Annotated in this window: 101 protein-coding genes, 2 tRNA genes, 2 pseudogenes and 2 riboswitches (1 of these 107 running past the window's edge); of the genes and pseudogenes, 59 read left to right on the top strand and 46 right to left on the bottom strand. The window is 73.6% G+C overall.

Going from position 1 to position 115,343, the window contains the following annotated elements; genetic code table 11:
• The 5 genes from cobA to JL106_RS12830 form a co-directional block, all read left to right on the top strand.
• Window positions 1-954 carry the 3' portion of a uroporphyrinogen-III C-methyltransferase gene (gene cobA, locus JL106_RS12850; protein WP_205261115.1) on the top strand. 171 nt of this gene lie to the left of the window's left edge, so only the last 954 of its 1,125 coding nucleotides appear in the window; the start codon falls outside the window, past its left edge; its stop codon occupies window positions 952-954.
• Window positions 947-1,573, top strand: a complete 627-nt coding sequence (locus JL106_RS12845; protein WP_205261114.1) for a histidine phosphatase family protein — start codon at window positions 947-949, stop codon at window positions 1,571-1,573. Before cobA ends, JL106_RS12845 begins: the two co-directional genes overlap by 8 nt.
• 28 nt (window positions 1,574-1,601) lie before the next feature.
• Window positions 1,602-2,732: a nicotinate-nucleotide--dimethylbenzimidazole phosphoribosyltransferase gene (gene cobT / locus JL106_RS12840; RefSeq protein WP_328842273.1), complete on the top strand. Its 1,131-nt coding sequence runs from the start codon at window positions 1,602-1,604 to the stop codon at window positions 2,730-2,732.
• The gene (locus tag JL106_RS12835; protein WP_328842271.1) at window positions 2,729-3,511 is read left to right on the top strand and encodes an adenosylcobinamide-GDP ribazoletransferase; all 783 of its coding nucleotides are present in this window, start codon (window positions 2,729-2,731) and stop codon (window positions 3,509-3,511) included. Before cobT ends, JL106_RS12835 begins: the two co-directional genes overlap by 4 nt.
• A gap of 87 nt (window positions 3,512-3,598) precedes the next feature.
• On the top strand, window positions 3,599-4,702 hold the full coding sequence (locus JL106_RS12830) for an NAD(P)-dependent alcohol dehydrogenase (protein ID WP_205261112.1): 1,104 nt from the start codon (window positions 3,599-3,601) through the stop codon (window positions 4,700-4,702).
• Between the two features lie 36 nt (window positions 4,703-4,738).
• Here JL106_RS12830 and JL106_RS12825 read toward each other — a convergent pair whose 3' ends face one another.
• The 6 genes from JL106_RS12825 to JL106_RS12800 are packed head-to-tail and all read right to left on the bottom strand — an operon-like array spanning window position 4,739 to window position 8,962.
• Window positions 4,739-5,251, bottom strand: coding sequence for a hypothetical protein (locus JL106_RS12825; RefSeq protein ID WP_205261111.1), 513 nt, complete (start codon window positions 5,249-5,251; stop codon window positions 4,739-4,741).
• Between the two features lie 37 nt (window positions 5,252-5,288).
• Window positions 5,289-6,146 (bottom strand): 5-oxoprolinase subunit C family protein, encoded by an 858-nt coding sequence (locus JL106_RS12820; protein ID WP_328842269.1) that lies wholly within the window; start codon window positions 6,144-6,146, stop codon window positions 5,289-5,291.
• Window positions 6,143-6,808, bottom strand: coding sequence for a 5-oxoprolinase subunit B family protein (locus JL106_RS12815; protein WP_205261110.1), 666 nt, complete (start codon window positions 6,806-6,808; stop codon window positions 6,143-6,145). The genes JL106_RS12820 and JL106_RS12815 overlap by 4 nt, the downstream gene beginning before the upstream one ends.
• A complete protein-coding gene (locus JL106_RS12810) occupies window positions 6,805-7,641 on the bottom strand; it encodes a LamB/YcsF family protein (RefSeq protein ID WP_236007565.1) in 837 nt (278 codons plus the stop codon). The genes JL106_RS12815 and JL106_RS12810 overlap by 4 nt, the downstream gene beginning before the upstream one ends.
• 26 nt (window positions 7,642-7,667) lie before the next feature.
• Window positions 7,668-8,225: a bifunctional adenosylcobinamide kinase/adenosylcobinamide-phosphate guanylyltransferase gene (locus tag JL106_RS12805; RefSeq protein WP_407940159.1), complete on the bottom strand. Its 558-nt coding sequence runs from the start codon at window positions 8,223-8,225 to the stop codon at window positions 7,668-7,670.
• Between the two features lie 47 nt (window positions 8,226-8,272).
• Entirely contained in the window at window positions 8,273-8,962 is a 690-nt protein-coding gene (locus JL106_RS12800) for an ACT domain-containing protein (RefSeq protein WP_205261109.1), read from the bottom strand.
• A 321-nt stretch (window positions 8,963-9,283) separates the two neighbouring features.
• Between JL106_RS12800 and gatC the strand changes: the two genes are divergently transcribed.
• Genes gatC through gatB form a run of 3 tightly spaced genes read left to right on the top strand, consistent with a single transcriptional unit; the run spans window position 9,284 to window position 12,707 of the window.
• On the top strand, window positions 9,284-9,625 hold the full coding sequence (gatC, locus tag JL106_RS21045) for an Asp-tRNA(Asn)/Glu-tRNA(Gln) amidotransferase subunit GatC (protein WP_328842264.1): 342 nt from the start codon (window positions 9,284-9,286) through the stop codon (window positions 9,623-9,625).
• Window positions 9,622-11,187 carry an Asp-tRNA(Asn)/Glu-tRNA(Gln) amidotransferase subunit GatA gene (gene gatA / locus JL106_RS12790; protein WP_328842263.1) on the top strand — a complete coding sequence of 522 codons (1,566 nt, stop codon included), beginning with the start codon at window positions 9,622-9,624 and terminating at the stop codon, window positions 11,185-11,187. Before gatC ends, gatA begins: the two co-directional genes overlap by 4 nt.
• Complete coding sequence (gene gatB, locus JL106_RS12785) at window positions 11,184-12,707, top strand: Asp-tRNA(Asn)/Glu-tRNA(Gln) amidotransferase subunit GatB (RefSeq protein ID WP_236007564.1); 1,524 nt, start codon at window positions 11,184-11,186, stop codon at window positions 12,705-12,707. Before gatA ends, gatB begins: the two co-directional genes overlap by 4 nt.
• A gap of 58 nt (window positions 12,708-12,765) precedes the next feature.
• Here the strand turns inward: gatB and JL106_RS12780 are convergent, their stop codons facing one another.
• Entirely contained in the window at window positions 12,766-12,996 is a 231-nt protein-coding gene (locus JL106_RS12780; protein WP_205261107.1) for a hypothetical protein, read from the bottom strand.
• A 57-nt stretch (window positions 12,997-13,053) separates the two neighbouring features.
• Between JL106_RS12780 and JL106_RS12775 the strand changes: the two genes are divergently transcribed.
• Window positions 13,054-13,911, top strand: coding sequence for a carbon-nitrogen hydrolase family protein (locus JL106_RS12775; RefSeq protein ID WP_205261106.1), 858 nt, complete (start codon window positions 13,054-13,056; stop codon window positions 13,909-13,911).
• A gap of 89 nt (window positions 13,912-14,000) precedes the next feature.
• On the top strand, window positions 14,001-14,162 hold the full coding sequence (locus JL106_RS12770) for a hypothetical protein (protein WP_205261105.1): 162 nt from the start codon (window positions 14,001-14,003) through the stop codon (window positions 14,160-14,162).
• A 26-nt stretch (window positions 14,163-14,188) separates the two neighbouring features.
• Here JL106_RS12770 and JL106_RS12765 read toward each other — a convergent pair whose 3' ends face one another.
• From JL106_RS12765 to JL106_RS12750, 4 genes are all read right to left on the bottom strand, one after another.
• Window positions 14,189-15,409, bottom strand: a complete 1,221-nt coding sequence (locus JL106_RS12765) for a PQQ-dependent sugar dehydrogenase (RefSeq protein ID WP_205261104.1) — start codon at window positions 15,407-15,409, stop codon at window positions 14,189-14,191.
• A gap of 29 nt (window positions 15,410-15,438) precedes the next feature.
• Entirely contained in the window at window positions 15,439-16,977 is a 1,539-nt protein-coding gene (locus JL106_RS12760; protein ID WP_205261103.1) for a PH domain-containing protein, read from the bottom strand.
• Window positions 16,974-17,495 carry a PH domain-containing protein gene (locus JL106_RS22080; RefSeq protein WP_205261102.1) on the bottom strand — a complete coding sequence of 174 codons (522 nt, stop codon included), beginning with the start codon at window positions 17,493-17,495 and terminating at the stop codon, window positions 16,974-16,976. Before JL106_RS22080 ends, JL106_RS12760 begins: the two co-directional genes overlap by 4 nt.
• Window positions 17,496-17,666: 171 nt before the next feature.
• On the bottom strand, window positions 17,667-18,875 hold the full coding sequence (locus JL106_RS12750; RefSeq protein ID WP_205261101.1) for an FAD-dependent monooxygenase: 1,209 nt from the start codon (window positions 18,873-18,875) through the stop codon (window positions 17,667-17,669).
• A 133-nt stretch (window positions 18,876-19,008) separates the two neighbouring features.
• On the opposite strand from JL106_RS12750, the gene JL106_RS12745 reads away from it, so the two are divergent.
• Both JL106_RS12745 and cobF read left to right on the top strand, forming a co-directional pair.
• Window positions 19,009-20,523, top strand: a complete 1,515-nt coding sequence (locus tag JL106_RS12745; protein WP_205261100.1) for a cobyric acid synthase — start codon at window positions 19,009-19,011, stop codon at window positions 20,521-20,523.
• Window positions 20,520-21,344 carry a precorrin-6A synthase (deacetylating) gene (gene cobF / locus JL106_RS12740; RefSeq protein ID WP_205261099.1) on the top strand — a complete coding sequence of 275 codons (825 nt, stop codon included), beginning with the start codon at window positions 20,520-20,522 and terminating at the stop codon, window positions 21,342-21,344. Before JL106_RS12745 ends, cobF begins: the two co-directional genes overlap by 4 nt.
• A 7-nt stretch (window positions 21,345-21,351) precedes the next feature.
• Here the strand turns inward: cobF and JL106_RS12735 are convergent, their stop codons facing one another.
• Both JL106_RS12735 and JL106_RS12730 read right to left on the bottom strand, forming a co-directional pair.
• Window positions 21,352-21,924, bottom strand: a complete 573-nt coding sequence (locus JL106_RS12735) for a GNAT family N-acetyltransferase (protein ID WP_205261098.1) — start codon at window positions 21,922-21,924, stop codon at window positions 21,352-21,354.
• A 50-nt stretch (window positions 21,925-21,974) separates the two neighbouring features.
• Entirely contained in the window at window positions 21,975-22,211 is a 237-nt protein-coding gene (locus tag JL106_RS12730; protein WP_205261097.1) for a hypothetical protein, read from the bottom strand.
• 435 nt (window positions 22,212-22,646) lie between these two features.
• Here JL106_RS12730 and JL106_RS12725 point away from each other — a divergent pair, with 435 nt between their 5' ends.
• Window positions 22,647-23,318, top strand: a complete 672-nt coding sequence (locus JL106_RS12725) for an FMN-dependent NADH-azoreductase (protein ID WP_205261096.1) — start codon at window positions 22,647-22,649, stop codon at window positions 23,316-23,318.
• Window positions 23,319-23,363: 45 nt separating this feature from the next.
• Here JL106_RS12725 and cobN read toward each other — a convergent pair whose 3' ends face one another.
• Window positions 23,364-27,191, bottom strand: coding sequence for a cobaltochelatase subunit CobN (gene cobN / locus JL106_RS12720; RefSeq protein WP_205261095.1), 3,828 nt, complete (start codon window positions 27,189-27,191; stop codon window positions 23,364-23,366).
• 54 nt (window positions 27,192-27,245) lie between these two features.
• Window positions 27,246-27,404: riboswitch (cobalamin riboswitch) on the bottom strand.
• 94 nt (window positions 27,405-27,498) lie between these two features.
• Window positions 27,499-28,707 (bottom strand): glycerate kinase, encoded by a 1,209-nt coding sequence (locus JL106_RS12715; RefSeq protein WP_328842256.1) that lies wholly within the window; start codon window positions 28,705-28,707, stop codon window positions 27,499-27,501.
• Between the two features lie 224 nt (window positions 28,708-28,931).
• Between JL106_RS12715 and JL106_RS12710 the strand changes: the two genes are divergently transcribed.
• Both JL106_RS12710 and larA read left to right on the top strand, forming a co-directional pair.
• Entirely contained in the window at window positions 28,932-29,882 is a 951-nt protein-coding gene (locus JL106_RS12710) for an ATP-dependent sacrificial sulfur transferase LarE (protein WP_205261094.1), read from the top strand.
• A 27-nt stretch (window positions 29,883-29,909) separates the two neighbouring features.
• On the top strand, window positions 29,910-31,232 hold the full coding sequence (larA, locus tag JL106_RS12705) for a nickel-dependent lactate racemase (protein WP_205261093.1): 1,323 nt from the start codon (window positions 29,910-29,912) through the stop codon (window positions 31,230-31,232).
• Between the two features lie 36 nt (window positions 31,233-31,268).
• Here the strand turns inward: larA and larB are convergent, their stop codons facing one another.
• The 4 genes from larB to JL106_RS12685 all read right to left on the bottom strand — a co-directional run bounded on the left by larB (window position 31,269) and on the right by JL106_RS12685 (window position 35,245).
• Entirely contained in the window at window positions 31,269-32,018 is a 750-nt protein-coding gene (gene larB / locus JL106_RS12700; protein ID WP_205261092.1) for a nickel pincer cofactor biosynthesis protein LarB, read from the bottom strand.
• Between the two features lie 89 nt (window positions 32,019-32,107).
• Complete coding sequence (locus JL106_RS12695; RefSeq protein ID WP_205261091.1) at window positions 32,108-32,863, bottom strand: maleylpyruvate isomerase family mycothiol-dependent enzyme; 756 nt, start codon at window positions 32,861-32,863, stop codon at window positions 32,108-32,110.
• A complete protein-coding gene (locus JL106_RS12690) occupies window positions 32,860-33,927 on the bottom strand; it encodes a cupin domain-containing protein (protein WP_407940161.1) in 1,068 nt (355 codons plus the stop codon). The genes JL106_RS12695 and JL106_RS12690 overlap by 4 nt, the downstream gene beginning before the upstream one ends.
• A gap of 136 nt (window positions 33,928-34,063) precedes the next feature.
• Window positions 34,064-35,245 (bottom strand): acyl-CoA dehydrogenase family protein, encoded by a 1,182-nt coding sequence (locus JL106_RS12685; RefSeq protein WP_205261089.1) that lies wholly within the window; start codon window positions 35,243-35,245, stop codon window positions 34,064-34,066.
• Between the two features lie 245 nt (window positions 35,246-35,490).
• On the opposite strand from JL106_RS12685, the pseudogene JL106_RS22550 reads away from it, so the two are divergent.
• Together JL106_RS22550 and JL106_RS12675 are read left to right on the top strand one after the other, a co-directional pair.
• Window positions 35,491-35,733 (top strand): annotated as a pseudogene (locus JL106_RS22550) (alcohol dehydrogenase catalytic domain-containing protein); the annotation flags it as partial.
• Window positions 35,734-35,765: 32 nt separating this feature from the next.
• Window positions 35,766-36,476 carry a zinc-binding dehydrogenase gene (locus tag JL106_RS12675; RefSeq protein WP_328842358.1) on the top strand — a complete coding sequence of 237 codons (711 nt, stop codon included), beginning with the start codon at window positions 35,766-35,768 and terminating at the stop codon, window positions 36,474-36,476.
• A 97-nt stretch (window positions 36,477-36,573) separates the two neighbouring features.
• Here the strand turns inward: JL106_RS12675 and JL106_RS22075 are convergent, their stop codons facing one another.
• The 8 genes from JL106_RS22075 to JL106_RS12635 form a co-directional block, all read right to left on the bottom strand.
• Window positions 36,574-38,238, bottom strand: a complete 1,665-nt coding sequence (locus JL106_RS22075) for a thiamine pyrophosphate-binding protein (protein ID WP_205261086.1) — start codon at window positions 38,236-38,238, stop codon at window positions 36,574-36,576.
• Entirely contained in the window at window positions 38,235-39,074 is an 840-nt protein-coding gene (locus tag JL106_RS12665) for an ABC transporter ATP-binding protein (protein ID WP_205261085.1), read from the bottom strand. The genes JL106_RS22075 and JL106_RS12665 overlap by 4 nt, the downstream gene beginning before the upstream one ends.
• An 83-nt stretch (window positions 39,075-39,157) precedes the next feature.
• On the bottom strand, window positions 39,158-40,018 hold the full coding sequence (locus JL106_RS22070) for an ABC transporter permease (RefSeq protein WP_205261084.1): 861 nt from the start codon (window positions 40,016-40,018) through the stop codon (window positions 39,158-39,160).
• Window positions 40,015-40,824, bottom strand: a complete 810-nt coding sequence (locus tag JL106_RS12655) for an ABC transporter permease (RefSeq protein WP_205261083.1) — start codon at window positions 40,822-40,824, stop codon at window positions 40,015-40,017. Before JL106_RS12655 ends, JL106_RS22070 begins: the two co-directional genes overlap by 4 nt.
• A gap of 50 nt (window positions 40,825-40,874) precedes the next feature.
• Window positions 40,875-41,906 carry an ABC transporter substrate-binding protein gene (locus JL106_RS12650; protein WP_205261082.1) on the bottom strand — a complete coding sequence of 344 codons (1,032 nt, stop codon included), beginning with the start codon at window positions 41,904-41,906 and terminating at the stop codon, window positions 40,875-40,877.
• Window positions 41,907-42,251: 345 nt separating this feature from the next.
• Window positions 42,252-43,112 (bottom strand): SDR family NAD(P)-dependent oxidoreductase, encoded by an 861-nt coding sequence (locus JL106_RS12645; RefSeq protein WP_205261081.1) that lies wholly within the window; start codon window positions 43,110-43,112, stop codon window positions 42,252-42,254.
• A 79-nt stretch (window positions 43,113-43,191) separates the two neighbouring features.
• Window positions 43,192-44,079, bottom strand: a complete 888-nt coding sequence (locus tag JL106_RS12640; protein ID WP_205261080.1) for a LysR substrate-binding domain-containing protein — start codon at window positions 44,077-44,079, stop codon at window positions 43,192-43,194.
• Entirely contained in the window at window positions 44,079-44,921 is an 843-nt protein-coding gene (locus JL106_RS12635) for an alpha/beta fold hydrolase (RefSeq protein WP_205261079.1), read from the bottom strand. Before JL106_RS12635 ends, JL106_RS12640 begins: the two co-directional genes overlap by 1 nt.
• Window positions 44,922-45,132: 211 nt before the next feature.
• Here JL106_RS12635 and JL106_RS12630 point away from each other — a divergent pair, with 211 nt between their 5' ends.
• From JL106_RS12630 to JL106_RS12605, 6 genes are all read left to right on the top strand, one after another.
• Window positions 45,133-46,002: a fumarylacetoacetate hydrolase family protein gene (locus JL106_RS12630; RefSeq protein ID WP_205261078.1), complete on the top strand. Its 870-nt coding sequence runs from the start codon at window positions 45,133-45,135 to the stop codon at window positions 46,000-46,002.
• A 68-nt stretch (window positions 46,003-46,070) separates the two neighbouring features.
• On the top strand, window positions 46,071-46,796 hold the full coding sequence (locus tag JL106_RS12625) for an SDR family NAD(P)-dependent oxidoreductase (RefSeq protein WP_205261077.1): 726 nt from the start codon (window positions 46,071-46,073) through the stop codon (window positions 46,794-46,796).
• A gap of 62 nt (window positions 46,797-46,858) precedes the next feature.
• On the top strand, window positions 46,859-47,692 hold the full coding sequence (locus tag JL106_RS12620) for a fumarylacetoacetate hydrolase family protein (RefSeq protein ID WP_205261076.1): 834 nt from the start codon (window positions 46,859-46,861) through the stop codon (window positions 47,690-47,692).
• A 144-nt stretch (window positions 47,693-47,836) separates the two neighbouring features.
• On the top strand, window positions 47,837-49,069 hold the full coding sequence (locus JL106_RS12615; RefSeq protein WP_205261075.1) for a precorrin-3B synthase: 1,233 nt from the start codon (window positions 47,837-47,839) through the stop codon (window positions 49,067-49,069).
• Window positions 49,070-49,285: 216 nt separating this feature from the next.
• Entirely contained in the window at window positions 49,286-49,951 is a 666-nt protein-coding gene (locus JL106_RS12610; RefSeq protein WP_407940160.1) for a precorrin-8X methylmutase, read from the top strand.
• Window positions 49,951-51,513, top strand: a complete 1,563-nt coding sequence (locus JL106_RS12605; RefSeq protein WP_205261073.1) for a precorrin-2 C(20)-methyltransferase — start codon at window positions 49,951-49,953, stop codon at window positions 51,511-51,513. The genes JL106_RS12610 and JL106_RS12605 overlap by 1 nt, the downstream gene beginning before the upstream one ends.
• 7 nt (window positions 51,514-51,520) lie before the next feature.
• Here JL106_RS12605 and JL106_RS12600 read toward each other — a convergent pair whose 3' ends face one another.
• From JL106_RS12600 to cbiE, 4 genes are read right to left on the bottom strand one after another with little or no spacing between them, the layout of a single operon-like run.
• Window positions 51,521-51,784: a hypothetical protein gene (locus JL106_RS12600; RefSeq protein ID WP_205261072.1), complete on the bottom strand. Its 264-nt coding sequence runs from the start codon at window positions 51,782-51,784 to the stop codon at window positions 51,521-51,523.
• A 45-nt stretch (window positions 51,785-51,829) separates the two neighbouring features.
• Window positions 51,830-52,651, bottom strand: coding sequence for an alpha/beta fold hydrolase (locus JL106_RS12595; RefSeq protein ID WP_205261071.1), 822 nt, complete (start codon window positions 52,649-52,651; stop codon window positions 51,830-51,832).
• Window positions 52,652-52,703: 52 nt separating this feature from the next.
• Window positions 52,704-53,474 (bottom strand): cobalt-precorrin-4/precorrin-4 C(11)-methyltransferase, encoded by a 771-nt coding sequence (locus JL106_RS12590; protein WP_205261070.1) that lies wholly within the window; start codon window positions 53,472-53,474, stop codon window positions 52,704-52,706.
• Window positions 53,471-54,793, bottom strand: coding sequence for a precorrin-6y C5,15-methyltransferase (decarboxylating) subunit CbiE (cbiE, locus tag JL106_RS12585; RefSeq protein ID WP_328842243.1), 1,323 nt, complete (start codon window positions 54,791-54,793; stop codon window positions 53,471-53,473). The genes JL106_RS12590 and cbiE overlap by 4 nt, the downstream gene beginning before the upstream one ends.
• 480 nt (window positions 54,794-55,273) lie before the next feature.
• On the opposite strand from cbiE, the gene JL106_RS12580 reads away from it, so the two are divergent.
• From JL106_RS12580 to JL106_RS12570, 3 genes are read left to right on the top strand one after another with little or no spacing between them, the layout of a single operon-like run.
• Window positions 55,274-57,403, top strand: a complete 2,130-nt coding sequence (locus JL106_RS12580; protein ID WP_205261265.1) for a VWA domain-containing protein — start codon at window positions 55,274-55,276, stop codon at window positions 57,401-57,403.
• Window positions 57,403-58,017 (top strand): cob(I)yrinic acid a,c-diamide adenosyltransferase, encoded by a 615-nt coding sequence (cobO, locus tag JL106_RS12575; RefSeq protein WP_205261068.1) that lies wholly within the window; start codon window positions 57,403-57,405, stop codon window positions 58,015-58,017. Before JL106_RS12580 ends, cobO begins: the two co-directional genes overlap by 1 nt.
• Window positions 58,018-58,040: 23 nt before the next feature.
• The gene (locus tag JL106_RS12570) at window positions 58,041-60,662 is read left to right on the top strand and encodes a cobyrinate a,c-diamide synthase (RefSeq protein ID WP_328842239.1); all 2,622 of its coding nucleotides are present in this window, start codon (window positions 58,041-58,043) and stop codon (window positions 60,660-60,662) included.
• Here JL106_RS12570 and JL106_RS12565 read toward each other — a convergent pair.
• A complete protein-coding gene (locus JL106_RS12565; protein ID WP_205261066.1) occupies window positions 60,607-61,233 on the bottom strand; it encodes a histidine phosphatase family protein in 627 nt (208 codons plus the stop codon). The two genes, JL106_RS12570 and JL106_RS12565, sit on opposite strands and share 56 nt — an antisense overlap.
• Window positions 61,234-61,279: 46 nt before the next feature.
• A riboswitch (cobalamin riboswitch) is annotated at window positions 61,280-61,415 on the top strand.
• Between the two features lie 31 nt (window positions 61,416-61,446).
• On the opposite strand from JL106_RS12565, the gene JL106_RS12560 reads away from it, so the two are divergent.
• The 3 genes from JL106_RS12560 to JL106_RS12550 are packed head-to-tail and all read left to right on the top strand — an operon-like array spanning window position 61,447 to window position 63,592.
• Window positions 61,447-61,668 (top strand): CbtB domain-containing protein, encoded by a 222-nt coding sequence (locus JL106_RS12560; RefSeq protein WP_205261065.1) that lies wholly within the window; start codon window positions 61,447-61,449, stop codon window positions 61,666-61,668.
• Between the two features lie 32 nt (window positions 61,669-61,700).
• Window positions 61,701-62,609: a CbtA family protein gene (locus JL106_RS12555; protein ID WP_205261064.1), complete on the top strand. Its 909-nt coding sequence runs from the start codon at window positions 61,701-61,703 to the stop codon at window positions 62,607-62,609.
• Complete coding sequence (locus JL106_RS12550) at window positions 62,606-63,592, top strand: cobalamin biosynthesis protein (protein WP_205261264.1); 987 nt, start codon at window positions 62,606-62,608, stop codon at window positions 63,590-63,592. Before JL106_RS12555 ends, JL106_RS12550 begins: the two co-directional genes overlap by 4 nt.
• Here the strand turns inward: JL106_RS12550 and JL106_RS12545 are convergent.
• The 4 genes from JL106_RS12545 to JL106_RS12530 form a co-directional block, all read right to left on the bottom strand.
• Window positions 63,540-64,310: a cobalt-precorrin-6A reductase gene (locus JL106_RS12545; protein ID WP_236007559.1), complete on the bottom strand. Its 771-nt coding sequence runs from the start codon at window positions 64,308-64,310 to the stop codon at window positions 63,540-63,542. The two genes, JL106_RS12550 and JL106_RS12545, sit on opposite strands and share 53 nt — an antisense overlap.
• Window positions 64,307-65,731 (bottom strand): HNH endonuclease signature motif containing protein, encoded by a 1,425-nt coding sequence (locus tag JL106_RS12540; RefSeq protein WP_205261063.1) that lies wholly within the window; start codon window positions 65,729-65,731, stop codon window positions 64,307-64,309. Before JL106_RS12540 ends, JL106_RS12545 begins: the two co-directional genes overlap by 4 nt.
• A 239-nt stretch (window positions 65,732-65,970) precedes the next feature.
• On the bottom strand, window positions 65,971-66,915 hold the full coding sequence (locus JL106_RS12535; protein WP_205261062.1) for a PKD domain-containing protein: 945 nt from the start codon (window positions 66,913-66,915) through the stop codon (window positions 65,971-65,973).
• A gap of 23 nt (window positions 66,916-66,938) precedes the next feature.
• A complete protein-coding gene (locus tag JL106_RS12530; RefSeq protein WP_205261061.1) occupies window positions 66,939-67,433 on the bottom strand; it encodes a DUF6318 family protein in 495 nt (164 codons plus the stop codon).
• Between the two features lie 609 nt (window positions 67,434-68,042).
• Here JL106_RS12530 and JL106_RS22545 point away from each other — a divergent pair.
• A pseudogene (locus JL106_RS22545) lies at window positions 68,043-68,150 on the top strand (SAM-dependent methyltransferase); the annotation flags it as partial.
• Window positions 68,151-68,700: 550 nt separating this feature from the next.
• Window positions 68,701-68,946 carry a hypothetical protein gene (locus JL106_RS12525; protein WP_205261060.1) on the top strand — a complete coding sequence of 82 codons (246 nt, stop codon included), beginning with the start codon at window positions 68,701-68,703 and terminating at the stop codon, window positions 68,944-68,946.
• A 454-nt stretch (window positions 68,947-69,400) separates the two neighbouring features.
• Here the strand turns inward: JL106_RS12525 and ilvD are convergent, their stop codons facing one another.
• On the bottom strand, window positions 69,401-71,254 hold the full coding sequence (gene ilvD, locus JL106_RS12520) for a dihydroxy-acid dehydratase (RefSeq protein ID WP_205261059.1): 1,854 nt from the start codon (window positions 71,252-71,254) through the stop codon (window positions 69,401-69,403).
• Window positions 71,255-71,329: 75 nt separating this feature from the next.
• Window positions 71,330-71,869: a PH domain-containing protein gene (locus JL106_RS21640; RefSeq protein WP_205261058.1), complete on the bottom strand. Its 540-nt coding sequence runs from the start codon at window positions 71,867-71,869 to the stop codon at window positions 71,330-71,332.
• A 293-nt stretch (window positions 71,870-72,162) separates the two neighbouring features.
• Between JL106_RS21640 and JL106_RS12510 the strand changes: the two genes are divergently transcribed.
• The 11 genes from JL106_RS12510 to JL106_RS12460 all read left to right on the top strand — a co-directional run bounded on the left by JL106_RS12510 (window position 72,163) and on the right by JL106_RS12460 (window position 85,141).
• On the top strand, window positions 72,163-74,076 hold the full coding sequence (locus tag JL106_RS12510; RefSeq protein ID WP_205261057.1) for an acetolactate synthase large subunit: 1,914 nt from the start codon (window positions 72,163-72,165) through the stop codon (window positions 74,074-74,076).
• A 296-nt stretch (window positions 74,077-74,372) separates the two neighbouring features.
• The gene (gene ilvN / locus JL106_RS12505) at window positions 74,373-74,885 is read left to right on the top strand and encodes an acetolactate synthase small subunit (RefSeq protein WP_205261056.1); all 513 of its coding nucleotides are present in this window, start codon (window positions 74,373-74,375) and stop codon (window positions 74,883-74,885) included.
• A gap of 346 nt (window positions 74,886-75,231) precedes the next feature.
• On the top strand, window positions 75,232-76,260 hold the full coding sequence (gene ilvC / locus JL106_RS12500) for a ketol-acid reductoisomerase (protein ID WP_205261055.1): 1,029 nt from the start codon (window positions 75,232-75,234) through the stop codon (window positions 76,258-76,260).
• Window positions 76,261-76,394: 134 nt separating this feature from the next.
• Entirely contained in the window at window positions 76,395-77,177 is a 783-nt protein-coding gene (locus tag JL106_RS12495; RefSeq protein ID WP_205261054.1) for a TIM barrel protein, read from the top strand.
• A 285-nt stretch (window positions 77,178-77,462) separates the two neighbouring features.
• Window positions 77,463-79,061 (top strand): phosphoglycerate dehydrogenase, encoded by a 1,599-nt coding sequence (serA, locus tag JL106_RS12490; protein WP_205261053.1) that lies wholly within the window; start codon window positions 77,463-77,465, stop codon window positions 79,059-79,061.
• 286 nt (window positions 79,062-79,347) lie between these two features.
• The gene (locus tag JL106_RS12485) at window positions 79,348-80,370 is read left to right on the top strand and encodes a 3-isopropylmalate dehydrogenase (protein ID WP_205261052.1); all 1,023 of its coding nucleotides are present in this window, start codon (window positions 79,348-79,350) and stop codon (window positions 80,368-80,370) included.
• Between the two features lie 119 nt (window positions 80,371-80,489).
• Entirely contained in the window at window positions 80,490-82,241 is a 1,752-nt protein-coding gene (gene cimA, locus JL106_RS12480; protein ID WP_205261051.1) for a citramalate synthase, read from the top strand.
• A 70-nt stretch (window positions 82,242-82,311) separates the two neighbouring features.
• Window positions 82,312-83,097, top strand: coding sequence for a fumarylacetoacetate hydrolase family protein (locus JL106_RS12475; RefSeq protein ID WP_205261050.1), 786 nt, complete (start codon window positions 82,312-82,314; stop codon window positions 83,095-83,097).
• Between the two features lie 55 nt (window positions 83,098-83,152).
• The gene (gene gltX, locus JL106_RS12470; protein ID WP_205261049.1) at window positions 83,153-84,757 is read left to right on the top strand and encodes a glutamate--tRNA ligase; all 1,605 of its coding nucleotides are present in this window, start codon (window positions 83,153-83,155) and stop codon (window positions 84,755-84,757) included.
• 135 nt (window positions 84,758-84,892) lie between these two features.
• Window positions 84,893-84,964: transfer RNA gene (locus JL106_RS12465), tRNA-Gln, on the top strand.
• Between the two features lie 104 nt (window positions 84,965-85,068).
• Window positions 85,069-85,141, top strand: a tRNA-Glu gene (locus tag JL106_RS12460).
• Between the two features lie 95 nt (window positions 85,142-85,236).
• On the opposite strand, the gene JL106_RS12455 is transcribed toward JL106_RS12460, so the two are convergent.
• A complete protein-coding gene (locus JL106_RS12455; protein ID WP_205261048.1) occupies window positions 85,237-85,938 on the bottom strand; it encodes an IclR family transcriptional regulator in 702 nt (233 codons plus the stop codon).
• 145 nt (window positions 85,939-86,083) lie between these two features.
• Here JL106_RS12455 and leuC point away from each other — a divergent pair, with 145 nt between their 5' ends.
• The 3 genes from leuC to JL106_RS12440 all read left to right on the top strand — a co-directional run bounded on the left by leuC (window position 86,084) and on the right by JL106_RS12440 (window position 89,133).
• The gene (gene leuC, locus JL106_RS12450; protein WP_205261047.1) at window positions 86,084-87,502 is read left to right on the top strand and encodes a 3-isopropylmalate dehydratase large subunit; all 1,419 of its coding nucleotides are present in this window, start codon (window positions 86,084-86,086) and stop codon (window positions 87,500-87,502) included.
• Window positions 87,503-87,577: 75 nt separating this feature from the next.
• On the top strand, window positions 87,578-88,171 hold the full coding sequence (leuD, locus tag JL106_RS12445) for a 3-isopropylmalate dehydratase small subunit (RefSeq protein ID WP_205261046.1): 594 nt from the start codon (window positions 87,578-87,580) through the stop codon (window positions 88,169-88,171).
• Window positions 88,172-88,437: 266 nt separating this feature from the next.
• The gene (locus tag JL106_RS12440) at window positions 88,438-89,133 is read left to right on the top strand and encodes an HU family DNA-binding protein (protein ID WP_328842229.1); all 696 of its coding nucleotides are present in this window, start codon (window positions 88,438-88,440) and stop codon (window positions 89,131-89,133) included.
• Between the two features lie 135 nt (window positions 89,134-89,268).
• Here the strand turns inward: JL106_RS12440 and JL106_RS12435 are convergent, their stop codons facing one another.
• Together JL106_RS12435 and JL106_RS12430 are read right to left on the bottom strand one after the other, a co-directional pair.
• Window positions 89,269-90,258, bottom strand: a complete 990-nt coding sequence (locus JL106_RS12435; protein WP_328842228.1) for an NUDIX hydrolase — start codon at window positions 90,256-90,258, stop codon at window positions 89,269-89,271.
• Entirely contained in the window at window positions 90,248-92,446 is a 2,199-nt protein-coding gene (locus tag JL106_RS12430; protein ID WP_205261260.1) for an RNA degradosome polyphosphate kinase, read from the bottom strand. The genes JL106_RS12435 and JL106_RS12430 overlap by 11 nt, the downstream gene beginning before the upstream one ends.
• 286 nt (window positions 92,447-92,732) lie before the next feature.
• On the opposite strand from JL106_RS12430, the gene JL106_RS12425 reads away from it, so the two are divergent.
• The 3 genes from JL106_RS12425 to JL106_RS12415 all read left to right on the top strand — a co-directional run bounded on the left by JL106_RS12425 (window position 92,733) and on the right by JL106_RS12415 (window position 95,921).
• Entirely contained in the window at window positions 92,733-93,560 is an 828-nt protein-coding gene (locus JL106_RS12425; RefSeq protein WP_205261045.1) for a lysophospholipid acyltransferase family protein, read from the top strand.
• On the top strand, window positions 93,557-94,609 hold the full coding sequence (locus JL106_RS12420; protein WP_328842224.1) for an NAD(P)H-dependent glycerol-3-phosphate dehydrogenase: 1,053 nt from the start codon (window positions 93,557-93,559) through the stop codon (window positions 94,607-94,609). The genes JL106_RS12425 and JL106_RS12420 overlap by 4 nt, the downstream gene beginning before the upstream one ends.
• Window positions 94,610-94,772: 163 nt before the next feature.
• A complete protein-coding gene (locus JL106_RS12415) occupies window positions 94,773-95,921 on the top strand; it encodes a D-alanine--D-alanine ligase family protein (protein ID WP_205261044.1) in 1,149 nt (382 codons plus the stop codon).
• A 28-nt stretch (window positions 95,922-95,949) separates the two neighbouring features.
• On the opposite strand, the gene JL106_RS12410 is transcribed toward JL106_RS12415, so the two are convergent.
• Window positions 95,950-96,537, bottom strand: coding sequence for a DUF3515 domain-containing protein (locus JL106_RS12410; RefSeq protein WP_205261043.1), 588 nt, complete (start codon window positions 96,535-96,537; stop codon window positions 95,950-95,952).
• 14 nt (window positions 96,538-96,551) lie between these two features.
• Window positions 96,552-96,785: an Lrp/AsnC family transcriptional regulator gene (locus JL106_RS12405; RefSeq protein ID WP_205261258.1), complete on the bottom strand. Its 234-nt coding sequence runs from the start codon at window positions 96,783-96,785 to the stop codon at window positions 96,552-96,554.
• A 334-nt stretch (window positions 96,786-97,119) separates the two neighbouring features.
• Between JL106_RS12405 and JL106_RS12400 the strand changes: the two genes are divergently transcribed.
• Together JL106_RS12400 and JL106_RS12395 are read left to right on the top strand one after the other, a co-directional pair.
• Window positions 97,120-98,094: a thiamine-phosphate kinase gene (locus JL106_RS12400; RefSeq protein WP_407940158.1), complete on the top strand. Its 975-nt coding sequence runs from the start codon at window positions 97,120-97,122 to the stop codon at window positions 98,092-98,094.
• A gap of 44 nt (window positions 98,095-98,138) precedes the next feature.
• Window positions 98,139-98,813 carry a uracil-DNA glycosylase gene (locus JL106_RS12395; protein WP_205261042.1) on the top strand — a complete coding sequence of 225 codons (675 nt, stop codon included), beginning with the start codon at window positions 98,139-98,141 and terminating at the stop codon, window positions 98,811-98,813.
• 35 nt (window positions 98,814-98,848) lie between these two features.
• On the opposite strand, the gene JL106_RS12390 is transcribed toward JL106_RS12395, so the two are convergent.
• Window positions 98,849-99,943 carry a nicotinate-nucleotide--dimethylbenzimidazole phosphoribosyltransferase gene (locus JL106_RS12390; RefSeq protein ID WP_205261041.1) on the bottom strand — a complete coding sequence of 365 codons (1,095 nt, stop codon included), beginning with the start codon at window positions 99,941-99,943 and terminating at the stop codon, window positions 98,849-98,851.
• Between the two features lie 195 nt (window positions 99,944-100,138).
• Between JL106_RS12390 and JL106_RS12385 the strand changes: the two genes are divergently transcribed.
• A complete protein-coding gene (locus tag JL106_RS12385; RefSeq protein WP_205261040.1) occupies window positions 100,139-100,330 on the top strand; it encodes a hypothetical protein in 192 nt (63 codons plus the stop codon).
• Between the two features lie 21 nt (window positions 100,331-100,351).
• Here JL106_RS12385 and JL106_RS12380 read toward each other — a convergent pair whose 3' ends face one another.
• Window positions 100,352-103,081, bottom strand: coding sequence for a hypothetical protein (locus JL106_RS12380; protein ID WP_205261039.1), 2,730 nt, complete (start codon window positions 103,079-103,081; stop codon window positions 100,352-100,354).
• Window positions 103,082-103,303: 222 nt separating this feature from the next.
• On the opposite strand from JL106_RS12380, the gene JL106_RS12375 reads away from it, so the two are divergent.
• The 5 genes from JL106_RS12375 (at window position 103,304) to JL106_RS21020 (ending at window position 109,329) form a co-directional block, all read left to right on the top strand.
• The gene (locus tag JL106_RS12375; protein ID WP_205261038.1) at window positions 103,304-106,090 is read left to right on the top strand and encodes a valine--tRNA ligase; all 2,787 of its coding nucleotides are present in this window, start codon (window positions 103,304-103,306) and stop codon (window positions 106,088-106,090) included.
• Window positions 106,087-107,715 carry a bifunctional folylpolyglutamate synthase/dihydrofolate synthase gene (locus JL106_RS12370; RefSeq protein ID WP_205261037.1) on the top strand — a complete coding sequence of 543 codons (1,629 nt, stop codon included), beginning with the start codon at window positions 106,087-106,089 and terminating at the stop codon, window positions 107,713-107,715. The genes JL106_RS12375 and JL106_RS12370 overlap by 4 nt, the downstream gene beginning before the upstream one ends.
• Window positions 107,712-108,170: a DUF4233 domain-containing protein gene (locus JL106_RS12365; protein ID WP_205261036.1), complete on the top strand. Its 459-nt coding sequence runs from the start codon at window positions 107,712-107,714 to the stop codon at window positions 108,168-108,170. The genes JL106_RS12370 and JL106_RS12365 overlap by 4 nt, the downstream gene beginning before the upstream one ends.
• 134 nt (window positions 108,171-108,304) lie before the next feature.
• The gene (gene ndk, locus JL106_RS12360; RefSeq protein ID WP_205261035.1) at window positions 108,305-108,715 is read left to right on the top strand and encodes a nucleoside-diphosphate kinase; all 411 of its coding nucleotides are present in this window, start codon (window positions 108,305-108,307) and stop codon (window positions 108,713-108,715) included.
• Complete coding sequence (locus tag JL106_RS21020; RefSeq protein WP_205261034.1) at window positions 108,712-109,329, top strand: GNAT family N-acetyltransferase; 618 nt, start codon at window positions 108,712-108,714, stop codon at window positions 109,327-109,329. Before ndk ends, JL106_RS21020 begins: the two co-directional genes overlap by 4 nt.
• A gap of 37 nt (window positions 109,330-109,366) precedes the next feature.
• On the opposite strand, the gene dinB is transcribed toward JL106_RS21020, so the two are convergent.
• On the bottom strand, window positions 109,367-110,578 hold the full coding sequence (dinB, locus tag JL106_RS12350; RefSeq protein WP_328842220.1) for a DNA polymerase IV: 1,212 nt from the start codon (window positions 110,576-110,578) through the stop codon (window positions 109,367-109,369).
• Between the two features lie 443 nt (window positions 110,579-111,021).
• On the opposite strand from dinB, the gene JL106_RS12345 reads away from it, so the two are divergent.
• From JL106_RS12345 to rpmA, 3 genes are all read left to right on the top strand, one after another.
• On the top strand, window positions 111,022-114,342 hold the full coding sequence (locus JL106_RS12345) for a ribonuclease E/G (RefSeq protein ID WP_205261032.1): 3,321 nt from the start codon (window positions 111,022-111,024) through the stop codon (window positions 114,340-114,342).
• Window positions 114,343-114,604: 262 nt separating this feature from the next.
• Window positions 114,605-114,916 (top strand): 50S ribosomal protein L21, encoded by a 312-nt coding sequence (gene rplU, locus JL106_RS12340; protein WP_205261031.1) that lies wholly within the window; start codon window positions 114,605-114,607, stop codon window positions 114,914-114,916.
• A gap of 77 nt (window positions 114,917-114,993) precedes the next feature.
• Window positions 114,994-115,287 carry a 50S ribosomal protein L27 gene (rpmA, locus tag JL106_RS12335; protein WP_205261030.1) on the top strand — a complete coding sequence of 98 codons (294 nt, stop codon included), beginning with the start codon at window positions 114,994-114,996 and terminating at the stop codon, window positions 115,285-115,287.
• Window positions 115,288-115,343 lie beyond the last annotated feature (56 nt).

Raw genomic sequence — 115,343 nt, 5'->3', positions numbered from 1 at the left:
CGTGACCTGATCACCGCGCACCCGCGGGACGTGCTCGACGGTGACGTCGAGCGGGCCTGGCTGGTCATCGCCGCCACCGGCGACGAGGCTGCCGACGCGCGCGTGCGGGCGCTGGCCGACACGCACCGGCGGTTCTGCCTGGGCGGCAGTGGTCGGGGCGCCGCGCCGGTGCCCGGGACGGGCGGCCGACGCCGGCTGGGCGGCCGGGTGATCCTGGTCGGGGGCGGACCCGGCGACCCCGGACTGATCACCATGGCCGGGCTCGCCGCGCTGCACGAGGCCGACGTGGTGGTGACCGACCGGCTCGCCCCGCTGGCCGTCCTGGAGGGGCTGCGCCCGACCACCGAGATCATTGACGTCTCGAAGATCCCCGGTGGCCGCACCACCCCGCAGCAGGAGATCAACCGCCTGCTGGTCGAGCACGCCCTCGCCGGTCGCACCGTGGTGCGGCTCAAGGGCGGCGACAACTTCGTCTTCGGCCGCGGCGGTGAGGAGTGGCAGGCCTGCGCCCGGGCCGGCGTCGAGGTGCAGCTGGTGCCGGGAGTGACGTCGGCGGTGGCGGTGCCGGCGCTGGCCGGCATCCCGGTGACGCACCGGACGGCCAACCAGGGGTTCACCGTCATCTCCGCGCACGTCGCGCCGGACGACCCGCGCTCCACCCTCGACTACGCCGCGCTGGCCCGGACGGGCACCTCCCTGGTCGTGCTCATGGGCGTGGGCACCCTGGCCGCCGTGGCCCGCGCGCTGCTGGCTGCGGGCATGCCTGCCGACACCCCGGCGGCCATCATCGCCGACGGTGGGCTGCCGTCCCAGCGCACCGTCCGGGCCGGCCTGGCCGAGATCGCCGAGCGGGCCGAGGAGGCCGGGATCGGCGCTCCCGCCGTGACGGTGATCGGGTCGGTCGCCGCCTTCGACCCCGCCGTCGGATCCACCCCGGGAGGTATCGATGAGTGAGCTGTACCTGGTGCGGCACGGCCAGTCGACCTGGAACGAGCGGGGTCTGGTCCAGGGCCAGCGGACCACCCCGGAGCTGACCGATCTGGGCCGGGCGCAGGCCGCGGCCACCGCGGCCCTGCTGGCCGGGGTCGGGGTGCACCGGGTGCTCAGCTCCGATCTGACCCGGGCCTGGCAGACGGCCGAGATCGTGGCCCGCGTCACCGGTCTGCGTCCCTTCGCGTCCACCCTGTTGCGCGAACGCGGGCTGGGGGTGCTGGAGGGGCTGACCACCCAGGAGGCGGCCGACCGGGTCGGTGAGACCGATGCCGGCGACCCGTTCTGGCGGCCCGAGGGCGGGGAGTCGCTGGACGACGTCCGGGCCCGGGTCGCGGCCGTCCTCGCCTCGCCGCTGGTCACCGATCTCGACGGTCCGGTCGCGGTGATCAGCCACGGCGACGTGCTCCGGGTGGCCATCGCCGACCTGCTCGGCGAGGACCTGGCCGAGATGCCGTGGCGAGAGGTGCCGTCCGGCGCGGTGTTCCGGGTCACGCACGAGCCCGGTGAGGCGATCGTCCGGGTCGAGACGCTGCTGCCGCCGGGCCTGGACGGGTCGCTGTCCGGTCCGGCCCGCTCCTGAGCCTGCCCGGATGGGGCAGGATCGTCCGGTGTCGAACGACCCCACACCGCCGCTCCCGGCCATCGTCCCCGACCTGACCGACGTGCGCCGTCCCGGCCCCGTCCCGGTCCCGGACGTCCGGGTGGTGGAGCAGGCCCGGGCCCGGCTGGCCGCCCTGGCCCAACCCGCCGGTGCGCTGGGCCGGCTGGAGGACCTGGCCGCCTGGCTGGCCGGCTGCCAGGGCACCGTGCCGCCGCGGCCGCCGCAGCGGATCCACGCCGTGGTGTTCGCCGGTGACCACGGCGTCGCCGAGCACGGGGTCTCGGCCTACCCGCGGGCGGTCACACCGGCGATGGTGCACACGCTGGTGACCGGCCGGGCCGGTGCCGCGGTGCTGGCCCGGCAGCACGGAGTCGCGCTCCGGGTGCTGGACATCAGCGTGGACGACGACCTGACCGGCCTCCCGGACGCCGTCCGGCAGCAGGTGCAGGCGCACAAGCTGACCCGGTCCAGCGGTGCGATCCAGCTGACCGACGCCATGCCGGTGCCGCTGGCCGAGGCCGCGCTGCGGCTGGGTGACCGGATCGCCGCGCAGGAGATCGCCGCCGGCGCCGACCTGCTCATCGCCGGCGAGTTGGGCATCGGAAACACCACGCCGGCCGCGGCGCTGGTCGCGCTGCTGCTCGGCCTGCCCGCCGCCGAGGTCACCGGTCGGGGCACCGGGGTCGACGACGCCGGCCTGGCCCACAAACAGCAGGTCGTGCAGCAGGCGCTCGACCGCTTCAGCCGGGAGCACGGCGACGCGGTCCACGGCGCCGGTCCGGTCGATCCGGTGCTCGCCCTGGCCGCCCTGGGTGGCCCGGACCTGGCCGTGGGCGTCGGTTTCCTGCTCGGCGCGGCCCGGCGGGGCGTGCCGGTGCTGCTGGACGGGCTCATCTCGCTGGCCCAGGCGCTGGTCGTGCAGGCGCTGGCGTCGACCGCGGTCGCCTGGTTCGCGGCCGGGCACCGGTCCACCGAGCCGGCCCAGTCGCTGGCCCTGGACAAGCTCGGACTGGTCCCGGTGCTCGACCTGGGCATGCGGCTGGGGGAGGGCACCGGGGCGCTGGCCGCGGTGCCGGTGCTGCGCTCGGCCGCCCTGGTGCTCGGCGAGATGGCCTTGCTGTCCGATCTGCAGCTGTGAGCGCCGGGCCCGGCGTGCTGACCGACGGCCTGCGCCTGGCCGTCGGCACGCTCACCGTGCTGCGGGTGCCGGCGCCGCGTCGCATCGACCGGGCCCGCGCCGGAGTGGCCATGGGTCTGGCACCTCTTGCCGTGCTGCCGCTCGGCGCCTGGGTCGGCGCCCTGGCCTGGCTGGGCAGCCTGCTGGCGGTGCCGGCATTGGTCACCGCCGGTCTGGCCGTGGCCACGGTGGCGGTGGCCACCCGCGGCCTCCACCTGGACGGGCTGGCCGACACCGCCGACGGTCTGGCCGCGTCGTTCGACCGGGAGCAGGCGCTGGCGGTGATGCGCACCGGCGACATCGGCCCGGCCGGGGTCGTCACCGCGACGCTGACCGTGCTGCTGCAGGTGGCCGCGCTGGCCGCCGTGCTGGCCCGGCCGTCCGGCTGGCTGCTGGCCGGGCTGCTGGTGGTGCTGGCCCGGATCGCGCTCGCCGCGGGCTGCCGTCGCGGCGTGCCGGCCGCGCGCCCGGAGGGGTTGGGGGCCACGGTGGCCGGCAGCGTCCCGGGCTGGGTGGGGCCGGTCTGGCTGCTGCTGGCCGGCGGCGCGGCTGCGGCGGCGATGACGGCGACCGGCCGCCCGTGGTGGCAGGGCGTGGCGGCGGTGGTCGTGGCCGCCGCCGCGGTGCTGCTGCTGCTGCGCCGGTGCGTCCGCCGGTTGGGCGGGACCACCGGTGACGTCATGGGTGCGATGGTCGAGACCGCCGTCACGGCACTGCTGGTGGTGGGTGCGGCCGGCTGAGCCACCCAGCTGGGATTGTTTCGCTGTGCAGGAACTGTCTGGCTGCCGGACAATGCCGGTGATCATCAGCCGAGAGAACGGACGACGATGCCCGAGTTCCGAGCCGCAGTGTCGCGGTCAGCCGGCCAGCCCTACACCATCGAGACGGTCACCGGGAGCGACCTGCGCCCGGACGAGGTGCTGGTCAGGGTGGTCGCCGCCGGAATGTGCCACACCGACATGGTCGCCCGGGAGCCGAACTCCGGTCTGTCCCTGGCGCCGGTGATCCTCGGCCACGAGGGCAGCGGTGTGGTCGAGGCCGTCGGCTCATCCGTCATCCGGGTCGTGCCCGGGGACCACGTCATCCTCAGTTTCGACTCGTGTGGCAAGTGCTCCGCCTGTCTGGGCGGCGAACCCGCGTACTGCGCGGAGTTCCCCCTCCGCAACGTGAGCGGCCGGCGCCCCGACGGCACCGGTGCGGTCACCGACGCCGACGGGCACGGCCTGGCCCACCGCTGGTTCGGGCAGTCGTCGTTCGCCGAGTACGCCTGGGCCACCGAGCGGAACGTCGTGGTGGTCCCCAAGGACCTGCCGCTGGAACTGCTCGGCCCGTTGGGCTGCGGTCTGCAGACCGGCGCGGGCGCCGTGCTGAACGAGATGAAGCCGTGGCCGGGCTCCCGCGTCGCGGTGTTCGGTGCCGGCGCGGTCGGGCTGGCCGCGCTGATGGCGGCCAAGGTGGCCGGGGCCGGGGAGATCGTGGCGGTGGACCTCAAGCAGTCCCGGCTGGACGTGGCCCGGGAACTCGGAGCGACGCGGACGGTGCTGGCCGACGACCCGGACCTGGTCGAGGCGGTGCGCGGCGGCGACGGACCCGAGGACGGCATGGACTACGCGGTGGACACCACTGCGGTGACCTCGGCCATCTCGGCCACCATCGCCGTGCTGCGCCGCCGCGGTGAGGCGGTCTTCCTGGGCGTCGGCCGCGGCATGCTCGAGATCGCCCCGGGCCAGTTGAACGGCAGGAAGGCGACCTTCGTGAATCTGGGGGGCGGCGTCCCCCAGGTGTTCGTGCCCCGGCTCATCGAGCTGTGGCGGCACGGCCGGTTCCCGTTCGACAAGCTGGTCCGCACCTACCCGCTCGACGACATCAACACCGCCGAGGCCGACTCGCTCTCCGGTGCGACGGTCAAGCCGGTGCTGCTCATCGGCTGACCGGGCCTCGGGAGCCGGCCCGGCGCCCGCCTCGGGTCAGCCGTGCGCCCACAGTTCCAGCAGCACCACGACGACGCCCAGCACCACCTCGGCGAACAGCACCACCAGCTTCTGCCACCGCGGCAGTCGCACCCGGCGCACGGCGAGCCAGCCGGCCGCGGCGAGGGCGGCGATCAGCGCGATGGTCGAGGCGCGCAGCGCCCCGTCGAGCGTCCAGACGTCCAGCGCGGCCAGTCCGATGAAGATCATCGGCAGCACCAGGACGCCGAGCGCACTGCTGCTCACCCCGGCGATGTGCCGGAGTTCCGCGGGTCGGGGGAACGCGGCGTGCACGGCGATGTGCGAGACGACGTCGGCCACGAAGACGGCCAGCAGAGTGCCGACGACCGCGATGAGCAGGGTGCGGGCGACCGCGCCGGTCGATTCGGCGTGCGAGCGCAGCGCCAACACCACCGCCAGCGCGGTGAAGGTGATGTAGATGCGCTCCTTGAGCCGATCGGCGCGTTCCTCGGCCGAGCGGGTCGAGACCTGGTCGGACATGCGGATCATGCAAGCAGAGGGAACCAGGCCGAGCCAGGGGCGCGGCTCACGCCACCGGCAGCAACCGCACGCTCGTGCCCGGCCGGCACTGGGCCAGCAGTGCGAGGTCCGGGTCGGTGAGCACGCCGATGACCGGGTACCCGCCGGTGACGGGATGGTCGGCCAGGAAGACGATGGGCTCGCCTGACGGCGGGACCTGCAGCGAACCGGCCACCGTACCCTCGCTCGGCAGGGTGCCTGCCGCGGACCGCAGCCGGGCGCCGGTCAGTCGGGCGCCGACCCGGTTGCTGTCCGGCGACACCGTCCACGTCGTGCCGACCAGCGCGGCCCGGTCCGCGGCCGAGAAGCGGTCGTCCCGTGGACCCCAGCGGAACCGGGCGGTGGCCGCGTCGGCCGGGACCCGGCTGACGGCGAGGTCGGCGTCGTCGGCGGGCGGACCGTCCGGGCCGATCGGGATGTGCAGGCCGTCGGCCACCGGGGGCGGGCCGAGCCCGGCCAGCGTGTCGGTCGACCTCGATCCGAGCACCGGTCGGACCAGCAGGCCACCGCCCACGGCCAGGTAGCTGCGCAGCCCGACGGCGGGGGTACCGACGGCCAGCGGTGCGCCGGCCGGCACCCGGACCAGCGGGCCGGTGACCGGCCGTCCGGCCACGGTCAGGGGCGCCGGGGCGCCGGTGACCGCGACCCAGCGGTCGGCGTCCAGCACGGCGACCAACCCGCCCAGGGTGATCTCCAGCGCGGCCGTCCCGGCCGGCGCGCCCACCAGCCGGACGGCCAGCCGGTACGACGGGAGATCCGCTGCGCCTGAGGTGGACACCCCGACCGCGGTGTGCCCGGTGCGGCCGGCGTCCTGGACGGTGGTGAGCGGGCCGGCCCGCAGCACGGTGATCACCGGCCCGGTCACTGCCCGGCCGCCCGGAAGCGCACCCGGTCGCCCACCGCCAGCAGCGCCGGCGGGTCACGGTCCAGGTCCCACAGCCGCACGTCGGTGTGGCCCAGCAGGTGCCACCCGCCCGGGGTGCCGCCGGGGTAGACGATGCTCTGCCGGCCGGCGATGGCCACCGTGCCGGCGTCGATCGAGGTGCGCGGGTCGTCCCGGCGGGGCAGGGCCAGGGCGGCCGGCAGCCCGTCCAGGTAGGCGAACCCGGGCGCGAACCCGAAGAACCCGACGGTGTGCACCGCTCCGGTGTGGGCGGCCACCACGGCGTCGACGGAACACCCGCACCGCCGGGCCACCTCGGCCAGGTCGGGGCCGTCGTAGCGGACCGGGACGACCAGCTCGGCCACCGTGGCGGCGGGTCCGGTGCCCGCGGTGGTGAACGCCCCCGGCTCCACCAGTCCGGCGAGATGCGTTCGCAGCGAGGGCATGTCGGTCGCGTCCCGGACGGTCACCAGGACGGTGGCCGCGGCCGGCACCACCGCGGCGAGCCGCTCCGCCCACGGCCCGACGGCCAGCCGGTCGGTCAGCGGGCGGATCAGGTCGGCCGGCACGTCGACCAGCCAGCCGCGGTCACCGGCCCGGTGGATGCCGACGGGCACGGGTCCGCGCCGGTCCGGCTCGGTCACCGCGGACCGTCCGGCGCCTCCGCAGCGCCCGGGTCGATCCCGGTGCCAGTGCCGGCGGTGGTCCCGATGCCGGTGAGCGGGATCCCCGCGGCGGTCAGCGCGGCGCGCACGGCGGCGACGATGGCTGCCGCGCCCGGGGTGTCGCTGTGCACGCAGAGGGTGGCCGGCGGCTCGGTGAACCGGACGGTCTCGCCGGAGATGGCCGGCACGGTCCCGGTGGTCAGCATGGTCACGGCCCGCTCGGCGACCTGGTCGGGGTCGGTGAGCACGGCGCCGGGCAGCGCCCGCCGCACCAGCAGCCCGTCGGGGGTGTAGGCGCGGTCGGCGAACACCTCGGCCACCGGCACCAGGCCGGCCTCGACCGTCCGGCGCCACACCGCCGTCCCGGGCTGGCACACCACGGGCAGGCCGCCGGCCAGTCCGGCCGCCTCGACGATCGCCGCGGCGTGCTCGGTGTGCCGGGCGGCGGTGTTGTAGAGCGCTCCGTGAGCCTTGACGTAGCCGACCGTCGACCCGGCCAGCTCGGCGAACATGCGCAGCGCGCCGATCTGGTACAGCAGGTCGTCGACCAGCTCGGTGGCGTCCACGTCGACGAACCGGCGGCCGAACCCGGCCAGATCCCGGTACGACACCTGGGCGCCGATGGACACGCCGCGGGCGGCGGCCCGCGCGCAGGTGCGCCGCAGGATGGCCGGGTCGCCGGCATGGAACCCGCAGGCCACGTTGGCCGCGGTGATCCCGTCCAGGATGGCGTCGTCGTCGCCGAAGCTCCACGCGCCGAAGCCCTCGCCGACATCGCTGTTCAACGCCACGGGCGGTTGCCCAGCGGACATGACTCCCCCTCGCTCAGGTCCCTCGCTCAGGCCGGCAGGACCAGCACCCGGCCGGCCACCACCAGCAGCACCTCGTCACAGGCCGCGGCCAGGTGCTGGTTGGCCAGCCCCAGCGCGTCGCGGAACAACCGCCCGGACCGGTGCTCCGGCACCACGCCCAGACCGACCTCGTTGGTCACGGCGACCAGCGGTCCGGGAGCCGTACGCCACGCCGCCACCAGCGCGTCGACGTGCGCCTGCACCAGATCGACGGCCGCGTCACCGGGCAGCTCCCAGCCGGACGGGCCGGCGGTTCCGTCCGGGGAGTCGCCTGCGTCCAGCACCGCGGTCACCCAGGTCCCCAGGTCGTCGAGCAGCACCGGGCCGTCGGCCCGGGTCAGCGCCGCCGCGACGTCGGTGGTCTCGACCGTCACCCAGTCGGCCGGCCGGCGGCGCCGGTGCCGCTCGATCCGGTCGGCCCACTCGAGGTCCACGGCCGGGTCGGGCACCGGCCCCGGCGCCAGGTAGGTCACCGGACCTCCCCGACCGCCGTCCGCCATCTGCGCGATGCGCGACTCGGCCAGCCGCGACTTGCCGGACCTCACGCCGCCGGTGATGAGCGACCGGATCGGGGCGGGGGGCAGGTCGGCGGTCACAGCAGCGGCGGCAGCGGGGCGCTGGGCGGCAGGGACGCCGACACCACGGACACCAGCCCGGCCAGGTGCGCCAGCCGGGCCACTTCGGAGCCGCGGATGGCCGGCCCGCCGGGCCGGCCGACCAGCACCGACACCCGCGGGCTCCACAGCGGGGCCACGGCCAGTTCCGTGCCGATCGCCTTCCAGTCCTCGGGCACCCAGCCGGCCTCCGGGTCCAGCACCGCCGGCCGGTCCACCGGGTCCCACCCGGGCTGCACGCCGGTCAGGTCGGGCGTGCCGCCGCCGCCGGCCAGCAGCTCGACCCGGCCGTCGTCGTGCACCTCGACGACCATCGCCCAGCCCGCCCGCAGCACCTGCGGCAGCATCCGGGCCAGCGCCGCGATGGCCTGGTCGGGATCGGCGGTGACCGCCTCGACCAGCTCCCACTCCTTCTGCCGGCCGCCCACGCCCGGGTCGGGCCGCACCGACTCCACCCGGACGCCGGGGACCGATTCGGCCGCGGTGATCAGGATGTCCGGCTGCCGCCCGTTGGGCAGGGAGACCACGATGTCGTCCACCGCCTGGTCGGGGGCCCGTTCCACCACGTCCATGGCCAGGATGTCGGCGTCCACCTTGCCGAGCTCGGTGGCCACGGCCCCGAGGGTGCCGGGACGGTCCGGCAGGACGACGCGCAGGACGAACGACATGACAGGCGGTGCCTCCGATCGGTGCCCGGGCCGGGTGGCCGGGCCGAGTGCGCCCGTCCCGTTGGCTCGAGGTCGGACCGAGGTGCTGCGGCCGGGGACGATCGACCCCGGATGCGCCCGTGTGTGCACGGGAGCCGGACCATTCTGGCCGATCCGGAGTCTTCTCGACGCGCGTTTCGCCGAGGTCACCGGGACATGGCGGACACGCGGCGCGGCCTAGACTGGTCCGCGGCCCGGACCTGGGTGCGCTCGGGTGGGCCGTCCGGCATCCGCGGACGCGAGCTCCGGCCGGCGCTCGCGTCCGTCATCCCTGGGAGGATCGTGTCCAGCTCCAGCCCCGGCTCCACCAGCGACGGGCACCCGACGCTGACCGCCGCCGACGTGACCCACCTGGCCCGGCTGGCCCGGCTGGAGATCACCGCGACCGAGCGGGACGTCTACGTCGACCAGCTCTCGGTCATCCTCGACTCGGTCGCCGTGGTGAGCGCGGCCGCGGCCGCGGAACCCGACATCGAACCCACCAGCCACGCGGTGCCGCTGATCAACGTCTACCGCGACGACGTTGTGCGTGCGGGCCTGGACCGGGACGCTGCGCTGGCCGCCGCGCCCGCCGCCCAGGACGGCCGCTTCCGCGTCCCGCAGATCCTCGGGGAGGAGCAGTGACGAGTCCGGTGGCCCCCCCGTCGTCCGGAGCCGACGACCTGACCCGCCGCACCGCGGCCGACCTGGCCGCGGCCATCGCCTCCGGCGAGGTGAGCGCGGTCGAGGTGACCCAGGCGCACCTGGACCGGATCAAGGCGGTCGACGCCGACGTGCACGCCTTCCTGCACGTGTCCGGGGAGTCGGCGCTGGAGCAGGCGCAGGCGGTGGACCGGGCCCGCGCCGCGGGTGAGCCGGCCGCGTCGCCGCTGGCCGGGGTGCCGCTGGCGCTCAAGGACATCGTCACCCAGCAGGGCGTCCCGACGACCGCCGGCTCGAGGATCCTCGAGGGCTGGATCCCGCCGTACTCGGCGACCGTCACCCGCAAGCTGCTCGACGCGGGCGTGGTCATCGTGGGCAAGACCAACCTTGACGAGTTCGCCATGGGCTCGTCGACGGAGAACTCGGCCTACGGCCCGACCCGCAACCCGTGGGACCTGACCCGGATCCCGGGTGGGTCCGGCGGTGGGTCGGCGGCCGCGCTGGCCGCCTTCGAGGCCCCGTTGGCCATCGGCACCGACACCGGCGGGTCGATCCGGCAGCCGGCCGCGGTCACCGGCACCGTCGGTGCCAAGCCGACCTACGGCGGGGTGTCCCGCTACGGGGTCATCGCGCTGGCCTCGTCGCTGGACCAGGTCGGCCCGTGCGCGCGGACGGTGCTGGACACCGCGCTGCTGCACGAGGCCATCGCCGGCCACGACCGGCTCGACTCCACCTCGATCGAGGACTTCGCGCCGCGGGTGGTCGACGCCGTGCACCGCGGCACCACCGACGGGGTGCGCGGACTGCGCATCGGTGTGGTGAAGGAGCTGTCCGGCGAGGGCTACCAGCCGGGGGTGCTGGAGTCGTTCACCACGGCGGTACGCACCCTGCAGGACGCGGGCGCGGAGATCGTCGAGGTGTCCTGCCCGAACTTCGAGTACGCGCTGGCCACCTACTACCTGATCCTGCCCAGCGAGTGCTCCTCGAACCTGGCCCGGTTCGACGCCATGCGCTACGGGCTGCGGGTCACCACGGACGCGGCCGGGGCCGCGCTGGTCTCGGCCGAGGAGGTCATGTCGGCCACCCGCGGACAGGGCTTCGGTGCCGAGGTCAAGCGCCGCATCATCCTGGGCACCTACGCGCTGTCGGCCGGCTACTACGACGCCTACTACGGCTCCGCGCAGAAGGTCCGCACCCTGATCAAGCGGGACTTCGAGCGGGCGTACGCCCGGGCCGACGTGCTCATCTCGCCGGCCTCGCCGGTGACCGCCTTCCCGCTCGGGGAGAAGGTGGACGACCCGATGGCCATGTACCTGAACGACCTGGCCACCATCCCCGGGTCGCTGGCCGGCATCCCGGCCATGAGCGTGCCCAGCGGGCTGGCCTCGGACACCGGCCTGCCGGTGGGGCTGCAGATCATGGGCCCGGCCCTCGGTGAGGAACGGATCTACCAGGTGGCTGCGGCGTTCGAGGCCGCGTACGCCGCCCAGCACGGCGGGCTCGTGCCCGACCTGGCGCCGGAACTGGAGGTGGCAGCGCGATGACGACCGTGAGCGCTCCGATGCTGATGGACTACGACGAGGCGATCGAGACCTTCGACCCCGCCATGGGTCTGGAGGTGCACGTCGAGCTGGGCACTGCGACCAAGATGTTCTGCGGCTGCCCGACCACGTACGGCGGCGAGCCGAACACCCAGGTCTGCCCGGTGTGCCTGGCCCTGCCCGGGGCGATGCCGACGGTGAACCGGACGGCGGTGGAGTACGCCATCCGCATCGGGCTGGCCCTGAACTGCACGATCGCCGACTGGTGCCGCTTCGCCCGGAAGAACTACTTCTACCCGGACATGCCGAAGAACTTCCAGACCTCGCAGTACGACGAGCCGATCGCGTTCAACGGGTACCTGGACGTGGAACTGGATGACGGCTCGGGGGAGACGGTGCGCATCGAGATCGAGCGGGCCCACATGGAGGAGGACACCGGCAAGTCCACGCACATGGGAGGTCGGACTGGTCGTATCCAGGGCGCCGAGTACTCGCTGCTGGACTACAACCGGGCCGGCGTCCCGCTCGTCGAGATCGTCACCAAGCCGATCCTGGGCACCAGGGCGGCGGCCCCGCTGGTGGCCCGCTCCTACGTCCGGGCGCTGCGGGACCTGCTGCTGTCCCTCGAGGTCTCGGACGTGCGGATGGACCAGGGGTCGCTGCGCTGCGACGCCAACCTCTCGCTCGCCCCGGCCGGCACCACCGAGCTGGGCACCCGGACCGAGACCAAGAACGTGAACTCGCTGCGCTCGGTGGAGCGGGCGGTGCGGCACGAGATCCAGCGCCAGGGCGCGCGTCTGGTCGCCGGCGAGCGGATCGTGCAGGAGACCCGCCACTTCGACGAGTCGACCGGCACCACGTCGTCCGGCCGGTCCAAGGAGACCGCCGAGGACTACCGGTACTTCCCGGAGCCGGACCTGGTCCCGATCGCGCCGGACCGCGAATGGGTCGAGCAGATCCGCGGCGCGCTGCCGGAACTGCCCTGGGTGCGCCGCGCCCGGCTGCAGGCCGACTGGGGCTTCAGCGATCTCGAGATGCGTGACCTGGTCGCCGCCGACGCCGTCGGCCTGGTCGAGCAGACGGTGGCCGCCGGGGCGACGGCCGCCGAGGCCCGGTCCTGGTGGTCGGCCTACCTCGGGCAGCAGGCCAAGACCGAGGGCGTGGCGCTCACCGAGCTGGCCATCACGCCGGCCCAGCTGGCCCGGGTCATCACCCTGGTCAACGAGGGCGCGCTCACCACCAAGCTGGCCCGGCAGGTCATCGACGGCGTGCTGGCCGGCGATGGCGAGCCGGACGAGGTGGTGGCCGCCCGCGGGCTGGCCGTCGTCTCCGACGACGGCGCCCTGCAGGCCGCGGTGGACGAGGCGCTGGCCGCCCAGCCGGGAGTGGCCGACAAGATCCGCAGCGGCAAGGTCCAGGCCGCGGGTGCGATCGTCGGCGCGGTGATGAAGGCGACCAAGGGGCAGGCCGACGCGGCCAAGGTGCGCGAGCTGGTGCTGCGCACGCTGGGCGTCGAGGGCTGATCAGGGGGCTGATCCGGGGGCGGACCGAGGCCGGACACTCCGCCTGCCGCCGGACGGATCACTCCGGCGGCAGGTTGGCCACCGCGGCCATCGCGCCGGCCAGCACCGCGACGGCCACCGCGGCGATGACGAGCGCCACCTTGCCGCCGGTCCGTCCGTAGACCGACTGCCAGGCCCGCAGCCGGTCGGTCTCGTGCCGGAACCGCCGCCAATGGGCCAGCGTGGTCAGGAGCAGGCCGATGATCACGGCCAAGGCCACGTACACGGTCACGATCGCAGCGGTTCGCACACCCACCACGGTGCCCCGGCTGGCCGTCCGGTACACCGGACGGGCAGGCTGGGCCGCATGCGGATCGCCCTGGCCCAGATCGTCTCGACCACCGACCCGTCGACCAACGCGGCGCGGGTGGGTGAGTGGACCCGGCGGGCGGCCGACGCCGGTGCCCGGCTCGTCGTCTTCCCCGAGGCCACGATGTGCGCGTTCGGGGTGCCGTTGGCGCCGGTCGCTGAGCCGCTGGACGGGCCGTGGGCCGATGCGGTGCGCACCGCCGCCGACCGCGCCGGGATCACCGTGGTGGTCGGCATGTTCACGCCGGGACCGGCTGGATCAGGGGCTGAGCCGGGTGCGGATCGACCGCGCGTGCTCAACACGCTGCTGGCCACCGGCGGCGGCGTCGAGGCGCGCTACGACAAGCTGCACCTGTACGACGCGTTCGGCTTCGCCGAGTCCCGCACGGTGGCGCCGGGCGAGGAGCTGGTGGTGATCACCGTGGACGGCGTCCGGGTCGGGCTGACCACCTGCTACGACGTCCGGTTCCCGGCGCTGTACCAGGCCCTGGCCGAAGCCGGCGCCCAGGCCACGGTGGTGGCCACGTCATGGGGCGCCGGTCCGGGCAAGCGGGAACAGTGGCAGGTGCTGACCCGGGCCCGGGCGCTGGACAGCGGCAGCTGGATCCTGGCCGCCGCGCAGGGCGATCCGAGAACGGTCGGGCTCGAGCCGAGCCGGAAGGCGCCCACCGGCATCGGGTCCAGTGTGGTCGTCTCGCCCACCGGCGTCCCGGTCGCCGAGGCCGGGGCCGCTCCGGAACTGCTGCTCGCCGAGGTGGATCCGGACGAACCGGGCCCTGCGCGGGAGGCACTGGGCATGCTGGCCAACCGGCGGCCGCTGCCGCGGGTCACCGCGCTCGCCGATCCCAGCTCCTGACCGACCTGCTGCCCGAGGCACCGAGTCGATCTCGGGAGTAGCGTGGCGCGTCCGTCGGGTGATCAGCTCGCGTGATCAGGAGGTGCGTCATGGTGGGTTTCCTGCTGTTGCTGCTGGTGGTCTGGATCGTGCTGTCGGTGCTCGGTTTCGTGATCAAGGGGCTGCTCTGGCTCGGGATCATCGGCGTCGTGCTGTTCGTGGTCACCGCGCTGATCGTGGCGGCGCGGCGCCGGAGCTCGATCCGCCGCTGACCGGCGCCCGGCGGGGGCGGCCACGGTCAGTCCGGCCCGCCCCCGCCGCCGTTCTCCGACGTCGGAAGCACCAGCACCCGGTCGTCGCTGGGTACCGGGGTGCCGACTCCGTCCTTGTTCGAGGTGGTCAACCAGAGCAGGCCCTGCCCGTCCGGGACCACGGTGAGCAGCCGGCCGTACCGCCCGTCGAGCAGCTGGGCCGGGTCGCCGCTGAACTGGTTGTCCGGCGACATGGCCAGCCCGGAGACGGACGGGGTGTCCAGCGAGGTGCTGGCCAGGGTGCCGGCGTCGACCGCGCAGTCGTTGGCGCCGCCGTCGGCGCGGGCCCAGCTCCACAGCGCGTCCCCGGACACCGGGGCGGTGTAGTCCCGCCCGGGCAGCGGCATGATGAGCAGGTCGGCCGCGTCCCGGTGGTCGATCACGGCGACGGAGCCGTCGGCCAGCCGGCAGGCGCCGGTCACGTCGGTGAACCCGCGGGCCAGCACCGGGGAGCCGGGGGTGGGATTGTCGGCCCGCGGCGCCCCGAACTCGTCCACCCGCAGCACGGTGCCGGCCAGCGACGCCGGGTCGGCGGCCAGGGCGGGGTTCCCGGCGTCGCCGGTGCCGATGATCAGACTGCCGTCGCCGGCGAACGCGATCCGGCCACCGTTGTGGACGGCGCCCTTGGGGATCCCGGTGATCACCGGCTTGGGCACGTCGCCCTCGGCGATCTTGACCACGCGGTTGTCGGTCGCCGTGGTGACGTACGCGTAGAGCAGCCGGTCCTCGGCGTACGCGGGCGACAGGGCGATGCCGAGCAGGCCGCCGGTGCCGCTGGCGTCCAGGTCCTCGATCACGGCGACCTCCCTGGTCGGCGTGTTCCGGGCGACCTGCAGGATCCGGCCGGTGGTGCGTTCACCGACGAAGGCGCTCTGCCCGTCGGGGAGGGGGGCCAGCCCCCACGGGGCGGCCAGACAGGTGGCGATGACGGCCGGGTCGGTGGGGGCGCACGGATCGTCGGGGTCGGTCGTCCCGGACGGGGGCGCGGAGCCGGTCGGTGGGGTGGGTGAGGTGGACCGCCCGGTGCTGGGTTCGACCGGCTGCGGCGCGACGGCGGTGAGCGAGGGCTGCACGGTGAACGGGGCCGGTTCGCCGGAGAAGTCGGCGCAGCCGGTCAGCAGCAGGGCCGCCGCGGCGGCGAGCCCGGCCAGCCGTGCCCGGGGGCGCGCACGCCCGGTCCTTCGGGGGCGGCGGGCGGGCGGTCTCATCACGTCCACGGTACGGCGCACGGTCCGGATCACCGCGGGGCCGGCCGCCCGACCCGGAGACGCAACCCGCGGATCTCATCGAGCGGCAGGTGACGGATCCCGGTGGTGCGCCGGGACGCCAGGGTGATCCGCAGCGACGCGATCCCGGCCCGCCGTTGCCACCAGGTCTGCCGACGCTGGGTGAGCTGCACCCGGTGCAGCCGGGCCACGGTGGTGACCCGGGCCAGCACCCGGTGCCCCCGGAAGACCACCGTCTCGCGGTCGAGCGCCCAGCCGGCCGCCCGGGCCTGGGCCACCCCGATCAGCACGCCGAGCACCGGCGGCAGCGCCACCAACACCGCCCACCAGTCGGTGGGTCGGCCGAACACCAACCAGCCGAGCGCGGCCACGCCGACGCCGATCCACACCGGCACGGTCAGGAAGCGGCGGCGGGAAGCCCGGGGCACCGGGGTGAGCGGGGCGGGCACCCAGTGCAGCTCGGGCAGGGCCCGTTCGACCAGCGCCGCGGCCTGCTCGCGGCGCAGCAACGGGAACAGCGTCCGCTCGCCGCTGGGCGCCGTGCCCGCCCCGGAGATCTCCACCTCGACGGCGCACCAGCCCAGTCGCCGGCGCAGCCATCCCTCGACGAGGCGCACGGCGTGCACCCGGGCCACCGTGATGGTCGCGGTCTGCTGGGAGAACAGCCCGCGCGAGGTGCGCAGCACGTCGCCGTCCCGGACCAGGGTGAACCGGGCCATCCGCTGGGCGGTCAGCAGCGAGCCGATCACCACCGCGGCGACCGCGATCGCCACCAGGATCAGCACGGTCGCCCCGTCCGGACCGAACAGCTGCTGCTCCAGTCGGCGCAGCGTGTCTCGCGGCAGCAGGGCGCGGGCGCGCTCCCAGGCGGCCGACAAGCCGGCGAAGATGAGCGGGATGGACACGCCGGTGACCGTGGCCACCGCCAGGGTCCGGCTGTCCAGCACGGCCAGGGGCTCGGGTGCGGTGATCGCCACCGAGGCCGAGCCGACGTCGTCGGTGGCTCCCGCGCCGAGCTGCCTGGCGATCACCGTCGCCGGTCCGGCCGGGCCGGGCTCCGGGCCGGCCGCGACCGGCGCGGCGGACGCCGCCCGGTGATGCGGTGCCAGGGCCGTGCGCAGCCGGGCCAGCTCGGCGGCCGTGACGCAGGCCAGGTGCAGCGACCGGGTGTCGCCGCCGGCGGGCGTGCGCAGCGTGACGCCCCAGACCCGCAGCAACCGCTGCACGATGCCGCGGGAGGCGTCGACCGCGGTGATGCGGGTGATCGGGACGGTGTGCACGGTGCGGTTCAGCACGCCGGACTGCAGATGGAAGACGCCGTGCAGGATGGCGTACCGCTTGGTCAGCCAGCCGGCCACCGCGAACACCGCGACCAACCCGGCCACCACCCCGATGGTCCAGCCGGGGATGCGCCAGATGCCGACTGCGATCACCGGGAGGAGCGAACGCAGCGCCCGGCCGCCGCTGATGAGCAGGTAGGCCGGGTGCAGCCGCCGGAACGGCAGGTCGTCCCTCGGGGCCCGTCCGGGTGGGTCCGGCGGTGCACTCACAGGTCGTCCTCGAGGTGGGCGAGGGCGCTGATCCGTCCACGGATCCGTTCGGCCTCCGGGTCGTCCATGCCCCGCAACGGCACCATCCCGCCGGCGGTGTGCACGTGCAGGTTGGCCAGCCGGAACCGGCGCGCCAGCGGCCCCCGCTCCACCTGCAGGTACTGCACCCGGTTCATCGGCACCACGGTGCGGGACACCACGAGCCAGCCGTGCTGGATCTCCAGTTCGCGCTCGGACAGCGCGAACCAGGTGACCCGGTACCGGATGGGCGGCGCGATCATCGCCTGACCCAGCAGGGTCCAGGCCGCGACGAGGCCGATGACGGTCCAGCGCAACCACGCGGGCGGCCCGGTGATCAGGAATCCGAACAGCCCCGTCGCGGCGGCCGTGGCGACCAGCCCGGTGAGCAGACCGCGGAGGTGCCAGTAGCTGCGGGTGCGGGCCGGCAGTCGCTGCCGGGCGGCATGGTCATCACCGGGCAGCGGTTCGGGTGCCGGGTCGGGCGGGGACGGGGACACGACCGGGCGCTCGGGCGTGGGCCCGGAGGTCAGCTCGGCGGCTGACCCGGAGGCGGTCTCGGCAGCGGGCTCTGGGGGAGGAAGTGGCGCGCCGAGCACGTCGCCACCCTACGGGCGGCCGGTCGCGCGGATGACCGTCGCCGATGATCTCGGGAGGTCCGCGTGCCTGGGTCAGCCGGTGAGGACGGGCAGCGGGCGGTCGGTCTCGGCGACCTGGGTGAGCCTGGCCGCCAGTGGGCGCAACGGCGGTGAGGTGATGGCCTTGTCCAGCAGCCGCCGGACGGCCACGCCCAGCCGGGTCTTCGGGTAGGCGAAGTGCTCGATGCCGGGCGGCAGGTGCTGGACGTCGTCCACCAGCGGCCGCATCCAGGCCTCGTACTCCCCGAGTGCGGTGGCGACGTCCGGGGCGGTCGACAGCTGCGCGGCCAGGACGTAGCCGCTGACCAGGGCCAGCGACGCTCCGCCGCCGCCCATCGGGGTCACGCACCAGGCGGCGTCCCCGGCCAGCATGACCCGGCCCGCGTGCCAGCTCGGCATGCGGATCTGGGTGAGGTCGTCGACGTAGACGTCGTCGGAGGTCTCGAAGCCGTCCAGCACCCGGCCGGCCTCCCAGCCGGCGTCGGCGAACAGCTCGCGCAGCCGGGCCATCGCCGCCGCCCGGTCCAGCTCGACCAGGTTCCCGGCGCGGGCGACGGCCAGGATGGCCCGGGTCGTCCCGTACGGGTCCGGTCGCAGGTGCACCTGGCGTCCACCGGTGGTGGTCAGCCAGCGCCAGCGGTCGTCGTCGGTCGCGGTGCGCGGGATGGTGCCGAACACCATGGAGATGCCGAGCTCTCGGCGCTCCACCTGGTCGGAGAACAGCAGGTCGCGGGTGCTGGAGCGGACGCCCTCGGCGATCACCAGCAGGTCGGCCGGCAGTTCTTGCCCCGACGCGGTGGTCACGGTCACCGGTCGCACGTCGTCACCGTCACCGGAGTGGTCGTCGACCTCGACGATGGTCTGGCCGTAGCGGATCTCGACCCCGTCCGGCAGCGCGTCCAGGATGGTCCGGGCGAAGTCGCCGCGCAGCACCTCGAGTTCGGCCGTGGCCCCGTCGGGTCCGTCGGACGGCAGTTCGGCGGTGACGATGCCGTCCTCGTCGACCAGGACGGTGCCGGTCTCGGTCGTGTTCCGGGCCCGGACCGCCTCGACCAGCCCCATCCGGTCGAGCACCTCCCGGGCGACGCCACGCACGTCGACGTTCTGGCCACCGTCGCGGAAGGTCTCGGCCCGCTCCAGCACGGTGACCGCCCACCCGGTGCGGCGCAGCCAGAACGCCGCGGACAGGCCGGCGATCCTGGCGCCGGAGATGACGGCCTGGCGTGGTTCGCGCTGCGGCACGGGTCGCTCCTGTCGTCGGTCGGCGGGCTGGTGATCGGTGGTGTCGGTCGGCGGGCCGGACACCGACGGCAGTGCCCCGGCGACGGACGCGTCAACCGATCTGCCCGCCGCTGCGGGCCGTAGGGTGTCCTGCGTGACCGCTCGGGGTGTGCTCGTCGCCGGCACCTCCTCGGACGCCGGCAAGTCGCTGATCACCGCGGGTCTGTGCCGGGTGCTGGTGCGCCGCGGGCTGCGGGTGGCGCCGTTCAAGGCGCAGAACATGTCGAACAACTCGATGGTCTGCGCGGACGGCGCGGAGATCGGCCGGGCCCAGGTGCTGCAGGCGCAGGCCTGCCGGGTGGACCCCGAGCCGGCCATGAATCCGGTGCTGCTCAAACCCGGGTCGGACCGGCGGTCGTTCGTCCTGGTCCGCGGCCGGCCGGCCGGGCAGCTCGGCTCGGGTGAGTTCGCCAATGGTCGCGCCCATCTGGCCGCCGCGGCCTGGGCCGCCTACGAGGAGCTGGCCGAGCGGTTCGATGTGGTGGTGTGCGAGGGGGCCGGATCGCCGGCGGAGATCAACCTGCGCGCCGGTGACTACGTGAACATGGGGCTGGCCCGCCGGTTCGACCTGCCGGTGCTGCTGGTGGGGGACATCGACCGGGGCGGGGTGTTCGCCTCGCTGTACGGGACGGCGGCGCTGCTCGAGCCCGAGGACCGGGCGCTGCTGCGCGGCTTCCTGATCAACAAGTTCCGCGGCGACCCGGCCGTGCTCACCCCGGGCCTGGACCGCATCACCGAGCTCACGGGCGTCCCCGTGGTCGGGGTGGTGCCGTGGCTGTCCGGGGTGTGGTTGGACGGCGAGGACACCCTCGAGGTGGCGCGCTGGCGGCACGAGGACGCCGCGGCGACCGACGGCGCCGGGACCGATGGCGGAGTGCTGCGGGTGGCCGTGGTGCGGCTGCCCCGGATGTCCAACGGCACCGACGTCGACGCCCTGGCCGCCGAGCCCGGGGTGCAGGTGTCGGTGACCGCCGACCCCGCCGTGGTGGCCGCTGCCGATCTCGTCGTGCTCCCCGGGACCCGTGCCACCATCAGCGATCTGGCCTGGCTCCACAGAACCGGGCTGGCCGGGGCGGTGCACCGGGTGGCGGCGGCCGGGCGGCCGGTGCTCGGACTGTGCGGTGGGTTCCAGATGCTCGGCCGGACCATCAACGATCCGGACGGCGTCGAGGTGCTCGCCGGTGGCGCCGGATCCAGTGCCGATGTCGAGGTGACCGGGCTGGGGCTGCTCCCGGTCGACGTGCGGTTCGAGGCGGCCAAGGTGCAGCGGCGCAGTACCGGGACGTGGCGGGGAGCAGCGGTGGGCGGCTACGAGATCCATCACGGGCGGCCCACGGTGGCGACGTCCGACGAGGCGTTCCCCGGGGGCGGCCGGGTCGGGTCGGTGTGGGGCACCATGTGGCACGGCGCGTTCGAGCACGACGGGTTCCGCCGGGCCTGGCTGGCCGAGGCGGCCGCGGCCGCCGGCAGCCGGTGGCGCCCTGATCCGGTCGCCCCGGCGTTCGCCGACCGGCGGGAGGCGATGATCGACACCGTCGCCGACGCCCTGGAGCAGTCCGTCGACCTCGCCGCGCTCGGCGACCGGCTCGGCCTGCCGGTGACGGCATGAGTGCGCCGGATCCCGCCGTGCGCACCCTACTGCTCGTCGGAATCGGCGCCGGTGACCCGGAACTGCTGACGCTGCAGGCGGTGTCGGCCATCGCGGCGCTCGATGTGGTGCTGGTGCTGGACAAGCCGGGTGGAGCCACCGACCTGACCCGGATGCGGGAGGCCCTGGTGCGGCGGTTCGCCGGCGACCCGGCGCCGCGGGTGCTGCTGCTGCCCGATCCGCCGCGGGACCGGGGTGAGCTGGACCGGCCCGGGTACTCCGGGGCGGTGCGCAGCTGGCACCACCGCCGGGCCGACCTGCTCGAGGCGGCGCTGGCCGAGCAACTGCTGCCGGGGGAGACGGCCGGCATCCTGGTCTGGGGCGATCCGGCCTTCTACGACTCGACCGTGCGGCTGGCCCAGGAGCTCGAACGGCGCGGCACCGTCCCGCTGGACTGGCGGGTCATCCCGGGGATCAGTAGCATCCAGCTGCTCGCGGCCCGACACCGGTTGGTGCTGCACGGGATCGGCGAGCCGCTGCACATCACCACCGGGCGCCGGCTGGCCGACGCGGGCACGCTGCAGCACGAGAACACCGTGGTCATGCTGGACGCCGGGGTGAGCGCGGCGGTGCTGTTGCAGTCGCCGGAGGCGGCCGACCGCGACGCCTGGATCGCCTGGGGCGCCGCCCTGGGCACGCCGTCGGAGGTGCTGGTGGCCGGCCGGCTGGCCGAGGTGATCGACGAGATCGGCCGGACCCGGGATGCGGTCCGGGCCGAACGTGGCTGGATGATGGACATCTCGTACCTGCGCCGCGGTGGCCCGCCCGGCGTCGCCGACTGAGGTCGGCTCAGAGCACCCGCTCGCGGACGAAGTCGTCCTCGTACCGGTCGCCGACCAGGAACCGCTTGCGGCCCACCCGGTCGAAGCCGACCTTGGCGTAGAAGCGGTTGGCCCGCTCGTTCTCCTGGTTGACCCCGAGCCAGATGCCCGCCGAGCCGCGTCTCCGGGCCGCCTCGACGCTGGCCGTGACCAGCGCCTGGGCCACCCCGGCACCGTGGTGGTCGGGGTGCACGTAGCACTTGTCCAGCGCGGTGGTGGGACGGGCGGTGATGCAGCCGGCCACATCCGGATCGGTCGGCTCGCCGTGGACGAGCATGGTGTACCCGGCCAGCTCCACGGCTCCGGTTGCCGGGGAGACGGTCTCGGCCACGAAGAGCTCGCGGTCGGGATCGGCCAGGTAGCCGGTGAACGAGGTCTCGCTCAGGTTGCCGGCGATGAACGCCGCCGTGGCCTCGTCGGTGGTGTGCGGCGGGCAGGCCAGCGGGAACGTCAGGGCGGCCAGGGTGTGCAGCGCCGCCGCATCGGCGGCGGTGGCCGGCCGGACGGTGACGGCTGCGGTGCGGGGCGCGGGTTCGGGCACCCAGCGAGGCTAGCGGCCCGGCCGGGGACGATCGATCCGCCGCCGGTGGCTCAGGCGTGCACCCGGCCGAGGAAGTCCCGCACCAACGGGGCGACCTGCGGACTCGGATCGGCCCAGTGCTCCTCCAGTGCCGCGTCCTCGGGTCTGTACTCGTCCTGGTGAATGTCGCCGCTCTGGACGATCAGCGCGGCGATCCGTTCCGGGTGCCGCCGTCCCGGATGCCGCATGGCCGGCTCCAGCCCGAACTGTGAGCCGTCGTCGTGCAGCCAGAGCGCGGTCCGGTCCACGCCCATCGTGTCGGCGAACGCCTCCAGTCGATCGGCGTCCGCGCGGAACGTGTCCGGGAGTCGTCCGGCGTCGGGGTCGCCGAGTAGCCGGAGGCGTCAGCGTCCGGCGCGATGAGCCGCCACCGGTCGCCCAGCAGCGGCATCAGGGGTGCCGAACTCCTCCGGGGCGGAGAGGAGGTCGGACCGAGGGACGAGAGGAGCCCGAGTCGACCATCCAGAACCGCGGACAGCCGTGCGGGAGCAGGACGACCGGGGCATCTGCGTCACCGGCCTCGCGGGAGAAGGTCGTCGGGCGGACCCGGCCGGCCGGGACCTCGAGGGTGGCATGACGGACGGGCGCGACGGTCATGATCCAACTGTGCTCACGGATGCGCGCCGGCGCCAGGGTCGGTGCCGCCGGACCCGACCGGCCGACGCGGGTGCGACGATGAGCCGATGCCCGTGTTGCTGCATCTCGATGCCTCGATGGACCCCGCGGGGTCCCGTTCCCGCGCGGTCAGCGCCGCCCTGGCCGAGGCCTGGCGGTCGGTGTCCGCGGACCACACCGTCGTCCGCCGTGACCTGCACGCCGACCCGCTGCCGTACCTGAGCGACCCGGCGCTGCACTGGCCGCCGCGACTGCGCCCGCCCGGGGCGACCCCGCCGGCCGACCAGGAGCGCGTCCAGCAGGAGGTGCTGGACGAGCTGCTGGCCGCCGACGCCGTGGTGATCGGCGCCCCGATGTACAACTACTCGCTGCCCGCCACGCTCAAGACCTGGGTCGACTACATCCACGTCCCCGGCGTCACCACGCCGTTCGACGTGGACTCCCAGCCGCTGGCCGGCCGCCCGGCCGTGGTCATCAGCAGTCGGGGCGGGATCTACGACCCCGGCACGCCGACCGCGGGCTGGGACCACGAGGTCCCGGCCCTGCAGGTCGTGCTGGGTGAGGCGCTGGGCATGGCCGTCACGGTGCTGACCGTCAGCCGCACCCTGGCCGGCTTCGCGCCCGCGCTGGCCGACCAGATCGACACGGCGCAGACCGAGTTCGACGCCGCGGTGCAGCGAGCCGGTGAGCTGGGCCGGGAGCTGGGCCGGGAGCTGGAAGGCGCCGCGCCGTCGGCGTGAGCGCAGCGGAGCCGGCGCCGCGGTGGGCGGCGCCGGCCCCCGGCCTCACTCGTCGTCGGCCTCCAGATCGCCCTCGACGTCCAGGTAGACCTGGGCCAGCTGGTCCAGCACGGCCTGGTCGGGCTCGGCCCACAGGCCCCGCTCGACCGCCTCGTGCAACCGCTCCACGATGCCGCGCAGCGCCCACGGGTTGGCGTGCCGCAGGAACGCCTGGTTGCTCTCGTCCAGGGCGTACGTGCGGGCGACGGTGTCGTACATCCAGTCGGTGACCACACCGGCGGTGGCGTCGTACCCGAACAGGTAGTCCACCGTGGCGGCCAGCTCGAAGGCGCCCTTGTACCCGTGCCGCTGCATGGCCGCGATCCACCGGGGGTTGACCACCCGGGCCCGGAACACCCGGGCCGTCTCCTCGGTCAGCGATCGGGTGCGCACCGAGTCCGGTGTGGTCGAGTCGCCGATGTAGGCCTGCGGCGCGCTACCGGTCAGCGCACGCACGGTGGCCACCATGCCGCCGTGGTACTGGAAGTAGTCGTCGCTGTCGATGATGTCGTGCTCGCGGGTGTCGGTGTTCTTGGCCGCCACCGCGATCCGCCGGTAATTGGCCTCCATGTCGCCGCGGGCCGGCACCCCGTCCAGCTCCCGGCCGTAGGCGAACCCGCCCCAGGCCGTGTACACCTCCGCGAGATCGGCGTCGGTGCGCCAGTTGCCGGACTCGAGCAGCGGCAGCAGACCGGCCCCGTACGCGCCGGGCGCCGACCCGAAGATCCGGGTGGTGGCCCGCCGGTCGTCGCCGTGCTCAGCCAGGTCGGCCTGGGCGTGGGCGCGCACGTAGTTCTGATCGGCCGGCTCGTCCAGCCCGGCCACCAGCCGCACCGCGTCGTCCAACAGTTCGACCACGTGCGGGAACGCGTCCCGGAAGAAGCCCGAGATGCGGACGGTGACGTCGATGCGGGGCCGGCCCAGCTCGGCCAGCGGGATCGCGGCCAGCCCGTTGATGCGGCGCGACGCCTCGTCCCAGGTCGGCACCACGCCGAGCAGGGCCAGCACCTCGCCGATGTCGTCGCCGGCGGTCCGCATGGCCGACGTGCCCCACACCGACAGACCCACCGAACGGGGGTACTCGCCGGTGTCGTCCAGGTAGCGCTGCACCAGCGACTCGGCCATGGCCTGACCGGTGTCGAAGGCCAGCCGGGACGGGATGGCCTTGGGGTCGACCGAGTAGAAGTTCCGGCCGGTGGGCAGCACGTTGATCAGGCCGCGCAGCGGCGATCCGGACGGCCCGGCCGGCACGAACCCGCCGTCGAGCGCGTGCAGCACGGCGGTGAGTTCGTCGGTGGTGCCGGCCAGCCGGGGCACCACCTCCTCGGCCGCGAAGCGCAGCACCGCGGCCACCGCCGGATCAGCCTGGCCGAGCTCCGCGGCCACCACGGTGTCCACCGCACCCGGCGCCCAGCCGGCGTCCTCCATGCCCTGCACCAGGGCGCGGGCCCGGGTCTCGACGGCGTCGACCGCGGCCAGTTCGGCGCCGTCCTTGAGCCCGAGCGCGGCGCGCAGCCCGGGCAGCGCCGCCACCGTGCCACCCCAGATCTGCGTGGCCCGGAGCATGGCCAGCACCAGGTTGACCCGGGGCGTGCCCGTCGGCGCCTGACCGAGCACGTGCAGCCCGTCGCGGATCTGCACGTCCTTGATCTCGCACAGCCAGCCGTCGACGTGCAGCAGGAAGTCGTCGAACACCGAGTCCTCGGGGCGACCGGACTCGCTCAGCCCCAGGTCATGGTCCATCCTGGCCGCCTGGACGAGCGTCCAGATCTGCGCCCGGACGGCCGGCAGCTTGGCCGGGTCCATGGCCGCCACGGTGGCGTGCTCGTCGAGCAACTGCTCCAGGCGGGCGATGTCGCCGTAGGACTCGGCCCGGGCCATCGGCGGGATGAGGTGGTCGACGATGGTGGCGTGCGCCCGGCGCTTGGCCTGGCTGCCCTCGCCCGGATCGTTGATCAGGAACGGGTAGATGAGCGGCAGGTTGCCCAGCGCGGCGTCGGTGCCGCAGGAACCGGACAGCCCGACGTTCTTGCCGGGCAGCCACTCCAGGTTGCCGTGCTTGCCCAGGTGCACGACGGCGTGTGCGCCGAACTCCTGCTCCAGCCAGCGGTAGGCGGCCAGGTAGTGGTGCGACGGCGGCATGTCCGGATCGTGGTAGATGGCCACCGGGTTCTCGCCGAAGCCGCGCGGCGGCTGGATGATCACCACCACGTTGCCCGCGCGCAGCGTGGCCAGCACGATGTCGCCGTCCGGATCGGCGCCGGGGGTGCCCACCCGGGATGTGTCGACGAACAGCTGACCCGGTGCGGTTCCCCAGGTCTCGGTCATCGCGTCGACCAGGTCGTCCGACAGGTCGTCCAGCCAGCACCGGTACGTCGCGGCCGGGACGCGCACCGGGTTGCCGGCCAGCTGACCGCTGGTCAGCCACTCCTCGTCCTGCCCGCCGGCGGCGATGAGCGCATGGATGAGGGCGTTGCCGGCCGTGGTGTCCGGGTCCTCCCCGTCGACCGGGTCCAGCACGCCGAGCCCGGGCAGCTGTGCCTGGGCGCCGAGACCGCCCACGTCGTACCCGGCCTCGTGCATGGCCCGCAGCAGCCGGATGGCCGACACCGGGGTGTCCAGGCCGACGGCGTTGCCGATCCGGGCGTGCTTGGTCGGGTACGCCGAGAGCATCAGCGCGATGCGACGGTCCGCCGGCGGGGTGTGGCGCAGCCGCGCGTGGTTGACCGCGATGCCCGCGACCCGGGCGCACCGCTCCGGGTCCGCGACGTAGCGGGGGAGGGCCGCCTCGGCCAGCACGTCGGCGAGATCGGCGTCGAGCGCCGCGCTCTCATCGGAGTCGGTCTCCTTGAACGAGAACGGCACGGTGATGATGCGCCCGTCGAACTCGGGCACGGCCACCTGGGTGGCCACGTCCAGCGGGGACAGACCCTCGTCACCCTCGGCCCACTGCTGCCGGCTCCAGGTCAGGCACAGCCCCTGCAGGATCGGGATGTCCAGCTCGGCCAGGGCGGTGACGTCCCAGGCCTCGTCGTCGCCGCCGGCCCCGGCGGTGGCCGGCCGGGTGCCGCCGGCGGCCAGCACCGTGACCACCAGCGCATCCATGGTCCGCAGCTCGGCGATCAGCTCGTCCGACATGTTCCGCAGGGACGTGCACCAGATCGGTGAACCGATGCCGCCGGCGTCGTCGACCGCGTCGGCCAGCGCGTGCACGAAGGCGGTGTTCCCCGAGGAGAAGTGGGCTCGGTAGAAGATCACGCCCACCCGCGGCCGGACGGCGCCGTCCGCCGGCAGAACCGGAGCTGGCCGGTCCAGCACGCCCCAGTCCGGCAGCACGGCCGGCTCGTCGAAGCCCTCACCGGTGAGCAGCACGGTGTCGCACAGGAACCGATGCAGCTGCCGCAGGTTCTCCGGGCCACCCTCGGCCAGGTACCGGTGCGCCTGCGCGGCGACGCCGCTGGGCACGGTCGACTGCCGCATCAGCTCGGCGTCCGGAGTGCGCTCGCCACCCAGCACGACCACGGGGACCCCGGCGGCCCGCACCGCGGCCAGCCCGTCGGCCCAGGACTGCGGCGTGCCCAGGATCCGGACCACGACCAGGTCGGCGCCGGCCAGCACCACGGGCAGCCGCTCGGCCACGTCCAGCCGGCTCGGGTTGGCCCAGCGGTAGCGGACCGCGGCGGCAGCGTCGGACCGGGCGCCGGTCGCCGTGCCCGGATCGGTGGCGGCCCGGGCGGACAGCAGATCGGTGTCCGAGGTGGACAGCAGCACCACCAGCGGGCCGAGCCCCGGGTCGGTGTCGGTCCCGGGCGCAGGGGCGGTCGAGCTGGTCATCGGCTTCTCCTTCGACCGGGCCTGGGACCGGTCGTCGACATCGGCCGCCGCGGGCAGTCTCCTGGCTCCCGGATCAGCGCGACCCGCCGGCCTTCCCACCCGCACGCGGGCAGTGGCCGATCACCGATCCGGGCTCGGCGGACACCTGACCCGGGCGGGTCGCTCCCCGGTCACAGTCGCTCAGGCGGCCCCGGGTTCGCACCGGAGTTCCTGGCACCGCGTCGGTGGGCCGTTCCAGTGTCCCCGACGGACCGGAGCCGGCCGACCATCGGCCGGCCGGCGGGCGACCAGCGGGCGGTCGGCGCGGTCAACGCCCGGCCGGCACCAGGCCCCGCACCAGGTCCCGCGTCCGCTGCCGCAGCAGGGTCGCGGTGTGATGCATGGTGTTCCGGCCGGGGAACGCCGACACCAGGTCGCCGACCAGGTCGAACGCGGCGCACACGTCCGGGTCGTGCAGGTCCGCCCGCCCGGCCACCGCCACCACCGGCACCCCGGCGGCGCGGGCCAGGTCGGCCACCGCCTTGGGACCCTTGCCGGTCACCGTCTGCCGGTCCAGCGAGCCCTCGCCGGTGAGCACCAGGTCGGCCGTGGCCACCGCCGTGGGCAGGCCGACCAGGTCGAGCAGCAGGTCGGCACCGGAGACCAGCTCGGCGTCGCACACCGCCAGCAGCCCGGCGGCCAGCCCGCCGGCCGCGCCGGCGCCCGGTACGTCGCTGACGTCTCGGCCGAACACCCCGGCCAGCACCCGTGCCCAGGTCCGCAGGGCGTCGTCCAGCACGGCCACCGCGGCCGGATCGGCGCCCTTCTGCGGACCGAACACGGCGGCGGCGCCGGCTGGGCCGACCAGCGGCGCGGTGACGTCGCAGGCGGCCAGCACCCGGACGCCGTCCAGCCCGGACCGGTCGGCGGCGGCCGGTCGGGTCAGTCCGGCCACCGCAGCGAGCGCCCGCCCGCCGGGTGGGACCGGTCGGCCGTCGGCGTCCACCGGGACCCAGCCGAGCGCGGACGCCATCCCGGCGCCGCCGTCGGTGGTGGCCGACCCGCCCAGCCCGACCACCACGGTCCGGGCGCCGGTGCCCACCGCCGCCCGGATCAGTTCGCCGACGCCCAAGGTGCTGGCCCGGGTGGCCGTACCGGGGCCGGGGCGGGGAACCAGGGTCAGCCCGCAGGCCTGGGCGCTCTCGACGTAGGCGGTGTCGCCGCGCACGGCGATGGCGGCCTCGACCGGATCCCCCAAAGGACCGGTGACCCGAACCGGCACCGCCGTGGCCCCGCTGACCAGCAGCGCCTCCAGCGTGCCCTCCCCGCCGTCGGCGATCGGCACCAGGTCGACGAGCACCTCGACCGGGGCGAACGCGTCCCGGACGCCCGCCGCCATCGCCTCCGCCGCCTCCGTCGCGGTGAGACTGCCGCGGAACTTGTCGGGTGCGATCACCACCCGGACCGGCCGGTCGTCCGGAGCTGAGTTGCCGGTCGTGCTGATCGCCACTGCCACCTCACCGTCGAGTCGGGCCACGCCCGTCCTGTCGACGCGACCGGGCCCTCCGCCGCGCCGCGCCCGGCCATCCTCGTCGTCACGCCCGCCCGGCACCACGCCCGGCCGTCGCTCCGGTCGTGCCCGTTCGGCATCACCCGGACCCGGATGGGCATCACCACGACGGTCGGAGCGGCGCGGCGTTCGGGGGAGACTGCAGGCGACCCGACGGTGCGTCCACCGCGGGCGACCGACAGGGAGGCGCCATGACCAGCTGGACTGCGCAGCCCCGCATCGGCGCCGGCACCACCTCCCCGGACCGCGTCCCGGACCGCATCCCGGACGGCGCGCTCGACCTGGCCGCTCCGCTGTCCCCCGAGCTCGAGGCGGCCGCTCAGCGGTTCGCCGCGGCGCTGCACCCGGCCCGGTCCGTGGCGGTGGCGTTCTCCGGAGGCGTGGACTCGTCGGTGACCGTGGCGCTGGCCGTCCGGGCGCTGGGCGCCGACCGGGTCGTCGCAGTGCTCGGCGTCAGCGCGAGTCTGGCGTCCACGGAGCGGGTCTCGGCCCACGACACCGCGGCCGCGCTGGGCGTGCGGCTGCTCGAAGTGACCACCCGGGAACTGCAGGACCCCGCGTACGTGGCCAACGACGGCGACCGCTGCTACTTCTGCAAGCACGAGCTGTACACCACGGTGGTCTCCGAGGTGCTCGTCGGAGCGAAGTCGGAGGCGATGTCGGAGGCGATGTCCGAGGCGCTGGCCCGGGAGGGCATCGACCTGCTGGTCAACGGCGACACCGCCGACGACGTCGTGCGCGCTGACCGGCCCGGCCGTCGAGCCGCGGCGGAGCACGGCGTCCGTTCCCCGCTGGCCGACGCCGGGATGGGCAAGCAGCAGGTCCGCGGCACGGCCCGGGCGCTCGGCCTGCCGGTGTGGGACAAGCCGTCCTCGCCCTGCCTGGCCAGCCGGCTGGGCACCCGGATCCCGGTCACCCTGGGGCGGCTCGCCCAGGTGGAACGGGCTGAGGCGGCCCTGCACCGACTGGGTCTGCGGGAGCTGCGGGTGCGACACCTCGGCGGGACCGCCCGGGTCGAGCTGGCCCCGGCCGGACACGCGGCGCTGATCGACCCCGGGCTGCACACCGCGGTGCTGGACGCCGTCCGGGACGCCGGGTACGCGACCGTCGAGATCGATCCCCGACCGCTGGTGCGGGACTGAAGCGCCGTCCTGACGGCTGGACCCCGGATGACGTTGGATGAGAAGGACGACCGCCTGATGCCACACACCCGCTCCGTCGAACTCGCCTACGGCGACGACGGTCTCGTCGTCGAGCTGCCGGCCGACCGCACCACGGTGGTGGAACCGGTCTTCGTGGAGGGTGCGCCCGACCCGATGGCGGAGCTGCGCCGGGCCCTGCGCGAGCCGGTGGCCGGTCCGCCGCTCCGGGAACGGCTGCGGGCCCGCGGTGGTCGGCCCACCGTGGCCATCTCCATGTGCGACGCGACCCGGCCGCAACCGCGCGACCTGATGATCCCCGCGCTGCTCGAGGAGTTCGACGGGCTGGTCGATCTGGACGACGTGGTCGTCCTGGTGGCCACCGGGACGCACCGCGGCAACACCGAGGCCGAACTGCGGGCGATGCTGCCCGCCGAGGTGCTGGACGCCGTGCGGGTGGTGAACCACGACGCGCGGGACCCGTCCACCCTGACCTGGATGGGCGAGCACGGCGACGGCGTCCCGGTGTGGCTGAACGCCGAGTGGGCTGCGGCCGACATCCGGATCACCACCGGTTTCGTGGAACCGCACTTCTTCGCGGGGTTCTCGGGCGGACCCAAGCTGGTCGCCCCGGGGCTGGCCGCGCTGGAGACGGTGCTGACCCTGCACGACGCCCGCCGCATCGGCCACCCGGACGCCCGCTGGGGCGTGTGCGTCGGCAACCCGGTGCACGACGACGTGCGGGCCATCGCCGCCGCCACCGGCGTCGACTACTCGCTCGACGTGCTGCTGAACCGGGGCAAGCAGGTCATCGCCGCATTCGGCGGCGACCTGCTGCCCATGCACGAGCAGGCCCGGGAGCGCTCCCGGGAACTGAGCATGCGCCCGGTCGAGGCCCCGTTCGACGTCACGGTGACGACCAACTCCGGGTTCCCCCTGGACCAGAACCTGTACCAGGCAGTCAAGGGCATGTCGGCGGCCGCCACCGTGACCCGGCCGGGCGGCGCCATCGTCTGCGCCGCGGAGTGCCGGGACGGCTTCCCCGACCACGGCTCCTACCGCGAGGTGCTGTCCTCGGCGCCGTCCCCGGCCGCCCTGCTGGCCGAGATCGAGGCCCGGTCCGAGACCATCCCCGACCAGTGGCAGGTGCAGATGCAGGCCAAGGTGCAGGTGCACGCCCGGGTCGGGGTGCACTCGGCGTTCCTGGGTGACGACGACCTGCGCTCGGCGCACCTCGAGCCGGTGCCCGACATCGCTGACTGGGTGGGCCGGGCGCTGGACGACGCGGGGCCGGACGCGCGGGTGTGCGTGTTGCCCGAGGGACCGCAGACCATTCCGTACGTGACGGGCTGACCGCCGGACCGCCCGGGCGGGACAGTCAGCGGGCCGTCAGCGGGCAGTCAGCGGGGCCGTCTGCCGGGCGATGCGGGCGGCCACGACCGCGCCGCCGTACCCGTTGTCGATGTTGACCACACTGACGCCGGGGGCGCAGGCGTTCAGCATGGTCAGCAGCGCGGCCACCCCACCGAAGGCGGCCCCGTAGCCGACGCTGGTCGGCACGGCGACGACGGGCACCCGCACGAGCCCGCCGACGACACTCGGCAGGGCCCCGTCCATCCCGGCGATGACGACGACGGCGTCGGCCTGCTCGATGCGTTCCCGGCGGGCGAGCAGCCGGTGCAGTCCGGCCACGCCGACATCGACGATGAGATCGGCCATGGCGCCGTACACCTCGACGGTGGTCACGCACTCCCGGGCCACCGGGAGGTCGGACGTGCCGGCCACGACGACGGCCACCCTGCCGCGCGGCGTCGGCAGTGGACCCACGGCGATCGTGCCGCCCACCTCGTCGATCGCCGCCCCGGACAGCTCCCGGGCCGCGAGCGTGGTGGTGTCGGTGCCGCACCGGGTGGCCAGCACGGCCCGCTGCGGGTGCAGTTCGTGCAGCCGACGCAGCAGGGTCACGGTCTGCGCAGGCGTCTTGCCCGCGCCGAAGACGACTTCGGGATCGCCGGTGCGGGCCAGCCGGTCGGCGTCCAGCACGGCGAACCCGGGCTCGACCGACTCGGCCGACCTGGTGGAGACGAGCTCCGGTGCTGCGGGTGGTTCGGCAGGAGGCGGGGACGGGGCATCGGGCACGACAGGCAGACCTCCGTCGGGGCGGCAGACCGGCTCCACGCTACGACATCGGCTCCCGTCCCGGAGGCGGGACGGGAGCCGAGGACCGGTCAGATCCAGCGGGGCGCGGCCGGGGCGGGATCGCCGTCCCGCAGCACCGGGCCGGCCGGGCGGCCGGTGGCCCAGCCGAGCAGGTCCGCCCGACGGCCGCGAAGCGTGACCGCGCGTCCGGAGGCCGCCGCGTCGGCCGCGGCGAAGATCTCGCCGCTGTCCGTGGCCTCGAGGACGAACCGCACCTCGCGGCCGTCGGCGTCGCGGCTCGACCAGGTGGTCAGCACGTCGGTCAGCAGCCTGGACGCGACCCGGGCCGGGATGTCGACGAGACGGGCGCCGGTGTCCAGATCGACTGCGTGCAGCCACGTCTCGCGGGTGCGCATCCACACCGTCTCCGAAACCGGCACGATCCGGCCCAACGCGGTGCGGACCGGATGGGTCCATCGGTCGGCGGGCAGGTCCCGCCACGCGACGTCCAGGGCGATGGCGGCGTGGTCGGACAGGTGCCGGAGTGCCCGGCCCGACAGGGTCGCCCCCAACGCGATCTCGGCGGCCCGGGCGGCGGGGTCCGGATACATCGGCGTCTCGATGCCGGTCCCGGCCCAGTCGACCAGCCGGTTGATCCCGCGGGCGTTGTAGCCGACGTGCGCGATGACGTGCGCGCGGGACCAGCCGGGCAGCGCGGACGGCGTGGCCAGTCGGTCGTTGCGCACCTCGTTGAGCGCCCGGCTGAACGAGGCCTGCCCGAGCCGGGCGTCGGCCAGGTCGGCCAACACCCCCGGATCGGTCGCGCGGTCGGTGCGGACGCTCACCGCTCCCGTCCGGCCACGAACGTGCGGTCGAAGGCCAGCCGCTCGATCACCGGGGCGTCGCTGAACCGGAACAGGTCGAGCTGGGTCTCGGCCCGCAGTTCCCACGGTTCCCACGACGGCACGACGACCAGATCCCCGCGGTCGACCTGCCACACCTGGTCGGCCACCACGATCTCGCCGCGGCCGTCGAACACCTGCCACACCGACGATCCGACCTCACGCCGGCTGGCCGTCTGCGTGCCCTCCCGCAGCCGGTGGAACTCGGCCCGCAGCGTGGACATGACGTCGCCGCCGTTGGTCGGGTTGCTGTACCGGATGCCGGCGTGGCCCTGCTCGACGGTGGCCGGGAAGCCCTCGGCCTCCAACTCCAGCTGTGCGGTGAGGGCGCGGTCGGTGTACTCCCACCGGTAGGCGTGGATGGGGGAGTTGACCTGGCTGTCCAGTCCGGACAGCGGCCGCAGCCCCGGATTGGCCCAGAGTCGCTCCGCGCGGGAGACGTCCGGCGTCGAGTAGTCGGTGACCCGCTCGGTGCCGAACTCGAAGAAGCCGACGTCCAGGTGCTCGGCCAGCGGCACGTCCAACCCGTCGATCCAGGCCATGGGGTGGTCGGTCTCGTTGTGGTGCCCGTGGAAGTTCCAGCCCGGGGTGAGCAGGAAGTCGCCGCGGCGCATCGCCACCGGATCACCGTTCACCACGGTCCAGACGCCTTCGCCCTCGACGACGAAGCGGAACGCGTTCTGGCTGTGCCGGTGCTCGGGCGCGGTCTCCCGCGGCCCGAGGTACTGGATTGCCGCCCAGATGGTGGGCGTGGCGTACGGGCGGCCCTTCAGTCCCGGGTTGGCCAGCGCGATGGCTCGTCGCTCCCCGCCGCGACCCACCGGCACCAGGTCACCCGAGCGAGCAGCCAACGGCAGCAGGTCGTTCCACCGCCACACGAACGGGATCGCCTTGGAGCGGGGCACGTCCGTCATCACCTCGCCGAGCTGGGTCCACAGCGGGCTGAGGTGCTGGGCGGCGAAGTCGGTGTACAGCTGCTCGAGCGCCTCGGTCTGCTCGGGCGCCATCACGTTGTGGACGTCCTCGAGCGGGTTCTCGTGCGGGTGGTCGGACGGGCTGGACACCGTGTCGTGCTGCGTCATCGGAGCTCCCCTGGGTGTGGGTCGGTCGGTGGTCTTCGGCTGGTGTGCGGGACGGCCTGGGTCAGACGAGCTTGAAGTGCACCCACTTCTGGCCCTCGGCCAATCCGGCGAGCTGCCGGCCGGCCGACTGCAGGATGATCGGTGACGACGAGATGTGCTGGGTCCCACCGTGGACGTCCCGGTACAACCGCTGCAGCGTGCCCGCGCGCAGCGCGTCGCTGCCGCCGCTGCGGAAGACGAACCCGGCGATCTCGTCCAGCCGCCACGTCGCGTTGCACAGCGCCGCACGGTTGAGCGTCTCCAGCCGGACGGACATGCGATCGCCGGCGTCCATCGAGGCCTCGATCTCCTCCCAGACGTCGTACAGCAGCGCGTGCGCGGACCGCAGCTTGAGCTCGGCGTCGGCGAACTGCTCGTGGAAGGCTGGATTGTCGGCGTTCGAGTTGGGCCGGCTTGCCTTGGCCCGCACCAGGGCGGCCAACTCGTCCAGCAGCCGCCGCCCGATGCCCAGCGCCCACGCGCCGTGGTTGATGCTGGCGAAGTTGCCGATGCCGATGCGGTAGAGGGAGCCGCCGGTCACCGGCTCGGTGCTCAGCGACGGGTAGCTGAAGTCCTTGCGGACGAACAGGCCGTCCAGCCGGTAGTCGATGCTGCCGGTGCCGCGCAGTCCCAGCACGTTCCAGTTGTCGGTGAACTCGACCTGGTCCACCGGGATGATGAAGAACCGGGTGATGCCGGTGGCCGTGTCCACCGCCGCGGTGTGCAGGTGGGTGGCGTGCTTGATGCCGGACGCGAACGACCACTCGCCGCTGACCAGGTACCCGCCGTCGACGGGTTCGGCGCGACCGGCCCGGGTGCCCTGCCCGGCGATGCCCAGGCGGGGCGTGGCGAACAGTTCCTCGGCGGCGTCGCGCTCGAAGAAGGCGCCGGCCAGACCGGTGGACAGGTTCAGGGCCATGGTGACCCAGCCGGTGGACGGATCGGCCTCCGACAGCGTGCGGTAGACGTCCATGAGCTGACGGGGGCGCAACTCGCTGCCGCCCAGGGCGCGCGGGGCCAGCACCCCGATGGCCCCCGCGGCGAACAGGGCGTCCATCACCGGCTCGGCGATGCGGCCCTCGAGGTCGTTCTGCGCTCCGTGGGAGCTCACGAGGTCGGTGAGGCCGGACAGCGTCGCCAGCAGCTCGTCGGCGGTCGGCCCCGCGTTCTCGACGGTGAGCGGCCGTTCGGCGAGCTCGGTCATGGTCAGACTCCAATTCCGTGACGACTTCGATGGCGACGGCAGTGGGATCGACGCTAGTGGGCGGATTCCCGCCACGACAGGGACCGGTGATAGGCATCGGAGCACTGGTGAGGCCGATCGGGCATCGGACCCGTCTTGGCGGCGGTGCATCCGGCCGCGTAGACAGCAGGGACGCACTGCCGCGCACATCCAGATCCTCGTGCCGGCTCATCATCGACCACTGACATCGACCACCGGAGGCGGGCATGAAGGCGCTGGTCTGGCAGGGACCGTACTCGCACGAGATGCAGCAGATCCCGGCACCTTCGGCCGGCGGGAGCGAGATCCTGGTCCGGGTCGGCCTGGTCGGCATCTGCGGATCCGACGTGACGGCACACAAGGGACTCATGGGCATCTCACGCCCGGGAGCCGTCCGTGGCCATGAGTTCGGCGGCACCGTCGAGCATTCCGATGATCCCCGGCTGCCGGTCGGCACCCGGGTCAGCGTCAATCCGGTGCTCAGCTGCGGGCGTTGTGCAGCGTGCGCGGCCGGCCGTCCTCCTGCTCGGCGATCGAGATCATCGGTGTGCACCGGCCCGGCGGCTTCGGCGAGCTGGTCGTCGTTCCGGCCGATCACGTGCACCCGATCCCCGATCAGATGTCCTGGGAAGCCGCCGCTTCCGCGGAGCCGCTGGCGCAGGCCCGGCACGATGTGGAACAGGCCAAGCGGTTCGGGGCGCTGGGGGAGTGTCTGCTCATCGGGGCCGGGTCGATCGGCCTCGCCGTGCTGACCGTGTTGGTGCGCGAGGGGGTGTCGTCCATCACCGTGGTCGATCTGGCCCGGCCGCGGCTGGACGCCGCGCTGGCCGCCGGGGCCACGGCCGTCGCCACCACGGTGGACGACCTGCCGGTGCACGCCTTCGACACCTCCTTCGACGTGGTCGGGGTACCCGCCACCCGGCGGGCGGCCGTCGCGCACACCCGGCACGGTGGCACGGTGGTGGCGGTGGGGCTCGGGGCCGACGAGGGCTCGATCAGCTGGTTCGACGTGGTGCGCCGGGAGATCGCCCTGGTCGGGGCGAACACGTTCACCCCGGACGACTTCGCCGTCGCGCTGGGCTGGCTGGCCGATGGTTCGGTGCGGGCGCCCGCGGTGTCCCGGACGATCCCGGTCGAGCACGGCGGTGCGGTGTTCCAGGGTCTGGCCGAGCGCACCGACGACTTCGTGGGCAAGACGTTCCTGGCCCACTGACCGGCCGGCCCGGGTCCCGGGACGACGACGCCGGCGCGGCCGCCTCGTGAGCGGGCCGCGCCGGCGTGCTGATCACCTCCGACGCCCGGTGTGCGGGTCAGACGTGGTCGTAGATCGGACTGCGCACCTCCCGGGAGATGTGGCAGTCCAACAGCAGGGGGCCGTCCTCGCGGCGCCAGCCGGCCAGCGCCGGAGCCAGGTCCTCGACCCCGTGGATGGCGGCGGCCTGGGCTCCCATCCCGGCCCCCAGCGCGGCCAGATCGGCGTACCCGAAGACGGCCTGGTCCGGCGGGACGCCCCAGTCCTTCATGTGGGCAAGTTCGGATCCCGCGGCGCCGTCATTCATGCAGACGACGACCAGCGGCGTGCGTTCCCGTACCGCCGTCTCCAGATCGCCCAGGGTCAGGTACAGCCCGCAGTCGCCGATGAACAGCACGCTCTGCGTGTGCGGGTCGGCCACCGCCCCGGCGTAGGAGGCCGCGAGCGAACTGCCCACGGCGCCGAAGTCGGGCATCCAGATCAGCGACCGCGGGGCCCGGTGCTGGAGCCAGAGCATCGGGAACGCCCCGAAGTGCCCGTTGTCGACGAAGATCCGCCGATCGGCGGGCAGCACCCGGTCGAGTTCCACCGCCAGCGCCCGCGGATCGATCCGCCCGGGCGTGGACACGTCACCGACGACCGGCTCCGGCGGCAGCGGCGGCAGCAGGACCGGTGTCCGGCCGCGCCGCTCGAACTCGGCGACCAGTGCCTCGGTGGCGACGCGGGCGTCACCGGTGATCGACACCGTGCGTGCGGCCGACCGGGCCGGCGCGGGATCGGTGTCGATCCGCACGACGGTCCGGCCCCGGGTGAACTCGCCCTTGCGCGTCTGGAACAGGTTCAGCGAGGCCCCGATCGCGACGATGCAGTCGGCCTCCTGCACCAGGCGCTCGGTCGCACCGATGGAGAAGCCACCGAACGGACCCGCCGCGGCGGGATGCCCGCCCAGGATGCCCGCCGCCGGCACCGTGGTGGTGACCCGGGCGCCGAGCAGCTCGGCCAGGCGGGCCACCGGCCCGTCGACGCCGCCGGCTCCGGCCGCCACCGCCCCGAGACCGGCCAGCAGCACCACGTGCTCGGCGGCGTCGATGGCGTCGGCCGCCGCGTTGACCTCGTCGGCCGGGACCGGCACCGCCGGGACCGTCGCCGCTGGTTCCGGCGGTGCCGCGGGACCGGCCGGCAGCCGATCCAGCCCGGCCGGCATCACGAACACGATGGGACGGGACTCGGCGACCGCGCGGGCGGCCGCCTCCCGCAGCTGCTGCGCCGCATCGGAGCCGGTGGCCCGGACCGTCGCGATGCCGATGGGCGCCAGCAGCAGTTCGGGGGCCAGCGCCTGGACACCGCCGGCGAAGGGGAATCGTTCGGGATCCAGGTTGGACGTGTCGCTCACCAGCAGGACCATCGGCACCCGACCCCGGTCGGCGGTCAGCAGCGCGGTGATCGTGTTGGTGAAGCCGGGGCCCTGGGTGACGGTGCACCAGCCGAGCCGGCCGGTCGCCCGGGCGTACCCGTCGGCCGCTCCGACGGCGCCGTTCTCGTGCCGCAGGTGGTGCACCGGGACGCCGTGCCGGATGTCCAGATGATGGATGAGCCAGAGATTCCCGGCGCCCATCAGGGTGAACAGGTGCTCGCAGCCGAGCTCGACGAGGACGTCGGCGAGCTCCTCGGTGCAGGTCCGCGCGGTGGCGGTCGTCCGGGCCGCGCTGCTGGTGGCGGTCACGCGCCGTGCGGCATGACGAGGTCCAGCAGGTGCCGGCGCAACTCCAGGAACTCGTCGCTGGCCCGGGTGGCGACCTGGTCGCGGTCCTGGCCGAGCGGCACGTCGACGACCTCGCGGACCTTGGACGGCGACCCGGACAGCACCACGATGCGGTCCGACAGGTAGATGGCCTCGTCGATGTCGTGGGTGACCAGCACGACGGTGATGCCCAGGTCGCGGCGAACCTTGAGGATGAGATCCTCCAGGTCGAAGCGGGTCTGGGCGTCGACCGAGGCGAACGGTTCGTCCATCAGCAGCAGGTCCGGGTGGTAGGACAGCGCGCGGGCGATGGCCACCCGCTGCTGCATGCCGCCCGAGAGCTCCCACGGGTACTGCTGCTCGACGTGCGGCAGGCCGACCTCGGCCAGCACCTCGCTGACCCGCCGGGCCCGCTCCGCCTTCGGGACGCCCCGGGCGGCCAGCGGCAGCCCGACGTTCTTGGCGTTGGTGAACCAGTGGTACAGCGAGCGCCCGTAGTCCTGGAACACCAGGCCGAGCTGGTCGGGGACGCTGGTCAGTGGGGTGCCCTCGAACGCGAGCCGGCCTGAGCTGGCCTGGGCCAGGCCCGAGATACAGCGCAGCAGCGTCGTCTTCCCGGCGCCGGACGGCCCGACGATGCAGACGAACTCGCCCTTGTCGACCGAGAAACTGACGTCGTCGATCGCCATCTTGGCGTGCGGCTTGCCCTCGTTGTAGATCTTGCGCAGGTGCTCGACGTCCAGCACCGGGGTGCCGGCCGGGAGCGTCCGCCCGGTCGACGGCCCGGCCGACGCGGAGGTCACGGTCGCGTTCGTCATCGCTGCGTTCTCCGGCTCAGTAGGCGGGTTCTGGGAGTGCGGGGCGGTGCTGCCCGGGCGGGGATCGGTGAGGTCGCTGGTGTTCACGAGTTCCCCGGCGCGCGGGAGCGGTGGTACCAGGCCAACGCGCGTCGCTCGATCGCCACGAACAGGAAGTTGGCGACCATGCCGATGATCACCAGCGTGAGGATCCCGGTCCACATCTTGGTCACCGCGAACACGGTCTGGGCCTGCAGGATGAAGTAGCCGATGCCCTCCCGCGCGGCGACCATCTCGGTGACCACCATCAGGATGATCGACACCTGCAGGCTCGCCCGCAGACCCGCCGCCATCTGGGGAGCGGCGGCCGGCAGCACCAGCGAGAACAGCGTGCGGGTCGGGCTCAGCCGCATCGCCTTGGCCGCGTCGAACTTGACCTGGTCGATGCCGCGCATGCCGTCCAGGGTGTTCAGCAGCGTCGGCCAGATCGCGCCGAAGGAGATGAGCGCGATCTGCCGCATCTCACCGATGCCGAACAGCGCGATCATCGCCGGCAGCAGCGCGGGTGCCGGCAGCACGTAGAGGAAGTAGATGATCGGGTTGGTCACCCGGCGGGCGGCGGCGAACCGCCACAGCAGGGTGCCGAAGGTGGCGCCGATCAACGAGCCGGCCAGGTAGCCGAACACCAGGTTGCGCAGGCTGGAGACCAGCTGGCCCTTGGCGTCGCCGACGATCCACTGGTCCCACCACTCACCGAGGATCTTGCTCAGCGGTGGGAAGAACGGCGAGGTGCTGGAGGCCGAGAGCACCCACCACAGAGCGAGCAGCACGATCGGCAGCCAGACGGCGACCAGCACGCGCTTGGCGGTGCCGCCGCCGCTGCGGCGACGTCGGCCCGGCGGGGTGGTGGGGGCGATCAGGGCGGCGGCTGCCTCGGCGTCGACGGTCGGCAGTGTCTGCGTCACTTGCGGGCTCCCTGCTCGTTCGCGCGGATGTTCCGCTGCGATTCGTGCCAGTGCATGACCTTGCGCTCGAACAGGAAGAAGGCGCCGGTGAGGATGATGCCGAGCAGGCCGGCGGTCAGGATGTAGGCGTACATGACCGGGTACGCCGACACGCCACCGTTCTGGGCTCGCAGGATGTTGCGGCCGATGCCGGCGGCGCCGCCGACGAGCTCGGAGACCACGGCCAGGATGAGCGCGGAGGCCGAGGCGATCCGCATCCCGGTGGCCAGGTAGGGCGAGGCGCTGGGGATCGTGACGACGAAGAACCGCCGCAGACCCCCGACCCCCAGCGCCTTCGCGGTGTCCAGCACCGTCGGGTCCATCGACCGCACGCCGTAGATGACCTGGATGACCAGCGGCCAGAAGACGCCGAAGGCGATGAGGAAGACCTTCATCTCCAGCGTCGAGCCGAGCACCAGGATGACCAACGGCAGGATGGCGATCGCCGGGATCGCCTTGAAGATCTCGATGACGCTGGCCGCGCTGCGGTAGGCGAAGTCGTTGAACGCCAGCGCCGATCCGATGACGACGGCCAGCACCGACGCGATCACCAGGCCCAGGAACCAGGCCTGCAGGGTGGACAGGACCGAGTCCCAGTAGGCCTCGGTGCCGATGGCATCGCCCAGGGCCCGGACCGTGTCGGTCATGGTCGGGAACTGGTCCCGGGTGAACAGGCCACCGGCGGTCGCCAGCTGCCAGAGCAGCAGGGCGACCACGACCGCGGCGGCCGGCGCGAGCCACCGAAGTGACCGGCGGGTTGCGTTCATCGTGATCCTCTTCGATCAGTGACGTCCGAGACGTGGACGGCTGTCGGCTGTTACTGGTCGCCGCCCTCGAGGGCACCCGGCCACACGAGCTCGTTGACGTCCAGCTCGTCGGTCTGGCCGGCGTACTTCATCAGCAGCTCCTGCGCGGTGGCGAAGCCCTCGACGTTCACGTAGGGGTTGCTGCCGGTGTTCCACTTGGCGGCCTGCGCGGCCTCCTCGGTGATACCCAGGTTCTCGACCAGCGTGGCCTTGGCCTTGTCGACGTTGGCCGTGGCGTACTCCTGCGCCTCGACGGTGGCCTCGGCGAACGCCTTGACGATCGCCTCGTTGCCGTCGATGTAGCTCTGGCTGGTCGTGTACAGACCGACGGCCATGTCCGGGAACGTCTCGACGTTGGGCTTGCCGATGATGGTGGCGCCGCTGGTGACGGCCTCGGCGATGAACGGGGCCTGGACGACGGCGGCGTCGATGTCGCCCGCGGCCAGCGCGGCCGGCATCTGGCCGAACGGCAGCTGGATGAGGTTGATCGAGGTCGGGTCGACACCGGCGTTGGCGGCCATGTCCCAGGCGGCCAGGGTGTTCAGCGACGACAGGCCGATGACGCCGAGCGTCTTGCCGCCCAGGTCGGCGGCCGAGGTGATGCCCGAGTCCGGGCCGGCCACCAGGGCGTTGCCCTCCTCGGGATCCTCCGCCGGCTTCTGCTGGCCCTCGACGGTGCCGACCGCGCGGATCGGGATGTCGTTGAGGTTGGCGTTGATCACGTGCACGACGGTGGCGAAGCCGAAGTCGTACTGACCGCTGGCCACCCCGGAGATGATCGCGGCGACGTCCGTCTGCGGGACGACCTCGACCTCCAGACCGTGCTTGGCATAGATGCCGTCCTGGATGCCCAGGAACAGCGGGGCGGACTGCGCGGAGGGGTTGGTGGCCAGGGTGATCTGGGTCAGCTCACCGGAGCCCGAGTCGCCGGCCGAGCTGCCGGACGATGCCGCACTGCCCCCGTCCGACCCGCCACAGGCGGAGAGCAGCAGGGTGCCGGCGGCCAGGAAGGCTCCGGCCAGCAGTGACTTCTTCGATGACATCATCAAACCCCTTCGTCTGATGTCGGTTCTGTGCGTGGTCACCAGGACGAACTGTCCGGGTGGGGCGATCGCGACCTGGCGCGGGTCCGGGACGGACGCTGCCCGGCAGGCTCGAACGGAGTGGCTCCGATCGGGACGGCCTGGTCGATACCGGGCCCGCCGATGGTTCGGCGGTCCGGGTCCTGCAGCTCTCGGGAGTGGTACGGCGTCGTGGCACTGGGGAACTGCGGCGGCGGGACCGGGGTGGAGCCGGGCGCCGCCCCGGCGTCTGTGAGACGGATCTCGCATCCGGGGGCGTGCACCAGGCTAGCGGTGCAGTGATGCCCCGGAGTGGCCGGAAAGCTATTACGTGATAGCCGTTGGGGTCGCTTCCGGCTGTGCTGCTGCCGGCGCGGCCGGGGCGGGGGCGTGCCGGGCGACCAGCACCCCGCCGTCCACCACGAAGACCGCGCCGGTGATGTGGCTGGCCGCCGGAGAGGCGAGAAGCAGCGCCGTCCCCTCGATCTCGGCCGGATCGGCCATCCGTCCGGACGCGGTGGCGGCGGTCAGCGCGGCCAGCATCGCCCCGTTGTCCGGGTTCCTGGCGCCGATGGGCGTCAGGAACGAGCCGGGCGCCAGCACGTTGACGTTGATCCCGCGCGGGGCCAGTTCGGCCGCGACGTTCTGCGCGAACAGGGTGACCGCGGCCTTGGAGCTCGAGTAGGCGTAGCCGACCAGCGGATCCGGAGCCAGACCGGCCACCGACGAGGTCACGATGATGCGGCCGCCGTCGTTCATCCGGGCCGCGCCGGCGCGCACCGTGGTCAGCGTGCCGGTCAGGTTGACCTCGAGCACGTCCCGCCACCGCTGGTCGTCGACGTCCTCGACCAGGTTGCCGAACCGTCGCCCGAGTCCCGAGGAGATCCCGGCGTTGGCGAACAGGATGTCGAGACCACCGTCCCACTCGGCCGCCTCGGTCATCACCTGGGTGATCACCGCGCGGTCGCGGACGTCGGCCAGCCGGGACCGTACGGCCAGGCCCTCGCCGGCCAGCTCGGCCGTCGCGTCGTCCAGGGTCTCGGCGACGGCGTCGACGAGCAGCACCCGGGCGCCGTTGCGGGCCAGCACCCGGGCGATGGCGAAGCCGAGGCCGCTCGCGGCGCCGGTGACGACGGCGCCCTTGTTGCGGACGTCGAACAGCACCGACGGGGATGACGGGCCGGTCATGGATCAACTCCTTGCGGGATCGCAGGAACGGGGACTGCAGGGTGGGAAGGTGCGCGGAGGAACGGTCCGGGCGAGCAGGTCAGGCCCGGCTCTCCCACGGGCGCATGGCCAGGAAGTTGCTGAGCACAGCGGGTTTGGCGGTGTCGTTCCAGACCAGCCCGATGCGCAGGCGCGGGGCCGCCCCGGTGAGCGGCCGGTACGCGACGCCGCCCTGCGGGGCCAGCTTGGCCGAGGTGGGGGCGAAACAGACGCCCAGGCCGCTGGCCACCAGCCCGATCGCCACCCAGGTCGAGTTCACCTCGTGCGCGACGTGCGGGCTGAACCCGGCCTCCTGGCACATGGTCACGTAGTAGTCGTGCAGTTGCGGCTCGACCCGCCGGTCCACCAGCACGAGGTCCTCCTCGGCCAGGTCGCGGATGTCGACGCTGTCGCGCTCGGCGAGCGGGTGTCCCTCGGGCAGCACCACGGCGACGTCCTGCTGGGAGACCACGGTCGCGGCCAGGTCGTCGCCGAGGTCGACCGGCAACCGCACGAACGCGCAGTGCACGGTGCGGCTGGCCGCCTGGTCGGCGCCCTGCCGGTTGGTCAGCTCGGTGAGACGGACGCGCACGTCCGGGTACTCGCGCCGGTACCGGCGCAGGGCGCGTGGCAGCAGGTCGGCCAACGCCGGCTGGATGAAGCCGATGGTGAGCGCGCCGACCTCGCCCCTGCTCACCGCCACGGCGCGGGCCTTGGCCCCATCGGCGCGGGCCAGGACCGCGTGCGCCTCCTCCAGGAACGTCTTACCGGCCTCGGTGAGGCTGACGTGACGGCGGTCGCGCTCCAGCAACTGCAACCCGAGTTCGGCCTCCAGGGCCCGGATCTGCTTGCTGAGCGCCGGCTGCACCATGTGCAGGTTCTCCGCCGCCTTGCGGAAGTGCAGCGCTTCGGCGACGGCGACGAAGTAGCGGAGGTGTCGGAGCTCCATCAGGCCGGCCCGGACTGGGTGAGGACGGAGGAGTCGGTCGAGACCGGGCTCCGACCATCAGGGAGCGAGACCGGGCTCCGACCATCGAGGAAGGACCGGCTCAGGAACTCCTCGGGACGCTCCACGTGCGGGAGATGCCCGGCTCGGTCGATGATCTGGACGTCGGCCGTCGGGAACACCGCTGACCAGGCCGTCGCGTAGCTCACCGGGATGACGCCGTCCTGGGCGCCCCAGAACACCTGCACCGGTACGGAGATCACCCGAGCGCGATCCGGCAGCGACGGGTCGTGCATGTACGGATCGGCGGCGATGCGGCGGGCCGTCTCCCGGCTGCGCTGCAGTCGCCGACTCACCACCGCGTCCGGCGGTGCCGTCCGGGCCGCCTCGCGCCGCTGCTCGTCGTGCACGGTCAGCCGCAGCATCGTGGCCGGGTCGGTCGCGAAGATGTCCGGGGCGCTGCCGTCCCCGGCGAGGCCGGCGGCATCGATGAGGGTCAGGGAGCGCACCCGGTCACCGGCCAGCAGCGCCAGCTCGACGGCGACCCAGCCGCCCAGTGAGCAGCCGATGAGATCGAACTCCTGCACGACGAGCCGGTCGAGCACCGCGAGCTGCAGCGACGCCAGCTCGCGCACGGAATTGACTGCCGCGTCGTCGCTCTCGACGAACCCGGGATGATCGGGGCGCAGCACCCGGTGGTCGGCGGCCAGCGATGCCAGCGCGGGCAGCAGCTCACCCTGGTCGCCGACGCCGTGCAGGTAGACCACGACCGGGCCGGAGCCCGCCTCGACGACCCGGACGGCGCCGTGGGGCAGCGCGACGAACTCAGTGGTGGTGGGCGGCACGGTGCTCCTTCGCAGGCCTGGACGACACCACCGTAGGCGCGCCGACGATCGCCGCACCAATGCAGCGATGCCGGGATGTGATTCCTTGACGGTATCACCGGCGTCCTTTTCGGGCTTGGAGTTCCGGTGTGCCCCGTCGCTAGCGTGCTCGCATCGGCATCGACGCCGTCGGCGCCCCCGCCGATGGCTCGACGAGGCGTGAGGGAGCGCAATGAAACTCGCCCTGTTCGACGGCAACCGCTTGGGTGTCGTCGTCGACGACGACCACTCGATCGTGGACGTCTCCGAGGTGGTGGACACCTCGGACCGTGATCCGCTCACGGCCGGGTGGTGGCGCGCGCTGTGCCGCGACTGGGCCGACCTGCGTGAGCGGGTCGCGGGTCTCGCGGCGGAGGGCACCCGCATCCCGGTGGACCAGGTGCGTTTGGACGCACCGGCTCTGGCGCCGAGCAAGGTGCTGGCCGCGGCCAGCAACTACCGCGCGCACGTGCAGGAGATGCACGACGTGCAGGAGCGCACCCTGGGCACCGTGCACTCCTGGATGATGGAGTTCGACGTCTTCCTGAAGTCGCCGTCCTCGCTCACCGCGCCGGCGGGGCCGATCGTGCTGCCGGCCGAGGTGGTCTCGGCCGGTCAGGAGATCCACCACGAGTCCGAGCTGGTCATCGTCGTCGGCGCCGGGGGCAAGGACATCCCCGAGTCCGAGGCGCTGGGTGCGGTGTTCGGCTTCACCGCCGGGCTCGACATCACGGTGCGGAGCCCCGCGGACCGCTCCCGGCGCAAGAGCTACGACACCTTCAGCCCACTGGGGCCGTGGATCCGGATCCGGGACGACGACTTCGACGGCAACGATCTCGACATCACGCTGACCGTGGACGGTCAGGTCCGGCAGTCGGTGAACACCACGGACCTCATCACCCCGGTCGCCCGGATCGTCTCCTACGCCTCGTCGATCATGACGCTGCACCCGGGCGATCTGATCTTCACCGGCGCGCCTCCGGGGGTCGGTCCGATCAACGCGGGGGAGACGCTGGTGACCACCATCTCCGGCATCGGCACCATGACCACCGCGGTGGCATGACCACCGCACGAACGAACGGTCGTTCGTCTGGTGTTCGTCGACATCAGTTGCTGGACGGGCAGATCGTCGTGATCACCGGTGCGAACAGCGGTATCGGTCGGGCCACGGCAGTGCGGGCGGCGGAGGAGGGGGCCGCGGCCGTGATCGTCGCCGCGCCGTCGTTGACCGCGCGCGAGGGTGGCGCGCCCACCACCGAACTGGTCGAGCAAGCCGGTGCCACGGCCCGCTTCGTGCCGACCGACGTGCGGGACCCGGCGGCGTTCGACGCCGTGGTGGCCGCGGCCGACGAGTTCGGTGGCATGGACACGCTGGCCAACGTGGCCGGCATCAGCGACCGGGTCGACCTGCTCGAGATCGACCTGGAGCGACTGCGCCGGGTGATGAGCGTGAACTTCGAGGGCACGTTCCTCGGGTCGCAGGCGGCGGCGCGGTCGATGATCCGTACCGGCAAGCACGGCTCGATCATCAACGTCTCGTCCGTGGGCGGGATGCGTGGGTTCGCGCACGCCTCGACGTACTCGGCGTCCAAGGGTGCGGTGCGGGCGTTCACCTACGCGCTGGCCGATGCGGTCGCCCCCCACGGCATCCGGGCCAACGTGGTGCATCCCGGCCAGGTCGACACCGAGATGCTCCGGGTGGAGATGGGCGGTGGATCGCCGATCCGCATCCCGCTCGGCCGCAAGGGCCGTCCGCACGAGATCGCGGACACGATCGTCTGGCTGGCCAGCGACCTGTCCAGCTACGTCAACGGTGCCTCGATCGTGGTCGACGGTGGCTACTCCGCCGTCATCTGAGCGCGTTGCACCGTCTTCCTCCTGTCTCCCGGTCCGATCGGACCACGTCCTGGAAGGACCTCATGCGTTACACCAGTTACCGGCACGACGGCGTCGATCGGGTCGGCGAGCGACGCGGGGACCGGCTGGTCCCGCTCGACGGCGTCACCGACCTCGGGCCGTCGACCACGACCAGCCGGCTGGCCGCCGCCACCCGGCTGGAGGACCAGGCTGTGGACGTCGCCGCGGTGACGCTGCGCCCGGCCGTGACGGGCGCCCAGAAGATCATCTGCGTCGGGCTGAACTACAAGGCGCACATCGACGAGTCGGGCCGCAAGGACTCCGACTACCCGGTGCTGTTCACCAAGTTCCCGGGCAGTCTGCTGGGTCCGGACGACGACGTGGTGCTGCCGCCCGAGGCCGGATTCCTGGACTGGGAGGGCGAGCTGGCCGTCGTCATCGGCGAGGCCGGACGGCGCATCCCGGAGTCCGCCGCGCTGGACCACGTGCTCGGACTCAGCGTGGCCAACGACATCACGCTGCGGGACTACCAGTACCGCACCCACCAGTGGCTGCAGGGCAAGGCGTGGGACGACACCACCCCGCTCGGCCCGGACGTCGTCACCCTGGACGAGGCCTCGGCCACCTCGGGCCGCATCACCACCACGGTGAACGGCGCCGTCGAGCAGGATTCCGACCTGGCGCACTTCGTCTTCCCGGTGGCCCACCTGGTGTCGGTCATCTCCGAGTTCACCCGGCTGCTGCCCGGGGACGTCATCCTCACCGGCACCCCCGGTGGGGTCGGCTACCGGCGGGAGCCGCAGCTGGCCCTGCACGACGGTGACGTGGTGACCGTGACGATCGAGGGCGTCGGCGCCATCACCAACACCGTCCGCGCGGAGGCGCCGACCGGCTGAGCCGATCACCCAGCCCGCGTGCGTGGCGCGGACCGGCATCATGGCCGGGTGCCTGCGCCCATCCCGACCACACCGGTTCCCGCGACCGGAGCCCCGGCGTCGGGTCCCGTGTCGGCTCCGGCGCCGGTCACCTCGGGTGCGCCGGTGCCGCGCCCGGCGGACGACCGGTGCCCCGGCGTGCTGCGGGCGCACACCGCAGTCGACGGGGCGCTGGTCCGGGTGCGCATCCCCGGGGGCGCCGCCCCCGCGTCGGTGCTGGCGACACTGTCCGAGCTGGCCGGCCGGTTCGCCGACGGTCGGCTGCAGCTGACCGGTCGGGGCAACGTGCAACTGCGGGGTCTGCGGTCTCGCGACGGGTCCCACCCCGGTGATGCCGCCGCACGGGCCGGGGTCCCCGACGACCTGGTCGCCGCGGTCACCGACCTCGGCCTGTTGCCCTCCGACCGGCACGAGCGGGTCCGCAACATCGTCACCTCGCCGCTGACCGGTCGGATGGGTGGTCTGGCCGACCTGCGCGGCCTCGCCCGGGCGCTCGACGACGCGCTCTGTGACGACGACGATCTCGGCGCCCTGCCGGGTCGGGTGTTGTTCGCGCTGGACGACGGACGCGGCGACGTGGCCGGTCCGCGCGCCGACTTCGCGGTGCGGTCGGTCGCGCCGGACCGGGTGCGGATGGTGCTCGGCGGACGGTGGGTCGGGCCGGAACGGGCACTCGCCTCGGCCGTGGCCGACCTGGTCGCCGCGGCGCGCCGGTTCGTCGCGGTGCGGGACGGGCGCTGGCAGGTCCGCGAGTTGCCGGGCGGGGGAGCCGAGCTCTTCGACGACCAGGGTTCCGCTCCCGAGCCGGTGCGGCAGCTGTGGACCGGTGCGCCCGGCGGCCCGCCGGCGCTCGGGCTGCACGACGGGGATCGCGCCGGGGGCGGGCGCTCGCTGGTCGTGGGCGCGCCGCTGGGACTGCTCACCGCCGGGCAGGTCGCCGCCCTGGCCGCCGCCGCGGCGACCGGGTCCGGCGAGCTGATCGTCACGCCGTGGCGGTCGGTGGTGGTGCCCGATCTGCCCGCCGACCGGGCCGACGAGGCGGTGCGGACCCTGTCGGCGGTCGGCCTCGGCGTCGACGGCGACTGGCCGTGGTCGTCGTTGACCGCGTGCACCGGCGCACCCGGCTGCGCGAACGCCCTCGCTTCCACCGTCGACCGGGCGCGAGCGCTGGCCGTGGCAGGCCGGTCTCCGGGCGGTGACCAGGACGGATTGCCGGTGCACGTGGTCGGGTGCGGCCGCCGCTGCGGCGCGCCGGCCGGACCGCACGTGCAGTGGCTGGCCATCATCGGCGGCGGCTGGGAGCGGACTGTGCTCGACGGTCGGCCGACCGCTCGGTGACGGGCAGCGTCGTCGTCCGGTCGGATCCGGGCCGGCGGCTGCCCTTCGCCGTGGATGCGGGATCCGCGCCCCGGGGATGACAGGATCCGGAACCGGCCGGACCGGTACCGCACGGCATCGAGCACCACCCCGGGCAGGACAGCGGGCAGGACAGCGAGGAGACCCAGCGTGATCGACCGCACCGAGCCGCGCGCCGAGACACCGGCCGCGCCTCCGGTGACCGACGGCCCGTCACGCCCGGTCGCACCCACCCGCCGCTACGAGTACGAGACCGACGGCGCGGCCATCTACCGCGCGTCGTTCGCCACCATCCGGTCCGAGACCGACCTGTCGGCGGTGCCCGAGGACGCCCGGGTGATCGCGGTCCGGATGGTGCACGCCTGCGGGCAGACCGATCTGGTGCGCGACCTGGTGGTGCACCCTCAGCTGGTGTCCGCGGCCCGGACCGCGCTGCGAGCCGGCGCGCCGATCTTCACCGACGCGCACATGGTCGCGTCCGGGGTGACCCGGGCCCGGCTGCCCGCCGACAACCCGGTGCACTGCCTGCTCCGGGACGAGCGGGTGCCTGCGCTGGCGCACCGGTGGGGCACCACCCGGTCCGCGGCGGCGGTGTCGTTGTGGGGTGCGGAACTGGAGGACGCCGTGGTCGCCATCGGCAACGCGCCCACCGCGCTGTTCCATCTGCTCGAGCTGATCGCAGACGGTGGGCCGCGCCCGGCCGCGATCGTCGGGGTGCCGGTCGGTTTCATCGGCGCTGCCGAGTCCAAGGCCGCGCTGGCCGAGTTCCCCGGGGACGTGCCGTTCCTCACCGTGCGCGGGCGCCGGGGCGGCTCGGCCATGGCCGCGTCGGCGATCAACGCCCTGGCCCGGGAGCAGGAGTGATGGGCCGGCTGTTCGGCGTCGGGCTCGGCCCGGGCGACCCGGACCTGATCACCCGCAAGGCGGTCCGGCTGGTGGAGCAGGCCGACGTGGTGGCGTACTTCTCCGGGACTCACGGCCGCTCGATCGCCCGCACCATCGCCGTCGACCTGCTGCCACCCGGCGTCCTCGAGGAGCCGCTGGTCTACCCGGTGACCACCGGCACGACCGACCACCCGGAGGGCTACCACGGCGCCATCGCCGACTTCTACGACGAGTGCGCCGCCAGGCTGGCCGTGCACCTCGACGCGGGGCGGACGGTGGTCGTGCTGTGCGAGGGCGACCCGTTGTTCTACGGCTCGTACATGTATCTGCACGACCGGCTGTCGCCGCGCTTCCCGGCCGAGGTCGTCCCCGGCGTGACCTCGGTGTCGGCGGCCGCCGCGGCGGCGGGCCTGCCGCTGGTCCGGCACGAGGACGTGCTGACCGTGCTGCCCGGGACGCTGCCGACCGAGGAGCTGGCCCGCCGGCTGGCCGACACCCAGGGCGCGGCGATCATGAAGCTGGGGCGCACCTTCCCCGCCGTGGTCGAGGCGCTGCGCCAGGCCGGACGGCTGGACGACGCCCGCTACGTCGAGCGTGCGTCCACCGCGGGCCAGCGCACCATGCCGGTCACCGAGGTGGATCCGGCTGCGGTGCCGTACTTCTCGATCGTGCTGGTGCCGGGCGCGGACCGGCGGCAGGACGCGGCCGGGCGCGCGACCCCGCTGGGACCTGCCCCGGTGTCGCGACCGGCGGCCGGCGGTGGCCCCGCCGAACTGCTGGTCGTCGGCCTCGGCCCGGGCCCGGACCGATGGCTGACACCCGAGGCGGCGAGCGCGCTCGCCGGGGTCCGGCACGTGGTCGGGTACGCCCCGTACGTCGACCGGGTCCCGGTCCGGCCCGGTCAGCATCGGCACTCGTCCGGAAACACCGTCGAGGTGCAGCGAGCGACCGTCGCCCTGGAGCTGGCCCTGGCCGGCGAGTCGGTGGCCGTGGTCTCCGGCGGCGACGCCGGGGTGTTCGGCATGGCCACCGCGGTGCACGAGGCCGCGGAACTGGACGAGCGGTTCACCGACGTCCCGGTCCGGGTCGTGCCCGGCATCACCGCGGCGCAGGCTGTCGCGGCGGCGGCCGGGGCACCGCTCGGCGGTGACTTCGCCGTGCTGTCGCTGTCCGACCGGCTCAAGCCGTGGAGCGTCATCGAGCGGCGGCTCCGCGCGATCGCCCAGGCCGACCTGGTGCTGGCCGTCTACAACCCGGCCTCCCGGTCCCGCACCGAGCAGATCACCCGGACCGTCGACGTGCTCCGCGAGGAACGCAGTGACGACACCGTGGTGGTGCTCGGCCGCGACGTGGGCCGGGCCGAGGAGTCGGTCACCGTCACCACGCTCGGCGCGCTGGACCCGTCGGTCATCGACATGAAGACCCTGGTGCTCGTCGGCGCCCGGGGAACCCGGGTGGCGCCGTCCGGAGCGGTGTGGACGCCACGGACCGTGCCGACGCCCGCTCCCGGTCCGACCGCTGCGGCCGGGCCGGAGCGCTGAGTCCGGGTCAGCCCGGCCGGTAGCGGGCCAGCCAGGCGACGCCGTCGGTCCGACCCGACGGCACGACGTCGTACCGCGGTGCGGTGGGGACCGGCGTCGGGACGGCGAAGTGCACTCCGGGCCCGAACTCGACGTCGAGGTCCCACGCTCCGACCGCACCCAGCCGTGCGGGTGGGCGCCCGTCGGCGTCGGCCGGCACCTCGATGACCCGGCCGTCGTCCGGACCGCCGACCAGTTCGACCGCGACCGTCGTCGGGCCAGGTTCGCTCATGGTCCGGACCCTCTCACGCGGCCTGACGCCGCTGGTCGGGCCCGCTCAGCCTCCCGACGACGCGTGCAGGTCCGCGTCACCGACACGGTCGACCGCGGCCACGACCAGGTCGGCCAACTCGTCCGGCCGGCTCAACTGCGGCCAGTGCCCGGTCGGCAGCTCCACGATCTCCACCTGCTCGATCCGGGCCAGTTCCGCGACGTACGGATGTCCGCCGTCCATGAACTGCCGCAACACCGCCTCGGGCATGGTCGAGCTGATCACCGTGACCGGCACGGCGTACCGGCGCTCGTCGGCCGACAGCCGTTGCGGTCCCGCCGCCACCGCGGCCGGCACGGTGAGCGCGAGATCCTCCACACGCGACCGGATCTCGGGGGTCATCCCGTCGAGCTCGGCGTCCTCGAAGAACGACCAGTCCGGGAGGGGCACCCGCCCGTCCACCGTCGGCAGCGCGTCATTGACGACGCCGCCGTCACCGAGCGGGCCGGCGTCCACGTAGACCACCCAGGCGATCCGGTCCGGGCGGGCGTCCACCACCGCGTGCGCCACCGCGCCGCCGCCGCTGTGCCCGACCAGCACCACCGGACCAGCGCCCGAGTCGGTGAGCGCATCGACCAGGTCGGTCACCGCGGCGGCCTGGTCGGCCAGCCTGACCGCCCGGGCCGCGTCGTCCGCGTCGGCGGCGCGCATCACACCTTGCGGCGTCACCGGGTGGGGGTGATGCCCGGCGCGTTCCAGTGCGTCGGTGACCGGCGCCCAGCTGGCGTCGTCCAGCCAGAAACCGGGGATCAGCACCACCTCGACCCCGGTCGTGGCGGCGCCCTGCCCTGCGTCGGTGCTCGTCGCGTCCGTCCTCGTCGCGTCCATGGCCAGGACGCTAGCGATCACCCCCGACGACCGCCCGGCGCGGCCGGTCCGTTCAGTGCTGCGGCCCGCGGTCCCGCGGTCCGTACAGGTGCGACTCGACGAAGTCGTCGGGAGCCGCACCGGCCCGCTCCAGCCGCAGGGCGCGACCGACGAGGATCACCGCGGCCTGCCGGAACCCGGCCGCGGTCACCTGGGTGCCGATGTCGGCCAGCGTGCCGGTCAGCACCTGCTGCGCGGGTTGGCCGGCCCGGTACACCACCGCGCACGGGCAGTCCGCGCCGTAGGAGGGGACCAGTTCCGCGGCCAGTTCGGCGGTCCGGGTCACGGCCAGGTGCAGCACCAAGGTGGCCCGGGTCGCCGCGAACACCGACAGTCGTTCGCTGGTCGGCATCTTCGTGGACCGTGCCTGGGTCCGGGTCAGCACCACCGACTGGGCCACCTCGGGCACGGTGAGTTCCTGCCCGAGCACGGCCGCAGCGGCTGCGTACGCGGGCACACCCGGGGTGACGTCCCACGGCACGCCGGCGGAGTCCAGTCGCCGGGTCTGCTCGGCCAGCGCCGAGTAGAGCGACGGGTCGCCGGAGCAGAGTCGGGCGACGTCCTGCCCAGCGGAGTGGGCGGCGACGAGATGGCCGGTGATGGCGTCCAGGTCCAGGTGCTGGGTGTCGAGGAGGGTGGCGCCGGGCGGGCACAGCTCCAGCACCGCGTCGTCCAGGTAGGTGCCGGCGTACAGGCAGACGGGGGCGGCCGCGATCAGCCGGGTGGCCCGGACGGTGAGCAGGTCGGCCGCGCCCGGGCCGGCCCCGATGAAGTGGACCGTCATCGGACGTCGACCGACCGGACGCCGGTCCACTGCACGACCGCCCGCGACGGCGTCCACCCGGCGAAGCCACCGAGCGGCTGCACCCGTTCCACGGACAGGCGGACCAGTTCGCCGCCGCGTTCCCGGTACCAGCCCAACAGTCGCTCCTCGGTCTCCAGGGTCACCCCGTGCACCACCATCCGGCCGCCCGGACGCAGTGCCCGCCAGCACATCTCGAGCAGACCCGGCGTCGTCGCCCCGCCACCGACGAACACCGCGTCCGGCGCCTGGCCGGTGGCCGGTCCGGCGGTCAGATCGGCCAGCACGTCGTCGGCGACGCCGGTGAGCACCCGCACCGCCGGCACCCCCAGCCGGGTGGCGTTGCGGGTGATCCGTTCGGCGCGTGTGGTGTTGCGTTCGATGGCCACCGCGGCGCAGGTCGGGTCCGTCCGGCACCACTCGATGGCCACCGATCCGGCGCCGGCGCCCACGTCCCACAGCAGCTCACCGGGCTGGGGGGCCAGCCGGGCCAGCGCACTGGCCCGCAGGTCCCGCTTGGTGAGCTGGCCGTCGTGCTCGAACGCCTCGTCCGGCAGGCCCCCGACCCGCGGCAGCGGGCCGATGCCGACCGGGGCCGGGGCGGCGGGTCCGCCGGGGTCGACCCGGCAGTGCACGGCCAGGACGTGCAACGGCCGCACCAGCCGTTCGGCCGGCCACGTCCCGGCACTACCGGCGATCAAGGTCTCGTCCGGACCGCCCAGGTGCTCCAGCACGGTGAACTCGCTCGCGCCCCAGCCGGTCTCGTGCAGCAGTCCGGCGATCACCGCGGGACTGCGGCCGTCGGAGCTGAGCACCAGGACGCGTCGCCCGGGGGCCACGGCAGCCAGCACGGCGGCATGGTCGCGGCCGACCACCGTCACCACCTCGGTCGACTCGGCCGACCACCCCAGTCGGGCGCGGGCCAGCGCCACTGAGGACACCGCGGGCAGGACCCGGACCCGACCGGCGCCGAACAGGTCGATCAGGGTGGTGCCGATGCCGGACACCAGCGGATCCCCGGACGCCAGCACCACCACCCGGCGGTCGGCCACGTCGGCGAGCATGGCCGGCAGTCCGTCGCGCAGCGGCCGCGGCAGCTCACGGCGGGCGGCGGTGACCGGGGTGTTGGCGAGCAGGACCAACTGGCGAGGCGATCCGATGACCACCTGGGCGCCGAGCAGCGCGGCCCGGGCGGCGGCACCCAGGCCGGACCATCCGTCCAGCCCGATGCCGACGACGGCCACCCGGCCGGGGGCCGCGGGGCCGACCGGCGCGGTGGACCCGGCGGTCGCTGAGTCCACCGCACGTCCGACCGCACGTCCGACCGCGGGGCCGATCGCACGGTCGGCAGGGGTGGGATCGGTCGGCACGGGCGTCAGCGTAGGCAGGTGCGCCACCGGCGCCGAACGCTCGCGGCGTGCCGGCCGGCGGTGCCGCTGTGGAATCATCGGCGGCGACGGCCGGGATGGAATCCGGTGGGTGCTCCGCGCAGCGGGGCACGAGTCCGGAGCGGTCCCGCCACTGTGACCGTCCCGCCGCGCTCCACGGACCACCGCGAGCGCGCCGGGCGGGAGCCAGGACGTTCCCAGCCGTCCCGTCGGGACGGTCGGTCCGCGGCGGTCCCGACCAGGCGTGGGCGTGGACACCCACGCGCAGGAGGAGTGCTTCCAGTGCCGCCCGGACCCGACATCGCGACCCTGCCGTCCCCTTCCGGGAGCCCGTCACCCGGTGCCGACCGCACGGCCGGCTTCCCGTTCACGGCCGTCGTCGGGTCGGACGACATGGCGCTGGCCCTGGTGCTGACGTCGGTCTCCCCGGCCGTGGGTGGCGTGCTGGTCCGCGGCGAGAAGGGCACGGCGAAGTCGACCATGGTGCGGGCGCTGGCCGCGCTGCTACCGCCGGTCGCCGTGGCGACGGGGTGCCGGTTCTCCTGCGACCCGGCCGACCCCGATCCGTCGTGCCCGGACGGGCCGCATCCCGCCGGCGTCACCGCAGGCGACCTCGCCGTGCGACCGGCCCGATTGGTCGAACTGCCGGTGGGTGCCACCGAGGACCGGGTCATCGGCTCGCTGCACCTGGAGCGAGCGCTGTCCAGCGGCGTCACCGAGTACGAGCCGGGCCTGCTCGCCGCCGCCCACCGGGGCCTGCTGTACGTCGACGAGGTCAACCTGCTGCACGACCACCTGGTCGACCTGTTGCTCGATGCGGCCGCCATGGGCCGCTCCACCGTGGAACGCGAAGGCGTGTCGGTCGCCCACGCCGCGCGGTTCGTGCTGGTCGGCACGATGAATCCCGAGGAGGGCGAGCTGCGCCCGCAGCTGCTCGACCGGTTCGGCCTGACCGTGGAGATCGGCGCGCCGCGGGACCCGCTGGTGCGCGCAGAGGTGGTGCGCCGCCGCCTCGCCTTCGATGCCGACCCGGCCGTCTTCCGCGCCGAGTACGCCGACGCCGAGACCGCCCTGGCCGCCCGGATCGCCCGGGCCCAGGCGCTGGTGCCGCGGGTGCAGTTGTCCGACGCCGCGCTGGCCGCGATCGCCCGGGTGTGCGCCGGGTTCGAGGTGGACGGCATGCGGGCCGACATCGTCACCGCCCGGGCCGCCGTGGCGCACGCCGCCTGGCACGGCCGGAACCGGGTCGTCCGGGCCGACATCCGCGCTGCTGCGCGACTGTCCCTGCCGCACCGACGTCGTCGCAATCCGTTCGACGCGCCGGGTCTGGACGAGGAGCTGCTGGACCGGTTGCTCGGGGACGACGAGCCGGACCCCGAGCCCGGACCGGAGTCCGCTCCGGACCCGGGCGACGACGGCGGCGAGCGGCAGGAGCGGGGCCGCGCCGACGACCGATCGCAGCCCACACCCGCCGACGGCGCGGCGGACCGTCCGGACACCGCCGACGGGCACGGCCCCGAGCCGTCCGGACGCACCGACGCCGAGACGCCGACCGGCGAGACCTCGCACGATGGCGGGGATCCGGCTGCCGACGCCGACCGGCCGACCGGCGCCGCCGGAGCGGCGCCGTCCGGCACGGTGGCCGCGCCGCAGCAGCCGTACCGGCCGCGACTGTTCACCGTTCGCGGCGTGGGGGCGGGGGCGGCGGGCCGGCGGTCGCCCGCGTTGACCAGCACCGGCCGCACCATCGGCGCCACCCGGCCGACCGGCAGTGGCGTGGGCTCCGCCCTGCACCTGCCCGCCACCCTGCGCGCGGCCGCACCGCACCAGGTCGCCCGCGGTCGCACGGCTGCGCCGTCGTCGGATGGGCCTGGCAGCCGGATGCACCTGCGCCCGGCCGATCTGCGTCTGGCCGTCCGGCAGGGACGGGAGAGCAACCTGGTGCTGCTGTGCGTGGACGCGTCCGGGTCCATGGCCGCCCGCACCCGCATGGAACAGGTCAAGACGGCGGTGCTCTCGCTGCTGCTCGACGCGTACCAGCGGCGGGACAAGGTCGGTCTGGTCACCTTCCGCGGGAAGGGCGCCACGGTCGCGCTGCCGCCCACCTCGTCGGTGGATGCGGCGGCCCGCCGGCTGACCGACCTGCCCGCCGGCGGGCGCACGCCGTTGGCCGAGGGGCTGCTCACCGCGGCGGAGGTGCTGCGGATCGAGCGGTTGCGCGATCCGCGCCGCCGACCGCTGCTGGTGCTGGTCACCGACGGTCGCGCGACCGCCGGCCCGGACGCGCTGGCCCGGTCCCGGCAGGCGGCGGGTTGGTTGGCCACGCAGGACATCTCGACGCTGGTGCTGGACTGCGAGGTCGGCCGGTTCCGGATGGGACTGGCCGCCGACCTGGCCGGCCTGCTGCAGGCCGAGTACCTGCCCGTGGGGGAGCTGGCCGCCCCGACCCTGACGGCTGCGATCACCGACGCCACGGCGGCGGTCCGGGCGGACGCCGGCCCGGCGCGTGGGCGGGTGGCCTGATGCCGCAGGGCGTTCCGGCCACCGTGCCCGACGACGGACTGACCACCCGGCAGCGGCGGAACCGGCCGCTGGTGATGGTGCACACCGGTGACGGCAAGGGGAAGTCGACGGCGGCGTTCGGCCTGGCGCTCCGCGGCTGGAACCAGGGCTGGTCGGTCGCGGTGTTCCAGTTCGTGAAGTCGGCCCGGTGGCGGATCGGCGAGCAGACCGCGCTGTCCGAGCTGGGGCGGCTGCACCAGGACCAGGGCACCGGCGGTCCGGTCGAGTGGCACGCGATGGGTTCCGGATGGTCGTGGAGCCGCAAACCAGGCAGCGAGATCGACCACGCCGAGGCCGCCGCCGAGGGCTGGGCGGAGATCCGCCGGCGCATCGAGGCGCAGCAGCATCAGCTGTACGTCCTGGACGAGTTCACCTACCCGATCAACTGGGGCTGGATCGACGTCGACGAGGTCGTCGAGGTGCTGCGCCACCGGCCCGGTCGGCAGCACGTGGTCATCACCGGCCGGCGCGCCGATCCGAAGCTGCTGGAGGTCGCCGACCTGGTCACCGAGATGACCAAGGTCAAGCATCCGATGGACGCCGGCCAGAAGGGCCAACGGGGCATCGAATGGTGACACCGGCTCGTGGTGATTCCGGTGTGGTCGGCACGCACCGGCTGCCGCGGCTGGTCGTCTCCGCGCCCGCGTCCGGGCACGGCAAGACCACGGTGGCCACCGGGCTGATGGCGGCGTTGCGCAGGGCCGGGCACGTGGTCTCGGGCCACAAGGTGGGGCCGGACTACATCGACCCGGGCTTCCACGCCCTGGCCACCGGGCGCCCCGGCCGGAACCTGGACGCCCACCTGGTCGGTGAGGGCGCGCTGGTGCCGCTGCTGCTGCACGGCGCCGCGACCCCGGAACCGGCCGAGATCGCGGTCATCGAGGGCGTCATGGGCCTGTACGACGGGGCCATCGGCCGGGAGGGATTCGCCTCCACCGCCCACGTCGCCGCGGTGCTCCGCGCGCCCATCGTGCTGGTGGTGGACATCTCCTCGGCCTCCCGCACCATCGCGGCCGTCGTGCACGGACTGGCCTCGTTCGACCGTTCCGTCCGGCTGGCCGGGGTGATCCTCAACAAGGCGGGGTCGCCGCGGCACGCCGGTGAGGTCGCCGATGCCCTCGAGGCCACCGGGGTCCCGGTGCTCGGCGTGCTGGCACGTGACGACGGGATCAGCGCACCCAGCCGCCATCTCGGACTGGTGCCGGCGGCCGAGCTGGACCGCGCCCGGTCGGTGGTCGACCGACTGGCCGACCAGATCACGCAGCGGGTCGACCTGGCCGAGGTGGTCCGGATCGCGCAGCGCGCGCCGGACCTCGTCGCCGAGCCGTGGTCGCCGCACGCCGCGCTGGCCGCGTCGGGGTGGGCGGAGCCCGCCGGCGTCGAGGGGGAGCGGCCGGTGGTGGCCATCGCCGGGGGGCGCGCGTTCACCTTCCGCTACCCGGAGACCGAGGAACTGCTGGCCGCGGCCGGCCTGATGCCGATGACCTTCGATCCGCTGACCGACGAGCGCCTGCCCGACGGCACGGCCGGGCTGTACCTCGGCGGCGGGTTCCCCGAGGTGCACGCGGCCGGCCTGGTCGAGAACCGTTCGCTGCTCGCCGATGTCGCCGCGGCGGTGACCGCTGGTCTGCCGACCGTGGCCGAATGCGCCGGGTTGCTCTACCTGGCCGAGACGCTGGACGGCACCGCGATGGTCGGCGCGGTGCCGACCGCGGCCGCGATGTCGCCGCGACTCACCCTCGGCTACCGCACCGCGGTGGCGCCGGTGGACACGGTGCTCGCGGCCGCCGGCACCCGGGTCACCGGGCACGAGTTCCACCGCACCGCGACCACTCCCGTCGCCGGTGCCGACCCGGCCTGGCTCGTCGCCGGCCGGCCCATCGGCTGGTCGGTGCGCTTCCCGCCGGGCGGGGAGCCGGTCCCGTTGGCGTCCCTGCACGCCTCTTACCTGCATCTGCACTGGGCGGGCAGTCCGCAGGTGGCGGCCCGGTTCGCGACCGCCGTCCACGACTTCGCCGGACGCAGGTGGTCGTCGGTGTCGGCCGAGGTCCACCGTGCGGTGCCGGAGGCCGCCGCCATGGCGCCCGCCATCGGCACGGCGGACGTGGACCTGCGGCACCACGGCGACGCCGAGATCGAGACCGGGATGCTCGATCTCGCGGTGAACGTCCGGGTGCCCACGCCACCGCCATGGCTGCGCGACAGGATCACCGCGACGGTCACCGACCTCGGGGCGTACCCGGTCCGGACTGCGGCAGTCACCGCGCTGGCGGCGCGACACCGCCGGCCGGCCGACGAGGTGCTGCCGACCTCCGGTGGCGCGGAGGCATTCACGCTGCTGGCCCGCGCGGCGCGGGACGTGGTCCGGTCCGCGGTGATCGTCCATCCGCAGTTCACCGAGCCGGAGGCCGCGCTACGGGCGGCCGGTGTCCCGGTGCAGCGACTGCTGCTCGAGGCGGTCGACGGGTTTCGGTTCCACGCCGAGCGGCTCGACCCGGACGCCGATCTCATCGTGCTCGGCAACCCGACCAACCCGACCGGCACGTTGCACCGTGCCGACGTCATCGCCGCGCTGCTGCGGCCGGGGCGGCTGGTCGTGGTGGACGAGGCGTTCATGGACGCGGTCGCGGACGAGCCCGAGAGCCTGGCCGAACGCCGCCTGACCGGGCTGGTGGTGCTGCGGTCGCTGACCAAGACCTGGGGCCTGGCCGGGCTGCGCGCCGGGTACGCCCTCGGGGATCCGACGTGGATCGCCGCGATGGCCGCCCAGCAGCCGCCGTGGTCGGTGTCGAGTCCGGCGCTGGCCGCGATCGAGGCCTGCAGCACGGCCGAAGCCACCGTCGAGGCGACGGCCGCCGCGCACCGGTTCAGCCGGGACCGGGAGATGCTGGTCCGTGGACTGGGCGAGCTGGGTCTGACCGTGGCCGGCACGCCCGCCACGCCGTTCGTCCTGGTTGACACCGCCGGGCTGCGGCCGGCGACGGCAGCACCGGGGTGGCTGCGAGAGCAGTTGCGCGGTCGGGGGTTCGCGGTGCGGCGCGGCGACACCTTCCCAGGCCTCGGACCCGACTGGATCCGGATCGCGGTCCGAGACGCGGCCACCTCCCGGCGTCTGCTGGCCGCGATCGCCGCGGTGCAGGACCGGGGCGCCGTTGATCGGTCGGTCATGCCGCCGACCACAGCGGCCAGGGCAGCAGCGCCCGCAGCGACCAGCGACTGACCGAGCGGGTCAGCACCGCCAGCGCGGCCGGTTCCACGTCGACCGGGGCGCCGGCGCCCTCGACGCCGTCCATCAGCACCTGTACCAGCGTGCGCGCCGCCGGTGGGGTGGCGAGCACGACCGCCGTCCGATCGGTCGGGCCGTCGGTGCCGATCGTCGACCGGGCGCCGGCCCACCGGGCCATCCGTGCCGCCGTGTCATGCCGCGATTCGCCGCCGGGCGGGGCGACCCCGGGGTCCGCCGCCCAGGCAGCGAGGTGCTCGGCGTGCTGCTCGCTGAGGGTGCGCAGGTCGATGCCACGCCACTGGCCGGGGTCCGGCCCGGCCAGCGCGTCGTCCGGCGCCGGCGTCCAGCCCAGGCGCGCCGCGGTCTGTCGGCAGCTGCGTTCCGGCCCGCACCAGCCTGTCGGCCCGACCGGCGCCGCTCGACCACCGAGCAGCGCCGGGTGCATCCGGACCGGGTGCTCCGGCGAGGTGTCGGGCCAGTCCAACTCGTCGTCCGGCGACGGGAAGCGGCCCCGCCGCAACGCCTCGGTCGGTCCGGCCGCCACGACGAGCAGACGGGAGATCACCGGCCGCTCCGTGCGTGCGTCGTCCGGGACAGCCGCGGGCGGATCCGCCGGGAGGGCGGTCTATGGTGTGCGTTGTCATCGACGGTGCTGGGAAACCGGTGAGAATCCGGTGCGGTCGCGCCACTGTGGTCTGCGAGTTCCTCGCGGTGAGCCAGACCCCACGCCGTCTGCCGACTCCACGAGCGGGGCGCCGAACCCCGAGGAGGTTGTTCCATGTCGCAGGCCGCCATTCCGCCGCGTTCGGTTCCCACGCTGGCTGTTCCGAGCCTTCCCATCCGTACGATCCTGCCGTGGGCGTTGCTCGCCGGCATCGTGCTGCTCATCGCGGTGTACTTCGTGTCGTCCGAGCAGGGCGCGCTCGCCGTCTTCTCCGGCAGCGGCATCCACGAGTGGGTGCACGACGGCCGGCACCTGCTCGGGTTCCCGTGTCACTGACCGGCTCTCGCGACGATTCGTAGGAGCAGACCGTGACCGGATCAAACACCGCGCATCCGGCGGGTCCGTCGACGAGCACCTCGTCGACGGGGACCCGTCCTCGTCCGGGCAGCTTCCCGGGCCTCACCGTCACCGGCTTCCTGATCCGCGGCCTACTGGCCGGGCTCATCGCCGGACTGATCACCTTCGCCGTGGCGTACACCGTCGGGGAGCCACCGGTCGACGGCGCCATCGCCGTCGAGGAGGCTGCCGGCGAGTCCGTCGATGAGGCCGTGGGCGACGACCATGCGCACCCCGAGGGCACCGCTGAGCACAGCCATGCCGACACCGCGGCCGACGACGGCCACTCGCACGGCGAGGATGCCGAGGTCTCGCGCAGCACCCAGTCGACCTGGGGGCTCATCACCGCGACCGTCGTCTTCGGGACCGGCCTCGGTGGCCTGGTGAGTCTGGCCGCCGCCTTCGCCATGGGTCGGTTCGGCGGTCTGCGGCCGGCCGGGTCGACCGCGTTGATCGGCGTGGTCGGGTACGCCGCGCTGTCGCTGGTGCCGTTCCTGAAGTACCCGGCCAATCCACCCGCCGTCGGCGACCCCGACACGATCGGGACGCGCACCGGGGAGTACTTCGCCTTCCTGCTGGTCTCGGCGATCGTCGCGGTGCTCGCACTCGTCCTGACGCGACGGGTTGCGCCTCGGCTGGGTTGGTTCGCCGCCGGCGCCGTGGCGCTGATCGGCTTCGTGGTGGTCATGCTCATCGTCGCCTGGCTGTTCCCCGTGGTGAACGAGGTGTCCGACGACTTCCCGGCGGCGCTGCTCTGGGAGTTCCGCTCCGCGTCGATGCTGACCCAGGCGACGCTGTGGGGCGTCCTGACCGTGGTGCTGAGCCTGCTCGTGCAGCGCGCTGACCCCGCGGGTCGGCGGCCGGCCGGTCTGAGCGCCTGAGCGGGGTCCGACCGGGCGTCACTCGCGCGACCGGTCTGCTGGTGGGGTTCGTCGCGGACCGTGTCCTCGGCGACCCTGCCCGCTGGCATCCGGTGGCCGGCTTCGGTCGAGGTGTGTCCGCTGTGGAGCGCCGGTGCTACCAGCCGACCCGGCGGCGCGGGACGGCCTTCACCGCCGGGGTGGTGACCGCCACCGGTGTCGCCGGGTGGACGGTCGAGCGGCTGGTCCGGCGCCGACCTGCGCTGCGCGTGGCCGCGACCGCCGTCGCGACGTGGGCGGTGCTGGGCGGCGCCTCGCTGCTGCGCGAAGCGTCCGCCCTGGCCGGGCAGTTGGCCGTGGAGGATCTCGCGGCGGCGCGTGAGCAGGTGACGCACCTGGTCGGGCGTGATCCGAGCCGGCTCGACGCTGCGGGCATCGCCCGGGCGACCGTGGAGTCGTTGGCGGAGAACACGTCGGACGCGGTGGTCGCGCCGTTGTGGTGGGGCGCCGTCGCCGGGGTGCCGGGGCTGCTGACGTACCGGGCGATCAACACCCTGGACGCCATGGTCGGGCACCGGAGCGAGCGCTACGTCCGGTTCGGATGGGCGTCGGCCCGCCTGGACGATGTGGTGAACCTGGTGCCGGCCCGCCTGACGGCGGCGCTCGTCGCGCTGGCCGCGCCGGTGGTGGGTGGTCGGCCCCGCACCGTGCTGCGGGTCGTGCGCCGCGATGCCGGCCAACATCCGAGTCCGAACGCCGGCCCGGTCGAGGCCGCCGTCGCGGGTGCGCTGGACGTGACGCTCGGTGGAGTGAACGTCTACCACGGCGTCGCGGAGGACCGCGGCGCACTGGGGGACGGGCCGGAGCCGGCGGTCCCGGACATCGCCCGGACACGGCGGCTGGTGTCGGTGGTCAGCGCGGCCGCGGCGATGGTCGGTGCCGCGATCGCGGTCAGCGCGGGACATGCCGGGACACCCAGGCGGCGGCGTCGGCGACCGTCCTGACCGTGTCGGCGGGACCGTCGTGGCCGACGGCCGGCGCGGGCCGACGGATCACGACGATCGGCACGCCCAGCGAATCGGCGGCCAGCAGCTTGGCCTCGGTCATGCTGCCGCCGGAGTCCTTCGTGGCCAGGGCGGCGATGCGGTGCTGCGCCATCAGGTCGCGTTCGCCCTTGACCGTGTAGGGACCGCGAGCCAGCAGCAACTGCCACGCCCCGGGCAGGGGCGTGCCGGGCGGATCGACGAGCCGGACCAGCACCGGACGTCCGGCCAGCACGGCGAAGTCGGTCACGCTCGACCGACCGGTGGTGAGGAACACCGGACCCGAGGTCAGTTCCGTGAGTCGCGCCGCCGCCGCGTCGTTGCTGTCGTCCCAGTGCCACGTCGAGGCCAGCGGGTGGTCCGCCCAGCCGGGGCGCTCCAGACGGATCAACGGCACTCCGGTCTCGTCGGTCGCCGCGACCGCTGACGCCGAGATGTTCCTCGCGAACGGGTGGGTGGCGTCGACCACCGCCCCGATCCCGTGCTCGTTCAGGTACCGGGCCAAGCCGGCCGGTCCGCCGAACCCGCCGATCCGGACCTCGCCGACGGGCAGCGCCGGATCCGCCACCCGCCCGGCCAGGGACGAGGTCACGGTGATGCCGGCATCGACGAGCGACCGGGCCAGGGCGCGGGCTTCCCCGGTGCCGCCCAGGATGAGTACGCCCACGGAGCCGATCATCGTCGCGCTCCGGCGGTCGAGACCTGCTGTGCGGACCAGGGTTCGTGGTGGTGCAGGTGGTTGCGGCGGGGGTGTTGGTGGGGGTCGATCCACACTGGTGGGGTGTGGTCGGGGTGGCCGTCGGGGTTCATGGTGACGGTCCAGTGGCCGGTGTGGATGACGGTGTGGTGGTGTCGGCAGAGCAGCACGGTGTTGTCCAGGGATGTCGCTCCGCCGTCAGCCCAGTGCTGGATGTGGTGGGCGTCGCACCAGCCGGGGGGTCGGTCGCAGCCGGGGAAGGCGCAGCCGCGGTCGCGGACGGTCAGGGCGCGGCGCAGGGCGGGTGGGACGAGGCGGTGGGCGCGGCCGAGGTCCAGGACCTGGCTGGTGGTGCCCAGGACGGCGGGCAGGATGCCGGCGTCGCAGGCCAGGCGGCGGGCGTCGCGGGCGGGGATGGGACCGCCGTGATCGAGCAGGGCGGTGCCGAGCTGGGAGCGGAGCTCCTCGAGGCTGATGGTGACGGTGACGTGCGGGCGGACACCGCCGTGCTCGCCGACCGCGGCGGCGCGCAGCGCCCGCTGCAGGGCTTGGGTGAGGGCGTGCGCGCGGCGGGTTGCCGCCGACCGCGGGTCCTTCGGCGCATTCCCGGCCGCGGGGTCCGGGGATGCCGCGCCGCGTGCGTCGCCCGGGGGGTTGCTTGCCGCGGGGGCGGCGAGGGGGTCGGTGGCCTGGCGGAGGGTTTCGACGCCTTCGTCGTCGAGGTGGCCGGTGATGCGGGTCAGGCCGGTGAACGGGTCGCGGCGGCCCAGGGACAGGGTGGGGTGTTTGCGGGGGTCCTGTTCGGGTGGGAGGTCGCCGTCGGGGTCGGCCAGCACGGCCAGGGTGCGGGCGATGTCGGCCAGGTGGGTGGGGTCGGTGAGTTCGGCCTGTTCGACCAGGGCGCGTTCCACGGTGGCGCGGACCTCGGCCGGGACGCGCGCCGGGAGGGACCGCAGGGTGGTCTCGATGACGCTGATGTGGTCGCCGTTGACGGACCCGTCGAGCATCGCGTCAGCCAGTTCGGGCAGTCGCGGTGGGGACAGGTGCCCGGTGAGTTGCCGGTCGGGCAGCACGGCCGTGGCGGCGCGGACCAGCTCACGAGCTTGGCCGGGACGGACCCGCAGCACCTCGCGCAGGAGTCCGGCGGTGGACGCGGCGCCGTAGCGGTTGGCCAGGTGGCGGCGGTCCACGGCGCCGGCGGCGGTGATCCGCATGGCGCCGACGAGGCGGTGCAGGTCCTCCAGGGCGCGGGCGCGTTCCAGGACCTGCAGGTCGGTCAGCGCGGTCCAGCCCGCGTCGGCGTGCAGGTCGGCCAGCAGCTCGCGGGCGGAGACCACGGCCGCGTCGATCACCGGGTCGGCCAGCGACCCCAGATCAGGCTCCGCAGCGATGGTCTCGGTCATGACAGGCACCCTCCCACGGACCACCGACAATTCACCGACCGCGACCGACCCATGACACCGAGCACCGAGCCCGCGTCGGCCGCCAGCCCGAGACGGGACGCGCTGCGGACGGTCTCGCTCATGAACAGCACGCTAGACGAGGGCACCGACAATTGACGCTGTGCAAGCGGATCGGTACGGGTCGCAACCGAAGTCCGTGCCTGACGGATCTCAGGCAGGAGCCGAATGTCGAGCGACGGTCAGGGCTGTCCGCAGGGGTCGCCGGCATCGAACGGCGCCGACGCCGGCAGTCTCACCGTGGGGTCGTCGACGAGCAGGATGCGCCATGCGTGGGCGTAAATGATCGCGGGGTCGCTCACCGTCTCCGCCGTCCCCGGCACGGGCTGGCGAGCGATCCCCGGCGCCTCCCAGTCAGCACTCCAGGTGATCGCGACGGACGCCTCGAACCGGCCCTCGGTGGTGTAGGTGTGCACGTTGCTGCCGTCCGGGAACGGCGCGCCGGGATCAGTCGTGGTCAGTCCGTTGCCGTCGCCGAAGTCGAACCGGTACTCCACGGGCGTCGGATACACGGTCACCGGCACGCCGAGCAGATCGAAGGTCTGCGGCGTGGTGTCCGGGGCCTCGAGCCAGAAATTGTTCTCGAGGTTGAGCACGGCGCAGGCGGGGGCGGGCGGGTTGGTGCGCATCTGCGGAATGGCCAAGGGAAGTGAGTCGAACGCCTCCGCGACCATGGCGGGGGTGATGACGGGTGCAGCCGGTTCCGTCGGCGCACCGTTCAACACGCACGCATCGTCCTGTTGGTCGACGCCGTCGACCGTGGACCAGACGACTTGACCGCCGTTGCCGAGGTTGCCCAACGCCTGGCAGACGACGTCGGTGTCACAGGGGCTGTTCCACAGGACGTCGAACGGTGAATTGATCTGGTCGTCCGCTCGTTCGGCGCAGGTGTGATAGTCGACGTTCGAATTTGACATCTGCACGGGTCGCGCGCCTGCTGCCGCGCTCGAAGGTGCTTGCTGCTGATAGCGCGCTCGAATTGGGATCGAGTCCGACGAGTCGTCGAGTCCGGTTGCTTCGCACAGGAAACCACGGTCGGCGCAGCTCCCGACTGCGGCAGCTGAGCCAGCAATCCCGATCACTCCAACTGTAGGAATCAGGACGAGCGCCAGGATGAACGCGCCCATGCTGGAGACTTTACGTCGGCCGTTCACTCGACGCCACGCACCTGGGCGACTTGCCATTGGGTTCCCGTCCACACTACGTCGACGGCCGCGGTCACGCTGTACGCAGTATCGGTTTCTACAACCGCGCCGCTGGCATCCAGGTAGTCAGTCGCCGGCGCGAAACCGACCAGGGATATGGTCGCTAAGTCTTGGGCGACAATAGAATCAAGAATGACTACAGCCGGGTTTTCGGCAGGTCGTGCGGACCATCGCTCGCGGATGCTTTCTTCAGTCTCTGAGATCAGCCGGTCACACTCGCCGCAAGCTGGTGCGGAATAAGCGCGGATCACTTGCGTGGAGCCTCGGTTGATAGCAGCAACCGGTAACCCGAACCACCACTTGACGAAGTCCTCAGCCCCACCCACCGTCTTCTGACTCGCCCCCGCCGGCACGTCCAACGTCGGCGCGGGCGGATTCGCCGGCGGTTGGATGTCGTCGGTGGGGACGGTCAACGTCACCGGCCCGGTCGGCAGCGCCACGCTCGACGACGTGCTCGACGACGTCTCCGCACTCGACGAAGCGGTCCTCGACGGTGTGGTCGGAGCAGCCGTGCTCGAGTTCACCGCACTTGACTCAGTCGTCGACTCGGGTACGTCACCACCACTGCATCCCGCCATCACCAGCGCAGCGACGGTCACCGCCACACCGATCACCGTTGTTCGTCCGGGCGTGCGCACACTTCCTCCGTGGATCTCAAGATCGGACGAAAGGTACGCACCCGCCCCGACCTGCGGAAGTGATCAGCGGCGGTTGTGGACAACTCGGCCCACCGGACGGCGGAGTTTCACCCGGTCCAGCCCGGCAGGCCGCGCCGCGAACCCGATCCGCCCACCCGATCGGGTGTCACCCGCCGAGCGCCGGGCCGGAACCCAGCCGACAGCGACGCGACAGCGCCTGCTCGCACCATCAGCACGTCCGGGGACCACCGGACGCCCGCACTCATCGAGGAGCGCCGCGATGACCACCTTCGACACCCAGGCCGCCGACCCGGACCACCCCAGCGTGACGACGGACGACCACGGAGCGCCCCGTACGACCGAGGTCCTGGCCCAGCGCGTCTTCAACTTTGTGCCGGCGGTCTGGAGGCAATGTCCATCCACCTGGGGGACCGCATGGGCTGGTACCGCAGTCTGGCCGACGACGGCCCGGCCACGCCCGACGAGCTGGCCGAGCGGACCCGGCTCCGCCCCCGGTACGCGCAGGAGTGGCTGGAACAGCAGGCGGTCGCCGGCCTGCTCACGGTCGATCGCGCCGACTCCGGCAATCGGTTCCACTTCCCCGATGCGGCTCCTGAGGTCTTCACCGATGAGTCCAGCCTCGCTTACCTCGCGCCGCTGGCGCGCGCGTGCTCGGTGCCGTCGGTGCTGCGTTGCCCCGCTGGTCACCGCGTACCGCACCGGGGGTGGCGTCAGCTGGTCGACCTTCGGCGAGGACATGTTGCTCGCCCAGACCGACATGGACCGGCCGTGGTTCGAGACGGCGCTCCCGCCGGTGCTGGCCGCCCAGCCCGACCTGCACGCCCGGCTGTCCCGCCCCGGGGCACGGATCGTCGACGTGGGTGCGGCGCGGGCTGGTCGACACTCGCGCTGGCCCGGGCGTACCCGGAGGCCACGGTCGTCGGCGTGGACGTCGATGCGCCGTCCGTGGAACTGGGGCAGTCGCCTTCGAGTGCGTCCACGACACGCTTCGCCCGTCGAGGTGCTGGCCGCGACACGGGCAGCGCTGGCCCCTGGCGGCATCATGATCGTGAAGGACGAGGCGACCGCCGAGACCTTCGCGCCCGACGGCCATGCCATCGAGCGCCTGCCGTGCGGATCCAGTCTCACCATCTGCCTGCCCGACGGCCTCAGCCATCGATCGTCGGCCGGCACCGGGACGGTCATGCGGCCGGAGACGCTGCGCCGCTCCGCGTTCGAGGCCGGGTTCGGCAGCGCCGACATCCTGCCGACGGGGGAGTTCGGGTTCTGGCGGTTCTACCGACTGTCCGGCTGAGCTCCCGCCAGGTCGTCGAGCTCGGCCAGTGCCAGTCGCACCGTCTGGCGCTGGCCGAGCGCCCGGCCCGACCTGGCCAGCGATGCCGCCCGGGTGGGCACGCCAATCCGCCGACACCACCGAGTTGGCCCGGGTGGCCAGGGCGGCGAGCAACCGGCGGACCCGGGCTGAGCCGATCGGGACGACAACGTCGGCCCCGTCGGACGATCGGAGCCCGCGCTCGCTCGTGTCCTGCTCGCGCGACTCCTCCACCGTCCGCGGCGCGGTCGGCCGCAGTTCCAGCGACCCGATCACGGACAACCGGAGCATGACGCCTCCCGCTCGCCCGGTCGGACATCGCCGGCCGACCAGCCCGGCGTCGTCGGCCACGACGCCGCTGATCCACCGTGGCAGCGGGTACCGAGGCCCTCAACTCGAACGCGGCAGTGGTGGCACCGGGCGAGCGGGAGGTGGGTCAGACGCGACGAGCGGGCACCACCCGGACGGCGCCGGTGGCCGCGGACGAGGCCATCGCCGCGTACGCCTGCAGGGCCTGGGTCACCGTGCGGTCGCGGTCCCGCGGTTCCCACGGGCGCTCGCTGGTCTCCATCTTGGCGCGGCGGTCGGCCAGCACCTCGTCGGGCACGTTGACCCGCAGGATCCGCTGGTGGACGTCGATCTCGATCTCGTCGCCGTCCTCGATGAGCCCGATGACACCGCCCGCGGCCGCCTCCGGGGACACGTGGCCGACGGAGATGCCCGACGAACCACCGGAGAACCGGCCGTCGGTGATGAGGGCGCAGACCTTGCCCAGGCCCAGGCCCTTGAGGAACGAAGTCGGGTGCAGCATCTCCTGCATGCCCGGGCCACCGGCGGGACCCTCGTAGCGGACGACCACCACGTGACCCGGCTGCACCTTCTTGCCCAGGATGGCCTCGACGGCCTCCTCCTGCGACTCGACGACCAGTGCGGTGCCGACGAAGTGGAACAGGGACTCGTCGATGCCGGCGGACTTGATGACGGCGCCGTCGGGAGCGATGTTGCCGCGCAGCACCTGCAGGCCGCCGTCGGCGGTGTAGGCGTGGGCCAGGTCGCGGATGCAGCCGCCCTCGGCGTCGGTGTCCAGGCTGGCCCACCGGTTGTCGGTGGAGAAGGCCTGGGTGGTGCGCACCCCGCCGGGCGCCGCGGTGAACAGCTCCAGCGCCTGGGCGGACGGGGCCGCGGCGCGGATGTCCCACGCGTCCAGCCAGCTGGCCATGTCGGGGGAGTGCACGGTGTGGACCGAGTCGTCCAGCAGGCCGGCGCGGTGCAGCTCGCCCAGGATGGCGGGGATGCCGCCGGCGCGGTGCACGTCCTCCATGTGGTAGTCGGAGTTCGGCGAGACCTTGGACAGGCACGGCACCCGGCGGCTGACCGCGTCGATGTCCTCGAGATCGAAGTCGATCTCGCCCTCGATCGCGGCGGCCAGGATGTGCAGCACCGTGTTGGTCGATCCGCCCATGGCGACGTCCAGGGCCATCGCATTGCCGAACGCGGCCTTGTTCGCGATGTTGCGCGGCAGCACCGACGCGTCGTCGTCCCGGTAGTACCGCTGGGCCAGCTCGACGACCAGGGACCCGGCCCGCAGGAACAGGTCTCGCCGGGCGACGTGGGTGGCCAGGGTGGAGCCGTTGCCGGGCAGGGACAGGCCCAGCGCCTCGGTCAGGCAGTTCATCGAGTTGGCGGTGAACATGCCCGAGCACGATCCGCAGGTCGGGCAGGCCGACCGTTCGACCGCGTCCAGGCCGGTCTGGTCGACCTGCTCGGAGGCCGAGGCGGAGATCGCGGTGATCAGGTCGGTGGGGGCGTGGGCCACGCCGTCGACGACGACGGCCTTGCCGGCCTCCATCGGCCCACCGGAGACGAAGACCACCGGGATGTTGAGCCGCAGCGCGGCCATGAGCATGCCGGGGGTGATCTTGTCGCAGTTGGAGATGCACACCAGTGCGTCGGCGGTGTGGGCGTTCACCATGTACTCGACCGAGTCGGCGATCAGCTCGCGGCTGGGCAGCGAGTAGAGCATCCCGCCGTGGCCCATCGCGATGCCGTCGTCGACGGCGATGGTGTTGAACTCCTTGGCCACGCCGCCCGCCTCCACCACCGCGGACGCGACCAGGTCACCCATGTCCTTGAGGTGCACGTGTCCGGGCACGAACTGGGTGTACGAGTTGGCGATCGCGATGATCGGCTTGCCGAAGTCCGAGTCGGTCATGCCGGTGGCGCGCCACAGCGCGCGGGCACCGGCCATGTTCCGGCCATGGGTGGACGTACGGGAACGAAGCGGTGGCATAGGACACTCCTGGGTCGCGGCCCCGTCAGCGTAGATGCTTGATCGGAGGGCGACCGTCCCGCTCGATCGGCCGGATCAGTCGACGGCGGTGTCGCCCGCCGCCCGGGTCCGGTCCCGGGTCGGCTCCGGGTCCGGCCCGGGCACCGGCTGGGCGCCGGCGAGGGCCGCCTCGGCCTCGTCACCGAAGAGCACCGCTCCGCCGCCCGCCGGAGCGGTCAGGCGGGGGAGGTCGCGGGGTCCGACCATGATCAGTCGCAGGCGTCGTCCGTCCGTGCCCACCGCCTGCGCCCAGCGGCCGTCCGGGAACTCCAGCCGGTCGAGCTCGTCCCAGCGCATCCGTCGCACCCCGAGCAGTCCGCGCGTGCTGATCCCGGCCCGGTCGGACCGGGTGCCGCCGAACAGCACCGCCACCAGGGTGAGCACCGGCAGCAGGTACAGCAACCACCAACCCCATCCGCCGAAGGTGGCCAGGGGGATCACGCACAGCAGCACCAACAGGGGGTAGAGCAGCGACCAGAACGGGAACCGGAACGTGGCCCGACGGGGCGGGACGTCGGGACGAGCGCCGGTGGCCGGGGTGGCCGGTGCGCTGTCCGGGGTGGTGGGGGAGGACACGTCGTCCATCGTGGCATCCGGCGCGCCACCCGGTGACCGGACCGGGACCGGGCCGTTCGACCTCGGGTTGACACGCCGTCAACGACGTGGTTAGCCTCGCGATCGTGCGTTCCCTCCTCGTAATCATCTAGCGCGTCCGTCGCCGCTCCGGCCGGCGAGGACGTGCAACCCCTTCGTCACCCCAGGTGGCAAGGGGTTTTTTGTTGCCCGGAGGTTCCCGACCCACACTCCGGCTGATCCCGCGGAACGACCCGCGCGGACGGCCGATCCGCCAGCATCGGAGAACGGTTCCCATGACGCAGGCCCGGACCCCCACCGGCCGCCGGTCGGCCCACCCCGCCGCCCCGAGCGGGTCGTCGGTGGCTCCGCCCACTGTCCAGCCCAGCGCCCAGCCCGGCCCGCACGCCGCCGGTGCCGCCCGCACCGCGCCGGTGTCCGAGGCGGCCGCCGACTCGCGGCGTCCCGTCGAGCGCCTCACCGGCGCCGCGTCGGTGGTGCGCTCGCTCGAGGCGGCCGGTGCCGAGGTGGTGTTCGGCATCCCCGGCGGGGCCGTGCTCCCGGTCTACGACCCGCTGATGGACTCGACCAAGCTGCGCCACGTCCTGGTCCGGCACGAACAGGGCGCCGGGCACGCGGCGACGGGGTACGCGCAGGCCAGCGGCCGCGTCGGGGTCTGCATGGCCACCTCCGGACCGGGCGCGACCAACCTGGTCACCCCGATCGCCGACGCGAACATGGACTCGGTCCCGCTGGTCGCCATCACCGGGCAGGTCGGCCGGCCGCTGATCGGCACGGACGGGTTCCAGGAAGCCGACATCTGCGGCATCACCATGCCGATCACCAAGCACAACTTCCTCGTGACCGATGCCCGGGAGATCCCCGAGACCATCGCGCGCGCGTTCCACCTGGCGTCGACGGGCCGACCTGGCCCGGTCCTGGTGGACATCCCCAAGGACATCCTGCAGTCGGACACCACCTTCGCCTGGCCGCAGGACATCCAGCTGCCCGGGTACCGGCCCAACCTGCGGCCGCACTCGGGGCAGATCACGGCGGCGGCGAAGCTCATCACCACCGCCCGCCGTCCGGTGCTCTACGTGGGTGGCGGCGTCATCAAGGCCGGTGCCCACCTGGAGCTGCTGCAACTGGCCGAGCTCACCGGCATCCCGGTGGTCACCACGCTGATGGCCCGGGGCGCCTTCCCGGACTCGCACGTGCAGCACCTTGGCATGCCCGGCATGCACGGCACCGTCGCGGCCGTGGCCGGCCTGCAGCGGTCCGATCTCATCGTCGCGCTGGGCGCCCGGTTCGACGACCGGGTCACCGGCCAGCTGTCGTCCTTCGCCACCGGCGCCACGATCATCCACGCCGACATCGACCCGGCCGAGATCGGCAAGAACCGGGCCGTGGACGTCCCGATCGTGGGCGACGCGCTCGAGGTGATCCGCGAGCTGATCGTGGCCATCCGAGCCGAGCAGGCGGCCGGGGCGGTCGCCGACCTCACCGCCTGGTGGTCCGACCTGGATCAGCTGCGCGGGTCCTTCCCGCTGGGCTACGACTGGCCGGCCGACGGCACCCTGGCCCCGCAGTACGTGATCGAGCGCCTCGGCGCGATCGCCGGTCCGGACGCCATCTACGCCGCCGGCGTGGGCCAGCACCAGATGTGGGCGGCGCAGTTCATCAAGTACGAGAAGCCGCGCACCTGGCTCAATTCCGGTGGTCTGGGCACCATGGGCTACGCGGTGCCCGCCGCCATGGGCGCCAAGATGGGGCGCCCCGGTGCCACCGTCTGGGCCATCGACGGCGACGGCTGTTTCCAGATGACCAACCAGGAGCTCGCCACCTGTGCGATCGAGGGCATCCCGATCAAGGTCGCCGTCATCAACAACGGCAACCTGGGCATGGTCCGCCAGTGGCAGACCCTGTTCTACGGCGAGCGGTACTCCAACACCGATCTCGGCACCCACAAGCACCGCATCCCCGACTTCGTGATGCTGGCCGAGGCACTCGGCTGCGAGGGCCTGCGGTGCGAGTCCCGTGAGGACGTCGACCGCACCATCGAGGCCGCCATGGCCATCAACGACCGTCCCGTCGTGGTCGACTTCACCGTCGGCAAGGACGCCCAGGTCTGGCCCATGGTCGCCGCCGGTGCCGGCAACGACCAGATCATGGCCGCCCGGGACATCCGCCCGCTGTTCGACGAGGAGTGACCCTCCGGGTCGGGTACGCCGCCCTCGAGGCCCACACCACGGCCGCGCGGTGGACCCGGCCACGTCGACCGGCGTGCGGACGGGACCAGGTTCGTTCCGGTCCCGACCGGCACCCCGGTGCCCCGCGGAGCTGCGGCTCCGACGGGGTGCCGGGGTCCCGCCCACCTTCCCACCGGCGCGTGACATGTGCGTGCACGACACCGCAGTCGTGCCGGCGCGTCGCCGACCGGCCCGCTGCAGCGCTGCCCGCTCCGCCCGGTGCGGACGGATCATGAGATCGAGGAGACAGGACAGTCGTGAGCCGCCACACGTTGTCGGTGCTGGTCGAGAACAAACCCGGTGTTCTGGCCCGGGTGTCGTCGCTGTTCTCGCGACGCGGGTTCAACATCGAGTCGCTCGCCGTCGGGCCGACCGAGAATTCCGAGGTCTCCCGGATGACCATCGTGGTGGCCGTCGAGGGCCTGCCCCTCGAGCAGGTGACCAAGCAGCTGAACAAGCTGATCAACGTGCTCAAGATCGTCGAACTGCCGGCCGACGCGGCCGTGCAGCGCGAGCTGATGCTGATCAAGCTGCGGGCCGACGCGGGCGCCCGGACCCAGATCATCTCGATCGTCGAGATGTTCCGCGCCCGCATCATCGACGTCTCGCCCGAGTCGGTCACGGTCGAGGCGACCGGCACCAGCGACAAGCTCGAGGCGCTGACCCGCCTGCTGGAGCCGTACGGCGTGCGTGAGATCGTGCAGTCCGGCATGGTCGCGCTCGGTCGCGGTCCGCGGTCGATCACGTCCTCGGCCAACCGGACCGACTGACCGTCGTCCCGCTGCTCCTCGCCGCGTCGGCACCCGCCGACCGGCCCGGTGGCCGATCCGGAGCCGACCCACCCGTCGGCGCCGTTCGGTCGACACCGACCGGCCCCACGCAGCTGCCCGACCCGGGTGTCGCGAGGTTGGCCGGGCCCTCCCGATGGGGCATCCTGGGATGCCGTCGGGACACGGCCGCCACCAGCGCCAGGCCGTCCGGGCGAACCGGTCCTCCCCGGACCGGTCGCCACCAGCAGTCCACCGTGTGTCCTCGACAGCAGCAGTCAGCAGTGATCCGCCGCTGCGGCGGGACCGACCAGGGCCGTGCGGCCCACAGAAAGGAAGCGGAACCGCCATGGCCGCTGAGATCTTCTACGACGACGACGCCGACCTGTCGATCATCCAGGGACGCAAGGTCGCCGTCATCGGGTACGGCTCGCAGGGCCACGCCCACGCGCTGAGCCTGCGCGACTCCGGCGTCGACGTGCGCGTCGGCCTGCCCGAGGAGTCCAAGTCGCGGGCCAAGGCCACCGACGAGGGGCTGCGCGTGGTCACTCCGGCCCAGGCGGCCGAGGAGGCCGACCTGATCATGATCCTGACGCCGGACCACGTGCAGCGGCACGTGTACGCCGAGGCCATCGAGCCGAACCTCAAGGCCGGCGACGTGCTCGCCTTCGGTCACGGCTTCAACATCCGGTTCGGCTACATCAAGCCCCCGGCCGACGTCGACGTGATCATGGTCGCCCCCAAGGGCCCCGGCCACCTGGTCCGTCGCGAGTTCGTCGACGGCAAGGGTGTGCCGGACCTGATCGCCATCGAGCAGGACGCCAGCGGTAACGCCCAGGCCATCGCGCTGTCCTACGCGCGCGCCATCGGCGGCACCAAGGCCGGCGTCATCAAGACCACGTTCCCCGAGGAGACCGAGACCGACCTGTTCGGTGAGCAGGCCGTTCTCTGCGGTGGTGTGTCCCGCCTGGTGCAGCTCGGCTTCGAGACGCTGACCAACGCCGGCTACCAGCCGGAGATCGCGTACTTCGAGTGCCTGCACGAGCTGAAGCTGATCGTCGACCTGATGTACGAGGGCGGCATCGCCAAGCAGCGCTGGTCGGTGTCCGACACCGCCGAGTACGGCGACTACGTCTCCGGCCCGCGGGTGATCGACGAGCACGTCGAGCAGAACATGCAGGCCGTGCTCAAGGACATCAAGGACGGCACCTTCGCCGCCCGCTTCATCGCCGACCAGGACGCCGGCGCGCCGGAGTTCAAGAAGCTGCGCGCCGAGCAGGAGGCGCACCCGATCGAGGAGACCGGTCGTCAGCTGCGCGGCCTGATGAGCTGGGTGCAGGCGGACGACGACTACACCGGCACCGCGGCCCGCAACTGACCGCACCGCACCACCACTGATCGCCCGATGCCCGGCCGGACCACCAAGTCCGGCCGGGCATCAGTGTCCCCGGACCGATCGAGCACCGACGGGTGCGTCGCGGAGCACGCCACCGCAACGACGAGGAGCACGCCGTGCAGTTCGCCGCCAACCTCAGCCTGCTGTTCACCGAGTACCCGCTGCTGGAGCGGTTCGACCGCGCCGCCGCGGCCGGGTTCACCGGCGTGGAGTTCTTCTTCCCGTACGGCCTGCCGGAGGCCGACCTGACCGCGGCGCTGACCCGGAACGGCCTGGAACTGGTGCTGTTCAACGTGCCGATGGGCGACTGGGACGCCGGGGAACGGGGTCTCGCCGCGCAGCCGGATCGGGAGGCGGAGTTCCGGGCCGGCGTCGAGCGGGCCGCGCACTGGGCGTCGGTGCTCCGGCCGCAGCGGGTGAACTCGCCGACCGGGCCGGCGGGTCCGGGCCCCGCGGCCCGCGACACCCTGCTGCGGAACCTGACCTTCGCCGCCGAGCGACTCCGGGCGGTGGGCACGCCGCTGTCGCTGGAGCCGATCAACCGCACCGACGTCCCGGGGGCCGCGGTGGCGACCGTGGCGGAGGCGGTCGCGGTGCTGGACGAGATCGGCGACCCCGACCTCGGCATCCAGTACGACCTGTACCACTCACTCATGGAGGGCGAGGATCCCGGGGCGGTCCTGGCCGAGCACCTGCCCCGGATCCGCCACGTGCAGATCGCCGACGTCCCTGGCCGGCACCAGCCCGGGACCGGCGCGGTCGACTTCCCGGCGTTCCTGGACCGCCTGGAAGGCGGCGGCTACGACGGCTGGGTCAGCCTGGAGTACCACCCCGACGGCCCGACCGAGGACTCGTTCGCCGCGTTCGGCCCGCACGGGCCGCGGGCGACCGGACGCTGATCACCGGATCGCCGAGATTCCAGCGGCCGGGACCAGGGTCCCGGAGCGCTCGTGGCGTGCGGCACGTGTGCCGTCGCGAGCCCGACCGGCGACTACCATGACGCCCGGGTCGGACCCGCTCCGCCCGGGACCAGGCACGACGGACCAGCGGTCCGCGGATGCTCGGTGGTGCTGGGAGCCGCGATCGGCCCGCCGGAGCCGCGGCGTCCCCTGCGGCGGCTCCGACCGCTCGGCCGGTGCACCGGCCGGCACCCCCGTCGTCGAACCCGCCGGAGTTGACCCGCTGTGACCGTCGCCGCTGCACCCGTCGTCCTGATCGCCGAGAAGCTCGCTCCGTCCGCGATGGAGGTGCTCGGCACGGAGTTCGACATCCGTTCCGTGGACGGCGCGGACCGCTCCGCGTTGCTGCCGGCGCTGGCCGAGGCCGATGCGGTGCTGATCCGGTCGGCGACCACCATCGACGCCGAGGCCTTGGCCGCGGCACCGAAGCTCAAGGTCGTGGCCCGGGCCGGCATCGGCCTGGACAACGTGGACGTGCCCGCGGCCACCGCCCGCGGGGTGCTGGTGGTCAACGCCCCGCAGTCGAACATCATCACCGCGGCCGAGCACGCGCTGGCCCTGGTGCTGGCCGTGGCCCGCCGCATCCCGGCCGCCGACGCCTCGATCAAGGCGGGCGAGTGGAAGCGCAGCTTCACCGGTGTGGAGATCGCCGACAAGACCGTCGGGGTCGTGGGTCTGGGGCGGATCGGGCAGCTGTTCGCGGCCCGCATCGCCGCCTTCGGCACCACCGTCATCGCCTACGACCCGTACCTGCAGCCGGCCCGCGCGGCCGCGCTGGGCGTGCAGCTGGTCGAGCTGCCGACGCTGCTGGCCCAGGCCGACATCATCTCCATCCACCTGCCGAAGACCCCGGAGACGCTGGGTCTGATCGGCGCAGCCGAACTGGCCACGGTCAAGCCCGGCGTGATCATCGTCAACGCCGCCCGGGGCGGGCTGATCGATGAGCAGGCGCTGGCCGACGCCCTGACCGAGGGCCGCGTCGCCGGCGCGGGCATCGACGTCTACGCGGCCGAGCCGATGGCCGCGGACAACCCGCTGCGCAGCGCGCCCAACACCGTGCTCACCCCCCACCTGGGTGCGTCCACCGCGGAGGCCCAGGACAAGGCCGGCACCGCCGTGGCCCGCTCGGTCAAGCTCGCGCTGCGCGGCGACTTCGTGCCCGACGCGGTGAACGTGCAGGCCGCCGGCCCGGTCTCGGACGAGGTCCGGCCGTGGATCCCGCTGGTCTCCCGGCTCGGCTCGATCCTGACCGCCGTGTGCGGCAGTGTTCCCAGCGAGGTCGTCGTGGACGTCCGCGGGGACCTGGCCGCCGAGGACACCACCATCCTGCAGCTGGCCGCCGTCCGTGGGATCTTCGGCGGGGTCATCGAGGAGTCGGTCACCTTCGTGAACGCCCCGACCCTGGCCGCCGAGCACGGCCTCATCCTGACCGGTAGCAGCAGCACCGAGACCGGCGACTACCGCTCCACCGTGAGCCTGCGCGCCGCGATGGCCGACGGCACCCAGCGTTCGGTGTCCGGCACCCTGTCCGGTCCGCTGCAGGTCGCCAAGCTCGTCGAGATCAACGGTCGGCACTTCGACCTGCGCGCGGGCGGCACCCTGCTGCTGCTGGCCTACGTCGACCGGCCCGGTGTCATGGGTACCGTCGGTGCCCTGCTCGGCGACGCCGGGGTGAACATCGAGGCCGCGCAGATCTCCCAGGAACTCTCCGGTCGCGACGCGATCATGGTGCTCCGGGTCGACGGCATGCCCTCGCCGGAGCTGCTCGAGCAGATCGGCCAGTCCGTCGACGCCAGCGCCGTCCGAGCCATCCCGGCGGAGTGAGGCCGAGTCTGCGGTGACCGGCCGTGGTGACCCATGGGGCACGGTGGCTCACCCGTTCGGAGCAGCGAAACGGACCAGTCGGACGGATCGACCGGCCGTCGGTGCTGGCTGAGCGTCGTTCGACCGATACGCTGACCCCGGTCCCCGATCGTGTCGGCGCAGGTCACCCTCGCTCCCGACGATCCCGATGATCATCCACCGTCGTCGGACGGGGGACCAGGCAAGGTACGGACGGACATCAGCGGGGCACGTGGACGCGGGCGTCGGCGTGGCGGAGAGGTCGAGCATGAAGCTGGCGGTCATTCCCGGGGACGGCATCGGGCCGGAAGTCGTGGCGGAGGGCCTCAAGGTGCTGTCCGGTGTGCTGCCGTCCGTGCAGACCACCGAGTACGACCTCGGGGCCGCGCGCTGGCACCGGACGGGCGAGTTGCTGCCCGACTCGGTGCTGCGCGAGCTGCGTGAGCACGACGCGATCCTGCTCGGCGCGGTCGGCGACCCCACGGTGCCCTCGGGCATCCTGGAGCGCGGCCTGCTGCTGCGGCTGCGGTTCGAACTCGACCACCACGTGAACCTGCGGCCCGCGCGGCTGTACCCCGGGGTGGCCGGGCCGTTGGCCGGTGACCAGGCGGTCGACATGCTCGTCGTCCGGGAGGGCACCGAGGGGCCGTACGTCGGCAACGGCGGCATCCTGCGCAAGGACACGCCGCAGGAGATCGCCACCGAGGTGTCGCTGAACACCTACTTCGGCGTCGAGCGGGTCGTGCGGGACGCCTTCGAGCGGGCCCACCGCCGGCCGCGCCGGCATCTGACGCTGGTGCACAAGACCAACGTCCTCACCCACGCGGGGCAGCTGTGGAGTCGCGTCGTGGAGGAGGTCTCCATGGAGTTCCCCGACGTCTCGGTGGCCTACTGCCACGTGGACGCGGCCATGATCTACCTCGTCACCGATCCGGGCCGGTTCGACGTGGTCGTCACCGACAACCTGTTCGGCGACATCGTCACCGACCTCGCGGCCGCCGTGTCCGGCGGCATCGGGTTGGCCGCGTCCGGCAATCTCGACGTCTCCCGCACCAACCCGAGCATGTTCGAGCCGGTGCACGGCTCCGCCCCGGACATCGCCGGCACCGGGACCGCCGACCCGACCGCCACCGTCCTCTCGGTGGCCCTGCTGCTCGACCACCTGGGCCTGCCGGACGCGGCGCGCCGCGTCGAGGCGGCCGTCGCGTTCGACCTCGCCACCCGGCAGCCCGGGGCGGTCGGCCGTACCCAGGCCATCGGCGACCGGCTGGCCGCGCTGGCCTCGAGCTGACACCAGGTGTCCCGGCACCGGCCCGTCCGACCGGCGCCGGGACACCGCTCCACCCCGCACCCCGCGAGCCGCGCCGACGTGCTCGGCCCGCCCGCCGGGTCCCGACAGGAAGTCCGCGAATGACCTCGCCAGATCGGTCAGTCCCGCCCGTCGTCCCCACCCGGTCCGGTCCCGCGCCGCGCCGGTCGCCGCTGGGCGACGCCTTCCACGTCTTCGACACCACGTTGCGGGACGGCGCGCAGCGCGAGGGCATCACCTACTCGGTGACCGACAAGCTCGCCGTGGCCGGACTCCTCGACGAACTCGGGGTCGGGTTCATCGAGGGTGGCTGGCCCGGCGCCATGCCCAAGGACACCGAGTTCTTCGCCCGGGTCGCGGCCGGCGAACTCTCGTTGCGGACCGCCCAGCTGGTCGCCTTCGGGTCCACCCGCAAGGCCGGCCGCCGGGTGCAGGACGACCGGCAGGTCCAGGCGCTGCTCGACTCGCAGGCCCCGGTGGTGACGCTGGTGGCCAAGTCCGACGTCCGGCACGTGGAGCACGCACTGCGCACCACGTTGGAGGAGAACCTGGCCATGGTCTCCGACACGGTCCGCCACCTGGTCGAGCACGGCCGCCGCGTCTTCCTGGACGGCGAGCACTTCTTCGACGGGTACCGCGCCGACCGGGACTACGGCCTGCGCGTCGCGGAGGCGGCGGTCGCGGCCGGCGCCGACGTCGTGGTGCTGTGCGACACCAACGGCGGGATGCTGCCGATGGGGGTGCACCGGGTGGTCACCGAGGTGGCCGAGCGCGGCGGGTTCCGCATCGGCATCCACTGCCAGGACGACACCGGGTGTGCGGTGGCCAACACCGTCGCCGCGGTCGAGGCCGGCGCCACCCACGTGCAGTGCACGGCCAACGGGTACGGGGAGCGGGCCGGCAACGCCGACCTGTTCGCCGTGGTCGGCAACCTGGTCACCAAGCTGGACCTGCCGGTGCTGCCGCCGGACGGCCTGGTCGAGATGGTCCGCGTCTCGCACGCCCTGGCCGAGCTGGCCAACATCGCCCCGAACACCCACCAGGCCTACGTCGGGTCGTCGGCGTTCGCGCACAAGGCAGGCCTGCACGCCTCCGCGATCAAGGTCGACCCGGAGCTGTACAACCACCTGGACCCGGCGGTCGTCGGCAACGACATGCACATCCTGATCACCGAGATGGCCGGGCGGGCGTCGGTCGAACTCAAGGCGCGGGAGCTGGGCGTCGAGCTGGCCGACCGTCCCGACGTCGTCGAACGCGTGGTCGACACCGTCAAGCAGCGGGAGGCCACGGGCTGGTCGTACGAGGCGGCCGACGCCTCCTTCGAACTGCTGCTGCACGACGCCATCGCCGCGGCCGACCCGGACGCTGCCGCGGCGCGCCCGGGCGACCCGACCAAGGACCGGGGTTTCCGGGTCGAGTCCTACCGCGTCATCGTCGACAGCACGCCGGGTGCCACGGGAGTCGCCGAGGCCGGGGGCGACACCGCCGCGGCGGGCTCCGTGCCGGTGGTGAACAGCGAGGCCACCGTGAAGGTCTGGGTGGGCGGCACCCGGGTGATCGCCACCGCCGAGGGGAACGGCCCGGTGCACGCGTTGGACTCCGCCCTGCGGCAGGCGGTGGTCGGCCGGTACCCCGAACTGGAGAAGGTCGAGCTGACCGACTACAAGGTGCGGATCCTGGCCGGCAGCGCCGGCACCGACTCCATCACCCGGGTGCTGGTCTCGTCGGCCTGGAACGGCCGGGAGTGGACCACGGTCGGTGTGCATCCGAACGTGGTCGAGGCGTCGTGGCAGGCTCTGGTGGACGCCATGGTCTGGGCGGTCACCCGGCCGCACCCCGCCGCCGCGCCGTGATCGTCAGGCCCACCGGAGCCGATCCCACCTGTCCCGAGCCCTCGAGATCCGCTGTGAGAAGGAGTCGACCGTGAAGCTGGGTCGCATCGCCCACCCCGACGGAGTCGCGTTCGCCGCCATCGAGGGCGGGGAGAGCGGATCGACCCGGGACGCCGTCGCCCGGGAGATCGTGGACCACCCGTTCGGGACGCCGACGTTCACGGGCCGCTCCTGGCCGCTGGCCGACACCCGACTGCTGGCGCCCATCCTGCCGTCGAAAGTGGTTGCCGTGGGCCGCAACTACGCCGATCACGCGGCCGAGCTGGGCAACGAGGTGCCGGCCTCACCGATCATCTTCATCAAGCCGTCCACCTCGGTGATCGGCCCGAACGCGCCCATCCAGCTGCCGCCGTCGTCCGAGCGGGTCGACTTCGAGGGCGAGCTGGCCGTCGTCATCGGGCGGCCCTGCCGCGACGTCCGGGCCGAGGACGCCAGCACGGTGATCCGGGGCTACACCGTCGCGAACGACGTGACTGCCCGGGACCAGCAGCGGGCCGACGTGCAGTTCACCCGGGGCAAGGGCTACGACTCGTTCTGCCCGATCGGGCCGTGGATCGAGACCGAGCTGGACCCGACGGACCTGTGGCTGCGCACCGAGCTGGACGGCCAGGTCGCGCAGGACGGCCACACCGGCGACATGGTCTTCTCGGTCGCGGAGATCGTCGAGTTCGTCTCCGGCGTGATGACGTTGCTGCCCGGTGACGTGCTGCTGACCGGCACCCCCGCCGGGGTCGGGCCGATGCAGGCGGGCCAGACGGTGTCGGTGAGCATCGAGGGCATCGGCACGCTCAGCAACCCGGTGGTGGCTCGGCGCTGAGCGTTCCGGACCGGCAACCGCGCCGGGACGGCGCGCGCACTAGGCTGGCCCGGCCATGACGAACACGCCTGCCGCCGCACCCGTTCCGACTCCCGGGGGACCGTCCCCGGTCCGCGTACCGGTCCCGGCACCGCTGCCCGACCTGACGCCGCGGGACAGTGCGGAACGCCCGGTCCGCGCCCGGTTCTGCCCCTCGCCGACCGGTACGCCGCACGTGGGGCTGGCCCGGACCGCGCTGTTCAACTGGGCGTTCGCCCGACACCACCACGGCACCTTCGTGTTCCGCATCGAGGACACGGACGCGGCGCGTGACTCGGAGGAGTCCTACCAGGCCATCATCGACGCGCTGCGCTGGCTCGGTCTGGACTGGGACGAGGGCCCGCTGGTCGGCGGGCCGCACGAGCCGTACCGGCAGAGCCTGCGTGGCGACATCTACGCCGACGTGGTCCGTCGGCTCCGCGAGGCGGGGTACCTGTACGAGTCGTGGTCGACCGCCGAGGACATCACCGCCCGGCACCTGGCGGCCGGTCGTGACCCGAAACTCGGGTACGACAACCACGACCGGGTGCCTGACCCGGCGCTCATCGCGGCCGCCCGGGCGGCGGGCCGGGAGCCGGTGCTGCGGCTGGCCATGCCGGACGCGGACATCTCGTTCCCCGACCTGGTCCGCGGCCGGGTCACCTTCCCGGCCGGATCGGTCCCGGACCCGGTGCTGGTGCGGGCCAACGGGCAGCCGCTCTACACCCTGGTGAACCCGGTCGACGACGCGCTCATGGGCATCACGCACGTGCTGCGCGGCGAGGACATCCTGCCGTCCACCCCGCGCCAGATCGCCCTCTACGGGGCGCTCGAAGCGATCGGGGTCGCGCAGTACACCCCGCAGTTCGGGCACCTGCCGTTCGTGACAGGGGAGGGGAACCGCAAGCTGTCCAAGCGCGATCCCCAGTCGAACCTGTTCCAGTACCGGGACGAGGGCTTCCTGCGCGAGGGCATGGTCAACTATCTGGCCCTGCTGGGCTGGTCGTTGCACGACGCCGACGACCCCGACCGCGACGTGTTCGGCCCGGCGGAACTGGTGACCGCGTTCGACGGCCGCCGCATCTCCGGCAACCCCGCCCGGTTCGACCGCAAGAAGGCCGAGGCGCTCAACGGCACCCACATCCGGCTGTTGGGCGAGGACGAGTTCGCCGGGCGGCTGTTGCAGTACCTCGTGGACCGCGGGGAGCTGCCGGCCGAGCCCACCGACGCCCAGCGCGCCGTGGTGGCCGTCGGCGCGCCGCTGGTGCAGGAACGCTCGGCGCTGCTGTCGGAAGCCGCGACCATGCTGCGGTTCGCCCTGGTCGAGGAGGCGGCGTTCGAGATCGACCCGGCCGCCGCCACCAAGGTGCTCACGGAGGCGGCGCTGCCCGTGCTCGACGCGACCCTGGCGGTGGTCGAGGCGACCGACGAGACCACGTTCGTCGCGGCCTCGCTCGAGCCGGCTCTGCGCACCGCGCTGATCGACGAGCTCGGGCTGCGGCCGCGCGTCGCGTTCGGCCCGGTCCGGGTGGCGGTCACCGGCCGGACCGTCTCCCCGCCGCTGTACGAGTCGATGGAACTGCTCGGCCGGGAGCGGTCGCTGGCCCGGTTGCGGTCAGCCCGCGCCCTGGTCGCGGGCTGACCGATGGCCTGCCCGCCCGGGACGGAGCGACGATTTCGTTCCTGCCCGGGCGAGCGGGTAGTATCTCTTCCCGGCGCCGCAGCCCGGTCCGGCCAGTCGAACTGGTCGAACCGGACAGCTGTGCGCTCGGTCCCTTGGGGTATGGTGTAATTGGCAACACAGCTGATTCTGGTTCAGCCATTCTAGGTTCGAGTCCTAGTACCCCAGCGGCGATCTGATGGGTCCCGGCCGTGGTCGGAGACAGCACCCGGATCGTGTACGCTTTCCGACGGAAGAACGGCCCAGTGGGCCGGACTCCGTGGAACTGGCAAGGCCCCGTCGTCTAGCGGCCTAGGACGCCGCCCTCTCACGGCGGTAGCGAGGGTTCGAATCCCTTCGGGGCTACACCACGCAGGCCCGCACCTCACGGTGCGGGCCTGCTGCCGTTCCCGGGTACCAGCGGTCTCGGAGAGTCGGGTCGCCGCACCCGGTCTCCGGCCTCAGAGCCGGGCGGTGAGCGCGGCCGCCGCCTCCACCAGATCGCCCGCCCACCGGACCCCCGGCCGGCGTCCGATGCGGTCCACCGGTCCGGACACCGACACCGCGGCGATGACCGACCCTCCCTGGTCCCGCACCGGCGCCGACACCGACGCCACGCCGGGCTCCCGCTCCGCGACCGATTGGGCCCAGCCGCGACGCCGGGTCTCGGCCAGGGTCCGTTCGGTGAACGCCGCCTGCGACAGCACGGCCCGCTGGGTGGCCGGATCGGCCCAGGCGGCCAGCACCTTGGCGCCGGACCCCATCGTCATGGGCAGCCGGGCCCCGAGCGGCACGGTGTCGCGCAGCCCGGCGGTCGACTCCGACACGGCGATGCACACCCGGCTCAGCCCGTCCGCGCGGTACAGCTGCACGCTCTCCCCGGTGCGGTCCCGCAGGCGCGGCAGCACGTCGGCGGACGCTGCCACCAGGGGATCGGTGGCACCGGCGGCGAGCCGGCCCAGCAGTGGCCCGGGAGTCCAGCGTCCGGCGTCGTCCCGCATCAACAACCCGTGCACCTCGAGACCCACGGCGAGCCGGTGTGCGGTGGCCCGAGGCAGTCCGGTGCTGGCGCACAACTCGGCCAGGGCGACGGGGTTGGCTGCCGCGGTGACCAGCACCTGCACGGCTTTGTCGAGTACCCCGATGCCACTAGACTGTCCCATGATTCGATACTAGTTTCTCAGAACATGGGATGTCACCCGGCGACAGGCCGGGGCGGTCCCGAGGTGCCCACCGGTTGCGGACGTCGGTCCGGCGCGGCGGGCGGCCCGAACAGACGCGGTTCCGTGGAGCACAGGAGGTCCATCGATGGGGCGCACGCTGGCCGAGAAGGTCTGGGACGCGCACGTGGTGCATCGCGCCGAGGGCGAGCCCGATCTGCTCTTCATCGACCTGCACCTGGTCCACGAGGTGACCAGCCCGCAGGCGTTCGACGGTCTGCGACTCGCCGGTCGGCCGGTCCGCCGCACCGACCTGACGCTGGCCACCGAGGACCACAACGTGCCGACGCTGGGCGTCAACCTGCCGATCGCGGACGAGGTCTCGCGGACCCAGGTGGAGACGCTGCGCCGCAACTGCGCCGAGTTCGGCGTCCGGCTCTTCCCGATGGGCGACCGTGAGCAGGGCATCGTGCACGTGGTCGGACCGCAGCTGGGGGTCACCCAGCCGGGCATGACCATCGTGTGCGGTGACTCCCACACCTCGACCCACGGCGCTTTCGGGGCGCTGGCCTTCGGCATCGGCACCAGCGAGGTGGAGCACGTGCTGGCCACCCAGACGTTGCCGCTGAAGCCGTTCAGGACCATGGCCATCACGGTCGAGGGCTCGCTGCGGCCGGGGGTCTCGGCCAAGGACATCATCCTGGCCGTGATCGCCAAGATCGGGACCGGTGGTGGCCAGGGCTACGTGCTGGAGTACCGCGGCGAGGCCATCCGGCAGCTCTCCATGGAGGCCCGGATGACCATCTGCAACATGTCGATCGAGGCGGGCGCCCGGGCCGGGATGATCGCGCCGGACGAGACCACCTACGAGTTCATCCAGGGTCGGCCGCACGCCCCCAGCGGCGCCGACTGGGACGCCGCCGTCGAGTACTGGTCGACACTGGTGACCGACGAGGACGCCGTCTTCGACGCCGAGGTCGTGCTGGACGCCGACGAGCTCACCCCGTTCGTCACCTGGGGCACGAACCCCGGTCAGGGCCTGCCGTTGTCGGCCGCCGTGCCGGATCCGGCGGTCATGACCGACGACTCGCAGCGGCTGGCCGCCGAGCGGGCGCTGGAGTACATGGGCCTGGAGCCCGGCACTCCGCTGCGGGACATCCGAGTGGACACCGTCTTCCTCGGGTCCTGCACCAACGGGCGGATCGAGGACCTGCGGGCCGCGGCGGACATCCTGCGGGGCCGGCAGATCGACCCGGGTCTGCGGATGCTGGTGGTGCCGGGATCGATGCGGGTCAAGGAGCAGGCCGAAGCCGAGGGGCTGGACGCGGTCTTCACCGCGGCCGGGGCCGAGTGGCGCAGCGCCGGCTGCTCGATGTGCCTGGGCATGAATCCGGACCAGCTGGCGCCGGGAGAGCGCAGCGCGTCCACCTCGAACCGGAACTTCGAGGGCCGGCAGGGCAAGGGCGGTCGGACGCACCTGGTGTCCCCGGTGGTGGCCGCGGCCACCGCGCTGCGCGGGACGCTGTCCTCGCCCGATGATCTCGTGCCGGCCACCGCCGGTCGCTGATCACCCCAGCCACTTCCGGTCCACCGCCGGGCCGACCAGCCCGGTCCGCCTCGCTCACGTCCCCCAGGAGTTCCCATGGAAGCCTTCCGCAGCCACACCGGCGTCGGGATCCCGTTGCGGCGCAGCAACGTCGACACCGACCAGATCATCCCGGCCGTCTACCTCAAGCGGATCACCCGCACCGGGTTCGAGGACGGGCTGTTCGCGGCCTGGCGCAAGGACCCTTCGTTCATCCTCAACCAGCCGGCCTTCGCCGGCGGCTCCGTGCTGGTGGCCGGTCCCGACTTCGGAACCGGATCGTCCCGGGAACACGCGGTGTGGGCGCTGATGGACTACGGCATCAAGGTCGTGCTCTCGCCGCGGTTCGCGGACATCTTCCGCGGCAACTCGTCCAAGGCCGGGCTGGTGGCCGGCCAGATCAGCCAGGACGACGCCGAGCTGCTGTTCAAGCTGCTCGAGAACGAGCCCGGCACCGAGGTGACGGTGGATCTGGAGGCCAGGACGGCCACCGCCGGCACGCTGGTGATCTCGTTCGACATCGACGACTACGCCCGCTGGCGGTTGCTCGAAGGCTGGGACGACATCAGTCTGACCCTGCGCCACGCCGAGCGGATCGATGAATTCGAGACGACCCGGCCGAGCTTCCTGCCGACCACCACGGCTCGCTGACGCGCCGCCGGGTCCACCCGGGTCGCACCGGCCGGCGGCGTGGGATGTGTTGTGCAGCACCGCATCCCGCGCTCCGTCGGATCTCCGGTACGCCTCGGCGGCGGTGACCCGGACGGCCGGATCCCGGCCCGCACGGAACGTGAGAACCCGTGCCCGGCATACGGTCCAGCGCGCTGGTGACTGGCGTTCTGCCGCAAACGGTCTTACTCTGAGTGACGAGACGGCCCCAGCACCTCCGGCGGGCCGGTGTGTCCTGGGAGGGGCCCGTGAACAAGACCGACCTGATCAACCAGCTCGCCGAACGGCTCGATGGAGACAAGAAGACCGCGCAGGCGGCCGTCGAGGGCTTCATCGACCTGGTGCAGCGCGAGGTCCACAAGGGTTCCAGCGTCTCGATCTCCGGCTTCGGCGTCTTCGAGAAGCGCGCCCGGGCGGCCCGCACCGCGCGCAACCCCCGCACCGGAGAGTCGGTGAAGGTGCGCAAGACCAACGTGCCGGCCTTCCGGCCCGGCAAGTACTTCAAGGACGTCATCGCGGGCAGCATCAAGATGCCCAAGTCGACCGGCCAGATCACCACCGCCCGGGCCGCAGCCGCACTGGCCAAGGCCAGCACGACGGCCAAGGCCGCACCGAAGGCGGCGGACGCGGCCCCGGCCCGCACCACGCGGGCCCGCGCCACCAAGGCCGCCGCCACCGAGGCGGCCCCGGCTCCGGCCCGCACCACCCGCGCCCGCGCCACCAAGGCCGCGGCCGCGGAGACGGCGCCCGCCCGCACCACCCGCGCCACGCGCGCCACCAAGGCGACGGCCGCGACGGAGGCGGCGCCGGCGAAGACCACGCGCGCCCGCGCCACCACCAAGACCGCCGCCGCTCCGAAGACGACCGCGACCAAGACCACTGCGGCCAAGTCCGAGGGTGCCGCCAAGACCACCACCCGCCGGAGCGCCGCCAAGAGCAAGTGAGCCGGGCGGGGGGGGGGGGGGGGGGCCCCGCCCCCCCCCCCCCCCCCCCCCCCCCCCCCCCCCCCCCGGCCGTCCTCACCGCCGCCCGGCGTCCCGTTCCGCGGGCCCGCCGGGCTGAGACGGATCAGATCCGGCTCAGCCGTCCAGTTCCGGCGCGGTGTGGTGGTCGGCCTGGACCAGCTCCCGGCCGTCGAACGACAGGTACCAGTACGACGCCTTCGGCGTGCTGACCGGCCCGATCTGCACCGAGTGTCGGGCCGCCAGCGACTTCACCACCCCGGGGATGACGCCGCCCTGGCTGCACACCATGGCCGCTCCCACGTCGCCGTCGGCCTGTCGCTTGGCCACCAGTTCGGCCAGCTCCACGATCCGGCGACGCGCCGCCGCCGGCTCGTCGCGGTAGGCCTCCTCGCTCAGCGCCGGCTCGGCCAGCACCCGCAGCGACAGTCGGTCCGCCGTCGGGGTCACCGTGGCCGTGCAGCGCTCCAGCGGGGCGCTGCCCACCAGCAGCGGCTGGAACGGTGGCAGCTGGTCGGCCAGCGCCACCGCCTGCCGCCGGCCCTTGCCGTCCAGCGGACGGTCCTGGTCGTCCCCGTCGAACGATTCCCGGTGCCCGGCCCGGGCGTGCCGGACGACGACCACGCCGGACAGCTCGGCGGGCAGCACCGAGAAGGTGGCCAGCACCGCCTGGTCGTACTCGTAGGTCATCCGGGCCGCCGCCTCGCGCGGGTTCAACCAGAGCAGCTGGTCGACCTCCTTGTTGGGTACGAACGTCCCGGACACCGACCGAGCCGCGAAGTACTGCACGGTCTTCGGCTTGCCCGCCACCTCGTAGGAGACGCTGGTCAGGGCACGGCCCACCACCGTCCGGAATCCGGTCTCCTCCGCCACCTCGCGCCACGCCGTCAGGGCCGGGCTCTCACCCGGGTCGGCCTTGCCCTTGGGCAGCGACCAGTCGTCGTACCGGGGGCGGTGCACCAGGGCGATCTCGACCTGGTCGCGGTCACCCGGACGCCAGACCACCGCGCCGGCCGCGCGGATCGCCGCGTCCGCCCACGGTCCCCGGCCGGCCAGCGGTCGCGCCGAGCGACCGGACTTCGTGCGGGACAGTCGGTCATTCGCCACGTGGCAGCCCCCGTCGAAGGATCTCCTCCTGCACGTCCACCCCCGCCTCGCCGACGGGCGCCTGCGACCACCCGTCCGGCCCCAGCACCCAGCGCCGCACGTCGTCCCGGGCCTGGGTGGTCAGCAGCGCGTCCAGCCGGCCGGTCGCGGCCCGGTCCTTGACCCGGACCAGCGCCTCCACGCGGCGGTCCAGGTTGCGGTGCATCATGTCGGCGCTGCCGATCCAGTACTCCTCGCCCTCGGGGCCACCGCCACCGAAGTGGAAGATCCGCGAGTGCTCCAGGAACCGGCCGACGATCGAACGGACGGTGATGTTCTCGCTGAGCCCGGGTACCCCGGCCCGGATCGCACAGATGCCGCGCACGGTGAGATCGACCCGGACGCCGGTCTGCGACGCGCGGTAGAGCGCGTCGATCACCTGCTCGTCGACGATGGAGTTCATCTTGAGCCGGACCAGACCGCCCCGGCCGGCTCGCTGGTGCTCGATCTCCCGGTTGATCCGCCGGATGATGCCACTGCGGATGGAGTGCGGCGCCACCAGCAGGTTCCGGTAGTCGGTCTGCCGCGAGTAGCCGGTCAGCACGTTGAACAGGTCGGTCAGGTCCGCCCCGATGCCGGGATCGGCGGTGAGCAGCCCGAGATCCTCGTAGATGCGAGCGGTCTTGGGGTTGTAGTTGCCGGTGCCGACGTGGCAGTACCGACGCAGCTCCGAGCCCTCCTGACGGATGACCAGGGCGATCTTGCAGTGCGTCTTGAGCCCGACCAGGCCGTACACCACGTGCACGCCCGCCCGCTCCAGCGCCTTGGCCCAGGAGATGTTGGCGAGTTCGTCGAAGCGGGCCTTGATCTCGACCAGCGCGACCACCTGCTTGCCGGCTTCGGCCGCGGTGATGAGGGCGTCGACGATGGGGGAGTCGCCCGAGGTCCGGTACAGCGTCTGCTTGATCGCCAGCACCCGTGGGTCCGCGGCGGCCTGCTCGAGGAACCGCTGCGTGGTGGTGGCGAAGGACTCGTACGGGTGATGGACCAGGACGTCACCGTCCCGCAACCGGGCGAAGACGCTCTTGGGTGTCTCACCCTCGGCGAACGCCGGGCTGGTCGCCGGCACGAACGGGGCGTCCTTGAGCGACGGCCGGTCCAGTCCGTAGAGCTGCCACAGGCTGGACAGGTCGAGCAGACCCGTGACGTCCACGACATCGCGCGGGGCGACGTCGAACTCGGTCGTCAGCAGGTCCTGGATGCGGGTCCCGTTGGAGCGAGCCACCTCCAACCGGACCGCGGGGCCGAACCGGCGGCGGGCCAGCTCCCGTTCCATCGCCTGCAGCAGGTCCTCGTCGCGGTCCTCCTCGACCTCCAGGTCGGCGTTCCGGGTGACCCGGAAGACCTGGTGCTCGACCACCTGCATGCCCGGGAAGAGCTGGGCCAGGTGCGCCGCGATGAGTTCCTCCAGGGGCAGGAACTCGACCTTGTCGTCGGACTTGCCCTCGGTGACCCGGATGAAGCGGTCCACGTTGTTGGGCACCTTGAGCCGAGCGAACCGCTCCACGCCGGACACCGGGTCCCGCACGATGATCGCCATGTTCAGGCTCAGGCCCGAGATGTACGGGAACGGGTGGGCCGGGTCGACCGCCAGGGGGGTCAGCACCGGGAAGATCTTGTCGGTGTACAGGGTGCCGAGGCGTTCCCGGTCCTCGGACCGCACGTCGGACCAGCGCACGATGCGGACCCCGACCCGGCCCAGTTCCGGCAGCACCGACTCGGTGAAGCAGCGCCCGTGCCGTTCGACCAACTCCTGGGTCATGGTCGAGATCATGGCCAGCTGCTCGGACGGGGTGAGCCCGTCGGCGCTGGTGATGGACAGGCCCATCTCCCTGCGGCGCTTCAGACCGGCCACCCGGACCATGTAGAACTCGTCCAGGTTCGACGCGAAGATCGCCAGGAACTTCATCCGCTCGAGCAGCGGCTGGTGTTCGTCCTCGGCCAGCGCCAGCACCCGCCGGTTGAAGTCCAGCCAGCTCAGCTCGCGGTTCTGGAACCGGTCGTCCGGCAGCGGCGGCAGGTCCTCCAGGGCGATCTCCTCGGTCGCCGCGCGCCCGTCGTCCGGCTCGTGGAACGGCTCGATGGCGGGTGCCTCGATCAGCTCGGTCGCACCGGCCGTCGGCGAGGTGACGACGCCGTCCGCGGACATGGTGGTGCGGGGAGTGTCGCCGGCGTCCGCGTCGTCGGTGACGGGCGGGGCCTCCTGTGGGTCGTCCGGACGGCTGCTGGCGGTGCGGCTTCGGGAGACGGTCACCGGGCCATTGTCCACGGGGCGGGGCGTCCGGCGACCGCGGTCGGGAACGTCACCGGGCGTGCTCGCGTTCACCGCCCGTCACGATCGGCCACCGCTGCTCTAGGGTTCCCAGGGGACCGGCCGGTCGGGCACCGGTGGACGGACGACGACTGCGCGCGGCGCTCGGGAGGAGTGGAACTCGGTGATCCGGATCGGTCGTGCGCGGAACCCGGTCTTCGAACGGGGCAACGCCTGGATCCGGATCTGCGAGTTCGCGCTCTACCCGCTGACCCGGGCGCTCGGCCGTCGCGACTACCGGAACCTGGAGCGGTTGCGCCGGTCCGGGCCGATCCTGGTGGTGGGCAACCACATCTCACACCTGGACCCGGTCTTCGACGCTGTGCTGGTCCGCAAGACCGGCCGCATCCCGCACATCCTGGCCAAGTCCTCCCTGTGGCGATTGCCGGTGGTCGGTGCGGCGCTGCGGGGCACCGACCAGATCCCGGTGGAGCGCGGCTCCGGGGCCGCGCAGCTGGATGCGTCGGTCGAGGCGTTGCGGCAGGGCAAGGTGCTGGTCATCTACCCGGAGGGCACCATCACCCGCGATCCGGACCGGTGGCCGATGCGGCCGCGGCCGGGGGTGGCCGCGCTCGCGCTCACCGGCGACTTCCCGGTCGTCCCGATCGCGCACTGGGGCACCCAGGAAGTGTTCGACTCGTACGCGACCGGTCGCAAGTTCCGGCCGCTGCCACGCAAGCGGGTGATCGTCGCGGTCGGTGAGCCGGTGCCGCTGGACGACCTGCGCACCGGGCCGGCCGACGCCCGGGCGGTGCGCGACGCCTCCTACCGCATCATGACCGCCGTCCGCGACCTGCTCGCCGAGGTCCGTGGCGAGCCGGCGCCGGCCGACTTCTTCGACCCCAAGCGCGCCGCCCGGGCGGCTCGCACCGTGGGGGAGGTTCCGGGGCCGGACATCCCGGTGACGCCGGCCGACGGATCCACGGCCGGAGCGCCGGAGCCCGGCCGGTGACGGCGTCCGGGACCGCTCCGGCGGTTCCGGCGTCCGGCCCGGAACCCCAGGTGCAGCGGCTGGCGGTGCTCGGAGCGGGCAGTTGGGGCACCACCTTCGCCAAGGTGCTGGCCGACGCCGGCCGCGCGGTCACCCTGTGGGCCCGCCGGGCCTCCGTCGCGGAACGGATCAGCACCACCGCGCAGAACCCGGAGTACCTCCCGGGAGTCGATCTCCCACGGTCCATCGCGGCGACGTCGGACCTGGACGAGGCGGTTGACGGGGCCGATGCCGTCGTGCTGGCCGTGCCGAGCCAGTCGCTGCGGGAGAACCTCACGGTCTTCCGGGATCAGCTGCGACCGGGCGTGCCGATGGTCTCGCTGGCCAAGGGCGTCGAGATCGGCACCGGTCTGCGGATGAGCGAGATCATCGAGCGGGTCGGCGGAGTCGACCCGCAGCACATCGTCGTGCTGGCCGGGCCGAACCTGGCCCTGGAGATCGCCGCCGGCCACCCGACCGCGACGCTGCTGGCCGGGGTGGACCACGACCTGGCGTCGGCGGTCGCGCGCGCCTGCGCCACCGCGTACTTCCGCCCGTTCACCACCACCGACGTCGTCGGCGCCGAGATCGCCGGCACCGGGAAGAACATCATCGCGTTGGCGTGTGGCATCGCCGACGGGCTGGGCCTCGGGTTGAACACCGTGGCGTCGCTGATGACCCGCGGGCTGGCCGAGGTGGCCCGGCTGGGCCAGGAGCTGGGTGCGGTCCCGGCCACCTTCGCCGGCCTCTCCGGCCTGGGCGACCTGGTGGCCACCTGCTCGTCCCCGTTGTCCCGCAACCGGTCCCTGGGACGGCGCCTCGGTATCGGGCTCAGCCTGGACGAGGCGCTCGAGGCGTCCGGCGGGCAGGTGGCCGAGGGAGTGGTCAGCTGCCGGTCGGTGCGCGACCTGGCTGTCCGGCACGACGTCGACATGCCGGTCACCGAGGCGGTGTACCGGGTCTGCTACCAGCACCTGCCGCCCGCGGCCATGATCGACGCGATCATGTCGCGGCCGCTGTCCACGGAGTGACACCGCCGGATCACGTGGCCCGGAACGATCTTCGGTGCGACCGCACATCCGCGTCGGTCTCGGCGTCGGTCTCGGCGTCGGATCCGGTGGCGGGTGCAGGACCGGTCCCGGCCCGGGCGCGGGACGGCCGCGCCGGCCCCGCCGGGGCTCTAGGGTGCAGGGCATGACGCAGTCGACCGGGCCCAGCGACCCACGGACCTCCGGGGCAGATCCGTCGATCGTCCCGACGCCCCAGCGCATCCGGGTGGCCGTGCTGTTCGGCGGGCGCAGTGGTGAGCACCCCGTGTCCTGCATCTCCGCGGCCAGCGTGCTGGCCAATCTGGACCGGGACCGGTACGACGTGCTGGCCGTCGGCATCGGCCGGGACGGCTCCTGGCGCATCGTGGACGCCGACCGGGTCGTCGCTGCCGCCGCGGGCGGCGCGCTGCCCGAGGTGACCGACGGCGAGCCGATCGTGCTGCCGGCCGACCCGACCGTCGGCGGCCTGGTCCGGACGGCGGACGGCCGGGTGGAGCCCGTCGACGTGGTCTTCCCGGTGCTGCACGGACCGTTCGGCGAGGACGGCACCGTCCAGGGGCTGTTCGAGCTGGCGGCGTTGCCCTACGTCGGCGCGGGCGTGCTCGCCTCGGCCGTGGGCATGGACAAGGAGCTGACCAAGAAGCTGCTGCAGGCCGAGGGTCTGCCGGTCGGTGACTACGTGGTGCTCCGCCGGGCCGGTACCACGCTCAGCCAGCCGGAACGCGCCCGCCTCGGTCTGCCGGTGTTCGTCAAGCCGGCCCGGGCCGGGTCGTCGCTGGGCGTCACCCGGGTCGACGACTGGGCCGATCTCGACGACGCCGTGGCGGTCGCCCGTGCCGTCGACCCGAAGGTGCTGGTCGAGGCGGCCCGCCTGGGCCGCGAGATCGAGTGCGGCGTGCTGGAGTTCCCGGACGGGCGGGTGGAGGCATCACCCACCGCGGAGATCTCGGTCCCGGCGGACCGGACGTTCTACGACTTCCAGGCCAAGTACGTCGACGACGTGGCCACCTTCGCGATCCCGGCCGACCTGGCCGACGTGGTCACCAAGGGCGTGCGCGACCTCGCCGTGCGGGCCTTCGCCGCGCTGGACGGCCAGGGGCTGGCTCGCGTCGACTTCTTCGTGACCGACGGACCGGACGGGCCGGACGTGGTGATCAACGAGGTGAACACCCTGCCGGGATTCACGCCCATCTCGATGTTCCCGCGGATGTGGTCGGCGGCCGGGATGCCGTACCCGGAACTGGTCGGGGTGCTGGTCGAGACGGCGCTGGCGCGGGGCACCGGACTGCGCTGACGCTGGCTGGCTGGGTCGACTGGACGGGTCAGCGGTCCAGGGGCAGGAGCACGCCGTCCGTGCACACCGCCCGCTGCGGCAGCGTGGCCGCGATGACCTCCGAGAGGTCCTGCAGCGCCGCGGTTCCGACACCGGGCGGGATGGACACGGCGATCCGGACGGACCGGTCCACCGCCAGCCAGGTGGTCGCGTCCCCGACCGAGATCGGCAGGTAGGCCACGCCGTTCACCTCGGACAACGCCGATGAGCAGGTCAGTTCCGCGGGGTCGTCGAGACCGCACCGCAGCACGACCGCCTCGTCGGGACCCCAGCCGGCCACGGCGTGCTCCTCACCGGCTGCGCCCGCGACGTCGGCCAGCGGACGCCGGGTCAGGTCGCCGGCCTGCTCGGGCAGGGCGGCCATCAGGTCGCGGCAGGCCTGGGTGCCGGCACCGGGGGCGTCCAGCGGGGACACCGCCAGGGGCCCGGTCACATCGGGATCCGGGGCCGACCGCACCACGGTGGACACCACGACCACACCGACCACGGCCAGCACCGCGACCGCGATCGCCGCGATCACCCGGGCCGGCGCGATGCCGTCCCGGGTCCGGAGGGTCGGGCTCTGGTCAGCACTCACCGGGCACCGACCCTCTACAGGTGGACCACCGGGCACGTCAGCGTGCGCGTGATGCCCGGGATGCTCTGGATGCGGGCGACCACCAGCTGACCCAGTTCGTCGACGGTGTCCGCCTCCGCCCGGACGACGACGTCGTAGGGACCCGTGACGTCCTCGGCGCTGGTCACCCCGGGCAGCCCGGCGATGGTCGAGGCGACCCCGGCGGCCTGTCCGACCTCGGTCTGGATCAGGATGTATGCCTGCACCAACACGTGCCCCTTTCTACGGTTCGGTCGGGAACTGTAGCCGTCGCCGGGCGGCGCTCCCGCATCCGTTCGGCATCCATCCGGCCCGCTCGGCTGCCCAGTGTCCGCCCGGTGTCCGCCCGGTGTCGGGGCCCGACGGGTCGCGGACCGACAGCGAGAATGGAGCACCGCACCGGTCCCGCCCGCTGGAGACCGGTCCGCACAGGAAGCGAGAGCCACCATCAGCACGCCACGCGATCCCCGCACGCCGTCCCCCCCGTCCGGCTCCGGGATCGGCGCCGCCACCGGACCGGCCGGCTCCGGCGCCGCGAGACTGTCCGACGCCGGCGAGTTCTCGGTGATCGACGCGATCGTCGCGGGTGCCGCCCAACCGGCCACCACGGTGCTCGGGCCGGGCGACGACGCGGCCGTGCTGGCCGTTCCGAGCGGCCGGACCGTGGCGACCGTCGACGTGCTGGTCGACGGGGTGCACTTCCGCACCGACTGGGCCACCGGTGAGCAGATCGGTCGCCGGGCGGCGCTGGCGTCGCTCGCGGACGTGGCCGCCATGGGCGCCCGGCCCACTGCGCTGCTGGTCGGCGTGTGCGCGCCGGCCGACACTCCCATCGAACTGGTCACCGGGATCGGCCGGGGCCTGCAGGCCGAGGCGCAGGCGGCCGGGGCCGGTCTGGTCGGCGGCGACCTGACCAGCTCACCGGTGCTGACCATCAGCGTCACCGCCCTGGGTGAGCCGGTCGACGCGGAGCCGGTGCTGCGCTCGGGCGCCCGGCCCGGTGACGTGGTCGCGGTCTGCGGCCGGCTGGGCTGGGCCGCGGCCGGCCTGGACGTGTTGTCCCGCGGGTTCCGCTCGCCGGCCGCGGTGGTGAACGCCTACCGGGTGCCGGAACCGCCGCTGGCCGCCGGTCCGGTCGCGGCGGTGGCCGGGGCCACCGCCATGATCGACGTCTCCGACGGGTTGCTGGCCGACGTCGGCCACATCGCGGATGCCTCCGGCGTCCGCATCGATCTGTCGGCCACGGCGTTGACCCCGGCCCCCCGGCTGCTCGAGGTGGCGTCCGCGCTGGGCCGGAACGCCTCCACCTGGGTGCTCACCGGGGGCGACGACCACGCCCTGGTCGCCACCTTCCCGGCCGGCGCGGCGCTGCCCGACGGGTGGCAGCCGATCGGCACGGTGCTCGAGGACGCGGACGGCCAGACGCCCGACAGCGCGCCCGACACCGTGCCCGACCTGGCGTCCGGCGTGCGGGTGACGGTGGACGGACAGTCGCACACCGGCGCCGCGGGCTGGGACCACTTCGGCCGACCGGGCTGACCGCCCGATCGGGCGCCGGCCGACGGTCGGTAGCGTGTCCCGCTGTGCCGGCGCCCCTGGAGGACCTCATCGATCTGCAGTGGGCGGAAGCCCTGCGACCGGTGGCGCCGGTGATCAGCGCGATGGGGGAGTTCCTGCGGGCCGAGGTGGCCGCGGGCCGCACCTACCTGCCGGCGGGCGACCGGGTGCTGCGCGCGTTCCGCACCCCGCTCGACCGGGTGCGCGTGCTCATCGTCGGGCAGGACCCGTACCCCACCCCCGGGCACCCGATCGGGCTGTCCTTCGCGGTGGACGCGCACGTCCGGCCGCTGCCGCGGTCACTGGTCAACATCTACCGTGAGCTGCAGGACGACCTGGGCGTGGCACCGCCCGCCCACGGCGACCTCACCGCATGGAGCGACGCCGGGGTGCTGCTGCTCAACCGGGTGCTCACCGTGCAGCCGGGCCAGCCCGCGTCCCATCGGGGCAAGGGCTGGGAGCAGGTCACCGACGCCGCCATCCGGGCCCTGGTCGAGCGGGGCGGGCCGTTGGTCGCCGTGCTGTGGGGCCGGGACGCGCAGTCGCTGCGCCCGCTGCTGGGCGACACCCCGGTCATCGCGTCGGTCCATCCGTCGCCGCTGTCCGCGTCCCGCGGGTTCTTCGGATCGCGGCCGTTCTCCCGGGCCAACGAGGCCCTGGTCGCCCAGGGCGGTGCGCCGGTCGACTGGACCCTGCGCTGATCGGTCCGGGCGCCGGCCCGGCCGCCGATCGGAGCTCAGAGCAGGTCGACGTCCCAGGCGGTCAGTGCCCGCCCGGTGCGGGACGAGCCCGGCAGGTCGCCGACGGCGTCCAGAGCGCGTGCTGCGGCCCGGATGGCCGGGACGACCAGCAGCGCGGCCGTGCCGCACTCGCCGGTCACCCCCCAGTCGGACAGCGGTTCCCGGCCCAGCAGCTCGAGCAACCGGCGGTGCGGCCGCTCCGGCGCCAGCGCCGCGGCGAAGACGAAGGCGTCGGTGCCCGGTGCGACCCGGTTGGCCAGCACGGCGCACAGCGCGCTGGGCACGTCGTGGACCAGGACCGGGACCCGCCGGCTGGCGGCCTGGGCGATGCAGCCGGTGAGCGCGGCCAGGTCGGCGCCGCCTGCGGTGGCCAGCATGGTGAGCACGTCCGGATCGGCGCCCAGTCGACGGCGGGCGTCCCGGACGATCGCCGCCTTGCGCATCCAGCCCGCGTCGTCGATCCCGGACCCGCGGGTGGTGGCGTCCACCGGTTCCATCCCGGTCACCGCACTGACCAGCGCGGCGACCGGCGTGCTCACCCCGACCCCGCAGACCGCCGGGACGAGCAGGTCGGCGCCGGCGTCGATCTGCTCGTCGGCGACGGTGCGGCCGGCCTGCACCGCGGCCACCGCCTCGTCGACGGTCAGCGCGTCCTCCCGGTCGATCCGACCGCTGCCGGTGCGCACCCGGTGCCCGGCCGGCAGCGATGCGAGCGCCTCGGAGGCGGCCTCGCCGGCGGCGTGGGCCGGATCGATGCCCAGGTCCTCGACCCGGACCCCGATCTGGGCGGCCCGGGCCAGCGCGGCCACCGGGCCGTCTCCGCGGTGCAGCAGCCCGGCGGTCACGGCGGTCCAGTCCGCCGGGCGGGCCGACACCTCGGCGGCGGCCACACCGTGATCGGCGGCGAACACGATGAGGTCGACCTGCCTCGGCGGCAGCGGTCCGTCGGCCGAGCCGCGGGCGGAGGCGAGCGCGTCGATGAGCGGGCCCAACACGCCCAGGGCGCCGACCGGGAGCCGGCTGCGGCGGCGGGCCACACCGGCGGCCACGTCCGCGTCCAGGGCGGCCACCTCGGCGAACTCCACCGACACGCGATCCTCCGCAGCACGATCCGGCCGGGACCGGACCGGCCGGTCGCACCGGGTCGGTCGGTCCGGCGCGGGACGGCCCCGCGCACGGCCCGCTCACGCTACCGTCGCGCTCGATCCCGTCGGCGCCAGTCGGTGGCCGCCGGGCGGTGCGGCTGCCGGCGCTGACCGGGACGGGAACCGGAAGGGTGTGCCTGGATGGCGTTCCTGTGGCGATTCGTCTCGGCGGCGGGAGTCGCGGTCGACGGACCGGCCATCTCGTTCACCACGACCGAAGCCGCCGAGCAGTGGCTGTCCGAGGAGGCCGCCGATCTGCGCGCCGCCGGGATCGACGCGGCCAGCCTGTTCGACGAGGAACGGGCGTTGTCGGAGCCGGGCGATCGCCGTTGATCGCCCCTGCTTCCCGGTGAGTCAGACCCGCAGCGTCCGGCAGCCGAGCAACGCGTTCGCCGCGCCACCGGTGCTGATCGCGAAGGCGCACACGGTGTGGGTGCCGCGGTCGGCCGCGGGGACGGTGGCGCGCAGCCCGTGGGCCGGGCCGTACCCGGGGAAGACCGCCGCCACGTCGGGTCGGGACTGACCGGCCCGGATCCCCGCGTAGCCCCTGGTTCCGGACGGGCCGGTGTCGTAGACGTGCACCTCGACCTGGCCCTGCGGACGGTTGGGATCCAGGGCCCAGCCCTCCACCAGGAACTGGCCGTTCGACACGCGGATCGAATCGAGCGCCCCGAACGCACTGCGCACCGTCACCGTCGAGCAGCCGAGCAGGCTGTTCGCCCCCTCCGGACGGGAACCGATGGCGAACGCGCAGATCCGGTGCTCCCCGTCGCCCTGCGGCTGGACGGCCCGGGACCACCCGGTGTTCCCGCCCGCCCAGGGCACGACACGCGCGACATCGGGACGCGACTGCCCGGTCAGGGTGCCGCTGTACCCGGCCGTGCCCGCCGGACCGGTCACGTACAGGTGCACCTCGGTCTGCCGGCCGGGCGCAGCCGGTTCCGCGGTCCAGCCGGAGACCGTGATCGACCCGTCCGCCCCGATCGCCGCCCCGTCCAACGACCCGACCGGGCCGGGCACGTCGACGGTGCGACACCCGATCAGCGGATTGGTCCCACCCGCGGAGTCGATCCCGAACAGGCACACCTCGTACCGGCCGGCCTGCGGCAGGCTGATCGACCCGGAGAATCCGCTGCGGGGCCCGGCGCCCGGGACGACGGCGCCCACGTCGGGCCGATCCCCACCGGTCGACAGCCGGGCCGCCGTGCGGACACCGCCCGGGCCGCTCGCCCAGACGTCCACGGCGACGGGCGCGGACCCGGTGTCCGGATCGAACGCCCAGCCGCTCACCGTGTAGTTCGCGCCGTCGAGCCGGCCGCCGTCGAACGAACCGACCGGCGTCCTGTTCGGTGCGGTCACCGGCGGGGTCCCGACGACGAGCACGCCCGTGGCGTAGGTCGAGGTGGTCGCTGCGCCGCGGGTGATGGTCAGGCACAGCCAGTACCGGCCCGCGGCCACGCCCGCGGTGTTCCACGAGGTGGTGTTCGTGCCGGCGGCGACCGGTACGTTGCGGGCCACCGTGGTGCCGTTGCAGCCGGTCCGGTCGGTGTCGGCCGTCAGGGTCGCGCTGCCGCCGCCCCGGCCGGACGCGTCCTGCCAGGTGATCGGGAAGGTCCCGGTGGTGGCGAAGTCCGACCGCAGCTGGACGTCGTCGACCCACCAGCGGCGGGCGCCCCGGTCCTCGTTGGGATCCCAGCGGACCTCGGTCACCCGGGACGACGACGCGAACGAGACCGAGCCGGGATCCTCCGGCTCGAGCAGCTGGGCGTCGGGTGCGCCCAGGTCGACGGTCACCGTGCGGGTCCCGCCGTAGGTCAGGACGTCGTTGGTCTGCCCGGACCGCCCGTCGGTCCGGTTCCACATGACGCGGCCCATGGTGCCGCCGCCGGCGGCGTCGCGGAGATCGAAGGGCCCGTCGTAGCCGGACGTGATGGTCAGGTGCCGGTACACCCGGCCGTCCAGCCCGCCGGCACCCACCCGGAAGCGGACGGAGGGATCCACGGAGGTGTTGGTCGCAGCCAGACGGCCGTTGGCCCAGGAGATGTCGGTGGCGTTGGCGATACCGGCGACGTCATGCGGCCCGTTCATGTCCCACGGGTCGCCCAGCACGTCGGTGGCGTAGTCGCGGTCGCCGACGGCGTTCGGCGTGATGACCCTCGGCAGCGGTGCGTCCAGGGTGACCGAGGTCCACCGGCTCACCGAGCCGTTGCTGCGCACGCCGATCCGGTAGTCGCCGGATGGCAGTGCGGACAGGTCAGCGGTCCCGCTCGCCCCGGACACGGCGCCGAGCACGCCCCAGTCGGTCCGCCCGGTGACGTTGTCGGCGTCGTCGCCGTTGGCATCCCAGACGAGATCGCCACGGCCACCGCCGGGGTTCGACCACGAGACGCCGCCGGAGGAACCGGTCTGCGCCACCCGGAACCAGTCCAGGGCGAAGTCGCTGCCGCCCGGGCCCGGCGAGACGGCCAGGCGCAGCCCGTTGAGCTGACCCGACCAACTGCGCGGCCAGCCCGAGTAGACGGAGTTGGTCGGGCGCAGCACGTAGGTGTGCCAGCCGGCCTGCAGCGCGAACGACAGACCGCCGCCACAGGCGGCGTCGACCCCGCCGCCGGGGCAGTCGAACCACATCAGGCCCGCCGCCACGTCACGGTCGGACCAGGCCTGGAAGGACACCGTCGTGTACCTGGCCGCGTCGATCGCATTCCCGGCGCGACCTCCGTCGCGGTCGAGCAGCAGCGATCCGCCGTACCCGCCCCACAGCGGCGAGATGTATCCGTTGTCGGAGAACCGGCCGCGGACGGCCCCGTTCTCGACGCGGCCGGACTGCAGGTTCCAGGCCGGCCCGCTGTTGTCCAGGAGGATGTCCTCGGGGTTGGCGTAGTCCCACGGGTCGGCGAACCGGGTGGTGGCGTAGTCCTGCCCGGCCTGGCTCACCGCGGCGGCGGCCGCGGCCGGTGCGGTCAACGCGGAGACGACGCCGCCGCTGGTGACGGCCAGGGCCACCGTCAGCGCGGCGGCGCCGAAGCGGCGGAGCCGGCCATCTTTCCTGTGCCGCGCAAGTCGTCGCGCTCCGTGAGGCTTCATGTGCTCACGGTAAACAGGGGTTCGGATTCCGGCCGTGTCATGCGAACGAATTCACCTGACCGTCACGCCACATCACCGAGCGTGCCGTGATGTGATGGTCGGGGCCTCCGGTCGGGGCGCATCCGGCCGGGCGGGCGTCGTTCGGGCGGGGTGCCGGTCGCGCCGGGTCGCCGGGCGCCGCTCGGTCCGGGCGCGATCGCGTCACGCCTAGACTCGACTTCCGTGACCGCGACCCCCGAGACCGCCGACCAGGGCCAGCCGGAACTCCCGGCCAAGTACGACCCGGCGGCCATCGAGGTACCCACGTACCAGCGCTGGCGCGCCGCCGGCTACTTCAAGGCCGACGAGCAGCGCGTGCTCTCCGGTGAGCGCAGGCCGTTCTCCATCGTGCTGCCGCCGCCGAACGTCACCGGCAACCTGCACGTCGGCCACGCCCTGGACCACACCCTGATGGACGTGCTCGCCCGCTGGCACCGGATGAGTGGCGACGAGGTGCTGTGGCTGCCCGGCATGGACCACGCCGGCATCGCCACCCAGACGCTGGTCGAGAAGCAGTTGGCCTCGGTGGGCAGCAGCCGGGAAGCACTGGGCCGGGACCTGTTCGTCCAGAGGGTGTGGGACTGGAAGGCCGAGTCCGGCGGCGCCATCCTGGGCCAGATGGCCCGGCTGGGCGACTCCGTCGACTGGGACCGCGAGCGGTTCACCCTCGACGACGGCCTGTCCGCCGCGGTGCAGACCATCTTCAAGCAGCTCTACGACGAGGGCCTGATCTACCGGGCCGAGCGGATCATCAACTGGTCGCCGGTCGGCCGGACGGCACTGTCGGACATCGAGGTCGACCACGTCGAGGTGGACGGCGAGCTGGTGTCGTTGCGGTACGGGCCGGACGATGATCCGGACGGCAGTGCGTCGATCGTGGTCGCCACCACCCGGGTGGAGACCATGCTGGGCGACACCGCGGTCGCCGTGCATCCGGACGACGAGCGCTGGGCCCACCTGATCGGTCGGACCGTGCTGCTGCCGATCGTGGGCCGCGAGATCCCGGTGGTGGCCGACGAGCACGTCGATCCGGCGTTCGGGACCGGCGCGGTGAAGGTGACCCCGGCGCACGACCCGAACGACTTCGAGATCGGCCGCCGGCACGACCTGCCGATGATCGACATCTTCGCGGTGGACGCCTCGGTCGAGGGGACCGGGACCCGGTTCGACGGCATGGACCGGTTCGAGGCCCGCCGGGAGGTCAAGGAGGAGTTGCGTCGACAGGGTCGGGTGGTGGACGAACGCGTGCACCGGCACGCCGTCGGTCACTCCTCCCGCACGGACGAGCCGATCGAACCGCGGCTGTCCACCCAGTGGTTCGTCAAGGTGGCGCCGCTGGCCGCCGCCGCCTCGGAGGCGGTGCGTCGCGGCGACACCGCCATCCACCCGCCGGAGATGGCGGCCCGGTACTTCGACTGGGTCGACAACATGCACGACTGGACGATCTCCCGGCAGCTCTGGTGGGGACACCGCATCCCGGTCTGGTACGGCCCGGACGGGCAGGTCCGCTGCGTGGGACCGGGGGAGGAGCCGCCGGGCGAGGGCTGGGAGCAGGACCCGGACGTCCTGGACACCTGGTTCTCGTCCGGGCTGTGGCCCTTCTCCACCATGGGCTGGCCGCAGCAGACCGACACGCTGCGCGCCTTCTACCCCACGTCGGTACTGGTCACCGGGTACGACATCCTGTTCTTCTGGGTCGTCCGGATGATGATGTTCGGGCTGTACGCGTTCCGCGACACCGCGGACGGGGCGAGCAGTCCCGGCGACCGGACCGGTGCCGTGCCGTTCCGGACCGTGGTCCTGCACGGCCTGGTCCGCGACCAGTACGGCAAGAAGATGTCCAAGTCTCGCGGCAACGTGGTCGACCCGCTGGCCTGGATCGAGGAGTACGGCGCGGACGCCGTGCGGTTCACCCTGGCCCGTGGGGCCAACCCGGGCACCGACCAGGCCATCGCCGAGGACTGGGTCAAGGGCTCCCGCAACTTCGCCACCAAGCTGTTCAACGCGGTGCGGTTCGCGATGGGCAACGGTGCCGTGGTGCGCGAGGGCGCGCTGGACACCGACGATCTCGCCCCGGCGGACCGGTGGATCACCGACCGGCTCCGGGCGACCGTGGCGGCCACCACCCGGCTGCTCGAGGACTTCCAGTTCGCCAAGGCGGCCGAGGGGCTCTACCACTTCATCTGGGACGAGCTGTGCGACTGGTACCTGGAGCTGGCCAAGGTGCCGCTGCAGACCGCGGCGGCCCACCCCGACGACACCACCGCCCAGCAGGCGGCGGCCACCACCCGGGCCGTGCTCGGCGGGGTGCTCGACACGGTGCTGCGGCTGCTGCACCCGTTCATGCCGTTCGTCACCGAGACGCTGTGGCGCCCGCTGGTAGGGCCGGACGGCGGTGAGTCGCTGATGATCGCCGCCTGGCCGCAGGATGCCGACCGGCCGGCCGACCCGGCCGCGCAGGCCTGGGTGGACGACGTGATCCGGCTGGTCACCGAGATCCGCCGGGCGCGGGCCGATCAGCGCGTCCCGGCCAGCCGGTCGGTGCCGTCGGGGGAGTGGACCCGTCCCGACGGTCTGTCTTCGGCCGCCTGGGCGGTCCTCGAGGCAGCGGCCCGGACGCTGACCCGGCTCGGCCCGGCCGATGCCGGGTACCGCACCAGCCTGACCGTGACGGTGCCGCTGTCCGGCGGAACGGCGACGGTCGGCCTGGACACCTCGGGGGTGATCGACGTGGAGGCCGAGATCGCGCGGGCCCGCAAGGATCTGGGCGCTGCGGAGCAGGAGCTGGCCGAGGCCGAGCGCAAGCTGGGCAACCAGAACTTCATGCAGCGGGCGAAACCCGAGGCCGTGCAGAAGATCCGCGACCGGCACACGCAGGCGCTGGCCGACGTCGACCGGTTGACCGCGCGGTTGGCCGAGCTGGGCGCGCTCACCGGCCCGGCCGCCGGGAGCGGAGGGCAGTCCGCATGACCGCACCCACCGGTCCGGACGATCCGGATGATCCGGACCACGGCCGGCTGTTCGCCGACGAGGGACACGGCGATCACCGTGACGACCCGCTCGAGGCCGACGACGACACGCCCCTGGGCGGGCCGCACGTCGGCGACCTGAACGACCTGTCCGACCTCGCCGGGTTGACCGGTGACGATCCCGGCGCCGTGCCGGACGAGGTCGACATCGCCGCATCGACCGCCGACCTCGACGACGACGCGGTGTCGCTGGTGCCGGACTCGCCACCGCTCACTCTGGGCGCGGTCGAGACGCTGCTGGACCGTCGGCGCAACGAGGTGCAGATCTCGCCCACGCTGACCCGCATCAGCACCCTGCTCGGCCTGCTCGGCGATCCGCAGACCAGCTACCCGGTGCTGCAGGTGGCGGGCACCAACGGCAAGACCTCCACCGCGCGGATGATCGACGCGCTGCTCACCCGACTCGGACTGCGCACCGGCCGGTTCACCTCGCCGCACCTGCAGGTCGTCACCGAACGGATCGCGCTGGACGGCGAGCCGATCGACCCGGACCGGTACGTCGCCGCCTTCGAGGACCTGGCGCCCTACCTGAGGATGGTGGAAGACGCCGCCGCCCGGGATGCCGAGCCGGGCACCCCGACCCAGCTGTCCAAGTTCGAGGTGCTCACCGCGATGGCCTATGCGGCCTTCGCCGACGCGCCGGTGGACGCGGCGGTCGTCGAGACCGGGCTGGGTGGCACGTGGGACTCCACGACGGTGGCCGATGCCCGCGTCGCGGTGATCACCCCGATCGACATCGACCACGTCGAGTACCTCGGACCGACACTGACCGACATCGCCCGGAACAAGGCCGGCATCATCAAGCCCGAGTCGGTGGCCGTGATCGGCCCGCAGCCGCCGGATGCGATGCGGGAACTGCTGCGTCGCGCGGTCGAGGTCGATGCCACCGTCGCCCGGTTCGACAGCGAGTTCGCGGTGATCAGCCGGGCGTTCGCGGTCGGTGGGCAGCGGCTGACCCTGCAGGGCCTCGGCGGGGTGTACGAGGACGTGTTCCTGCCGTTGGCCGGGGAGCACCAGGCGGTGAACGCCGCGACGGCGCTCGCCGCGGTCGAGGCCTTCTTCGGGGCCGGGGCGTCGCGCCAGCTGGACACCGAGGCGGTGCAGGACGCGTTCGCGGCGGTGGCGTCGCCGGGTCGGCTGGAACGGGTCCGGACGTCGCCGACCATCCTCGTCGACGCGGCGCACAACCCCGCGGGTGCCGGGGCGCTGGCCGCCGCCCTGAGCGAGGAGTTCTCCTTCACCCGGCTGGTCGGGGTGCTGGCCGTGCTGCAGGACAAGGACGTCCGCGGGGTGTTGGAGGCGCTGGCCAACTCCTTCGACGAGGTGGTGGTGACGGTGAACTCGTCGCCGCGGTCGATGCCGGTGGCCGAGCTCGTCGAGCTGGCCGTGGACGTGTTCGGGGAGGACCGGGTGCACGCCACCCACCGGATGGACGACGCGCTCGCCCTGGCCGTCGAACTGGCCGAGACCGACGTGGACGATCCGTCAGGCACCGCCGTGCTGGTCACCGGGTCCGTGGTCTCGGCCGGCGACGTGCGCACGCTGACCGGGCAGGCACCCGCGTGACCGCCGCCGGCGCCACGCCGCCCGACGCCACCCCGGCCGGCCCCGCGCCGGCCGTCCGGCCGCCGGACCCGGAACGGGGGCTGCGCGGGATCATGTCGGCCACGCTGCTGCTGCAGGCGATCACCGTGCTGCTGTCCATCCCGGTCGCGGTGAACACCGGCCGCGAGGTGGGCGGGGTCGGGGTCACCCTGATCGTGCTGCTGGCCGTGGCCATGATCGGCACCTGTGCGCTGATCACCCGTCCGTGGGTGATCACGGCGATCGCGGTGCTGCAGGTGCTGAACATCGCCGGCTGGGTGCTGTCCGCCTGGCTCGGCATCATCGGCATCGTGTTCCTGCTGGTCTGGGTGGCCATCCTGTGGATGCGCACCGAGTTCCGGCGTCGGCAGGCCGCCGGTACGCTGCCCTCGCAACAGCGGCCGACCCCGCCCGCGGATCCACCGGCCGGAACCTGAGCGGTCCGGAGACGCGCCGCACCCCGTCGTCCGAGAGCACGTCGTCCCGAACCACGCCGGTCGGCCGACCGGTGACGTTCCCGAGCAAGTGCCCGAGCACATCCGAGCAGCACCCGAAGAGAACCGGAGTCCTGGTGTCCGAACGCACCCTCGTCCTGATCAAGCCCGACGGAGTGCGCCGCGCCCTGGTCGGTGAGGTGCTGAGCCGGATCGAGCGCAAGGGTCTGACCCTGGTGGCGCTGGAACTCCGGACGGCGACGACCGAGGTGGCCGCCGCCCACTACGCCGAGCACGAGGGCAAACCGTTCTACGACGGCCTGCTGGAGTTCATCACCGGTGGCCCGCTGGTCGCGGCGGTCGTCGAGGGCCCGCGGGCCATCGCGGCGTTCCGTCAGCTGGCCGGCGGCACCGATCCGGTCGAGAAGGCGGCGACCGGATCGATCCGGGGCGACTTCGGTCTGGAGACGCAGTTCAACCTGGTGCACGGTTCGGACTCCACCGCGTCGGCCGAGCGGGAGATCGGGCTGTGGTTCCCGAGCCTGTGAAGGGGGACGGATCCGATCTCCCCGAGGCGCAGCCGGAGTCGGCGCTCGAGGACGGTCCGGACGTGCCGGTGGAGTTCCGCAGGGTCGGTCCGGGCGGTTCGCAGGCCGCCGACAACGCCTTCGGGGTCGCCCTGGTGACGTTGTGGCACCGCGTCACCGAGGCGGGCGGCGCGGTCGGGTTCGCCCCGAACGCCACCCGGTCCGAGGTCGCCGGTCGCGCCGCCGGGGTGGTCGCCGACCTGCGCGCGGGTCGGCTGCTGGCCATCACCGCGTTGCGGGGTCGGCAGCTGGTCGGCGCCGCCATGCTACGACCCGGCGTCGGACTGCTCGCGCACACCGGCTGGGTCAGCACCGTGATGGTCGACCCGGCCGCGCAGGGTGCCGGCATCGGGGTCCAGCTGGTGACCCGGCTCATCGAGCTGGCCCGCGAGCGTGGCCTGGAGAAGATCGACCTGTCGGTCCGGGACGGGTCGGGGGCCGACCGGCTCTACCGGCGCTTCGGCTTCGTCGAGTGGGGACGCCGGCCCGGGTGGGTCCGCGTCGGGCCGGGCGACGACCGTGATGAGGTGTTCTACCTGCTGGACCTCACCGCGGATGGGCCCGACCGGACCTGATCCGCTCGGACCCCCGGCTCGCCCGACCGGCCGCGTCTCACCGGTCCGGCAGGGTCGGCACCGGCGTGCCGATGTGCCGGCCGACCAGGACGCCCCGGGTGACGGCCGAGGTGCCGAACCGGTCGCGCACCTGGTCGAGGGTGCGGTCCAGGTCGCCGGTCCGGGCCGGCTCGAACGGCAGCTCCAGTTGCACCGCGCCGTCCCGGACCAGTCCGGAGACCGCTACCCCGACCAGGGTTGCGCCCTGGTCGGTGATCAGCGGCGCCGCGTTCCGGAGCAGGGTGCGGAGCGCGTCGACCAGCGCCGGGGTGCTGTCCGTCGGGGTGCCCAGGGTGTGCGAACGGGTGCACCGGGTGAAGTCCGCGAAGCGCAGCCGCAGGGTGACGGTGCGGCCGATCCGGTGGGCGCCGCGCATCCGGTTGGCCACCCGGTCCACCAGGGCGAGCGCGGTGGCATCGATGTGCTCCAGGTCCCGGGTGGCCCATCCCAGTGCGCACTGCGCGCCGACCGAGCGGCGGTGCACGTCCGTCCGGACCCGACGAGGGTCGCGGGCGTGCGCCAACGCGTGGAGGTGATGACCGGTACCCGGGCCGAGCAGGGCGACCAGCGCGGCCTCACCCATCTCGGCCACCTGGGCCACGGTGCGGATGCCGCAGCCGTGCAGCTTGCGGGCCGTCACCTCGCCGACGCCCCAGAGCCGCTCCACCGGCAGCGGGTGCAGGAAGGCGAGCTCGCCGCCCGGCGGCACCACCAGCAGCCCGTCCGGCTTGGCCACCGCGCTGGCCACCTTGGCCACGAACTTCGTCGTCGCGGCGCCGACGGTGATGGGCAGACCGACCTCGGCAGCCACCCGTCGGCGGAGCTGCGCGGCGATGAGCTCGGGTGGCCCGACCAGGTTCCGCAGCCCACCGACGTCCAGGAACGCCTCGTCGATGGAGATGCCCTCGACCAGCGGGGTGGTGTCCCGGAACACCGCGAACACCGCCGTGGACGCCGCGCTGTACGCGGCGAACCGGGGTGGCACCACAGCGGCGTCGGGGCACAGCCGGCGGGCCTGTCGGCCGCCCATCGCGGTGCGGACGCCCCGGGCCTTGGCCTGGTAGCTGGCGGCCAGCACGACACCCCCGCCGACGATCACCGGCCGCCCTCGCAGGCGCGGGTCGTCGCGCTGCTCGACCGATGCGTAGAAGGCGTCCAGATCGGCGTGCAGCACCGAGGGAGCGGTTCGGCCGGGCGGCTCGTCGGGCACGGACACATGTTCGCATCGGGTACCGACAGATGCCTCGGTGTGCACCCGCCGGACCGCTGGGCGTCCGTGCCGCGGCTCGGTCGCACCGCCGGGCGGCTCCAGCTGTCCCGGCCCGGCCCCCGGCTGCCGCGACCCACCGGCGCCGCGGGCCTGAGGGCTCCGAGCTGGGGCTGTGGGATACTGGACGGCAGGTCCGTGGGGGTGTGTGGTCGTTCCGACCGGCATCCGTGCAGATCCGACCGGGTCGGGTTCCGACCGCCGGACCACCGGGGTGACCGGTGGGGGCGGACGGTGGAGCCACGGCCGGTCCGTCATCAGACTTCCCGCGCGCGCCGCGGCGGTCGCCTCCGGGCGACAGGCGCAGCGCCGCGGTCTCGATCGTGTGACGACACCTGCGCGGACGCGTCATGTATGCGCCCGGGTGCCGCAAGAGAGGAACCTGCATGCCCCGGTCGACCCACCCGACCACCTCCAGCGAGACCCCGAGCGGCGCCCCCGACGTCGGCGCGCTCACCGCGGCGCTGGACGCGCTGCCCGCCCGTCCGCGGGTGCACCAGCTGGCCAAGCTGGCCGGCCTGACGTCCAAGCAGGTCCAGGCCCTGCTCACCGAGCAGGGACACGCCGCCGGTTCCGCGCAGTCGGCCGTCGATCGCGATGTCGCCGTGCAGGTGCTCACCGAGCGGCTGAGTGGCGCCGACACCGCCGCCGCGGCAGAGGCGCCCGCGGCCGAGACACCGGCGACCGAGGAGCCCGCGACCGAGGTTCCCGATGAGACCGCGCCCGCGGCGGCCGGTCCGCTGTTCCTGGCGCCCGAGGCGGCCGCCACCCCGACCGCGGCCGATCCCGATGCGGCGCCGGTCGGTGACGCTGACGCTGAGGACGGCGCCGCCCGCCCGCGTCGCCGTCGGGGCCGCAGCACGCGGGGCCGAGGTGCGACCGCTGCGGCCGCCCCGACCGATGAGCAGCCGACCGGCGAGCCGGCGACCGGTGCCGAGCCGGTCGCGACCGATCCGACGGCGGACGCCGCAGCCACGGCCGACACCGCCAGCACCGAGGTGACGGCGGACGACGCCACCGCCGATGACGAGGGCGCCGCGGAGGAGTCGGCCGAGGAGCAGGACCGGGCCGAGGGCGGCCGGGGCCGGCGTCGCCGCCGTGGGCGCCGCGGCCGCGGACGCGCGGGCGACGAGGCCGGCGAGGCCGGTGCGGGCGAGGACACCGCTGCCGCCGCGGAGGCCGGCGACGAGAGCACCGAGGACGGCGCAGCGGCGGCCACCGAGACGACCACCGCGGCCGACCGGGAGTCGGGCACTGACCCGGCCGGTGACGAGGACCAGGCCGATGACCAGGCCGAGGACGGGGCCGGCAGCCGACGTCGGCGCCGTCGTCGCCGTCGCGGCGGTTCCGATGACGCCCCCCGCGAGGACGACCCGGACAACACCGTCGTGCATGTCCGGGAGAGCCGCTCGGGCCAGTCGGCACGGGACGCGGCGCGCGACTCGGGGCGGGACTCCGCCAGTGCCGAGGTGCAGGGGGTCCGCGGGTCCACCCGGCTGGAGGCCAAGCGGCAGCGCCGCCGGGACTCCCGCGGGTCGGGCCGGCGCACGCACATCCTCACCGAGTCCGAGTTCCTGGCCCGGCGCGAGTCGGTCGAGCGGGTCATGGCCATCCGGCAGCGGGACGACCTGGCCCAGGTCGCCCTGCTCGAGGACGGCGTGCTCGTCGAGCACTTCGTCTCCCGGGCCGGCTCCGAGTCGCTGATCGGCAGCATCTTCCTGGGCAAGGTGCAGAACGTGCTGCCGTCGATGGAGGCCGCGTTCGTCGACATCGGTCGCGGCCGCAACGCCGTGCTGTACGCCGGCGAGGTGAACTGGGACCTGGCCGGTCTGGTCGGCAAGGCCCGTCGCATCGAGACGGCGTTGTCCAGCGGGGACACCGTGCTGGTCCAGGTGTCCAAGGACCCGGTCGGCCACAAGGGCGCCCGGCTGACCACCCAGATCTCGCTGCCGGGCCGGTTCCTGGTCTACGTGCCGGGGGGTGGGGCCACCGGCATCTCGCGCAAGCTGCCGGACACCGAGCGCAAGCGGCTCAAGAGCATCCTGGACCGGATCGTCCCGGAGGACGCGGGCGTCATCATCCGGACCGCGGCCGAGGGTGTGCCGGAGGAGGAGCTGGTCCGCGACGTCGAGCGGCTCAAGGAGCAGTGGGAGGAGATCTCCCGCCGCGCCGAGGTCAAGCAGTCGGCGCCCACCCAGCTCTCGGCGGAGCCGGACACCCTCATCAAGGTGGTCCGCGACCTGTTCAACTCGGACATCCACCGTCTGGTCATCGACGGGCCGGACGCCTACCGGGCCGTCGCCGAGTACGTGGCCGCGGTGGCGCCGGAGCTGGCTGAGCGCGTGCAGGAGTACGAGTCGCCGTCGTCGGGGCGCGACGTGTTCAGCGCCTACCGGATCGACGAGCAGATCGCCAAGGCGCTCGAGCGCAAGGTGCACCTGCCCTCGGGTGGCTCGCTGGTCATCGACCGCACCGAGGCGATGACGGTCATCGACGTCAACACCGGCAAGTACACCGGGTCCGGCGGGAACCTCGAGGAGACGGTGACCCGCAACAACCTGGAGGCGGCCGAGGAGGTCGTCCGCCAGCTCCGGCTGCGGGACATCGGCGGCATCATCGTCGTCGACTTCATCGACATGGTGCTGGAGTCCAACCGGGAACTGGTGCTGCGTCGGCTCACCGAGTGCCTGGGTCGGGACCGCAGCCGGCACCAGGTCGCCGAGGTCACGTCCCTGGGTCTGGTCCAGATGACCCGCAAGCGCATGGGTACCGGGCTGGTCGAGGCGTTCTCCGAACCCTGCCCGCACTGTGGCGGTCGGGGTCTGCTGCTGCACGCCGCCCCGGTCGACCAGGGTGACGAGACTCCCGCTCCGACCGGCGAACGCAAGTCAGGCAAGGGCCGCCGCAACCGTGGCGAACGCCGGACGGAGGAGCCGGCCAAGCCGGCGCCGGCGGCGACCGTGCCGGTGGCCACCGTGCGACCGCCGGATCCGCGTGGACCCCGGCCGCCTCGCCCGTCGGGCGTCGACGCCGAGCCGGCGCCGCCCCTGGTCGAGCCGGTGGCCGCCGCCGACGACGGGGCTGCGGACCGGGCGGACGAGGCGGGACGACCGGACGACGGGCTGCTGGCCTCGGTGCTGGCCGCGGTCGACCGGGCCACCCGACGTACGACCGACGAGGACGCCGGGGGTGAGCCGGAGACGACCGAACCTCCGCAGCGCGGGCCGTCCTCGGCCGACGCGCCGGTGACCTCGACGGCGCTCGTCGCGCCGGTCGACGCGCCGATCGACCTGGATCCGGTCAGCCCGGTCGAGGACGAGCCGAGCGCGGTCGAGCCCGCCCAGGCCGAGGCGCCGGCCGATCCTGCGACCCAGGACGCTCCGGCGCCCACCCGGAGCCGACGCCGGCGGGCGGCCGGTCGCCCGGCCGGCGCCCCGGCGACGACGGCGGCGGTCGACATGGTGCTGGCCCCGGCCGAGCCGGTGGCCGTCCCGGCGGCGGCCACCGTGAACACCGTGGCCACCGGTGCCGCCGGGACCACGGGGACCACCGAGGCCCCTGCAGGGCGGCCGCGCCGGCGGGCCGTGTCCCGACCCGCGGGTCCCTCCGGTGCCGCGTCGGCGTCGGCGCCGGTGCTGGTCAGCTCGGCTGCATCGGCCGACGGCTCCGGCGACCCGGCCGGGCAGGACGGTGCCGACCCGTCGTGACCACGGCGGATCGACCGGCGGATCGATGCTGTCGGCCGGGTGGGCGGTTTGCTCCGCCCGGCGGCGGCGCGTACGATCGGTGGTCGGCCCGCTGCCCGTCAGCGGGTTTTGCGATGCCCGGAATCGAGAGGTCGTGGGCGCCGCGTCAACCGGTCCGGTGTCTGGGGCCGCGGGGATGACCCTGCGGCCGGCGAACCCGGTCCGGTCCACAGCTCACACGCTGCCCCGCGCAGCACTCGACAGGCAGGAAGGCGCGTCCACGATGTACGCGATCGTCAAGACCGGCGGCAAGCAGTACAAGGTCGCCGAAGGAACCATCATCGAGGTCGAGAAGCTCGAGGGTGAGCCCGGGGTCGCCGTGACGCTGCCGGCGGTGCTGGTCGTGGACGGCGCCTCGGTGACCACCGGAGCCGACGCGCTGGCCGGTGTCACCGTGTCCGGCGAGGTCGTGGCCCACACCAAGGGTCCGAAGATCGTCATCCACAAGTTCAAGAACAAGACCGGGTACCACAAGCGGCAGGGTCACCGTCAGCCGTTGACCCGGGTCAAGGTCACCGGGATCGCGGTCAAGTAGGTCCGAGTTCCCCGGCGCTCGTCCTGATCTCGGGTCGATCGCGCCAGATCGTTCCCGAAGCTGCAGAAAGGCTCGTCATGGCACACAAGAAGGGTGCTTCCAGCTCCCGCAACGGCCGCGACTCGAACCCCCAGTTCCTGGGGGTCAAGCGGTTCGGTGGTCAGGTCGTCGTCGCCGGGGAGATCCTGGTGCGGCAGCGTGGCACCAAGTTCCACCCGGGCGTCGGCGTCGGCCGCGGCAAGGACGACACCCTGTTCGCCCTGGTCCCCGGCTCCGTCGAGTTCGGCACCAAGCGCGGCCGCAAGACGGTGAACATCGTGACCGGCGTCCCGGCCGCGGCGGCTCCGGTCGCCGAGACCGCTGGGGTCTGACCACCGTCGCAGGACACGGCGACTGAGCCGACCACGACTCGACCAGGGGCGGCCCC

Source organism: Nakamurella leprariae (assembly GCF_016918035.1).
GTDB lineage: Bacteria > Actinomycetota > Actinomycetes > Mycobacteriales > Nakamurellaceae > Nakamurella > Nakamurella leprariae.
The sequence above is the reverse complement of the archived record's forward strand: the minus strand, read 5'-3'. Positions and strand labels throughout refer to the sequence as shown.

Bases quoted from the DNA above. Each gene is read 5' to 3' on its own strand.
- JL106_RS12845 (WP_205261114.1), top strand. From the start codon at position 947: ATGAGTGAGCTGTACCTGGTGCGGCACGGCCAGTCGACCTGGAACGAG.
- JL106_RS12830 (WP_205261112.1), top strand. From the start codon at position 3,599: ATGCCCGAGTTCCGAGCCGCAGTGTCGCGGTCAGCCGGCCAGCCCTAC.
- JL106_RS12825 (WP_205261111.1), bottom strand. From the start codon at position 5,251: ATGATCCGCATGTCCGACCAGGTCTCGACCCGCTCGGCCGAGGAACGC.
- JL106_RS12810 (WP_236007565.1), bottom strand. From the start codon at position 7,641: ATGTCCGCTGGGCAACCGCCCGTGGCGTTGAACAGCGATGTCGGCGAG.
- JL106_RS12800 (WP_205261109.1), bottom strand. From the start codon at position 8,962: ATGTCGTTCGTCCTGCGCGTCGTCCTGCCGGACCGTCCCGGCACCCTC.
- gatB (WP_236007564.1), top strand. From the start codon at position 11,184: ATGACGACCGTGAGCGCTCCGATGCTGATGGACTACGACGAGGCGATC.
- JL106_RS12775 (WP_205261106.1), top strand. From the start codon at position 13,054: ATGCGGATCGCCCTGGCCCAGATCGTCTCGACCACCGACCCGTCGACC.
- JL106_RS12770 (WP_205261105.1), top strand. From the start codon at position 14,001: ATGGTGGGTTTCCTGCTGTTGCTGCTGGTGGTCTGGATCGTGCTGTCG.
- JL106_RS12765 (WP_205261104.1), bottom strand. From the start codon at position 15,409: ATGAGACCGCCCGCCCGCCGCCCCCGAAGGACCGGGCGTGCGCGCCCC.
- cobF (WP_205261099.1), top strand. From the start codon at position 20,520: ATGAGTGCGCCGGATCCCGCCGTGCGCACCCTACTGCTCGTCGGAATC.
- JL106_RS12725 (WP_205261096.1), top strand. From the start codon at position 22,647: ATGCCCGTGTTGCTGCATCTCGATGCCTCGATGGACCCCGCGGGGTCC.
- cobN (WP_205261095.1), bottom strand. From the start codon at position 27,191: ATGACCAGCTCGACCGCCCCTGCGCCCGGGACCGACACCGACCCGGGG.
- JL106_RS12710 (WP_205261094.1), top strand. From the start codon at position 28,932: ATGACCAGCTGGACTGCGCAGCCCCGCATCGGCGCCGGCACCACCTCC.
- larA (WP_205261093.1), top strand. From the start codon at position 29,910: ATGACGTTGGATGAGAAGGACGACCGCCTGATGCCACACACCCGCTCC.
- JL106_RS12690 (WP_407940161.1), bottom strand. From the start codon at position 33,927: ATGGCGCCCGAGCAGACCGAGGCGCTCGAGCAGCTGTACACCGACTTC.
- JL106_RS12685 (WP_205261089.1), bottom strand. From the start codon at position 35,245: ATGACCGAGCTCGCCGAACGGCCGCTCACCGTCGAGAACGCGGGGCCG.
- JL106_RS12665 (WP_205261085.1), bottom strand. From the start codon at position 39,074: ATGACGAACGCGACCGTGACCTCCGCGTCGGCCGGGCCGTCGACCGGG.
- JL106_RS12655 (WP_205261083.1), bottom strand. From the start codon at position 40,824: ATGAACGCAACCCGCCGGTCACTTCGGTGGCTCGCGCCGGCCGCCGCG.
- JL106_RS12650 (WP_205261082.1), bottom strand. From the start codon at position 41,906: ATGTCATCGAAGAAGTCACTGCTGGCCGGAGCCTTCCTGGCCGCCGGC.
- JL106_RS12645 (WP_205261081.1), bottom strand. From the start codon at position 43,112: ATGACCGGCCCGTCATCCCCGTCGGTGCTGTTCGACGTCCGCAACAAG.
- JL106_RS12640 (WP_205261080.1), bottom strand. From the start codon at position 44,079: ATGGAGCTCCGACACCTCCGCTACTTCGTCGCCGTCGCCGAAGCGCTG.
- JL106_RS12630 (WP_205261078.1), top strand. From the start codon at position 45,133: ATGAAACTCGCCCTGTTCGACGGCAACCGCTTGGGTGTCGTCGTCGAC.
- JL106_RS12620 (WP_205261076.1), top strand. From the start codon at position 46,859: ATGCGTTACACCAGTTACCGGCACGACGGCGTCGATCGGGTCGGCGAG.
- JL106_RS12605 (WP_205261073.1), top strand. From the start codon at position 49,951: ATGGGCCGGCTGTTCGGCGTCGGGCTCGGCCCGGGCGACCCGGACCTG.
- JL106_RS12600 (WP_205261072.1), bottom strand. From the start codon at position 51,784: ATGAGCGAACCTGGCCCGACGACGGTCGCGGTCGAACTGGTCGGCGGT.
- JL106_RS12595 (WP_205261071.1), bottom strand. From the start codon at position 52,651: ATGGACGCGACGAGGACGGACGCGACGAGCACCGACGCAGGGCAGGGC.
- JL106_RS12590 (WP_205261070.1), bottom strand. From the start codon at position 53,474: ATGACGGTCCACTTCATCGGGGCCGGCCCGGGCGCGGCCGACCTGCTC.
- JL106_RS12580 (WP_205261265.1), top strand. From the start codon at position 55,274: ATGGCGCTGGCCCTGGTGCTGACGTCGGTCTCCCCGGCCGTGGGTGGC.
- cobO (WP_205261068.1), top strand. From the start codon at position 57,403: ATGCCGCAGGGCGTTCCGGCCACCGTGCCCGACGACGGACTGACCACC.
- JL106_RS12560 (WP_205261065.1), top strand. From the start codon at position 61,447: ATGTCGCAGGCCGCCATTCCGCCGCGTTCGGTTCCCACGCTGGCTGTT.
- JL106_RS12545 (WP_236007559.1), bottom strand. From the start codon at position 64,310: ATGATCGGCTCCGTGGGCGTACTCATCCTGGGCGGCACCGGGGAAGCC.
- JL106_RS12540 (WP_205261063.1), bottom strand. From the start codon at position 65,731: ATGACCGAGACCATCGCTGCGGAGCCTGATCTGGGGTCGCTGGCCGAC.
- JL106_RS12535 (WP_205261062.1), bottom strand. From the start codon at position 66,915: ATGGGCGCGTTCATCCTGGCGCTCGTCCTGATTCCTACAGTTGGAGTG.
- ilvD (WP_205261059.1), bottom strand. From the start codon at position 71,254: ATGCCACCGCTTCGTTCCCGTACGTCCACCCATGGCCGGAACATGGCC.
- JL106_RS12510 (WP_205261057.1), top strand. From the start codon at position 72,163: ATGACGCAGGCCCGGACCCCCACCGGCCGCCGGTCGGCCCACCCCGCC.
- ilvC (WP_205261055.1), top strand. From the start codon at position 75,232: ATGGCCGCTGAGATCTTCTACGACGACGACGCCGACCTGTCGATCATC.
- JL106_RS12485 (WP_205261052.1), top strand. From the start codon at position 79,348: ATGAAGCTGGCGGTCATTCCCGGGGACGGCATCGGGCCGGAAGTCGTG.
- cimA (WP_205261051.1), top strand. From the start codon at position 80,490: ATGACCTCGCCAGATCGGTCAGTCCCGCCCGTCGTCCCCACCCGGTCC.
- gltX (WP_205261049.1), top strand. From the start codon at position 83,153: ATGACGAACACGCCTGCCGCCGCACCCGTTCCGACTCCCGGGGGACCG.
- JL106_RS12455 (WP_205261048.1), bottom strand. From the start codon at position 85,938: ATGGGACAGTCTAGTGGCATCGGGGTACTCGACAAAGCCGTGCAGGTG.
- leuC (WP_205261047.1), top strand. From the start codon at position 86,084: ATGGGGCGCACGCTGGCCGAGAAGGTCTGGGACGCGCACGTGGTGCAT.
- leuD (WP_205261046.1), top strand. From the start codon at position 87,578: ATGGAAGCCTTCCGCAGCCACACCGGCGTCGGGATCCCGTTGCGGCGC.
- JL106_RS12430 (WP_205261260.1), bottom strand. From the start codon at position 92,446: ATGTCCGCGGACGGCGTCGTCACCTCGCCGACGGCCGGTGCGACCGAG.
- JL106_RS12415 (WP_205261044.1), top strand. From the start codon at position 94,773: ATGACGCAGTCGACCGGGCCCAGCGACCCACGGACCTCCGGGGCAGAT.
- JL106_RS12385 (WP_205261040.1), top strand. From the start codon at position 100,139: ATGGCGTTCCTGTGGCGATTCGTCTCGGCGGCGGGAGTCGCGGTCGAC.
- JL106_RS12380 (WP_205261039.1), bottom strand. From the start codon at position 103,081: ATGAAGCCTCACGGAGCGCGACGACTTGCGCGGCACAGGAAAGATGGC.
- JL106_RS12370 (WP_205261037.1), top strand. From the start codon at position 106,087: ATGACCGCACCCACCGGTCCGGACGATCCGGATGATCCGGACCACGGC.
- JL106_RS12345 (WP_205261032.1), top strand. From the start codon at position 111,022: ATGCCCCGGTCGACCCACCCGACCACCTCCAGCGAGACCCCGAGCGGC.
- rplU (WP_205261031.1), top strand. From the start codon at position 114,605: ATGTACGCGATCGTCAAGACCGGCGGCAAGCAGTACAAGGTCGCCGAA.
- rpmA (WP_205261030.1), top strand. From the start codon at position 114,994: ATGGCACACAAGAAGGGTGCTTCCAGCTCCCGCAACGGCCGCGACTCG.